Annotated in this window: 92 protein-coding genes, 3 pseudogenes and 1 CRISPR repeat array (1 of these 96 running past the window's edge); of the genes and pseudogenes, 68 read left to right on the top strand and 27 right to left on the bottom strand. The window is 65.2% G+C overall.

Annotated features, from left to right (window positions below; all coding sequences use genetic code 11):
• Positions 1–566: 566 nt before the first annotated feature.
• Complete coding sequence (locus tag CN97_RS12365) at positions 567–767, top strand: hypothetical protein (protein ID WP_035711928.1); 201 nt, start codon at positions 567–569, stop codon at positions 765–767.
• Here CN97_RS12365 and CN97_RS12370 read toward each other — a convergent pair.
• Together CN97_RS12370 and CN97_RS20675 are read right to left on the bottom strand one after the other, a co-directional pair.
• Positions 739–1,857: an NAD(P)/FAD-dependent oxidoreductase gene (locus tag CN97_RS12370; protein ID WP_176414901.1), complete on the bottom strand. Its 1,119-nt coding sequence runs from the start codon at positions 1,855–1,857 to the stop codon at positions 739–741. The genes CN97_RS12365 and CN97_RS12370 overlap by 29 nt on opposite strands.
• Before the next feature lie 17 nt (positions 1,858–1,874).
• Positions 1,875–2,030 (bottom strand): hypothetical protein, encoded by a 156-nt coding sequence (locus CN97_RS20675; RefSeq protein ID WP_169743197.1) that lies wholly within the window; start codon positions 2,028–2,030, stop codon positions 1,875–1,877.
• Between the two features lie 156 nt (positions 2,031–2,186).
• On the opposite strand from CN97_RS20675, the gene CN97_RS20680 reads away from it, so the two are divergent.
• From CN97_RS20680 to cysG, 11 genes and pseudogenes are all read left to right on the top strand, one after another.
• Positions 2,187–2,474, top strand: coding sequence for a hypothetical protein (locus CN97_RS20680; protein WP_131389834.1), 288 nt, complete (start codon positions 2,187–2,189; stop codon positions 2,472–2,474).
• Positions 2,475–2,604: 130 nt separating this feature from the next.
• Positions 2,605–3,195: an ANTAR domain-containing response regulator gene (locus CN97_RS12380; protein WP_035711932.1), complete on the top strand. Its 591-nt coding sequence runs from the start codon at positions 2,605–2,607 to the stop codon at positions 3,193–3,195.
• Positions 3,192–4,364 (top strand): ABC transporter substrate-binding protein, encoded by a 1,173-nt coding sequence (locus CN97_RS12385; protein WP_035711935.1) that lies wholly within the window; start codon positions 3,192–3,194, stop codon positions 4,362–4,364. Before CN97_RS12380 ends, CN97_RS12385 begins: the two co-directional genes overlap by 4 nt.
• 283 nt (positions 4,365–4,647) lie before the next feature.
• Positions 4,648–6,000: a CmpA/NrtA family ABC transporter substrate-binding protein gene (locus CN97_RS12390; RefSeq protein WP_088217540.1), complete on the top strand. Its 1,353-nt coding sequence runs from the start codon at positions 4,648–4,650 to the stop codon at positions 5,998–6,000.
• An 11-nt stretch (positions 6,001–6,011) separates the two neighbouring features.
• Positions 6,012–7,088: an ABC transporter permease gene (locus CN97_RS12395; RefSeq protein ID WP_035711938.1), complete on the top strand. Its 1,077-nt coding sequence runs from the start codon at positions 6,012–6,014 to the stop codon at positions 7,086–7,088.
• Between the two features lie 5 nt (positions 7,089–7,093).
• Positions 7,094–8,751, top strand: a pseudogene (locus CN97_RS12400) (ABC transporter ATP-binding protein).
• Positions 8,751–9,698, top strand: coding sequence for a GAF domain-containing protein (locus tag CN97_RS12405; RefSeq protein ID WP_051911217.1), 948 nt, complete (start codon positions 8,751–8,753; stop codon positions 9,696–9,698). The pseudogene CN97_RS12400 and the gene CN97_RS12405 overlap by 1 nt, the downstream one beginning before the upstream one ends.
• Before the next feature lie 21 nt (positions 9,699–9,719).
• A complete protein-coding gene (nirB, locus tag CN97_RS12410; protein WP_035711940.1) occupies positions 9,720–12,161 on the top strand; it encodes a nitrite reductase large subunit NirB in 2,442 nt (813 codons plus the stop codon).
• On the top strand, positions 12,158–12,526 hold the full coding sequence (nirD, locus tag CN97_RS12415) for a nitrite reductase small subunit NirD (RefSeq protein ID WP_248700092.1): 369 nt from the start codon (positions 12,158–12,160) through the stop codon (positions 12,524–12,526). The genes nirB and nirD overlap by 4 nt, the downstream gene beginning before the upstream one ends.
• Positions 12,523–15,192 carry a nitrate reductase gene (locus CN97_RS12420; RefSeq protein WP_084684148.1) on the top strand — a complete coding sequence of 890 codons (2,670 nt, stop codon included), beginning with the start codon at positions 12,523–12,525 and terminating at the stop codon, positions 15,190–15,192. The genes nirD and CN97_RS12420 overlap by 4 nt, the downstream gene beginning before the upstream one ends.
• 10 nt (positions 15,193–15,202) lie before the next feature.
• Positions 15,203–16,591, top strand: coding sequence for a siroheme synthase CysG (gene cysG, locus CN97_RS12425; protein ID WP_035711943.1), 1,389 nt, complete (start codon positions 15,203–15,205; stop codon positions 16,589–16,591).
• Positions 16,592–17,660: 1,069 nt separating this feature from the next.
• Here the strand turns inward: cysG and CN97_RS12430 are convergent.
• Entirely contained in the window at positions 17,661–18,263 is a 603-nt protein-coding gene (locus tag CN97_RS12430) for a TetR/AcrR family transcriptional regulator (protein WP_035711945.1), read from the bottom strand.
• Positions 18,264–18,463: 200 nt separating this feature from the next.
• Between CN97_RS12430 and CN97_RS12435 the strand changes: the two genes are divergently transcribed.
• The 6 genes from CN97_RS12435 (at position 18,464) to CN97_RS12460 (ending at position 27,496) form a co-directional block, all read left to right on the top strand.
• The gene (locus tag CN97_RS12435; RefSeq protein WP_211253698.1) at positions 18,464–19,540 is read left to right on the top strand and encodes a catalase family protein; all 1,077 of its coding nucleotides are present in this window, start codon (positions 18,464–18,466) and stop codon (positions 19,538–19,540) included.
• 37 nt (positions 19,541–19,577) lie between these two features.
• Entirely contained in the window at positions 19,578–20,321 is a 744-nt protein-coding gene (locus tag CN97_RS12440) for a hypothetical protein (RefSeq protein WP_051911218.1), read from the top strand.
• Positions 20,321–21,697, top strand: coding sequence for a Dyp-type peroxidase (locus CN97_RS12445; protein ID WP_051911219.1), 1,377 nt, complete (start codon positions 20,321–20,323; stop codon positions 21,695–21,697). Before CN97_RS12440 ends, CN97_RS12445 begins: the two co-directional genes overlap by 1 nt.
• Positions 21,698–22,549: 852 nt before the next feature.
• The gene (locus tag CN97_RS12450) at positions 22,550–23,617 is read left to right on the top strand and encodes an HlyD family secretion protein (RefSeq protein WP_035711947.1); all 1,068 of its coding nucleotides are present in this window, start codon (positions 22,550–22,552) and stop codon (positions 23,615–23,617) included.
• Positions 23,614–26,382 (top strand): ribosome-associated ATPase/putative transporter RbbA, encoded by a 2,769-nt coding sequence (rbbA, locus tag CN97_RS12455; protein ID WP_035711950.1) that lies wholly within the window; start codon positions 23,614–23,616, stop codon positions 26,380–26,382. Before CN97_RS12450 ends, rbbA begins: the two co-directional genes overlap by 4 nt.
• Before the next feature lies 1 nt (position 26,383).
• Complete coding sequence (locus CN97_RS12460; RefSeq protein ID WP_035711952.1) at positions 26,384–27,496, top strand: ABC transporter permease; 1,113 nt, start codon at positions 26,384–26,386, stop codon at positions 27,494–27,496.
• A gap of 867 nt (positions 27,497–28,363) precedes the next feature.
• Here CN97_RS12460 and CN97_RS12465 read toward each other — a convergent pair.
• Positions 28,364–29,818, bottom strand: a complete 1,455-nt coding sequence (locus tag CN97_RS12465) for a basic amino acid/polyamine antiporter (RefSeq protein ID WP_035711955.1) — start codon at positions 29,816–29,818, stop codon at positions 28,364–28,366.
• A gap of 917 nt (positions 29,819–30,735) precedes the next feature.
• Here CN97_RS12465 and CN97_RS20685 point away from each other — a divergent pair.
• The 3 genes from CN97_RS20685 (at position 30,736) to CN97_RS12475 (ending at position 32,940) form a co-directional block, all read left to right on the top strand.
• A complete protein-coding gene (locus CN97_RS20685; protein WP_156969587.1) occupies positions 30,736–30,885 on the top strand; it encodes a hypothetical protein in 150 nt (49 codons plus the stop codon).
• A gap of 266 nt (positions 30,886–31,151) precedes the next feature.
• Entirely contained in the window at positions 31,152–31,340 is a 189-nt protein-coding gene (locus CN97_RS12470) for a hypothetical protein (RefSeq protein WP_035711958.1), read from the top strand.
• A gap of 28 nt (positions 31,341–31,368) precedes the next feature.
• Positions 31,369–32,940: an ABC transporter substrate-binding protein gene (locus tag CN97_RS12475; RefSeq protein ID WP_051911220.1), complete on the top strand. Its 1,572-nt coding sequence runs from the start codon at positions 31,369–31,371 to the stop codon at positions 32,938–32,940.
• Between the two features lie 346 nt (positions 32,941–33,286).
• Here the strand turns inward: CN97_RS12475 and CN97_RS12480 are convergent, their stop codons facing one another.
• Positions 33,287–34,588, bottom strand: coding sequence for an MFS transporter (locus CN97_RS12480; protein WP_084684149.1), 1,302 nt, complete (start codon positions 34,586–34,588; stop codon positions 33,287–33,289).
• A gap of 93 nt (positions 34,589–34,681) precedes the next feature.
• Here CN97_RS12480 and CN97_RS12485 point away from each other — a divergent pair, with 93 nt between their 5' ends.
• Entirely contained in the window at positions 34,682–35,566 is an 885-nt protein-coding gene (locus tag CN97_RS12485) for a LysR family transcriptional regulator (RefSeq protein WP_035711961.1), read from the top strand.
• 563 nt (positions 35,567–36,129) lie between these two features.
• On the opposite strand, the gene CN97_RS12490 is transcribed toward CN97_RS12485, so the two are convergent.
• From CN97_RS12490 to glpD, 9 genes are all read right to left on the bottom strand, one after another.
• Positions 36,130–37,257, bottom strand: coding sequence for an iron-containing alcohol dehydrogenase (locus tag CN97_RS12490; RefSeq protein WP_035712203.1), 1,128 nt, complete (start codon positions 37,255–37,257; stop codon positions 36,130–36,132).
• Positions 37,254–38,741, bottom strand: coding sequence for a glycerol kinase GlpK (glpK, locus tag CN97_RS12495; RefSeq protein WP_035711965.1), 1,488 nt, complete (start codon positions 38,739–38,741; stop codon positions 37,254–37,256). The genes CN97_RS12490 and glpK overlap by 4 nt, the downstream gene beginning before the upstream one ends.
• A gap of 73 nt (positions 38,742–38,814) precedes the next feature.
• Positions 38,815–40,536, bottom strand: coding sequence for an ABC transporter substrate-binding protein (locus CN97_RS12500; protein WP_035711967.1), 1,722 nt, complete (start codon positions 40,534–40,536; stop codon positions 38,815–38,817).
• 66 nt (positions 40,537–40,602) lie between these two features.
• Positions 40,603–41,040 carry a DUF2160 domain-containing protein gene (locus tag CN97_RS20280; RefSeq protein WP_084684150.1) on the bottom strand — a complete coding sequence of 146 codons (438 nt, stop codon included), beginning with the start codon at positions 41,038–41,040 and terminating at the stop codon, positions 40,603–40,605.
• 10 nt (positions 41,041–41,050) lie between these two features.
• The gene (locus CN97_RS12510) at positions 41,051–41,854 is read right to left on the bottom strand and encodes a carbohydrate ABC transporter permease (protein ID WP_035711968.1); all 804 of its coding nucleotides are present in this window, start codon (positions 41,852–41,854) and stop codon (positions 41,051–41,053) included.
• Positions 41,854–42,729: a carbohydrate ABC transporter permease gene (locus tag CN97_RS12515; RefSeq protein WP_035711970.1), complete on the bottom strand. Its 876-nt coding sequence runs from the start codon at positions 42,727–42,729 to the stop codon at positions 41,854–41,856. Before CN97_RS12515 ends, CN97_RS12510 begins: the two co-directional genes overlap by 1 nt.
• On the bottom strand, positions 42,729–43,802 hold the full coding sequence (locus CN97_RS12520; RefSeq protein ID WP_035711972.1) for an ABC transporter ATP-binding protein: 1,074 nt from the start codon (positions 43,800–43,802) through the stop codon (positions 42,729–42,731). The genes CN97_RS12515 and CN97_RS12520 overlap by 1 nt, the downstream gene beginning before the upstream one ends.
• A 1-nt stretch (position 43,803) precedes the next feature.
• The gene (locus tag CN97_RS12525; RefSeq protein WP_035711975.1) at positions 43,804–44,895 is read right to left on the bottom strand and encodes an ABC transporter ATP-binding protein; all 1,092 of its coding nucleotides are present in this window, start codon (positions 44,893–44,895) and stop codon (positions 43,804–43,806) included.
• A gap of 36 nt (positions 44,896–44,931) precedes the next feature.
• Positions 44,932–46,530, bottom strand: a complete 1,599-nt coding sequence (glpD, locus tag CN97_RS12530) for a glycerol-3-phosphate dehydrogenase (RefSeq protein ID WP_035711979.1) — start codon at positions 46,528–46,530, stop codon at positions 44,932–44,934.
• Positions 46,531–46,790: 260 nt separating this feature from the next.
• Between glpD and CN97_RS12535 the strand changes: the two genes are divergently transcribed.
• On the top strand, positions 46,791–47,567 hold the full coding sequence (locus tag CN97_RS12535) for a DeoR/GlpR family DNA-binding transcription regulator (protein WP_035711982.1): 777 nt from the start codon (positions 46,791–46,793) through the stop codon (positions 47,565–47,567).
• Between the two features lie 527 nt (positions 47,568–48,094).
• Here CN97_RS12535 and CN97_RS12540 read toward each other — a convergent pair.
• Complete coding sequence (locus tag CN97_RS12540) at positions 48,095–48,349, bottom strand: hypothetical protein (protein ID WP_035711983.1); 255 nt, start codon at positions 48,347–48,349, stop codon at positions 48,095–48,097.
• A gap of 33 nt (positions 48,350–48,382) precedes the next feature.
• Here CN97_RS12540 and CN97_RS12545 point away from each other — a divergent pair, with 33 nt between their 5' ends.
• The 11 genes from CN97_RS12545 to cas2e all read left to right on the top strand — a co-directional run bounded on the left by CN97_RS12545 (position 48,383) and on the right by cas2e (position 60,800).
• On the top strand, positions 48,383–49,573 hold the full coding sequence (locus CN97_RS12545) for an AAA family ATPase (RefSeq protein WP_211253699.1): 1,191 nt from the start codon (positions 48,383–48,385) through the stop codon (positions 49,571–49,573).
• A 15-nt stretch (positions 49,574–49,588) separates the two neighbouring features.
• Positions 49,589–50,611, top strand: a complete 1,023-nt coding sequence (locus CN97_RS12550) for a ParB/RepB/Spo0J family partition protein (protein WP_035711986.1) — start codon at positions 49,589–49,591, stop codon at positions 50,609–50,611.
• Positions 50,612–50,693: 82 nt separating this feature from the next.
• A complete protein-coding gene (locus CN97_RS12555; protein ID WP_035711988.1) occupies positions 50,694–51,767 on the top strand; it encodes a replication initiator protein A in 1,074 nt (357 codons plus the stop codon).
• A 408-nt stretch (positions 51,768–52,175) separates the two neighbouring features.
• On the top strand, positions 52,176–54,701 hold the full coding sequence (locus CN97_RS12560) for a CRISPR-associated helicase/endonuclease Cas3 (RefSeq protein WP_035711991.1): 2,526 nt from the start codon (positions 52,176–52,178) through the stop codon (positions 54,699–54,701).
• Positions 54,702–55,074: 373 nt separating this feature from the next.
• Positions 55,075–56,526 carry a type I-E CRISPR-associated protein Cse1/CasA gene (gene casA, locus CN97_RS12565; protein ID WP_051911221.1) on the top strand — a complete coding sequence of 484 codons (1,452 nt, stop codon included), beginning with the start codon at positions 55,075–55,077 and terminating at the stop codon, positions 56,524–56,526.
• A complete protein-coding gene (casB, locus tag CN97_RS12570) occupies positions 56,523–57,026 on the top strand; it encodes a type I-E CRISPR-associated protein Cse2/CasB (RefSeq protein ID WP_035711992.1) in 504 nt (167 codons plus the stop codon). The genes casA and casB overlap by 4 nt, the downstream gene beginning before the upstream one ends.
• Positions 57,023–58,102, top strand: a complete 1,080-nt coding sequence (gene cas7e, locus CN97_RS12575; RefSeq protein ID WP_035711995.1) for a type I-E CRISPR-associated protein Cas7/Cse4/CasC — start codon at positions 57,023–57,025, stop codon at positions 58,100–58,102. Before casB ends, cas7e begins: the two co-directional genes overlap by 4 nt.
• The gene (gene cas5e / locus CN97_RS12580; protein WP_084684151.1) at positions 58,095–58,826 is read left to right on the top strand and encodes a type I-E CRISPR-associated protein Cas5/CasD; all 732 of its coding nucleotides are present in this window, start codon (positions 58,095–58,097) and stop codon (positions 58,824–58,826) included. Before cas7e ends, cas5e begins: the two co-directional genes overlap by 8 nt.
• Positions 58,823–59,581: a type I-E CRISPR-associated protein Cas6/Cse3/CasE gene (gene cas6e, locus CN97_RS12585; RefSeq protein WP_035711997.1), complete on the top strand. Its 759-nt coding sequence runs from the start codon at positions 58,823–58,825 to the stop codon at positions 59,579–59,581. Before cas5e ends, cas6e begins: the two co-directional genes overlap by 4 nt.
• Positions 59,578–60,513, top strand: coding sequence for a type I-E CRISPR-associated endonuclease Cas1e (gene cas1e / locus CN97_RS12590; RefSeq protein WP_035712000.1), 936 nt, complete (start codon positions 59,578–59,580; stop codon positions 60,511–60,513). The genes cas6e and cas1e overlap by 4 nt, the downstream gene beginning before the upstream one ends.
• Before the next feature lie 11 nt (positions 60,514–60,524).
• Positions 60,525–60,800: a type I-E CRISPR-associated endoribonuclease Cas2e gene (cas2e, locus tag CN97_RS12595; RefSeq protein WP_282916227.1), complete on the top strand. Its 276-nt coding sequence runs from the start codon at positions 60,525–60,527 to the stop codon at positions 60,798–60,800.
• A 78-nt stretch (positions 60,801–60,878) separates the two neighbouring features.
• A CRISPR array of direct repeats spans positions 60,879–64,932; the repeat unit is 29 nt; unit sequence CCGTTCCCCGCTCGCGCGGGGATGAACCG.
• 338 nt (positions 64,933–65,270) lie between these two features.
• Here the strand turns inward: cas2e and CN97_RS12600 are convergent.
• The 7 genes from CN97_RS12600 to CN97_RS12630 all read right to left on the bottom strand — a co-directional run bounded on the left by CN97_RS12600 (position 65,271) and on the right by CN97_RS12630 (position 75,344).
• Positions 65,271–66,713 carry a GntP family permease gene (locus CN97_RS12600; protein ID WP_035712007.1) on the bottom strand — a complete coding sequence of 481 codons (1,443 nt, stop codon included), beginning with the start codon at positions 66,711–66,713 and terminating at the stop codon, positions 65,271–65,273.
• A 1-nt stretch (position 66,714) separates the two neighbouring features.
• Positions 66,715–67,764, bottom strand: a complete 1,050-nt coding sequence (locus CN97_RS12605) for a patatin-like phospholipase family protein (RefSeq protein WP_051911223.1) — start codon at positions 67,762–67,764, stop codon at positions 66,715–66,717.
• Between the two features lie 613 nt (positions 67,765–68,377).
• Entirely contained in the window at positions 68,378–70,957 is a 2,580-nt protein-coding gene (locus CN97_RS12610) for a TRAP transporter permease (RefSeq protein WP_084684152.1), read from the bottom strand.
• A gap of 339 nt (positions 70,958–71,296) precedes the next feature.
• A complete protein-coding gene (locus CN97_RS12615) occupies positions 71,297–72,268 on the bottom strand; it encodes a TAXI family TRAP transporter solute-binding subunit (protein ID WP_084684153.1) in 972 nt (323 codons plus the stop codon).
• Positions 72,265–73,128: a BKACE family enzyme gene (locus CN97_RS12620; protein WP_084684154.1), complete on the bottom strand. Its 864-nt coding sequence runs from the start codon at positions 73,126–73,128 to the stop codon at positions 72,265–72,267. The genes CN97_RS12615 and CN97_RS12620 overlap by 4 nt, the downstream gene beginning before the upstream one ends.
• Entirely contained in the window at positions 73,125–74,474 is a 1,350-nt protein-coding gene (locus CN97_RS12625; protein ID WP_035712009.1) for an aspartate aminotransferase family protein, read from the bottom strand. Before CN97_RS12625 ends, CN97_RS12620 begins: the two co-directional genes overlap by 4 nt.
• 3 nt (positions 74,475–74,477) lie before the next feature.
• Entirely contained in the window at positions 74,478–75,344 is an 867-nt protein-coding gene (locus tag CN97_RS12630) for a MurR/RpiR family transcriptional regulator (RefSeq protein ID WP_035712011.1), read from the bottom strand.
• A gap of 568 nt (positions 75,345–75,912) precedes the next feature.
• On the opposite strand from CN97_RS12630, the gene CN97_RS12635 reads away from it, so the two are divergent.
• From CN97_RS12635 to CN97_RS12715, 18 genes and pseudogenes are all read left to right on the top strand, one after another.
• Entirely contained in the window at positions 75,913–76,254 is a 342-nt protein-coding gene (locus tag CN97_RS12635) for an ArsR/SmtB family transcription factor (protein ID WP_035712012.1), read from the top strand.
• Positions 76,251–76,727, top strand: coding sequence for an SRPBCC family protein (locus CN97_RS12640; RefSeq protein ID WP_035712013.1), 477 nt, complete (start codon positions 76,251–76,253; stop codon positions 76,725–76,727). Before CN97_RS12635 ends, CN97_RS12640 begins: the two co-directional genes overlap by 4 nt.
• Positions 76,724–77,599: an SRPBCC family protein gene (locus CN97_RS12645; RefSeq protein WP_035712017.1), complete on the top strand. Its 876-nt coding sequence runs from the start codon at positions 76,724–76,726 to the stop codon at positions 77,597–77,599. Before CN97_RS12640 ends, CN97_RS12645 begins: the two co-directional genes overlap by 4 nt.
• Before the next feature lie 191 nt (positions 77,600–77,790).
• Entirely contained in the window at positions 77,791–78,231 is a 441-nt protein-coding gene (locus tag CN97_RS12650; protein WP_131389806.1) for a hypothetical protein, read from the top strand.
• Positions 78,232–78,434: 203 nt separating this feature from the next.
• Entirely contained in the window at positions 78,435–81,047 is a 2,613-nt protein-coding gene (locus tag CN97_RS12655; protein WP_455423163.1) for a class III lanthionine synthetase LanKC N-terminal domain-containing protein, read from the top strand.
• Positions 81,011–81,283, top strand: a pseudogene (locus CN97_RS21535) (IS30 family transposase); the annotation flags it as partial. The gene CN97_RS12655 and the pseudogene CN97_RS21535, both read left to right, overlap by 37 nt.
• 176 nt (positions 81,284–81,459) lie before the next feature.
• A complete protein-coding gene (ehuR, locus tag CN97_RS12660) occupies positions 81,460–82,848 on the top strand; it encodes a MocR-like ectoine utilization transcription factor EhuR (protein WP_035712024.1) in 1,389 nt (462 codons plus the stop codon).
• 103 nt (positions 82,849–82,951) lie between these two features.
• The gene (ehuA, locus tag CN97_RS12665; RefSeq protein ID WP_035712026.1) at positions 82,952–83,737 is read left to right on the top strand and encodes an ectoine/hydroxyectoine ABC transporter ATP-binding protein EhuA; all 786 of its coding nucleotides are present in this window, start codon (positions 82,952–82,954) and stop codon (positions 83,735–83,737) included.
• A gap of 23 nt (positions 83,738–83,760) precedes the next feature.
• The gene (gene ehuB / locus CN97_RS12670; RefSeq protein ID WP_035712029.1) at positions 83,761–84,582 is read left to right on the top strand and encodes an ectoine/hydroxyectoine ABC transporter substrate-binding protein EhuB; all 822 of its coding nucleotides are present in this window, start codon (positions 83,761–83,763) and stop codon (positions 84,580–84,582) included.
• Positions 84,583–84,667: 85 nt separating this feature from the next.
• Complete coding sequence (gene ehuC, locus CN97_RS12675) at positions 84,668–85,303, top strand: ectoine/hydroxyectoine ABC transporter permease subunit EhuC (protein WP_248700093.1); 636 nt, start codon at positions 84,668–84,670, stop codon at positions 85,301–85,303.
• On the top strand, positions 85,303–85,962 hold the full coding sequence (ehuD, locus tag CN97_RS12680; protein ID WP_035712034.1) for an ectoine/hydroxyectoine ABC transporter permease subunit EhuD: 660 nt from the start codon (positions 85,303–85,305) through the stop codon (positions 85,960–85,962). The genes ehuC and ehuD overlap by 1 nt, the downstream gene beginning before the upstream one ends.
• On the top strand, positions 85,959–86,702 hold the full coding sequence (locus CN97_RS12685; protein ID WP_035712036.1) for an aspartate racemase/maleate isomerase family protein: 744 nt from the start codon (positions 85,959–85,961) through the stop codon (positions 86,700–86,702). The genes ehuD and CN97_RS12685 overlap by 4 nt, the downstream gene beginning before the upstream one ends.
• Positions 86,699–87,661: a hydroxyectoine utilization dehydratase EutB gene (gene eutB, locus CN97_RS12690; RefSeq protein ID WP_035712038.1), complete on the top strand. Its 963-nt coding sequence runs from the start codon at positions 86,699–86,701 to the stop codon at positions 87,659–87,661. The genes CN97_RS12685 and eutB overlap by 4 nt, the downstream gene beginning before the upstream one ends.
• A complete protein-coding gene (locus CN97_RS12695) occupies positions 87,658–88,626 on the top strand; it encodes a cyclodeaminase (RefSeq protein WP_035712040.1) in 969 nt (322 codons plus the stop codon). Before eutB ends, CN97_RS12695 begins: the two co-directional genes overlap by 4 nt.
• A 10-nt stretch (positions 88,627–88,636) precedes the next feature.
• Complete coding sequence (doeA, locus tag CN97_RS12700; protein WP_035712042.1) at positions 88,637–89,818, top strand: ectoine hydrolase DoeA; 1,182 nt, start codon at positions 88,637–88,639, stop codon at positions 89,816–89,818.
• A gap of 4 nt (positions 89,819–89,822) precedes the next feature.
• Entirely contained in the window at positions 89,823–90,839 is a 1,017-nt protein-coding gene (gene doeB / locus CN97_RS12705; protein ID WP_242685287.1) for a N(2)-acetyl-L-2,4-diaminobutanoate deacetylase DoeB, read from the top strand.
• Positions 90,836–92,287: an NAD-dependent succinate-semialdehyde dehydrogenase gene (locus tag CN97_RS12710; protein ID WP_035712044.1), complete on the top strand. Its 1,452-nt coding sequence runs from the start codon at positions 90,836–90,838 to the stop codon at positions 92,285–92,287. The genes doeB and CN97_RS12710 overlap by 4 nt, the downstream gene beginning before the upstream one ends.
• Before the next feature lie 2 nt (positions 92,288–92,289).
• A complete protein-coding gene (locus CN97_RS12715) occupies positions 92,290–93,660 on the top strand; it encodes an aspartate aminotransferase family protein (protein ID WP_035712047.1) in 1,371 nt (456 codons plus the stop codon).
• A gap of 490 nt (positions 93,661–94,150) precedes the next feature.
• On the opposite strand, the gene CN97_RS12720 is transcribed toward CN97_RS12715, so the two are convergent.
• Positions 94,151–94,498: a hypothetical protein gene (locus tag CN97_RS12720; RefSeq protein WP_131389810.1), complete on the bottom strand. Its 348-nt coding sequence runs from the start codon at positions 94,496–94,498 to the stop codon at positions 94,151–94,153.
• 975 nt (positions 94,499–95,473) lie between these two features.
• Between CN97_RS12720 and CN97_RS12725 the strand changes: the two genes are divergently transcribed.
• From CN97_RS12725 to CN97_RS12745, 6 genes are all read left to right on the top strand, one after another.
• Entirely contained in the window at positions 95,474–96,043 is a 570-nt protein-coding gene (locus CN97_RS12725) for a hypothetical protein (RefSeq protein WP_035712050.1), read from the top strand.
• Between the two features lie 369 nt (positions 96,044–96,412).
• Positions 96,413–96,556, top strand: coding sequence for a DUF1684 domain-containing protein (locus CN97_RS20690; protein WP_131389812.1), 144 nt, complete (start codon positions 96,413–96,415; stop codon positions 96,554–96,556).
• A gap of 205 nt (positions 96,557–96,761) precedes the next feature.
• Positions 96,762–98,090, top strand: coding sequence for an LLM class flavin-dependent oxidoreductase (locus CN97_RS12730; protein WP_035712053.1), 1,329 nt, complete (start codon positions 96,762–96,764; stop codon positions 98,088–98,090).
• 10 nt (positions 98,091–98,100) lie between these two features.
• Complete coding sequence (locus CN97_RS12735) at positions 98,101–99,063, top strand: ABC transporter substrate-binding protein (protein ID WP_035712056.1); 963 nt, start codon at positions 98,101–98,103, stop codon at positions 99,061–99,063.
• Entirely contained in the window at positions 99,063–99,938 is an 876-nt protein-coding gene (locus tag CN97_RS12740; protein WP_084684156.1) for an ABC transporter permease subunit, read from the top strand. The genes CN97_RS12735 and CN97_RS12740 overlap by 1 nt, the downstream gene beginning before the upstream one ends.
• A complete protein-coding gene (locus tag CN97_RS12745) occupies positions 99,911–100,642 on the top strand; it encodes an ABC transporter ATP-binding protein (RefSeq protein WP_035712059.1) in 732 nt (243 codons plus the stop codon). Before CN97_RS12740 ends, CN97_RS12745 begins: the two co-directional genes overlap by 28 nt.
• A 481-nt stretch (positions 100,643–101,123) precedes the next feature.
• Here CN97_RS12745 and CN97_RS21540 read toward each other — a convergent pair.
• A pseudogene (locus CN97_RS21540) lies at positions 101,124–101,252 on the bottom strand (helix-turn-helix domain-containing protein); the annotation flags it as partial.
• Between the two features lie 1,029 nt (positions 101,253–102,281).
• Positions 102,282–102,932, bottom strand: coding sequence for a TetR/AcrR family transcriptional regulator (locus tag CN97_RS12755; protein WP_242685288.1), 651 nt, complete (start codon positions 102,930–102,932; stop codon positions 102,282–102,284).
• A 214-nt stretch (positions 102,933–103,146) separates the two neighbouring features.
• On the opposite strand from CN97_RS12755, the gene CN97_RS12760 reads away from it, so the two are divergent.
• From CN97_RS12760 to CN97_RS12785, 6 genes are read left to right on the top strand one after another with little or no spacing between them, the layout of a single operon-like run.
• Positions 103,147–104,652, top strand: coding sequence for an ABC transporter substrate-binding protein (locus CN97_RS12760; RefSeq protein WP_035712230.1), 1,506 nt, complete (start codon positions 103,147–103,149; stop codon positions 104,650–104,652).
• 55 nt (positions 104,653–104,707) lie between these two features.
• Positions 104,708–105,712 (top strand): ABC transporter permease, encoded by a 1,005-nt coding sequence (locus CN97_RS12765; RefSeq protein WP_035712066.1) that lies wholly within the window; start codon positions 104,708–104,710, stop codon positions 105,710–105,712.
• A gap of 1 nt (position 105,713) precedes the next feature.
• Positions 105,714–106,604 carry an ABC transporter permease gene (locus CN97_RS12770; protein ID WP_248700094.1) on the top strand — a complete coding sequence of 297 codons (891 nt, stop codon included), beginning with the start codon at positions 105,714–105,716 and terminating at the stop codon, positions 106,602–106,604.
• 14 nt (positions 106,605–106,618) lie between these two features.
• Complete coding sequence (locus CN97_RS12775; RefSeq protein WP_242685290.1) at positions 106,619–106,990, top strand: Rid family hydrolase; 372 nt, start codon at positions 106,619–106,621, stop codon at positions 106,988–106,990.
• Complete coding sequence (locus CN97_RS12780; RefSeq protein ID WP_035712070.1) at positions 106,987–107,352, top strand: Rid family hydrolase; 366 nt, start codon at positions 106,987–106,989, stop codon at positions 107,350–107,352. Before CN97_RS12775 ends, CN97_RS12780 begins: the two co-directional genes overlap by 4 nt.
• Positions 107,353–107,371: 19 nt before the next feature.
• Positions 107,372–109,144: an ABC transporter ATP-binding protein gene (locus CN97_RS12785; protein ID WP_035712072.1), complete on the top strand. Its 1,773-nt coding sequence runs from the start codon at positions 107,372–107,374 to the stop codon at positions 109,142–109,144.
• Between the two features lie 900 nt (positions 109,145–110,044).
• On the opposite strand, the gene CN97_RS12795 is transcribed toward CN97_RS12785, so the two are convergent.
• Together CN97_RS12795 and CN97_RS12800 are read right to left on the bottom strand one after the other, a co-directional pair.
• Positions 110,045–110,440, bottom strand: coding sequence for a diacylglycerol kinase (locus tag CN97_RS12795; protein WP_242685291.1), 396 nt, complete (start codon positions 110,438–110,440; stop codon positions 110,045–110,047).
• Complete coding sequence (locus CN97_RS12800) at positions 110,437–112,080, bottom strand: phosphoethanolamine transferase (RefSeq protein ID WP_084684157.1); 1,644 nt, start codon at positions 112,078–112,080, stop codon at positions 110,437–110,439. Before CN97_RS12800 ends, CN97_RS12795 begins: the two co-directional genes overlap by 4 nt.
• Positions 112,081–112,211: 131 nt before the next feature.
• Between CN97_RS12800 and CN97_RS12805 the strand changes: the two genes are divergently transcribed.
• The 4 genes from CN97_RS12805 to CN97_RS12820 form a co-directional block, all read left to right on the top strand.
• Entirely contained in the window at positions 112,212–112,865 is a 654-nt protein-coding gene (locus CN97_RS12805; protein WP_035712077.1) for a response regulator transcription factor, read from the top strand.
• Positions 112,862–114,094, top strand: a complete 1,233-nt coding sequence (locus tag CN97_RS12810) for a two-component sensor histidine kinase (protein WP_035712079.1) — start codon at positions 112,862–112,864, stop codon at positions 114,092–114,094. The genes CN97_RS12805 and CN97_RS12810 overlap by 4 nt, the downstream gene beginning before the upstream one ends.
• A gap of 783 nt (positions 114,095–114,877) precedes the next feature.
• Positions 114,878–115,150: a ribbon-helix-helix domain-containing protein gene (locus CN97_RS12815; RefSeq protein WP_035712081.1), complete on the top strand. Its 273-nt coding sequence runs from the start codon at positions 114,878–114,880 to the stop codon at positions 115,148–115,150.
• Positions 115,147–115,343: the 5' portion of a type II toxin-antitoxin system RelE/ParE family toxin gene (locus tag CN97_RS12820; RefSeq protein WP_035712083.1), read on the top strand. It continues 163 nt past the right edge of the window; 197 of the gene's 360 nt are visible here — the first part of the coding sequence; the start codon lies at positions 115,147–115,149; the stop codon falls past the right edge of the window. The genes CN97_RS12815 and CN97_RS12820 overlap by 4 nt, the downstream gene beginning before the upstream one ends.

Genomic DNA, 115,343 nt, shown 5'->3' on the forward strand with positions numbered 1-115,343 from the left:
GAAATCAGCGCCTTACTTGGGAAATGTGGGACTATACCATCGACACGATCGCCGATCTCCCGGCGGTCATCGAGATGATCAATATGCGCTTGGAGAATGGTGAGCAGCCCTGATCTATTCGCACAGCGTGATGACGGAGAAAGCGGGACCATTTGGCTCCCGCATCACCGTGGCACGGGCGACGAGGATTTGGGTGGTTCCGAGGCATCGCTGCGCACCTGCGGGCGGCATGTAAATAATAATGCCTCTATCTCTGCCGCACTGCAGCAACATAAACGATCAGACGAGGCAAATACTTATTATCGATACCTTCTAAATTTGGGTTTCTTCGAAGTACGGCGCTACAGAAAGTGCCCGTGGTTTGATTGAATTCGCCCTGATGTCCGGCCCGATCGAGTTTCGCCGATGTCGAAGGTTATTGCACTGGCCCTTGCCACATCCTCCGTCGCAGCACTTTCAGCGAAAGCCGGGGGAGCTTGACGGTCTAAACAGCGCTTGAGGCGGAGTTCCTGGAAGGCTACGCGACCGCAGTCAACGCCGATCCCCCCGAGATCAAGATCAACTGGGTGCGGGATTCCACCGGCGTCATCACCGCAAAGCTGCTGGAAGAGAAGAACAATCCGCGGGCGGATGTGGTCTGGGGTCTCGCCGCCACTTTCCTGCTGGTGCTGAAGGCAGAAGGCATAGTGGAGCCTTACGCCGCCCAAGGTCTCGATACCGCATTTGTAAACCGTCGGCTCACCGCGCTGCAGGCAGCCGCGCGCTGACAAGCTCCGCGATGGCCAGCGAGGATGTCAGGCCCGGGCTTTCGATGCCGAACAGGTTGACGAGGCCCGGTACCCCATGCACCTCCTCCCCGTCGATGCGGAAATCGGCAGCGGGGGCGCCGGGGCCGGAGAGTTTCGGGCGGATGCCGCAATAGGTCGGCGCCAGCGCATCCTCCGGCAGCCCCGGCCAGTATTTACGGATTTCCGTCTGGAAATGGCCCCGCCGGGCACCGTTTACCCGGTAATCGACGGTCTCGATCCAGTCCACATCCGGGCCGAAGCGCATCCCGCCCGCAAGGTCCAGCGTCAGGTGCACCCCGAGGCCGCCGGGTTCCGGCACCGGATAGACCAGCCGCGAAAACGCGGGCCGTCCCGGCAGGCTGTAGTAGTTCCCGCGCGCATAGAGCGTCTGCGGCACATGCCCGGGCGACAGGCCCCGGATCGCAGCCGCCACCTCCGATGCATGGAGGCCCGCGGCGTTGATGAACATCCGCGCGCCCATGGTGAACCGCTCGCCGCTGGCCATGTCCCGTGTCGTGACCACAAACCCGTCCGGCACGACCTCCACCGCCTCCACCCTGCTGCCCAAGCTCAGCATCGCACCCCCCGCCTCCGCCTGGCCGAGCAGAGAGAGCATCAGCGCATGGCTGTCCACGATGCCGGTGGAGGGGGAGAGGAGCGCCGCCGTGCAGGAAAGCTGCGGCTCCATCGCCTGCGCCTCGGCCGCGCTGAGCCGCCGCAGGTCGGTCACGCCGGAGGCCGCGGCCCGCGCCACGATCCCGTCCAGCGCCGCGGTCTGATCGGCGCTCGTTGCTACGATCAGCTTGCCGCAGCGCCGGTGGGGCACGCCGTTTTCCGCGGCATAGGCATAGAGCATGTCCCGGCCGCGCACACAGAGCCGCGCCTTCAGGCTGCCGGGATCGTAGTGGATGCCCGCGTGGATAACCTCGGAATTGCGCGAGGAGGTACCGGTGCCATAGGCCGCCTCCCGCTCCAGGATCAGCACCTCCACCCCGCGCCGCGCCATTTCCCGCGCGATGGCGAGGCCCACGACGCCCGCTCCCGCGATGATGCAGTCAACCCTGTCCATCAAGTTCCCCCGAACGTTCAACCGTAGCCGAAAGAGGTGTCTTCCAGCGCCTTCTCCCCGCCGACCTCCTCCACATTCCCGGAAAGGGCAACCCGGCCATTGCGCAGAACGTAAACTTTCGGAATGGCGTCGAGAATATGCGCCGTCGACCGGTCCACGATCAACAATGTCATGCCGGCATCGCGGTTCAGCACGGGAAGGCTCTCATGGACCCGATCCCTGACCGAGGGAGCAAGGCCCAGAGACGATTGCGCGAGGGCTGCTGCAGGATCACCCGCGCGATGGCGAGCTGTTGCTGTTCGCCGCCCGAAGGATCACCCGCGACGCCCTTGAAGCGGCTGCGCGGGATCGGGAACGCGGTCATCACCTGCTTCACGCCGAGCCTGGGACTGATGTCTGAACTGGTCAAACGAGAGAACCGCGACCTCAAGGATAATGGTCAGCCTCGTTTGAGGCCGGTTTCCTGCAGGCCCGCGACGGGCAATCCAGCCGTGATGCGCAGAAGGACAGTGTCCCGCGACGATCCGCAGGCCAAGGGGCCTGGTCCCCCCGGCATCGGCCGCCGCCGCCGGCATCCCCACGCCATGATCGTCTCGGCGCTGATCGACATGGCTTGAGGTGCGGGAACGGCGCAAACGCCTGTTTCTTCAACGTGCCGCGAGCAGGACTGATCGCGAAACGGGCGTTCACCTCTTCACCACCGCTTTGCCTCTTGCTCCGCGCCGCAAGCTCTGCACGGATGGCGATATGACGCGCACACTTTCCATCACCATCGTCGAGAAGGACCGCGAACGCGCCGCGATGATACGCGACGCGCTGATTGAGGCCGGAACGATGGACGCCGACATTACCGTCATCGGCGACGACACCGGTCTGGCGCGCCGCATCGCGGCGGCCAAACCGGATCTGGTGCTGATCGACCTCGCCTCGCCGTCACGCGACGAGATGGAGGAGCTGACGCTTGCCACCGGCCCGCTCGAACGCCCGGTGGCCATGTTCGTCGACCGCTCCGACCCCGGCCTGATCCGGGCGGCGATCGAGGCGGGCGTGTCGGCCTATGTGGTGGACGGGCTGCGCGCCGACCGCATCCGCCCGATCCTCGATGCCGCTATCGCGCGGTTCCACATGTTCCGCAATATCCGCGAGGAGCTTGCCGCCACCCGGGCCGCGCTGGAGGAGAGGAAGGTCATTGATCGGGCCAAGGGCCTTTTGATGCGCGCCAAGGGCATTAGCGAGGATGAGGCCTATGCGCTGCTCCGCCGCGCAGCCATGGACCAGAAGCGCAAAATCGCCGATGTGGCCCGCGCGCTGGTGATGGCGGCGGATCTGCTGCGATGACCGGCATACCCCTGACCGCGGGCTTCATCGCGCTGACCGATGCCGGGCCGCTGATCGTCGCGCGGGAGCTGGGCTTTGCCGAGGAGGAGGGGTTGGAGCTGAAGCTGTCTCGCCAGCCCTCCTGGTCGGCGCTGCGCGACCAATTGGCGTTCGGGCAGGTGCAGGCGGCGCATCTGCTCTCCCCCCTGCCGGTGGCGATGACGCTGGGGTTGGGCGGGCTCGGATCGGCGGTGGACGTGGTACAGGTGATGTCCATCGGCGGCATGATCATCGGAGTGTCCACCGCGCTTGGGCTGCGTCTGCGCGAGGGAGGCCACGATTTCGGCTTCGATGACGCTTATGCCGCCGGGCGCCAGCTGATCGCCGTGACTGGCGGCGCGCTGCGGATCGGGGTGCCGTTCCCGTTTTCCATGCATGCGGAACTCGTGCATTACTGGCTCGAGGCGTTGGGCCCCCTGCCGCCGGGCCTCGTGATCCGCACGGTGCCGCCGCCGCAGATGGCCGAAGCGATGGCGGCGGGCGAGATCGATGCCTTCTGTGTGGGCGAACCCTGGGGCTCCATCGCGGTGGAAACCGGAGTGGGCCAGCTTCTGCTGCCCGGGTCCGCCATCTGGTCCTTTGCGCCCGACAAGGTGCTGGCCATGCGCCATGACGTAGTGGAGGCGGAGCCGGATATGACCGCTCGGCTGATGCGTGCGCTCTGGAAGGGGGGACGCTGGCTGGCCGAACCGGGCAACATCATCGCCGCCGCCGAGCTTCTGGCGAGGCCGGAGTATGTCGGCGTTCCCCGCGCCGTGATCGAACGCGCGCTGACCCAGCATATCGTCACCATGCCCGGCGGTGAGCCGCGCCCCGTTCCGCAATTCCAGGAATTCTTTGCGGGTCTGGCGCCGTTTCCCTGGCGTAGCCAGGGGGAGTGGATCGGCGCCCGCCTGGCGCGGCGCTATGGGCTCGATGCCGAGCACGCGCGGGAGGTCGGCAAAGCGGTGTTCCGCAGCGATCTCTACCGCGCGAATCTGGGCAGGGTTGGGGCCCTTCAGCCAGGCGCTTCCGCCAAGGTGGAGGGGGCGCTGGAGGCCGATCTGGCCTTGCCGACGCGGCAGGGAACCATGATTCTGAGCCGCAGCCGTTTCTTTGACGGCGCGATTTTCGACCCGGATCGCAGCTGACGCCTGAATTGCAGGCAAACGCGAACAGACACATTGCGGCAGCGCGGAAAAAGGTTGGGCGATGCGGATAGGGATGCGAATAAGGTATTAACGGCGAGACGACGATGTCACGCCCGACCATTGCCCGCAAAGACGTGGGTACATGAGCGAAGCCGCTCGACCCATCGAGTCTTTTGACGCGACGATGGTCAGCGGTTTTTTGACGTTCCCCCACCCGATACCTGGCCCTGCCGCCCCCTGTTCAGATCCGGTCCCAGCCAGACCTTAGCCAAGGATTACCCTGATGCGTTGCATTCTCGCGATTCTCGCGACGACCAGTCTTGTCTCGCCGGCGCTTGCCGCAGGTCTGGAAAAGGACGAACTGACGCTCGGCTTCATCAAGCTGACCGACATGGCCCCCCTCGCCATCGCCAAGGAAAAGGGCTTTTTCGAGGATGAGGGCCTCTTTGTCACGCTGGAGGCGCAGTCGAACTGGAAGGTGCTGCTCGACCGGGTGATCTCGGGCGAGCTGGACGGCGCGCATATGCTGGCCGGCCAACCGTTGGCCGCCACCATCGGCTACGGCACCAAGGGTGCCATCGTCACCCCGTTTTCGATGGACCTGAACGGCAATGCCATCACCATGTCGAACGCGGTCTGGGACGAGATGAAGCCCCATGTGACGATGGGCGCCGACGGCAAGCCGCAGCACCCGATTTCCGCCGCCGCGTTGAAGCCGGTGGTGGCCGATTATGCCGATGCCGGTACCCCCTTCAGCCTCGGCATGGTGTTCCCCGTCTCCACCCACAATTACGAACTGCGCTACTGGCTGGCGGCGGGCGGCATCGCGCCGGGCTATTATTCGACCGAGGATACCTCCGGCCAGATCGGCGGCGAGGTGCTGATCTCCGTCACGCCGCCGCCGCAGATGCCCTCCACCCTGGAGGCGGGGACCATCCTCGGTTATTCGGTGGGCGAGCCGTGGAACCAGGCGGCGGTGGCCAAGGGCATCGGCGTGCCGGTCATCACCGACAACGACATCTTCCACAACAATCCCGAAAAGGTCTTCGGCGTCACCGCCCAGTTCGCCGAGGAAAACCCCGAGACGCTGAAGGCGCTGACCAAGGCGCTCATCCGCGCCGCCATGTGGCTGGACGAGGGCGACAACGCCAACCGGGCCGAGGCGGTGGAGATCCTGTCGCGCCCCGAATATGTCGGCGCCGACCGGGCGGTGATCGCCAACTCCATGACCGGCACCTTTGAATACGAAAAAGGCGACAAGCGCCCGGCGCCGGATTTCAACGTCTTCTTCCGCTACCACGCCACACTGCCCTATTATTCCGACGCCATCTGGACGCTGACCCAGATGCGCCGCTGGGGCCAGATCCCGGAGGCCAAATCCGACGCCTGGTATGCCGAGACCGCGGCGGCCGTTTACAAGCCCGCCATCTACAAGGAGGCTGCCGAGGCGCTGATCGCCGACGGTCATGCGACGGCCGCCGATTTCGACCTTGCCACCGACGGCTACAAACCGGCCAGCGCCGAGTTCATCGATGCCATCCCCTTCGATCCCCGCCAGCCCAACGCCTACATCGACAGCCTGCCCATCGGCCTCAAAGGGTCGCAGCGGGTCGTCGGCGGCGAAATCACCAACTGAGAGCCCGAGCCATGACCGCCATCGACTCCGCCTCAACCGCGACGCGTGAGGCCAGACGCGCCCGCACCTTTGCCCGCATCGGCCAGGCCGACCGCTGGTTCCGCATCCTGGGGCTGGCCTTCCTCACCCCGCTGCTGCGGTTGATCGCGGGCGACAATCCCAAGGCGCAGGCGCGGGAGCTGTGGCAGCTCCTCGGCGTGCCGATCGTGGCGATCGCGGTGTTCCTGCTCGCCTGGGCCTGGGCCGCGCCGCAGGTGCAGACCTCGCTCGGCGCCATTCCGGGGCCAGCGCAGGTCTGGGAGCAGGCCATGCAGCTGAACGAGGAAGCCGCGCAGGAACGCGTCAAACGCACCGAATTCTATGCCCAGCAGGCGGCACGGAACGCCCAGTTCATCGCGGACGGCCAGCCCGACAAGGTGCGCGAACGCGCCTATACCGGGCGGCCCACCTTCTATGAGCAGATCTGGACCGCGATCCAGACGGTGTTCTTCGGCTTCCTGATCGGTACGCTGATCGCCGTGCCGCTTGGCATCCTCGCGGGCATGTCGGCGACCGCCAATGCCGCGATCAACCCGTTCATCCAGATCTTCAAGCCCGTCTCGCCGCTGGCCTGGCTGCCGATCGTCACCATGGTCGTCTCCGCCGCCATGACGAGCGGGGATGGGGGTCTTTCGAAATCCTTCATCGTCTCGGCCATCACCGTCACGCTCTGCTCGCTCTGGCCCACGCTGATCAACACTTCGCTGGGGGTCGCCTCCATCGACAAGGATCTGGTCAATGTGTCCAAGGTTCTGAAGCTCGGCGTCTGGACCAAGGTGACGAAACTGGTGCTGCCCTCGGCGCTGCCGCTGATCTTCACCGGGCTCAGGCTCAGCCTCGGCGTGGGCTGGATGGTGCTGATCGCGGCGGAGATGCTGGCGCAGAATCCGGGCCTTGGCAAATTCGTCTGGGACGAGTTCCAGAACGGCTCGGCTCAGTCGCTCGCCCGCATCATGGTCGCCGTGCTGACCATCGGGATCACCGGCTTCATCCTCGACCGGATGATGTTCGCGATCCAGTCGATGTTCACCTTCACCAGCAACCGGTGAGCGCCATGATCGCATTGGAGAATGTCTCCATCGGCTTCGGCACGGGCGCCACGCGGCGCGAGGTGTTGCAGGACATCACGCTGACGGTGCGCAACGGCGAATTCCTCGCCATCCTCGGCTTCTCCGGCACCGGCAAGACCACGCTGATGAACCTCATGGCGGGCCTTGCCCGGCCGGACCGGGGCCGCGTCACCTTCAAGGACCAGCCGATCACCGGACCGGGGCCGGAGCGCGGGCTGGTGTTCCAGTCCTATTCGCTGATGCCCTGGCTCACCGTGAAGGGCAACGTGGCGCTGGCTGTCGATGCCGTCCACAAGGCGAAGTCCAAGGCAGAACGCGAGGCCATCGTGGCGAAATACATCGCCATGGTCGGCCTGCCCCACGCGGTGGACCGCCGCCCGGCAGAGCTTTCGGGCGGGATGCGTCAGCGCGTCTCGGTCGCCCGCGCGTTGGCGATGAGCCCCGAGGTGCTGCTGATGGACGAGCCGCTCTCGGCGCTGGACGCGCTGACGCGGGCCAATCTCGCCGACGAGATCGAGCGGATCTGGGAGGGGGAGAAGAAGACCGTCGTCCTGGTGACGAACGACGTCGATGAGGCGATCACGCTGGCCGACCGCATCGTCGTGCTGACCCCGGACGGGCGGCTCGGGCCGGATTTCCCGGTGACGCTGCCCCGTCCGCGCGACCGGGCCGCGATGAACCACGACCCGGCCTTCAAGGCGCTGCGGGCGGAGGTGACGAAATACCTCATGGATATCGGCATCGCCGGCAAGGCGCCCGAGACGCGCCGGCTGCCCAATGTGCTGCCGCTGCATTCCCTGCCGAAGGCGCTGGCCAAGGCCGCCGCCGCCTCGGCGGGCGACGACCGCTATCTGCAGTATTCCCAGCTCCACAAGATCTACGCGACGCCGAAGGGCCCGCTGACGGTGGTGGAGGATTTCAACCTCACGCTGAGGAAGGGCGAATTCGTCTCCCTCATCGGCCATTCCGGCTGCGGCAAATCCACCGTACTGACGATGACGGCGGGGCTGAACGGCATCTCCAAGGGCGCAATCAAGCTCGACGGGTTGCATGTGGAGGGGGCGGACCCGGAGCGCGCGGTGGTGTTCCAGTCGCCGAACCTCTTCCCTTGGCTCACCGCGCTGCAGAACGTCGCCATTGGCGTGGACCGGGTCTATCCGAACGCCACGCAGGCGGAGCGGCAGGAGGTGGTGGAATACTACCTCGAACGCGTCGGGCTGGCCGATGCCATGCACCGTCCGGCGGCCGAGATGTCGAATGGGATGCGCCAGCGGGTCGGTATCGCGCGGGCCTTCGCGCTCTCGCCCAAACTGCTGCTGCTGGATGAGCCCTTCGGGATGCTGGACAGCCTGACCCGCTGGGAATTGCAGGAGGTGCTGATGGAGGTGTGGAGCCGCACCAAGGTCACCGCCGTCTGCGTGACGCATGACGTGGACGAGGCCATCCTGCTCGCCGACCGGGTGGTGATGATGACCAACGGGCCGCGGGCCACCATCGGCAAGATCACGGAGGTCGATCTGCCCCGCCGCGCACCCGCAAGGCGCTGCTCGACCACCCCGATTACTACACCTACCGCGAGGAGGTTCTGTCCTTCCTCGAGGAATATGAGCATGGCGCCCACAAGAAGAAGGATGCCGCGTGATGGACGCAGCCGCGATTCAACAGGCGGCCGCCCCGGCCGCCTTCATCCAGGCCACCGAGGTCTGGACCCCGCATCCCGGCAGCGGCCGGCTGACCCGTTCGGGCGGCCTTTACGGTGCGCTCGCCGCCTTTGACGAAACCAGCGCCGGGGAGAGCTTCGGCAAGGGCGAGGGCCTGCCGGGCCGCGCCTGGGCGGAGGCGCGGCCCGTGCTGATGCACGACCTGACCGACCCCGCCTTCCGGCGCGGCGCGGCGGCGGCGGCGTCCGGTCTCGGCGCGGCTTTGGCCGTGCCGGTCTTCTGCGGCGAGGCGCTGAAGGGCGTGCTGGTGATGTTCTTCGCCGCCGCCGAGCAGGGGGTGGGCGCGGTCGAGATCTGGAGCGAGGACGGCGATGCCCTGCGGCTCGAGGCTGGGTTCTACGGTGCCGCGACCGCCTTTCGAGAGGCGTCCGAACAGGTGGCGTTCCGGCGCGGGCAGGGCCTGCCCGGCGGCGTCTGGGGGGCGAATGCGCCCATCCTGCTGCACGGGCTGGGTCGCAGCCCGGGCTTCCTGCGGGCGGCGGCGGCACGCGCGGCGGGGCTCGACACCGGGCTCGGCCTGCCGATCCCCACCCCCTCGGGGGCGGCGCATGTGCTGACGCTGCTCTCCGCGCCCGCCACCCCGGTCGCCCGCCGGTTCGAGATCTGGCGGGTGGCCTCGGGGCGGAGCGGCCGGGCGGCCAGCGCCGCGCTGATCGACGGGTTCTGCGACACCGAGGGCGCGATCTTCGACAGCGACCGCCAGGTCCAGCCCTGGCAGGGCGCGGTGGGCCAGGCGATGGCCACCGGCGCCCCGGTGGTCGAGGCCGCGCCCGCGGCCCTGCCCGGCGCGCCCCGTTTCGCGGGCGTCGTCGCCCTTCCCCAGCATGTTCATGGCGAGGTGGCGCGTGTCGTCGCCTGGTTCCTCTAATCCCCCCGAGGAGACCGTAAGATGAAGAAACTTGTCGTCATCGGCGCCGGCATGGCCTCCGGCCGGGTGCTGGAGCACCTGATCGAGACCGATCCCGCCGCCTATCAGATAACGCTGTTCAACGGCGAGCCGCGCGGCAACTACAACCGGCTCATGCTCTCCCCCGTGCTTTCGGGCGAAAAGACCTATGAGCAGATCGTCACCCATGACGGCGACTGGTATGCCGCCCGCGGCGTGACCTGCCGCTTCGGCGAATTCGTCACCGCGATCGACCCCGCCCGGAAGGTCGTGATCACCGCCCAGGGCGAGACGCCCTATGACAAGCTGGTGATCGGCACCGGATCGGCGCCCTTCATCATCCCGGTGCCCGGCAAGGATCTGGCGGGCGTCGTCACCTACCGCGACCTCGACGACACCAACAAGATGATCGAGGCCGCAGCGCGCCCGGATGCGAAGGCCGTGGTCATCGGCGGCGGCCTTCTGGGGCTGGAGGCGGCGGCGGGCCTCAGGATGCGGGGCATGGAGGTGGTCGTCATCCACCTGACCGGCCACCTGATGGAACGCCAGCTGGATCCCGCGGCGGGCTATCTGCTGCAGAAGGACCTCGAACGCCGGGGGATCCGCGTGCATTGCAGCGGGGCCACCAAGGCGATCCTCGGCACCACCCATGTCGAGGGCGTGGAACTGGCCGACGGCACCGTCTATCCGGCCGATCTGGTCTGCATGGCGGTCGGCATCCGGCCCGAAACCCGCATCGCCAAGGAGGCAGGCCTGACCGTCAACCGTGGCGTGGTGGTGGATGACGCCATGGTCACCTCCGACCCCGATATCCTCGCCGTCGGCGAATGCGTGGAGCACTGCGGGCAGCTCTTCGGCCTCGTCGCGCCGCTCTACGATCAGGCGAAGGTCGTGGCCCGCGCGCTGCTGGATGAAGCGGATGCCTTCCGCCCCGTCCAGACCGCGACCAAGCTGAAGGTCACTGGCTGCGACCTCTTCAGCGCCGGCGATTTCGCCGATGCGCCCGGGCGCGAGGACATCGTGTTCCGCGACCCCGGACGCGGCATCTACAAGCGGCTGGTCATCGAGGGCGAGAAGCTGATCGGCGCCGTGATGTATGGCGATACCGCCGATGGATCGTGGTTCTTCGGGCTGATCAAGGACGGCACCGATATCGGGCCGATGCGCGACACGCTGATCTTCGGCCCCGCCTTCCAGGGGGGCGGCAGCCCGGACCCTATGGCGGCCGTTGCAGCATTGCCGCCTGAGGCGGAGATCTGCGGTTGCAACGGCGTGTGCAAGGGGCGGATCATGGAGGCGGTGACAGGCGGCGCCACCACGCTCGACCTCGTGCGGGCCGAGACCAAGGCGTCCTCCTCCTGCGGGACCTGCACGGGCCTCGTGGAGCAGGTGATGGCGCTGACGCTGGGCGACAGCTTCGTCAAGCCCGCCGCGCAGCCGATGTGCAAATGCACCGACCACACGCATGAGGACGTCCGCCGGCTCATCAAGTCGATGGAGCTGAAATCCATGCCCGCGGTGATGCAGGAGTTGGGCTGGAAGACCTCAGGAGGCTGCCATTCCTGCCGCCCGGCGCTGAACTTCTACCTGCTGGCGGACTGGCCGCTGGACTACAAGGACGACCGCCAGTCGCGCTTCGTGAACGAACGGAACCACGCCAACATTCAGAAGGACGGCACCTATTCCGTCATGCCGCAGATGGCCGGCGGCGTCACCTCGGCCAGGGAGCTGCGCGCCATCGCCGATGCCGCCGAGAAGTTCAACGTGCCGATGGTCAAGGTCACCGGCGGGCAGCGGATCGACCTTCTGGGCGTGAAGAAGGAGGATCTGCCGGCGATGTGGGCGGATCTGAACGCCGCCGGCATGGTGTCGGGATTTGCCTATTCCAAGGGCATCCGCACGGTGAAGACCTGCGTGGGCACCGATTTCTGCCGCTTCGGCACGCAGGATTCCACGGGGCTCGGCATCAAGCTGGAAAAGACGCTCTGGGGATCCTGGACGCCGCACAAGGTCAAGATGGCGGTTTCCGGCTGCCCGCGGAACTGCGCCGAGGCGACCTGCAAGGATCTGGGCATCGTCTGCGTCGACAGCGGCTATCAGATCGGGGTCGGCGGGGCGGCGGGCATGGATCTGAAGGAGATCCAGCCGCTCGCCAGCACCCCCTCGGAAGCCGAGGCTATGGAGATCGTCGTGGCCTTCGTCCAGCTCTACCGCGAAAACGCGAAATATCTCGACCGGCCCTACAAATGGATCGCCAAGGTCGGGATGGACTGGATCAAGGCGCAGGTGGTGGAGGACCCCGCCAGCCGCGCGGCGCTGATCGAACGGTTCGAGATCTCGCAATCGGTCTATCGGAAGGATCCTTGGGCCGAACATGCCAAGCCCGCGGAGCGCAAGGACTGGGGCCCGATGGCCGATCTCACCCGGATGGAGGCTGCGGAATGAACGGGATGTTCGAGGGCCAGGCGGATCTGGGCGACGGGCTGATCGACGTCGGCGCGCTGGCCGACATCCCGCCGCAGGGCGCGCGGGTGGTCAAGACCGCGGCGGGCTGCGTGGCGGTGTTCCGCACCGCCGATGACCGGGTCTTTGCGCTGGACGACCGCTGCCCGCACAAGGGCGGCCCGCTGTCCGAGGGGATCGTGCATGGCACGCGGGTCACCTGCCCGCTGCACAACTGGGTCTTCGACCTTGCCACCGGCGAGGCGCAGGGTGCCGATGAGGGCCGCGTCGCCACCCATGCGGTGACGGTGGCGGGCGGCCGGATCCTGATCGACGCGGCGCTGCTGGCCCGGCGGGCCGTGGCATGAGCGGCGGGGGCCGGGACGGCGGGACGGACGATCGCGGCCCCGCCCCCACGGGCGCCCTGGCGATCGCCACCACATGCCCCTATTGCGGCGTGGGCTGCGGCGTGACGGCCCGCCCCGGCGCGGACCGCGCGCTGACCGTGACGGGCGATGCCGCGCATCCCGCGAACCTGGGCCGCCTCTGCTCCAAGGGCTCGTCGCTGGCGGAGACGGTGGGGCTGGAGGGGCGGCTCCTGTCGCCCCGCATCGGCGGGCAGGAGGCGAGCTGGGAGGCGGCGCTGTCGCTGGTGGCCGCGCGGTTTCGCGACACCATCGCCGCGCATGGGCCGGACAGCGTGGCGCTCTACGTCTCCGGCCAGTTGCTGACCGAGGATTACTACGTTGCCAACAAGCTGATGAAGGGCTTCATCGGCTCGGCCAATATCGACACCAATTCCCGGCTCTGCATGTCCTCGACCGTGGCCGGGCACAAACGCGCCTTCGGCAGCGATACCGTGCCGGGGCAGTATGAGGATCTGGAGGAGGCCGATCTGGTGGTGCTGGTCGGCTCCAATCTCGGCTGGTGCCACCCGGTGCTCTATCAGCGGCTGGCGGCGGCCAAGGCCGCGCGGCCCGCGATGCGCGTTGTCAATATCGACCCGCGCCGGACGGCCACCTCCGACATTGCCGACCTGCATCTGCCGCTGGCTCCGGGATCGGACGTGGCGCTCTTCAATGCGCTGCTGGCGGAGATCGACGCCCGCGGCGCCGCCGACTGGGGCTATCTGGCGCGGGTGGAGGGCTATGACGCCGCCGTCGCCGCCGCCCGCGCCTCCGACCCTGCGGCGACAGGGCTGGATGCCGGCGACATCGCCCGGTTCCTCGACCTCTGGATCGGGACGGAGAAGGTCGTCACCGTGTTTTCGCAGGGTGTGAACCAGTCCTCCTCCGGCGCGGACAAGGTCAATGCGATCCTGAACTGCCATCTGGCCACCGGGCGGATCGGCCGCCCCGGCATGGGCCCCTTCTCCGTCACCGGCCAGCCCAATGCGATGGGCGGGCGCGAGGTGGGTGGGATGGCCAACATGCTGGCCTGCCATCTGGAGATCGAGAACCCCGATCACCGCGCCGCCGTGCAGGGCTTCTGGTCGGCGCCGGTCATGGCGGAGCGGCCCGGCCTGAAGGCGGTGGACATGTTCCGCGCGGTCGAGGACGGGCGGATCAAGGCGCTCTGGATCATCTGCACGAACCCGGCCGTGACCATGCCCGATGCGGGCCGGGTAGCGGCGGCGATCGCGGCCTGCCCCTTCGTGGTCGTCTCCGACATCATGGCGCAGACGGATACCACGCGGCTTGCCCATGTGCTGCTGCCCGCAACCGGCTGGGGGGAGAAGGACGGCACGGTGACCAATTCCGAACGCCGCATCTCGCGCCAGCGGGCACTCTTTGCCGCGCCGGGGCAGGCGCGGGACGACTGGCGCGTGCTGGCGGAGGTGGGCGCGCGTATGGGCTGGCCGGAGGCTTTTGGCTGGGCCGGTCCGGCGGCGGTGTTTCGCGAACATGCCGCGCTCTCAGGCGTGGCAGGGGGGCTGGGGTCGGATTTCGACATCTCCGCCCTGAAGGACATCGGGGACGCGGATTATGCCGCGCTCCAGCCGTTCTGCTGGCCGAAGACCTCGGCGCGCGAGGGGGGTCGGTTCTTTGCCGACGGGCGTTTCCATACCCCTTCGGGCAAGGGGCGGATGTTGCCGCTGACCCCGCGCCCGCCGGCGGCCGCGACCAGCGCCGCCTTCCCCTTCCGCCTGAACACCGGGCGCATCCGCGACCAGTGGCACACGATGACCCGCACCGGCCTCTCCGCCCGGCTGAACCAGCATATCGCCGAGCCGTTTCTGGAGGTGCATCCGGAGGATGCCGCCCTGTATGGCCTGGAGCCTGCCGGCCTCGCCCATGTAACCAGCCCGACCGGCACCGCCATCCTGCGCGTCCTCGTTACCCCCCGCGTCCGGCGCGGCGACCTTTTTGCGCCGATGCACTGGACGGGGGAGACCGCGCCCTCCGGCCGGATCGACCGGCTGGTCGCCGCCGTGACCGACCCGATCTCCGGCCAGCCGGAAAGCAAGGCGGCGGTGGCGGGGGTGACGCCCTTTGTCGCCGCCTGGTACGGCTTTGCCGTCTCGGCGCAGGACTTCCAACCCGATTGCGCCTATTGGGCCAAGGCACGGGCCGCGCGCGGCTATCGCGCCGAACTGGCCGGGCTGGAAGCGCCTGCGGATTGGGAGACAGAGGCGCGCCGCCTCTTCGGCCTGCCGGGGGCGGAGGCGATGACCATCGCCGACCCGTCGCGTGGCCTCGCCCGCATGGCCCTGCGTGAGGAGGGGCGGATCCGCGCCGCCCTCTTCGTCGCGCGCGAACCGGTGGCGGTGGCCCGCACCCATCTGGCCGGGCTGGTCGGCGAGATGGACAACGACGCCCTCGCCGGGCGGCCGGGTGGCGACCGCCCCGACCCCGGCGCCATCGTCTGCGCCTGTTTCAACGTGGGCGTGAACACCATCGCTGCCGCCATCGCCGGCGGCGCCGTCACGGTCGAGACCCTGGGCGCCGCGCTGAAGGCCGGCACCAATTGCGGCTCCTGCCGCGCCGAAATCCGTGGATTGATCCACGCCCACACCGCCACCGCCGCCGAATAGGAGCAATCCGATGAAAACCTTCCCGATGTTCCTGAAGATGGAAAACCGCCGCGTGGTCTTTGTCGGCGGCGATGAGGAGGCCGCTCGCAAGGTCCGCCTGATCCTGCGCACAGAGGCCGAGATCCTGATCTGCGCCGAGGTGTTGGACGCGGAACTGGCGGCGCTGGTGGCGTCGGGACGGGCGGCGCACCATCCGGGCGCCCCGGTGGCGCATCATTTCGCCGGCGCGGCGCTGGCCTTCGTGGCGACGGGGGATGAGGCGAGCGACACCGCCGCCGCCGATCTGGCCCGCGCGGCCGGCGTGCCGGTCAATGTCGTGGACCGCCCCGAACTCTGCGACGCCTTCACCCCCTCCATCGTTGACCGCGACCCGCTGGTGATCGCCATCGGCACGGAGGGCACCGCCCCGGTGCTCGCCCGGCAGGTCCGCACCCGGCTGGAGGAGATGCTGGAGCCGCGGCTCGGTCATTTGGCCGCGCTGGCCGGGCGGATGCGCGGGCTGGTGGAGCAGACGGTGCCGAAGGAGAACCGGCGCCGGTTCTGGGCCTGGGCCTTCAACGGCAGCCCCCGCGCGCTGCATGCACGCGGCGCGGAGGCGGAGGCGGCCCGCCTGCTGAAGGACGCGGCCCTGGCCGGCCATGTGCCCGATGGCGGGCGCGGCTCCATCGCGCTGGTGGGTGCGGGGCCGGGGGCGCGCGACCTGCTGACGCTGCGCGCGGTGCAGCGGCTGCAGGAGGCGGATGTGATCTTCTACGACCGGCTGGTGGATCCGGAGGTGCTGGATCTCGCCCGCCGCGACGCCGACCGGGTGTTCGTGGGCAAGGAGGTGGGCGCCCATGCCTGGCCGCAGGACCGCATCAACGGCGTGATCGTCGCCGCTGCCCGGCGCGGCCAGCGGGTGGTGCGGCTGAAATCCGGCGATCCCGGCATCTTCGGCCGCGCCAGCGAGGAGCTGGAGGCCGCGCGCGCCGAGGGTATCCCGGTGGAAATCGTGCCGGGTATCACCGCCGCCTCCGCCGCCTCCGCCTCCATGGGGCGGCCGCTGACCGAACGGGGCGCCACCGACCGGCTGGTGATCGCCACCGGCACCTGCCGCCCCGGCGATGCCGATCCCGACTGGGGCGCGCTCGCCACGCCGGGGACCACGCTCGCGCTTTACATGGCGATGGGCAAGCTCGGTCCGATCGTGCGCAGCATGACGGCGGCCGGGGTGGAGCCCGGCACGGAGGTCTCCATCGTCAGCGAGGCCTCCTCCCCCCGGCAGCAGAGCCTGACCACCACGCTGGGGCGGGTGGTGGAGGAGGCGGCGGCAGCGGGCCTTGCCGCCCCCGCCATCATCTTCGTGCGCCGCGACAAGCGGGCGGCGGCACAGGGCGCGGCGACGCGCGCCGTCGCCTGATCGGTACCTGTTCACGCTTTGGTGCCCGTTGCAGGCGGATCAGACGCAATGAGCCAAAACGGTGGTCAGGAGAGCTATCGACATGGGGCGTATGCACCAGCGCGCCCGCGCCGTCGCGGCTGCGCCGTAGCAGTCCTGCCACGCCCGTTCACGAGCTGTTAGCCGTTTCGGGCCAGAAGCCTTGGCCCTGCAAGGACGCCGGAAGCACCGCGCCACGTCGGGCAACCTGACCACGATTACCAACGCGGCTGTCAAAACCCGGTCCTGAGGTCCGCCGTGTCAGCGGTTGCGCGCTCAGGTCCGAGCCGTCCCGACGGACCCGCGTGGCTGCCCCTGAAAAGCAGCGGCTCTTACCATGACCGAAGCCATCCCCGCCTTCAAAGATATGCTCGAACGCAGGCGCCACAGATCAGCGAGCAGCACGGCGACGGAGGCAGATGCGCGCTCTGATGCCCAGCCCCACGAGGGAATCCTCGCTCCGGCAAAGAAGATGCAGCGCCGACCTCCAGCGGGGCGCAAGCCGTGGGCGTGCCATTATCTTATGCCCTGCCGCGCGCCCGGCTCTCCCGGAGCTACGGTAAGGGGCATGCGCAACTCATGCTCCCATCGGCAAAGACGTGCCCCCGCAACCCAACCCTTCAGCTGGCTCAAGCAGAGCGTCTTCGCCGGCGCTGCCCTGTCCGGCTCCGCCATCGGTCGCGTGGGCGAGTATGCAGGCTGCATCGCGGCAGGAAATTGGGCAGACGGGGGTAGTACCCGTCATTTCCGCGACGATGTCGATGCCCTCCAGTTCTGTTGCCAGCAGGGCTCGATCCCTGGGTCAGCTGGTATCGAAGCCTCCCCTGCCCGCGCGGCCAAGATCGCTTCGAGCCCCGCTCCGCAAATCATCGCCATCGAATGGCGGAGCCGCCACATTTCGCTGCCGACCGCGCCAATGTGTAACCACTCGAGAGGAGATGACCTGCATCCCACTGAACGGCTCTGACCCAAGGGCAGAAATCGCGCGCATCGGTGTCTGTATAACCTCGCGCAACGGACGCGTGATCCTCGGCCCGCCCGACCCCGCAGGTCAGGTGAGTGCCTTGAAGACCAGCAACATATGCTCCTCGGCTGACAGGCTGTCCTGTGGCGGATGGTGCAGGATCACGCCAGACCACAGCGACATCAGCACTGAGGCAAGGTGATCGGCGCCGATCTGCGGCTGCAGGCCATGGGCGTCGAAGATCGCGGCGGCGACGCCGGCGAACTCGGCGCGATGACGGCGGCGCACAGGCTCAAAGGCCACGGCGAAGGCGGGATTGCGCCGGGCATGCAGATGCAGTTCCACCAGCATCAGCGACAGGGTGGGATCGCGCGCCAGCCGCGACAGATGCGCGGCCATGCGCTGCATCGCGCTGTCCAGCGGCAGATCGCGGGTCTCATCCAGACTGGCATGCAGTTCGCGGGCCAGTGTCTGGATATGCCGGTCAACCAGGGCCAGCAGCAGATCGTCGATGCTCTCGAAGTTGGAATAGAACGCCCCCTGCGTAAACCCCGCCCGCTGGCAGATTCCCCGGATTGAGGCCGCTGCGACCCCGCCGCTGCTAATGATCTGCAAGGCCGCCTCCAGCAGGCGTGTCCGCGTGGCCTCCTGACTTTCACGCCGCGACCGGCGTTCGAGGGATGGCTTCATGACGGGCGTTCCGATCTGCAGGAGGATGTCTCCCGCCAGATCTAGGCGTTTCGGAAGCCGTTGCGATACCCCCAATGCAGGGGAGAGAAGGCGTCTGATGATGATTTTCACATATCACATGAAACCTGAATGGCCGTGGGACGTTGACCCGTGACCTCATAAGACGTCGCAGACACCCCTTGCCGCAGGAAAGGCCAGCCGTGTTCATCTCCTATTCCGACGGCATCGAGGTGCCAGAACCTGACGAGGACCGTATTTCGGCCGAAATCGTCGCCAAAATGGCCGCCAGCCAGGCCGACAATGCCGAGCGCCATCGTCATGCCCATCGCGATGCCCATGCCAAGAGCCACGCCATCCTGAAGGGACGTATGACCGTTCCCGCCGATCTGGCGCCCGAACTGGCGCAGGGCATCTTTGCCCAGCCCGGCGATTACGAGATCGTGGCCCGCCTGTCCTCGGCGCCGGGCGACATCCACAGCGACGAGGTTCCTGCCCCGCGTGGCTTCGCCCTCAAGGTGATCGGCGTGACCGGCGCGCGGCTGATCCCGGATCTGGGCGGCGAAAATCAGGACTTTCTGATGGTCAATTTCCCGGTTCTGGCCTTCGGGACGGTGGCCCGGTATCAGAAGATGCTGACGCTGCTGGAACGCAATGCCGCCGCGCCCGACGCGCTGCAACGGCTGGTGGCGGCGGCCGCGCGCGGGGCATCCGACGCGATCGAGGCGTTTGGCCGTCAGCCGGGGGCGACCCTGCAAGGGCTGGCCCGCGACAATGCGCATATTCTGGGCGAGACCTTTCATACCCAGGCCGCGATCCGCTTTGGCGATCATGTCGCCAAGCTGTCGCTGGCGCCGCGCGGGGCGGTGGCCGATCTGACGGACCAGCCGGTCACGGGCGGCTTTTCCGCCATGCGCGATGCGGTGGCCGGGCATTTCGCCCGATCCGGTGCGACCTATGACCTGCGGGCGCAACTGTGCACCGATCTTGACGCCATGCCGGTCGAGGATGCCTCGGTCCTGTGGGATCCCGAACAATCGCCGCACCGGCCCATCGCCCGACTGCATTTCGACCCCCAGGACGCCTATACCCCGGCCCGGCAGGTGCATGGCGACGTGCATCTGGCCTTCAACCCGTGGAACGGCATTGCCGCCCATCGCCCGCTGGGCGCGATCATGCGGGTGCGCAAGCTGGCCTATGACTCGTCATCGGCGCAGCGCCATCGCCTGAATGCGGTGCCGCGCGCCGAACCCCGATCGCTGGCCGAGATCCCCGACTGACCGACAGCCGAGACCGACCGAAAAGGAGACACGCCCCATGTCCGACATTCAGGACCGCAGCAAAGACCGCAGCAAGGATCGCACCAAGGATCGCACCAAGGATCCCCGTCTGGACCAGGAATCGCGCCTGGCCGAATTCCGCCGCGTCGCGACCGAGATCGCCGCCGACGCCCCCACCATCGTCAAGATCGCCATCAACCGTCTGATCCGCGACCACAATCCGCTGTATGACGGCAGCTCTCATTCGGCGGGGCGGGCCGGGCGGCAGTCGGGCAATGTCTCGGAACTGACGGCCATCGCCGAACTGAAGCCGGGCGGGGCCGAACGGCTGCGCCGCATCTTTGACCTGACCGGCGGCAATTTCGACGGCGCCCAGAAGGTCTCGACGCTGCACAACATGCGCTTCGTGTTCATCGACGACGATACAAGGATCATCTTCGCCACCGCCTATGACGGCGACTGGGACACCTATATCAACGATTTCGCCACCAAGATCCCCGATCTGATGGACCTGCTGTTTGCCAATATCGAGGGCTGGCCGGGCATCACCTCTCCGACGGTCAAGGATTTCATCGCCGATCTTCAGATCGACGCCGCCGGCTGGTTCGTGGCCAATCCGCAGGTCACGGTCGTCGATGTGCGCCGCTATCAGCGGATGGACAGGGCGTTGCAGCAGTTTCTGGACAAGATGTCGGGGAATCGGGACATGGACGACACCACCCGCGCGGCCCTGGAAGACCTGTCCGCCGCCGTCTCGGTCCCCGAGGGGGTGGATTACTGATGCGGATTCTCGACACGCTTCGATCCCGTTTCCGCCGCGACCGGGTGTCGCTTCAACTGGACGACATTCAGGCGCTGATCCTGCGGTCGCGGCCCGAACCCTATGTCGGCCTGCACGCCATGCTGCATGTCGAGGACGCGGCGGGCGGGCGCGACCTGATCGCGCGGCTGGCCCGGCACATCCCCTCGGCCGCCGACTGGACCGAGGATCTGACCGCCTGGACCGGCATCGCCATCAGCCATGCCGGATTGCAGGCGCTTGGCCTGCCCGACGACGCCCTGGCGAGCTTCCCCCTGGCCTTCCGCGAGGGCATGGCGGCCCGCGCCCACCAGTTGCGCGACAGCGGCGAAAACGCCCCCGATACCTGGGAACCCGCCTATCGCGACAAGACCTGCCACATCGCCCTGTCGATCTTTGCGGCGGACAAGGCGGCCCTGGATGCGGCGGTGGCCACGGCGATGGGGATCCATGCGGCGTCGACCGGGGTGCGGCTGATCGGCACGCATGAATTCGGCGCCGACGAGGATGCCGAGAACCCGTTCGGCTTTCGCGACTCGATCTCTCAGCCGACGGTGGCGGGGGCGGGGGTCGATCCGCAGCCGGGTCAGGAACGCGCCATCGCCGCCGGAGAGTTCATCCTGGGCGAGGCCAGCGAGACCGGCGAGCCTCTGGTCCTGCCGCAGCCCGAGGTTCTGGGACGCAACGGCAGCTTCGTGGTGCTGCGCAAATATGACAGCCGGGTGGGGGCGTTCAACGACTTCCTGCGCGCCCATGCCGAAACGCCCGAGGATCGGCACCGGCTGGCCGCGAAGATGTTCGGCCGCTGGCGGTCCGGCGCGCCGCTGATCCTGGCGCCGGATGGCGAGGATGCGCCGCTGGGCGCGGACGGGGCGCGCAATAATGATTTCGACTATGCCGATGATGCCGAGGGGCTGATCTGCCCCCATGCCGCCCATGCCCGGCGGATGAACCCGCGCGGCAGCCCCACGACCATCCTGGCCGATGAGAATATCCACCGGATCATCCGCCGATCCTCGACCTTCGGGCCGAAATGGACGCCCGATGTCACCGCCGATCAGGATGGCGACGATCAGCGCGGCCTGTTCTTCATCTTCATCAGCGCGCGGGCCTTCGACACCATCGAGTTTCTGCAACAGGAATGGATCAACCGCGGCAATTTCCTTGATCTGGGCGAGGAGCGCGATCCGATCGTCGGTCTGCATTCCGAGCCGGGCCAGTTCACGATCCCGGCCCGCCCGGTGCGCCGCCGCGTGTCCGGCGTCACCACCTTCAACCGATTGCGCGGGGGAGAGTACCTGTTCATGCCGTCGCTCTCGGCGCTGCACTGGATCGGCAAGGGAGACTGGGTCGCCTGACCGACCCGCCACAAGGGCTGTGGCGCAAGGATTGGGACGGGATGCCCATCTGCGACCCTGATGGAAGGCCGGATGACGGCCTTCCGCCTATCCGCGGCGGCATACCCTGCCCAAAGGCCGACCGCGAGGATCACCCTGTCGACGCCTGGTCCAGAATGGCGGTGAAGGTCAAGCCGAGGAGCGGCGACGGCAGCCTCAGGCTCGCTTTCATGACCCGCATGAGACATCCGTCAACCAGCCGGTTGAGAGCCCCGCCGACACGCCAGGCACAGACTCTCCGGCAGGGGCCGAACAGCACCCCGGGGGAGAAGCCGTCAGCAATGCACAGCGCGCGCCGAAGAGGATGCGGCTCAGTATGTCTATCGGTGTTGAGGGATGCGCTCTCGCGCATGCCCTCGCGTCGGGTGCTCCGGGCCGTCTTTGCAATCCATCTTGCGGCACCGCTCCCTGGTTCGGTCGGTACCAGTCGGCTTTGAGCGCATCCGTTTCAGCGGCAAAATCGGGGGCAAAGTATGCTGCGGCCTGTGCCGCGACGCGCTAGCCGAGCCACGTCGCTGCGCCGCGGTGATCGGCTAGGAGATTTCAGGCCATTCTGCCGGATGTCCCGACCAGTGCAACTCCAATAGCACCGAACCCCAGCGTTATGCTGTCCGGCATCCGATGGCGGTGAAAAACTCGGGAACGGCTGCGCCTGGATGCGCCCCCGGTTGCCAGAAACCGACGGGGCAATACATCCCGGTGCCTGTGCTCGGTCGCCTGTATTATTTATTTCGCCGAACAACATGAGCATCAACGATTGAAACCCCGAGATTAAGCGATACCGTGATAATTCGGTATAGCTGGAGGCCGGTAATGGCGAAGCTTGACAAGCGCTGGGTACTGGCGGGGTTGGTCCTGATCGCAGCCGTGGGCGGATATGCGGCGTGGATGAAGTACAATCAACCGGTACTGCCAACCGGAATCGCTTCTGGCAACGGTCGCATCGAGGCGACCGAAATCGACATTTCCGCGCTGAGAGCAGGACGGCTGGACAAGCTGCTTGTCGCCGAAGGCGATCTCATCCAACGTGACCAGGTTTTGGCCCGCATGGACATCGTCCAGCTGGAGGCGCAGCGCCGACAGGCGGAAGCAGAGCGGGACCGCGCCAGGATCTCGGTGGAGACTGCCAATGCAGTCGTCGCGCAGCGGGAGGCGGAGAAACGCCAGGCGCTGGCCGTGGTGGACCAGAATGCATCCGCGGTCGATGTCGCGGATCGGCGGCTTCAGCGGTCGGAGGCCCTTGCCCGCAACGACAACCTCTCGAAGCAGACGCTCGACAACGATCGGGGAGCCGCACAACAGGCCAAGGCAGCGCTTGCGGCTGCAGAGGCACAGTCGGCAGCCGCGGATGCAGGCATCGGGGCTGCCCGCGCAGCCGTCGTCGATGCGAATGCTTCAGTCGCCGCAGCACAAGCCTCTATCGACGCGATCGTGTCCTCCATCAACGACTCGACCCTGACGTCGCCGCGCGACGGGCGTGTGCAGTATCTGGTGGCCAGAGAGGGAGAAGTGCTTTCAGGTGGAGGGCGGGTGCTTAACCTCGTCGATCTCGCGGATGTCTATATGACCTTCTTCCTGCCGACCGCCCAGGCGGGCCGGCTGGCCGTAGGCTCTGAAGCGCGCATTGTTCTGGACGCTGCTCCGCAGGATGTCATCCCTGCCGTCATCAGCTTCGTTGCCGACGTGGCCCAGTTCACCCCGAAGACCGTGGAGACGGCGGATGAGCGGGAGAAGCTGATGTTCCGCGTTCGCGCGCGCATGTCGCCTGACCTGCTCAAGAAATATCTGGACGTCGTCAAGACCGGATTGCCCGGCATGGCGTATGTCAAGGTAGATCATGACGTAGAATGGCCTGAGAACCTTCGGAACGTCGTGCAATGACCGACAGCAGCGGCGTATCGCCGGAGCCTGGCGAGGAAGGCGGCGAAGACTACGTTGTCCGCATCAAGGGATTGAGCCAGATCTACGGTAAAACTGTCGCTGTGGATGACATCACGCTTGACGTGCCAAAGGCGAGGATGGTCGGATTGATCGGCCCGGACGGGGTTGGAAAGTCGAGCCTCCTCTCGCTCATCTGCGGCGCGCGCGAGATACAAACCGGAACGGTAGAAGTACTCGGCGGCGATATCGCTTCCAACGAGCACCGCACGGCCATCATGCCCGACATCGCCTTCATGCCGCAGGGCCTCGGCAAGAACCTCTATCCCACACTGTCGGTTTTCGAGAATGTCGATTTCTTCGGGAGGCTTTTCGGGCAGGATCGAGAGGAGCGCGCGCAACGTATCGAAGGTTTGCTCCGGGCGACCGGGCTCTCTGAATTCGCCGATCGCCCGGCGGGCAAGCTGTCCGGCGGGATGAAGCAAAAGCTCGGCCTCTGCTGCTCGCTGATCCATGATCCAAAGCTCTTGATCCTTGATGAGCCGACAACGGGGGTAGACCCGCTTTCGCGCCGCCAGTTCTGGGATCTGATCGACGACATACGTAAGACGCGGCCCGGTATGAGCGTCATCGTCGCCACCGCCTATATGGAGGAAGCAGAGCGGTTCGGCTGGACCATTGCAATGAACGCGGGGAAGATCCTCGCGTCCTCCCCTACGGCCGATCTGCTCCAGAAAACCGGGACGCAAACGCTCGACGACGCCTTTGTAAGCCTGCTTCCGAAAGAAGCACAGGGAGGTGGCAGCAAGGTGGAGATGGCGCCTCGCCCCGCCGGGAGCGATGAGACGATCGCCATCGAGGCCGAACACCTCACCATGAAGTTCGGCGATTTCACCGCCGTCAACGATGTGAGCTTCCGCATCGCAAAGGGCGAGATTTTCGGCTTTCTGGGCTCCAATGGCTCGGGCAAGACAACCACGATGAAGATGCTGACGGGGCTTCTTCCCGCCACCGAAGGAACCGCCAGACTGTTCGGTGAAGAGGTGCAACCGAACGACATGTCCATCCGCAGACGCGTCGGCTACATGAGCCAGGCGTTCTCGCTTTATAGCGAACTCACGGTGCATCAGAACCTGAGACTCCACGCGCTTCTTTTCGAGATACCGGAGGATGATATCCCGCCTCGCATCGCCGAGGCCACGGAACGCTTCAACCTTTCCGAGGTAATGGATGCGTTGCCGGATGATCTGCCGCTCGGCATCCGTCAGCGACTCTCCCTGGCCGTCGCGACGATCCACAAACCCGAGATCCTCATCCTTGATGAGCCGACGTCCGGCGTCGACCCCATTGCGCGTGCTAACTTCTGGCGGATTCTTGCGGACATGTCCCGGAAGGACATGGTGACGATCTTCGTTTCTACTCATTTCATGAATGAGGCCGCGCTGTGTGATCGTATCTCCTTCATGCATGCCGGGCACGTCCTGATCAGTGATACCCCGAAGGCGATCATTGCCAGCAAAGGCGTCGATACGCTGGAAGAAGCCTTTATCGCCTATCTGGAAGAGGCCCAGGGTGAGGGTGCCAGCACCGGCAGTGCCGACGATATCGAACAGGTGAAGCGGCAGGATTCAGTGATGCGGCGCTTCGACGTCCGCCGGCTGCTGAGCTATTGCCGGCTGGAATCGTTGCAACTGCTGCGTGATCCCATCCGACTTACCATGGCGCTTCTCGGCAGCGTCATTCTGATGTTCGTCATCGGCTTCGGTATCAACATGGATGTGGAGGACCTGTCCTTTGCCGTGCTGGACCGGGATCAGACCAACCTGAGCCGCGATTACACCCTCGATATCTCCGGCTCGCGATATTTCATCGAGCAGGAGCCGCTAAGCAGCTATGAGGAGATGGACCGCCGGATGCAGGAGGGGAAGCTCGCTCTCGCGGTGGAGATTCCCCCAGGCTTTGCACGATCGGTCGAGCGGGGTGATCCCGCCGAAATCTCCATCTGGATCGACGGAGCAAATCCTCAGCGCGCCGAGACGGTCCGCGGATATGCAACGGGCCTGCATTCCGGCTGGCTCACACGCCAGATCAGCGAACACTTCGGTCAGGCCGCCGGGGAGCAGCCCTATGCGTTGGAGGTTCGCTATCGCTACAATCCGGAGATGCGCAGCATCATGGCCATCGTGCCCGCTGTCATCCCCATACTTCTGCTGGTGATACCGGCGATGCTGACCGCTCTGTCCGTAGTGCGGGAAAAGGAGCTCGGGTCCATCATCAACCTTTACGTGACGCCCGTCACACGTCTGGAATTCCTGATGGGCAAGCAATTGCCTTACGTGGTGCTGGCGATGCTGAACTTCGTGCTTCTCACCCTGCTTGCGGCAACCGTCTTTCAGGTGCCGGTGACGGGGAACTACTTTACACTTGCTTTCGCGGCCTTCTTCTATGCGATTTCCGCAACCGGGCTTGGGCTGCTCGTATCCAGCTTCATCTCCAGCCAGACGGCCGCAATCTTTGGTACGGCCCTGCTCACGCTGATCCCCGCGGTGCAATTCTCAGGGCTGATCGACCCCGTAAGCTCGCTGGAGGGGGTCGGCGCATTCGTCGGCCAGATCTATCCGACGAGTTTTTTCATCACGATCTCCCGCGGGGTCTTTTCCAAAGGTCTGGGGTTTGCCGAACTCTCGCGGGATATGTGGTCGCTGGCTATCACCGCCCCGATCATCCTGAGTCTTGGTGTCCTTCTGCTCCGAAAACAGGCCAGGTGACATGCGTCTTCAGAACATCTGGACTTTGGGCCTCAAGGAGTTGATCGGGTTGCTCCGCGATCCGATCATGATGGTGCTTATCGTCTACAGCTTCACCTTGTCGGTATACTCCTCCTCCCGTGCGACCCCGCAGACGCTGAACCGGGCGACGATCGGCATCGTGGACGAGGACCGGTCCCAAGTCTCTGCGCGAATTGGTTCGGCCTTCTATCCTCCCTATTTCGTAGCGCCGAACGACATCCAGATCGCCGAGATGGATCGGCGGATGGATCAGGGGCTGGACACCTTCGCTCTCGATATTCCGCTGAATTTCCAGCAGGATCTGCTTGCAGGCAAGCGGCCGGAAATTCAGTTGAACATCGACGCTACGCGCATGTCGCAGGCTTTCACAGGCGCCGGTTACATCCAGCAGATCCTTTCCAGCGAAATCACCGAATACCTGTCCCGCACCCGTGACGTCAGCGGACCGGCGGTGGATATGGTGCTTCGCGCGAAATTCAACCAGCAGCTGAACACGTCATGGTTCTCCGCAGTGAACAACGTCACATTCTCCATTACCCTGCTGTCCATCGTTCTGACAGGCGCGGCGCTGATCCGGGAGAAGGAGCATGGAACGGTAGAGCATCTTCTGGTGATGCCGGTGACGGCGCTGGAGATCATGCTGTCCAAGGTCTGGGCCATGGGGTTGGTCGTGCTTGTGGCAACCGCCATCAGCCTCAAGGTGGTGGTGGAGATCTGGCTCGGGGTGCCGCTGAATGGCTCGTTGCTCCTGTTTCTGGCAGGCACCGTGCTGATGCTCTTTGCAACGACTTCTCTGGGAATTTTCCTGGCGACGGCTGCCGGAACCATGCCGCAGTTCGGCCTCCTCCTTATTCTCGTTCTGCTTCCGCTTCAGATCCTTTCGGGAGGGATGACACCGAGGGAGAGCATGCCGGAGTTCGTTCAGAACATCATGCTAGGTGCGCCTACAACCCACTTCGTCATGCTGTCGCAGGCCATCCTGTTTCGCGGGGCGGGATTTAACGTGGTCTGGCCGCAGTTCCTGGCATTGCTTGTCATCGGGGGCGTACTCTTCACGCTGGCGCTAACGCGATTTCGCGCCTTTCTTCGCTGAACATAGAAATGCTGCGGATCGCCTTTCCTATGCTCCAGCTCCGTTAGGGCCCGCCCAGATACCAGCGGTGGAGGAAAGCGGCTGCTCCCAGACCATGCTGGCCCCCGGTATCGGCATGCTCGGACCCTGACACGGGGAGATCGAAGCGATGGCATTGGGAATGGTCCAAAGCATTGCCGCCCTGCCGAAGGTCGCCATCCCGTCAACAGCATATTTATTCCGGCCCTCTCCATGAAGATGGCCCAGCAAACACCACATTCCTCGCAATGCGCGATACCGTCGGGACTTAGCTGGCGAGGCCGTGTGCGAATGCGGGCATTGGGCGTGCGAAACCGATAGCTGCGGCGACGTTGACCGCCTGCTCTGCTGATCGACGAACGATGGTGACAGAGATCCGGTGGGTGGCCCACGTTCAAATATCTGGTCCGCGAGATGTTTTCCCAACTCACGCCCGACCGGCACGCGCTCAAAACCGCTGCATCCGGCTGCTCCCCAGCCCCCGTGAGGTCATCCTCGATCCAGCGCGGAAGGTCGAATGGATCACCCTCTTGCACCGCCGGGACGCTCTACCGCCGATGCGAGCGCTGGGGCCGGGCCCGCGTATTGGCGACGATCGCGGCACAGGCGCGAGGGAGCGCTGATGTAGCCCCTACAAAGGCGCCCCGAGCCCCGCGCTTCACTAGCGGGTGCGGCCATTTGTTCGGGCTTACACGTCTGGAGATGAAGTCGGAATGGTCCGCTTTGCCACAGCCCGTCGTCGGACAAGGCCCGTCGCTATTGCCGGGCATCAACTGCTAACTCGCCTGCCGCCCGCGCAGCGCTTGCCCAGCCAACTGCTTCGGAATGAAGTCGCAAAGCGTTGCCTGCTCACAATATGATAGCGCCGCTGGCCAAGGCCCAGATGCCGTAGATGCAGCCAATCACCGCCAGCAAAAAGATCAGCCAATCCACCGGCCTGCTGAACAGCGGCTTGCCCTGTTCACTTCGCGTCCAGAAATAGAGGGCCGTGCCAGGACCATAAAGCACCGCCGACAACACCATGTATTCCAGACCCGCCGCAAACAGGAGGAATGCCGTATAGACCAGCGCAATGCTAGCAAAGATCATGTCGCGCCGACGTTCCTGAGGCTCCCCGGCATAGCTTTCCCCGCTACGCACCAGCAGAACGGCATAGGCGGCGACCAGAAAAAACGGGATCAGCGACATGACGCTGGTCAGGTTCAGCATGAGCGTGAAAGCGTCTTGCGACCAGTAGGTGCTGACGATGAACAGTTGCACGACGATATTGGTCGCCCAAAGAGCATTGGCGGGCACCTTGTTGGCATTCTCGCGTGCGAAGATGCGTGGCATGTCGTCGGTCTTGGCGGCAATGGAAAGCACCTCCGCACAGATCAGAAACCAGGCCAGATAGGCGCCCAGCACGGAAACCAGCAGCCCGACGCTGATGAAGATCGTGCCCCAGGGACCGACTACCGCTTCCAGAACCGCCGCCATCGAGGGCTGACGCATTCCGGCGATCTCCGCCCGAGGCATTGCGCCATAGGGGAGCAGGGTAACCAGGACAAGCAGGCAAATCACTGCACCAAAGCCGAAGATGGTGGCGCGGCCCACATCTTCACGCCGCCGGGCGTACCGCGAATAGACACTGGCGCCCTCGATCCCCAGGAAGACAAAGACCGTGACCAGCATGGTCGCCCGCACCTGCTGAAACAACGTGGCCTGCGCCATGTTCTCGCCGCCCCAGAAGTTCTCGCTGAACATGTCGAAGCTGAAGATCAGCGCCATGATCAGGATGAAGGTCAGAATCGGTACGATCTTGGCGATGGTAACGACAGTGTTGATGAACGCCGCCTGCTGCACGCCGCGCAGGATCACGAAGTGAAACGTCCAGATCCCGATCGAGGCAACCAGGATCGCAGCGATGGTATTGCCATCGCCGAACACCGGAAAGAACGCGCCCAGCGTGGATTTGATCAGCACCCAATAGGACACGTTGCCGATGCAGGATCCCATCCAGTAACCGAATGCCGACAAATAACCCGGGTAATCGCCGAAGCCTTCCTTGGCATAGGCATAAACTCCGGCATCCAGATCCGGCTTGCGCTGCGCCAGGAACTGAAAGACCCGGGCTAGGGTGAACATGCCGCCACCGGCTATCGTCCAGGCAAGAATCGCACCAAAAGGGCCGGTCGCGATACCGAAGGTGCGCGGCAGGGAGAAAATTCCCGATCCGATCATCGAGCCCACGACCATGGCCGTAAGAACCGGAAGGGCTAACTTTCCTGAACCGGATGATGTCGTGTTGGAACTGGCATCGGTCATAGCTTTCTCCGCCTCGCCCGCTCGGCCCAAGGTTCTCAACTATCTGTGACAAAGAAAGATTTTTCTTCCGTCTTTCTCAGACACAAGGTCCTGGCAGCCCCGAAGACGCCGGTTCGCTCCCGGGTGGAAGGGCTTCGCTCGTCGCATTCCGAATCGCGATTGTGTCGGGCATTCCCAGTGATGTGGTGAAGGAGGCGCGCACCCTTCCCCGGCTGATCTCAGGCAAGGCGTGGGATGTTAGCTGTGATTATTACTTGGCGACTCCAGAAGGTGATGACCTCGCGCTTTTCCTCGCAAAGCCGGGTTATCGCGATGGCGTAGCGGTCGACCTCCAGATGCGTCTCGTGCGAAAGGGGCCTCCTTCGCGGAGGTCATGCACGTACCAATACCCGGTCTTCTCCTCGCGGGTGGGCCACTCGGGCCGGCCGTGCCTTTCGCTGACCGCCAGCCGCTGGACCTTGCCTCCGGTCGGTTTCCCTCTTCTACTGGATCATCCTTGCGCTGCTGCTGAAGCTCCGCCTCGTCTTCCCAAGGTGGCGACCGGCGCCATCGGCTCCCGTCTGCGCGCCGTTCGAGAGAATGAGACCGCGGCCGAGGGAGCGCACCTCGACACCTTCCGGGGAAGTTCATCGCCTCGATGATCTCTGTGGCGCTGACAGCGGCCTGCGGCACAGTGTTTGCGCCGTTCACCTACTTCTTCGATCCGGATGCATCTCTTCGCTCGGCACCTTCAGCGGGCCGATCATCGGCGCTCTCTTCCTGATCCCTCCGAGGGAATATGCCAATGGCCCGCCGTCTTCGGCCGATCTCGATCGCGGCAATCCTGATTGAGCCGCGCGGGAACAGGGGTCTATGCGCGGAAACGCCGGTAAAGGACGCCAGCAGCCACCCCCGGCCGCAAGTGTTGGAGAAGCGAAATGGCCAGTCAACCCATCCTCAAGGGCCACGCTCTGAAGGTCGTCTTCGGAGAGTTCCACGCCATCGACCATGTGAGCGTCACGCTCGGCAAGGGCGAGATCGCCGGCCCGAACGGCATCACCGCTATGACTTTGCGGCTGCGGCGATGACATGCGCGAATGGCGGTGGACAATGCATCTGTGATCACAATAACGAGCCGTAGCGAAGGCCATAGGAGATGGCAGGACGAGGTTATTCTACTCAGCCGCTTCGCCGGCGCTTCGTCCGCTCAGCTGTGATCACATCGATTACAAGCGGAGAACCGCGAGAAAATGACGCCGTGAGATGTCTTTGGACAGCCTGTTGGCAGAACGGCAGGGTCCGTGCGCGGGCTGAAGATCACCCATTTTGTCGACAGTTGACAAACCTCCATTCCATGGCCGATGCTGTCTGTGGCCATTTGGAGGAGTGGCTGTCACCTGTTCCGCTTACGGCAACCAAGACCGCCGCCCTTCAGGACCAGTTCCTGATGGTTGGCGACTTCTGCCGCCTGCACGGAACGGAGGACGGAGGCAACCGGGCACAGAACCGCTGGTCGGTGGATGACCTTCATCCGTCATCGTGACCTGTGCCCATCGGGGGAGGGACCGGACATGACAACAGAGATCGGCAGAACATCCGCGACGCAGCCGGACTGGAGGCGACGGCTTTTCATCTTGGGGACGGCGGGAGCCGGCGCGCTGGCGATGTCGGGGCTGCCGGGGCGGGTGCTCGCCGCAACGACGGAGCGGCTGAAGGTGGCGCTCCATGCCAACCCCTCCAGCCTTGATCCGGCGACCGGCAGTTCCGGCTCCGACCATATGTATCTCTACTGCCTTTACGATACGCTGACGGAATGGGATCCCGATACGCTGACGGTGCGCCCCGGCCTTGCACGGAGCCATGCCTTTACCGATCCGAAAACGCTTGTGCTGGATCTGGAGGAGGGCGTCACCTTCCACGACGGGACACCCCTCGATGCGGAGGCGGTGAAGTTCAACCTCGACCGGGTGCGGAGCGAGCCGATCTCCAACATCCGGGCGGATCTGGCTACGGTGGAGAGCGTTGAGGTGACCGGCCCGTTGCAGGTCACGCTGCACCTCAAGGAATCCGATAGCGCCCTGCCCCTCATCCTGTCCGATCGGGTGGGGATGGTGCTTTCGCCCACCGCGCTCCGGGCGAGCGAAGGCGGCAGGATCGATCGCGCGCCGGTGGGGTCTGGCCCATGGAAGCTCGTCAGCTGGACGGATGGCGAGCGCTTCCTGGCCGAAAGGCATCCCGGCTACTGGCGGGACGACAGGCCGGGCATGCAGGAGATCGAGATCCTCATCATGCCCGATGCCGCCACCCGCCTCCGCTCCCTGCAGAGCGGCCAGACACATATCGCCTGCCAGATCACCGAGCTTCTGCAACCGATCGTCAAGCGCTCTCCCACGCTGGAGGTCCGCGCCCGACCGACAATCTGGTGCTATACCCTGTTCCTCAACGCCTCCAAGGGGCCGCTTGCGGATGTGCGGGTGCGGCAGGCGCTCAACCATGCCATCGACCGGGAGAACTTCATCCGCGCTGCGATGGCCGGTCAGGGAGAGGCGGCCAGCATGATGCTGCCCAAATCCCACTGGGCCTATGCCACGGAGGCGGAGGGCCGTACCACCTTTGACCTCGACAAGGCAAAGGCGCTGCTGGCCGAGGCCGGTTACGCGGACGGGTTCACGCTCGACTTCCGCGGCTTCCCCGATCAGGCCTATGTCCAGCGTCAGGAGGTCATCCTGAACCAGCTGAGCAAGGTCGGCATCCGCGGGCGCTTCGCCAATGCGCCCATCCCGGAGACCGACAGCCGGTGGTGGGGCGAGCGGCAGGGGGAGGCCTATTTCTCCGTCTGGACGGGCAGGCCCGATCCGACCAATATCTATACTATCCTCTATGGCGAGACGTCCTACTACAACCCGAGCCGACTGAAGCCGCCCGAAGGCTTCATGGAGGCGATCGCCGAAAGCCGCGCCACCGACGATCAGGCGGCCCGCGCCAAGGCGCTGTCCAAGGCGCAGGTGCTGGCCATGGACTTTGCGCTGAACGTGCCCATCGCCTTCCGCTATCAGATGGATGCGGTAAACCGGTCGGTGAGCGATTTCGGGCCCAACCTTCTTGGCAAGCCCAAGTTCACTACCGCCGTGGTCGGTAGCTGACCGCTAGCAAGAGGCATCGCCGATGCCAGTAGGCGCCGAAGGTCGTCAGAGGCGGCGTTGCAGGTCGGCGAAGAAATAGGTCGGCGGGCGCCGACATGCGAGCGGTGGCATGGGGGAGGTGGCGATACCGGTGGCCTGAAACCGGTGCCCCGCCTCCCGCATGACGGTTCCGCGGCAGTGCGGACCCAATCAGCAGTTTTCTGAAAAGGTTTTCAGACCTGCGCCGGAGTGGAAATCCATCGCAACCTTATGGATTCCGGTCGGACTTCTAGTCGATCCGGATCATTCCGGTACGGATACCCGATTCCGCCGTTGTCATGAGAATGCAGAATCTTTCTGTAGACTGTCAGTCCCGCGCATCCGGCACGACACGTGCCGCGGCCTCCACCGGAGAGACGCGTGGACCGAAGGCGGCAACAACCAGACCCAACAGGCAAACGCCCGCCGTCAGCCCGGCCAGCCCCGGCCACCCGCCGTGCTGCCAGAACCATCCCCCCGCCCAGCCGGTCAGGCTCGCCCCGGCATAGTAGAACATGAGATAGAGCGCCGTCGCATGCCCCTTGTTGCCCTTTGCCGCTGCGCCGACTGCGCTGCTGGCAACGGAGTGGCCGATGAAGAAGCCGGTGGCGATCAACGCGATTCCGACACAGATCAGCACTATCGGCTGGCCCAGCGTGACCAGCACCCCGGTCAGGATGACGCCAAAGGCAGTTACCAGCATCGGCCGCCGCCCCAACCGGTCCGACAGCGAACCAGCGACGGAGGAGGAGACGATGCCAAAGCCGAATGTCAGAAAGATCAGGCTCACCATGCTGGGGCTGAGGCCATAGGGAGCGCCCACCAGCCGGAATGTGGCATAGTTGAACACCGTGCTGAACACACTCGTGAGGCAGAAGCCCAGAAGATAGAGCCGTTGCAGCGCCGGATTGGCCAGATGGGCGCCCCATGCCTTCAGGTGAAAGGCAAAGCCCACATTCCCGTCATGACCGCTTCCGGCGGTCTGGCGCGAGGGCGGCAGCAGCAGGGCGAAGCCGATGGACGCGGCAAGGCAGAAGACGCCGAGAACCTCCATCGCCATACGCCAGGACCCGAATTCGGTGAGGATGCCCATGCCGATCCGCCCGACCATCGCGCCGAAGGCCGTGCCGCCGATGTACAGACCCATGGCCCGCCCCAGATCCTCGGGCGCGATCTCCTCGGCAAGATAAGCCATTGCAACCGCGGGAACCCCGCCCAGAACCAGCCCTTCCAGCGCGCGGGCGGCAAGGATGCCATGCCAGGCCGGCAGGAGCGCCACGGCGAGGTTGAGCGCCGCAGCCCCGAACATCCCCGCTACCATCACCTGCTTCCGGCTGAACCGGCGCGCGAGCACGGCCATCACCATGATCGAGAGCGCAAGGAACCCGGTCGTCAGCGACAGCGCCAGTGAACTGCTGGCGGGCGATAGCCCGAATTCCTGCGCAAAGGCGGGAAGCAGCGGCTGCACGCAATAGATCAGCGCGAATGTCGAGAAACCGGCCAGAAACATGGCCAGCCGGATACGGACAAAGGCAGGCGTCCCGGCCCGGGCCGGCGGGGCCGCGGCAGGTGGAGCCGCAGCGGAAGGGGCGGATGTGGTGGGCAAGCGGGGAGCAAGAACGATAGCCATGGGGGAGTGTCCTTTCACCCTGAGGAATAGACATTCCGGCGCCAATCTTCCAATATATGGAAAAGTCGATTTCCATATGTAAAACAGATACCAATGGAACTGCGTCACATCCGCTATTTCCTCGCCGTGGCAGAGGAAGGGAACTTCACCCGCGCGGCACAGCGCCTTGGCATCGGGCAGCCGCCCCTCAGCCAGCAGATCCGCGATCTGGAGCGGGAGGTCGGAGTACGGCTTTTCCATCGTATCCCGCATGGTGCGGAACTCACGCCCGCGGGGGCGGTCTTCCGGGATCGGGTGGCGGATCTGCCGGGCGCGGCGAGCGCGGCGGCGGAGGCTGCACGTCGCGCCGCGCGGGGGGAAATCGGCGAGCTGCGTCTCGGCATTACCGGCACAGCGGCGCTGAACCCGGTCGTGCCACGGCTGATCCGGGATTTCCGGGCAGAGCGGCCGGGACTCACCCTCCATCTGACGGAGGCGAACTCCCTTCGTCTGCGGGACGATCTGCTGGAGGGGCGGCTCGACGTGGCCATCCTGCGCTCCAGCATGGGCGATCCCCCCGAACTCCGCTCCTGGCCACTTGCGGATGAAGCCTTGCTCGCCGCCCTGCCCGTTGCCTCCGATCCCGGAACGCCACGGATCGCGCTGAGGGATCTGGCGGACCTTCCGCTGATCCTCACCCCGCGCGAATTTGGTGCCAGCCTGCATGACGCCGCCATCGCCGCCTGCCGCGCCGCCGGTTTCGAGCCGCGCCCCGGCCAGACGGCTCCGCAGGTGGCCTCCATCCTGTCGCTGGTTTCCGCCGGGCTTGGCTTTTCGCTGCTGCCGGAATCGATGCGGCAGTTCGCGGTCGAGGGCGTGGTCTTCCGCCCCTTGAGCGATCCCGAAACCCGCGTGGCGATCTCCGTCGCGGCGCGGCGAAGCGGCATGTCCGCAACCATCACCGCCTTTGTGGACAAAGCCAGACGGTTCGGGCGTTAAAGAGGGCTCGACCCTGCCCCGGGACGGGAGATGGTTTTCCCGGGCCTATAGCCATGCCACCGGTTCCGTCCGAGGGCCTTCTGGCGACGAGCGCCAAGCAAAGCCATGTTGCCCAAGGCGGCAACTCTCCAGCTCTATGGCAAGACCTGGCAGGGAAGACCGTTTCTGACAGGAGATGCCCTGAATGGCCAAATCAAACCCCGGAGGGTTTTCACGGAACATTGTTCCACGATGTTGGACCAAAAGCATAAGCGGCAGGTTTGAAAACGAGAATTTTCATCCAGACATGCGAGAAGAACTGCGCAGCCATCGCCACGCGCCGCAGTAGGATGACCCACGGCGCGGAGGGAGGGTCGATCTTGGCTGTCCTTGGAAAGGGGTCTCGGAGAGGGTACGAAAGACCTCAATGGTGCGAACTCGCGTTGATCGGAGAGGCACCGGCGCTGTTCAGGCTTTCGCGGTGCGGAGACGCCAAGGGCCCGGCTGGCCTCCGGGCTAGCTTTCCACCACCCTATGTCGCGAGCTACAGGCGGCATCCCCCCAGGCCACAATCCCGCCACAGGTCACCCCTGAGACAGGATATCCCGCAGGTCCGCCATGGACAGGGCCACCGGATTGCCGCGCATGGATGAGCTTTCCAGCGATGCCTCGGCGATGCGATCATGCGCGGAGGCGGGAACGCCCTGCCCCGCAAGATCCGGCAGACCCGCCCCGTGGGCCCATCGGGAAAGGGCGAAGGGCGCCTCCGCTTCCGTGCTGCCCAGTTCATCGGCGATGACCCGGCAGACCTGGGCGATCCGCTGGCCCGCCTCGCCCGAGGAACGCCGCGCGTTCATCGCCAGCACCGGGCCGAGGAGCGTGCCGCAGATCGCGCCATGTGCCGCGGGATACAGCCCGCCGATCACTCCCGCCAGCCCGTGCACCGCGCCAAGCCCCGCATTGGCCAGCGCGATACCGCCGGTCAGGCTGACATAGGCCATCGCGTCGCGGGCCAGCGGATCTTCAGCCAGCATCAACCGGCGGAGCGCCCAGAGACCCCTGCCGATCTGCGGCTCGGTCAGGCTGTCGGTGAAGGGCGTCGCCTTGCAGGACACGAAGGGCTCGATCACCTGGGTGAGCGCATCCATGCCGGAGGCCAGCGTCACCCCGCGCGGGCAGTGATCAGTCAGTGCCGGATCCACGATGGCGATGCGCGGCAGCATCCGGTCATCCCGGAGCGATACCTTGCGACCGTGCTCCGGCAGGCAGATCACCGCGTTGCGTGTGGCCTCCGCCCCGGTGCCCGCCGTGGTGGGCAAGGCGACGACCGGAAGCGGCGGCATCGTAAGCGGCAGGCCACGCCCGACCACCTCCAGATGATCCATCGGCGAGCCGGAGGCCGGGATCAGCGCGGCGAGCGCCTTGCCCATGTCGATGACCGACCCGCCCCCGATGGCCACAATCCAGTCCGGCGCCGCGTTCCGGGCAAGGGCAAGGGCGCCCTCCAGCAGCGGCAGCGTCGGCTCCGTGGGGCATGAGATGGCCAGAACATCGTCCGCGATTTCCGCCAGCAGCGGCGCCGCACGATCCGGCGTCCGGCCATGCACGACGAGGCCGCGCGGTCCGAAGGGCCGGATCAAACCGGCTGTGGCAGCAGCGCTTCCGCGCCCGAAGATCACCCGCCCCGGGAGGCTGAAGGTGAATGCCGTCATGCCGACATCGTCGCCGCGACAGCCCGCTTCCACCGGCTGTAGATGATTGTCCGGCGGTCCTCCGCCATCTCGGGGTCGAAGCGGCGCTGAAGCGACCATTCCCGGGCGAAATCCTCGGGCGGGGGACAGATGCCGGCCTGCAGCCCGGCGAGATAGGCCGCGCCGAGAGCGGTCGTCTCTGTCACAACCGGCCGATCCACCTGCGCGCCCAGAATGTCGGCCAGGAACTGCATCGTCCAGTCGCTCGCCGCCATCCCGCCATCGACCCTGAGGACGCCCTGCGCCTCCGCCTGCCAGTCAGCGCGCATGGCCTCCAGCAGGTCGCGCGTCTGGTAGCCGACACTTTCCAGCGCCGCGCGGGCCAGTTCAGCGGGGCCCGAGTTACGCGTCAGGCCGAAGACCGCCCCGCGGCATTCGGGATACCAATGCGGCGCTCCCAGCCCGGTGAAGGCCGGCACGACGACGACCTGCTGCGCGGCATCCGCCGCCTCCGCCAGGGGCTGCGTCTCCGAGGCCTCGCGGATCAGCTTCAGCCCGTCACGCAACCATTGGACCACCGCCCCCGCAATGAAGATGGAGCCTTCCAGCGCATAGGTCGTCTGCCCGTTCAGGCGATAGGCGATGGTGGTAAGAAGGCGATGTTTCGACGGAACACGGTCCTTTCCGGTGTTCAGCAGCGCGAAACAGCCCGTGCCATAGGTGGATTTTATCATGCCCGGCTGAAAGCAGGCCTGCCCCAGCGTCGCGGCCTGCTGATCGCCCGCAACACCCAGAATAGGGATGGAAACCCCTCCGAACAGGTCCGGTCGCGTGACGCCGAATTCGGCAGCGCAATCCCGCACTTCGGGCAGAAGCGCCATCGGTATGTCGAGGAGCGCGCAGATATCGGCATCCCACGCATTCGTCGCAATATTGAACAGCAAGGTGCGCGCGGCATTGGTCGCGTCGGTCGCGTGCACCTTACCGCCCGTCATGTTCCAGATCAGCCAGCTGTCCACCGTGCCGAAGGCCAGCTCCCCCTGCTCCGCCCGGCTCCGCGCGCCGGGGAGGTTGTCCAGAAGCCATTTCAGCTTCGTCCCGGAGAAATAGGGGTCGAGCAGCAGGCCCGTCCGTTCCCGGATCATCGGCTCATGCCCGGCAGCCTTCAGGTCTGCGCAGAGGTCCGCCGTCCGCCGGTCCTGCCAGACAATGGCGCGGTGCAGCGGCTGGCCGGTCGCACGGTCCCACAGGAGCGTGGTTTCACGCTGATTGGTGATGCCGATCGCCGCGATCTGATCGGAGGTCGCGCCCGCCCGTTCCATCGCCTCCCGTGCGGTGCCCGCAACCGTGGCCCAGAGATCCGCCGGATCATGCTCTACCCATCCGGGTTGCGGATAATGCTGGGGAAATTCCTCCTGCCCGGAGGCGACGGGGCGCAGGCTCCTGTCGAACAGGATGGCGCGGGTGGATGTCGTGCCCTGATCAATGGCCAGGATATAGTGCATGGCGCGTTCCGTTCGTGGCCCCCGAAAGACGAAGGGCCGGACAGCATCGCGCTGCACGGCCCTCCGAGACAGATTACTGCCAGGATTTGATCAGGGCATCATAGGAGATGGTTTCCGGTGCGGGCTTTTCGTTCGCGAGCTTCGCGACGGGCGCGCCGGGCGCATCCAGCCATTTCTGCGGATCCTCCTCCTCATTCAGCTTCGGACCGAGATCACCCTGCACGCCCGACCGCTCGATCCGCGACATCACGCGTTCCTGTTCCGCGCAGAGCGAATCCAGCGCCTCCTGCGGAGACTTGGCGCCTGACATCGCATCGCCGATGTTCTGCCACCAGAGCTGTGCCAGCTTGGGATAATCGGGCACGTTGGTGCCGGTCGGCGACCACTGGGTGCGCGCGGGCGAACGATAGAACTCCACCAGGCCCCCGAGCTTCGGCGCCCGCTCGGTGAAGGATTTGTCCTCGACGGTCGATTTGCGGATGAAGGTCAGGCCGACGTGGGATTTCTTCACATCAACCGTCTTCGAGGTGACGAACTGGGCGTAGAGCCAGGCGGCCTGCGCACGGTCCAGCGGGGTGGATTTCAGCAGCGTCCATGAGCCGACGTCCTGATAGCCGATCTTGGTGCCTTCGGTCCAGTACGCGCCATGCGGGCTGGGAGCCATGCGCCATTTCGGCGTCCCGTCGTCATTCATCACCGGCGTTCCGGGTTTCACCATGTCGGCGGTGAAGGTGGTGTACCAGAACATCTGCTGGGCGATGTCGCCCCGCGCCGGCACCGGTCCGGCCTCACCAAAGGTCATGCCCATCGCCTCGGGCGGGGTATAGGCCTTCAGCCAGTCGATCGCCTTGGTCACGGCATAGACGGCGGCCGCGTCATTCGTGGCGCCGCCGCGCGCGACGCAGGAGCCGACGGGGCGGGAGTTCTCGTCGACCCTGATCCCCCATTCATCGACCGGCAGGCCGTTCGGCTCGCCCTTGTCGCCACCGCCCGCCATGGAGAACCACGCATCGGTGTAGCGCCAGCCGAGCGAGGGATCCTTCTTGCCGTAGTCCATGTTGCCCCAGGCCTTCGCGGGACCGCCATTGATATAGGACATGTCGCGTCCGGTGAAGAACTCGGCGATATCCTCATAGGCCGACCAGTTGACCGGAACGCCAAGGTCATAGCCGTATTTCGCCTTGAAATCGTCCTTGGTCTTCTGATCGCTGAACCAGTCGTAGCGGAACCAGTAGAGGTTCGCGAACTGCTGGTCGGGAAGCTGGTAAAGCTCTCCATCCGGGGCGGTGGTGAACTGAAGCCCCATGAAATCCGCGAGATCGAGCGTGGGCGAGGTGAAAGCCTTGCCCTCCTCCGCCATCCACTTGGTCAGGTCGCGAGCCTGCTGGTAGCGCCAGTGCGTGCCGATGAGATCGCTGTCGTTGACATAGCCGTCGTAGATGTTCTCTCCCGTCTGCATCTGAGTCTGCAGCTTCTCGACCACATCGCCTTCGCCGATCAGGTCGTGGGTAACCTTGATGCCGGTGATCGCGGTGAAGGCCGGGGCCAGCACCTTGGATTCGTATTCATGCGTGGTGATCGTCTCCGACACCACCTTGATATCCATGCCCGCGAGCGGCTTGGCGGCGTCGATGAACCACTGCATCTCCTTTTCCTGATCCGCGCGCGAGAGCGAGGACAGGTTTCCGATCTCGGCATCAAGGAATTTCCTGGCCGCGTCCATATCCGCCCAAGCGGGCATCCCGACAGCAATGAGAGCCAGCGCCATCGCGGTCGTCCTGTGCTTCAATCTCATGATTTCCTCCCCCGAGATTGCATGCAGTCCACCGGGTCACTTCCCCTCCCGGCGAGGGCCGTTCGGCTAGACGAGGCGAAACACCGCCAGCGCCCAGACAAGGCAGAAACCGATCCCCCACCACAAGAGCGGCAGACCAAAGAACAGGCTCGCCAGACAGATGAAGGCAGAGCCGAGCAGAGTGATGAAAAGGCGGTCTCCCCGCGTCGTCTCGATCCCGAGGATCCCCTTGCGCGGGGTTTCCGGGAAGCGGATGGCGAGGATCGTGAACAGGACCAGCAGCGCCCCGATGCACCAGAAGAAGAGCGCGACGGGAAAGGTCCAGGCCATCCAGCCGCCGGGAATCATCTGGCCGGTCCAGTCTCGCATGCCGTCCTTGACCGGCACGGCCCAGACCAGAAAGCCCAGGATCGCGCCCAGCACGACGGCGGCGGCGGCATAGATGGCGGGCCAGTTCACCCGGTGAACGCGGACGGGACGAAAGGAGGTTGCGATCTCACTCATGGCGCATCCCTCAGACGCGGCCCAGGGCAAAGCCCTTGGCGATATAGTTGCGGACGAACCAGATCACGAGCGCGCCGGGCAGGATGGTCAGCACCCCTGCCGCCGCGAGCACGCCCCAGTCCATCCCCGAGGCCGATACCGTCCGCGTCATGGTGGCGGCGATCGGCTTGGCGTTGACGCTGGTCAGGGTGCGCGACAGCAGCAGCTCCACCCAGCTGAACATGAAGCAGAAGAAGGCGGCCACCCCGATGCCGGAGGCGATCAGCGGCATGAATATCTTCACGAAGAAATGCGGGAAGCTGTAGCCGTCGATATAGGCAGTCTCGTCGATCTCCTTGGGCACGCCTCGCATGAAGCCCTCCAGGATCCAGACCGCCAGCGGCACGTTGAACAGGCAATGCGCCAGCGCCACCGCGATATGCGTGTCGAAAAGTCCGATGGAGGAGTAGAGCTGAAAGAACGGCAGCGCAAAGACGGCCGGCGGCGACATGCGGTTGGTCAGCAGCCAGAAGAACAGGTGCTTGTCGCCCATGAAGCTGTAGCGGCTGAACGCATAGGCCGCCGGAAGCGCCACCGCGATCGAGATCACCGTGTTCAGCACCACGTAGATGATCGAGTTGACATAGCCCATGTACCAGCTCGGATCCGTCAGGATCACCGCGTAGTTGCGCAAGGTGAAGCCATGCGGAAAGAGCGTGAAGGAGCCGGTGATCTCGGCATTCGTCTTGAAGCTCATGTTCACGAGCCAGTAGATCGGCACCATCAGGAACAGCAGGTACAGCGTCATCACGACGGTCGAGGATTTGAGCCGCATCACTGTTGCGCCTCCGCTTTGTCCAGATTGGTCATCACCGTGTAGAACACCCAGCTGACCAGCAGGATAACAAGGAAATACATGATGGAGAAGGCGGCGGCGGGGCCGAGGTCGAACTGCCCGATAGCCATCTTCACCAGGTCGATCGACAGGAAGGTGGTGGAATTGCCCGGCCCGCCCCCCGTCACCACGAAGGGTTCCGTGTAGATCATGAAGCTGTCCATGAAGCGCAACAGCACCGCGATGAGAAGCACGCCCCGCATCTTGGGCAGCTCGATATAGCGGAACACGGCCCAGCGGCTGGCCTGGTCAATCTTGGCGGCCTGATAATACGCCTGCGGGATCGACTGGAGCCCGGCATAGCACAGAAGCGCCACCAGCGAGGTCCAGTGCCAGACATCCATCACGACCACGGTGATCCACGCGTCGATCACATCGCCGGTATAGTTGTAGTCGATGCCGAGCGCCTTCAGCGTCCGCCCGAGAAGGCCGATATCGACCCTGCCGAAGATCTGCCAAATCGTTCCCACCACGTTGAACGGAATGAGCAGCGGCAGCGACATCACCACGAGACAGAAGGAGGCCCAGAAGCCCTTCTTCGGCATGTTGAGCGCCACGAATATCCCCAACGGCACCTCGATCGCGAGGATGATGGCGGAGAACAGCGCCTGACGGCCAAGTGCCTCGTGCAGGCGGCGGGAGTGCACCATCTCCTGAAACCATTCGAGGCCCGCCCAGAAGAACTGGTTGTTCCCGAACGTATCGTTCACCGAGTAGTTCACCACCGTCATCAGCGGGATCACCGCCGAAAACGCCACGATCACCAGAACCGGCAGGACGAGAAACCACGCTCTGTTGTTGACGGTCTTGTCCATCACGCCCCCTTTTCCGGCGCCACGCGCCAGTCATCGGCATAGGTATTGATCCGCCGGGGATCGAAGGTGACACGCGAAAGGCCTGCGAGCGGCAGGCCCTCCGGCGCCACGATGCTGATCGGCTGCCCCAGCAGCTCGGCACGGACGAGCCGGTGGCGGCCCACGTCCTCTACCCGGCGGATGGTGACAGGCAGCCCCTCCCCCGCCGTCAGCGTGACATGCTCGGGCCGGATGCCGATCTTGCCGGAGACCGGCGCATAACTCGCACCCAGCTCCACGGTGGAGCCGTCGCCGAGCGTCGCCTTCCGCCCGGCGACATGCGCGGGCAGGAAGTTCATCCCCGGCGAGCCGATGAAATAGCCCACGAAAGTATGCGCTGGCGTCTCGAACAATTCCTGCGGCGTGCCGATCTGCACGACGCGGCCGTCATACATGACGACAACCTTGTCTGCGAAGGTCAGGGCCTCCGTCTGGTCATGGGTGACATAGATCATGGTATGCCCGAACTCGCGGTGCAGGCTTTTCAACTGGGTGCGAAGCTCCCACTTCATATGCGGGTCGATGACGGTCAGCGGCTCGTCGAACAGGATGGCGTTGACATCCTCCCGCACCATGCCGCGGCCGAGGCTGATCTTCTGCTTGGCATCGGCGGTCAGCCCCTGTGCCTTGCGGTTCAGCGTGGCCTCCATCCCGATGACGCGGGCGATCTGCTCGACGCGCGCCTTGACGTAGGCCGGGTCCATGCGGCGGTTGCGCAGCGGAAAGGCCAGGTTGTCCCGCACGGTCATCGTGTCGTAAACGACCGGGAACTGGAACACCTGCGCGATATTGCGCTCCGCCGTGCTCGCATCGGTGACGTCCCGGTCTCCGAAGAGCACATGCCCATGGCTGGGCCTGAGCAGCCCCGAGATGATGTTCAGAAGCGTCGTCTTGCCGCAACCCGAAGATCCGAGCAGGGCATAGGCGCCGCCATCCTCCCAGACGTGGTCCATCTGCTTGAGCGCGTAATCCGCGTCGCTGACAGGATGGGGCAGATAGCTGTGGGCGAGGTTACGCAGGGTGATGCGCGCCATGTCACGCGGCCTCCGCATAAGGGGCCGGCGTGGCGAGACGCCCGTCCTCCGCGAAAAGATAGACATGCCGCGGATCGAGCCAGAGAGTCAGCGCCACGCCCGCCGGCATGTCGTGCACACCCTCGACAAGCGCGACCCAGCGATCCGCCCCGTCATGGCTGACATGCAGGAAGGTTTCCGACCCGGTCAGCTCCGTCACGGAGACGATCACCGGGAAAGCGATCGCATCGGCGGAAGGCGCACGCAGATGCAGATGGTTTGCCCTGAACCCGGCCAGATAGCGCCCGTCCGGCAATCCGGCGGCAGCACCGCTGGCCGGCGCCTTTGCGCCCGTGCCGAGCACGAGCTCCCGCCCCTGCTTCACCACCGACAGGAAGTTCATCGGCGGATCGCTGAACACCCGTGCCGTGGTGGCGTCGACCGGATGGCGGAACACCTCCGGCGTCGGGCCGAACTGCGTCACCCGGCCTTCCCAGAGCGTCGCGGTATTGCCGCCGAGCAGCAGTGCCTCCTCCGGCTCCGTCGTGGCATAGACGAAGATGGCGCCCGAAGCTTCGAAGATGCGCGGGATCTCGATGCGCAGCTCCTCCCGCAGCTTGTAGTCCAAGTTGGCCAGCGGCTCATCGAGCAGCACGAGCCCGGCATTCTTCACCAGCGCACGGGCAAGGGCGCACCGCTGCTGCTGGCCGCCGGACAGTTCGAGCGGCTTGCGGCCCAGCATCGGGGTCAGGCGCAGCATCTCGGCCGTCTCCCGCACCCGGGCGTCGATCTCGGCCTGCGGCTTGCGTAGGATGCGCAGGGGAGATGCGATGTTCTCATAAACCGTAAGGCCGGGGTAGTTGATGAACTGCTGATAGACCATGGCGACGCCGCGGTCCTGCACGCGCTGGCCGGTGACATCCCGGCCCTCCCACAGGATCCGGCCCGTATCGGGGCGATCCAGCCCGGCCATCAATCGCATCAGGCTGGTCTTGCCGGACAGCGTCGGGCCAAGCAGCACGTTCATCGTTCCGTTGCGCAATGTCAGGCTGGTGGGCGCGATATGCACCTTGCCCCCCACCGTCCGCGACACGCCCTGCAATTCGAGTGTCATCTGTCTCCCCCTGCGATCCGCTTGGCCCTGCCTCCTTCAGCCCCGGGACAGCTCCTTCATGGTCGTGCTACCGCCAACATCGCGCAAATAGAGGCCGAGCGCCTCCCGTTCGGCACCGCTCATGTGCAGGCCGAGCTTCGTGCGCCGCCACAGGATATCCTCGGCGGTGACGGCATATTCCCGCTCCGTGAGCCAGCCGACCTCCGCCTCCGTGAGCGTGCCGCCGAAATCGCGACCGAGATCAGCCATGGAACGGGCATCCCCCAGAACGGAGAAGGCCTCCGTGCCATAGGTCCGCACCAGCCGCACCGCATGGGGCCGGCTCAGGAACGGATAGGCGGCACAGAGCTTTCCGATCAGCGCGTCCACGCCATCGACCGGGAAATCACCGCCCGGCAGCGGCACCCGCGCGGTCCAGTCGGGCTTCAGTCCGGGAAGATGCGGGGCGAGCTTGTGCATCGCATCCTGCGCCAGTCGCCGGTAGGTGGTGATCTTGCCCCCGAAGACATTGAGCAGCGGCGCGCCGCGCTGGTCCAGGCTCAGCACGAAATCCCGTGTCGCCGCCGTGGCCGACTTCGCCCCGTCATTGTAGAGCGGCCGCACGCCGGAATAACTCCAGACGACATCCTGTGCGACAATGGGCCGGGCGAAGTAGCGGCTCGCGAAGGCGCAGAGATAATCCCGCTCCCCATCGCTGCATCTCGCCTCCTCCGGCGGGCCCTTGTGATCCTGATCCGTGGTCCCGATCAGGGTGAAGTCCTGCTCGAAGGGGATGGCGAAGATGATCCGCCCGTCCGGACCCTGAAAGAAATAGCACCGGTCGTGATCGTAGAGCTTCGGAACCACGATATGGCTGCCCCGCACCAGCCGCACACCTTCCGTCGAAGGGATGCGCGCCACGTTGCGGATGATATCCTCCACCCAGGGACCGCCGGCGTTGACAAGGATGCGCGCCCGGTGGATCTGCCTGCCCGCTCCCCCTTCGGTGATGATCTCCCACAGCTCGCCCTTGCGCTCGGCCGAGACGACCCGTGTCCGGGTCATGATCCGCGCGCCGCGCGCCGCCGCATCGCGGGCATTCAGGACGACCAGTCGCGCATCCTGCACCCAGCAGTCGGAATATTCATAGGCCAGCCTGAAGCCGGGCTTCAGCGGCCTGCCCACCGGATCGCGGGTCAGGTCCAGCCGGGAGGTGCCGGGCAGTATCCTGCGCCCGCCCAGCGTATCGTACATGAAAAGGCCGAGCCGGATCAGCCAGGCGGGACGACGCCCCTTCATCCATGGCATCACGATGCCCAGCAGGCGTGACGTTGGGGTATCGTTCTCGAACCGCATGTCGGGCGAATAGGGCAGCACGAAGCGCATCGGCCAGCTGATATGCGGCATGGCGACGAGCAGCGTCTCCCGTTCCTGCAAGGATTCCCGCACCAGATGAAACTCGAAATATTCGAGATACCGCAACCCGCCGTGGAACAGCTTTGTCGAGGCGGAGGATGTCGCCTGCGCCAGATCGCCCTTCTCGGCCAGCGTGACGGAGAGGCCGCGCCCCGCCGCATCACGCGCGATCCCGCAACCGTTGACGCCCCCGCCAACGATGAAAAGGTCGGAAATGTTCGCCGAAGCCCGATCCGCCAAGCGTCTTCCCCCCACAACGAGACGGATACACCCGTGCCGTATCGGTAGAGTGGTAACAGGACCGTAATATCGGTCAAGATTTATTTTCGTTTATTCATCATTATGACGGAATCGAACATCGATACGGGTGCTATTCTGACCTTTCGCGCATCCATGCGGCCCAACTGCACGTGATACCCCAGGACCGTGGCCCAATCCCTCCAAGGGTGATAGATGGAGAGGGCGCGCGAAAACGAACATCTACGAAACCCGGGGGGAAGATGCCCATCAGCATCCGCCAGAACGAGATACTCGATCTTGCCCGCAGCGAGGGGCGTGTCCTGGTCGATGACTTGGCCAGACGCTTCGAGGTGACGCTGCAGACGATCCGCCGCGATCTTTCGGAGCTGGCGGAGGCGGGTCTGCTCGACAGGGTGCATGGTGGCGCGGTCCCGCGCAGCGGCATGGTCAACCTTGGCTACGAGGCGCGCCGCCGCATGAACGCGGAAGCAAAAGCCGCGATCGGGCGCGCCTGCGCGGCGGCCATTCCCGACAATTCCAGTCTGATCCTCAACCTCGGCACCACGACCGAAGCGGTGGCGGCCGCGCTCCTGCACCACTCCAACATCACCGTCGTGACCAACAACATGAACGTCGCGAATACCCTGCTGTCGAACTCAAGCTGCGAGATCATCGTCGCGGGGGGAACGCTCCGCCGTTCCGACGGCGGCTTGATCGGCGAGGTGACGACCCAGTTCTTCGAACAATTCAAGGTAGACTACGCGATCATAGGCACCTCGGCGCTGGATGGCGACGGCGATCTGCTGGATTTCGACCTGGCGGAGGTGCGTGTCAGCCGTGCAATCCTGCGGCAGGCTCGGCAGACGTATCTGGTGGTCGACCATTCGAAGCTCGACCGCTCGGCACCTGCGCGCATCGCGAGCCTGTCGGAGATCAACGGCATGTTCACCGACCGCCCCCTTCCCGAAGCCCTCGCCCGGCGCTGCGAGGCATGGGGCACCGAAGTGCAGACATGCGACCCGCCACCCGCTGCCTGATCCGCCTATCCGCACCGATCCTGTGCCGCACACAGAACGCCGCCTGAGCCAGCCTTCAGGATTTCATGACTATGGGAGCCACAACGCACCCGAGGGGCAAGGTGAAAATCTTTCATCGCACAGATCGGCACCCTCAGTATCAGGGGTCAGAACCTGACTATCTATATGGCTCGCCCGTGTGCCACGCGCTTGACCAATGTTTCATCAGAAAGACGGAGGACGATGCCTAAGGCACCGCTTCGAACTTCATTTGCGACACTTGGCCCGCGCCTGGCAGGACGCTTGGGGGTGATGCCGGCTATCGCCCCTCGCCTATAGTTCGCAGGAAGTCGACGGCGGGATCATTGCACAAGGCCTATTCGCCAGCAAATGGCGCGGCCCGTATATGGTTCCAAAAATAATATCCTATAATCAATTTGTTATGGGATATTCATGATAGGAAATCGCTCCTCCGCTTGCAGACGCCCGGCACCGCCATGATGAGGCGCGGGCATGGAAATCTGTTTCCGAACCGCTTTCTAGGATCATCAAGGCCCGAAATGGCGCGCCGTAATCTTTCTCAGGAGCCATGGAAACCTATCCTCGGCAAAGAATGTCTTAGATCCCTTGGGGATACGCCGGAGAACACGGAGTATCTCAACCACACGGATGCGCTTCGCAGGGTAAAACATTGCCATCACAACGATATCGCTGCCTTCCGCGGCGCGCGCGGCAAATGAGCGCCACGAAGCATGCATATTGCAGAAATGAATGACTTGTGAGACCTTATCGGCAATAAACATTCATAATTCCGAGCGGGACTTCCGATGGATGCAATGATCAACCAGATCGGAGATCTGGCTACTTCCGGTGAGCGCATGATTGAGCGGCTCCGCCAGAAAGCCTTTCTTCCCGACAGCCGCAAGGGGCTGAACGTTCGCATCGGCATTGCCGAGACCGCACATCTGCTGGGCTGTTCCACGAACCGCATTCGCATGGCGGAGGAGGACGGGCGCTTGCCCCCTCCCCCGCCGTCCGAAAATGGACGTCGGCCCGGTTACAGCATCGAACAAATCCTCAACATGCGAGACGTGCTGGGAGCCAGCCCGCGGCGCAGCGCCGAAGACGTCCCCGCGATCATCGCCGTGCAGAACTTCAAGGGCGGCGTCGGCAAGTCGACTGTCACAACCCATCTGGCCCACTACTTCGCGGTTCAGGGTTATCGTGTGCTGGTCGTCGATTGCGACAGCCAGGCGACGACGACGACGCTCTTCGGCTTCAACCCGCACTTCAACATTGAGCGTAACGAGACGCTTTACCCGTATCTTTCCATCGACCCGACAGAGGCGACGCTGAACTACGCGGTCAAGCGGACGCCCTGGCCGAACGTGGATCTTATTCCCTCCAACCTCGAACTCTTCGATGTGGAATATGAGTTGGCGGCCGCAGGATCCGACGGACGCTCTGTTTTGGCTATGAGATTTCGGAAGCTAAAACAAGGTCTTGCTGAGCTTTCGCAAAATTATGACATCGTCATTCTGGACCCGCCGCCGGCGCTTGGAACCATCTCGCTAGCGGTGATGCAAGCGGCAAACGCGCTGCTGGTGCCGCTGGCAGCGACGACGCCCGACTTCTGCTCTACCGTACAGTTCCTGTCGATGATGGATCAGGTTCTGCAGCAGCTGGATGCCGCCGGCGTCTCTGTCGATTACAGTTTCGTTCGCCTGATCTGCTCCAAATTCGATAGCAATGATCCTTCCCATGCGATGATCCGGGCGATCATGGAGCAGACTTTCGGCCCTGCCCTTCTGCCAGTGCCGATCCTCGAATCTGCCGAGATCAGCCATGCGGCGATGCGTATGATGACGGTGTACGAGTTGGACAAGCCCATCGGCACGTCCAAGACGCATAAACGGTGTCGCGCCAACCTGGACGAAACCATGGCCCAGGTGGAGCAGCTCGTGCGGCAAGGATGGGGGCGAGTGACCCCCGCTGATGCCGCCGACGTGCTGTACGTCGTAGGATAACCAGGGGAGATACGGATGGCCCGCAAACAGAGCGACTACCTTGCCGACCTGCTGGGCGGGGCGGATGAGCCCCCTGCCCCAATGCAGGAACGCGTTCGCCCGAACACGCTGCTTAGCCGCGAATCCGCCTTGGCGCGGGTCCAGTCAGGTGAGGTAAAGCAGGTGACACAGCTGCTCCTTGACCCGGCGCGGGTGCGCGTCTGGCCCGGCAACGCGCGGCATTATGATCTTCTCAACGAGGAGAACTGTGGTGAGTTGATTGATTCGCTCATCGCCGAAGGTGGCCAGAAGGTACCTGCGGTGGTGCGCCGGGTGACTGACGATCCCCGCTTCGACTACGAGGTGATCGCCGGAACCCGCCGCCACTGGTCAATCAGCTGGTTGCGCGCGCATTCGTATCCCGAGATGCAGTTTCTGGCTCAGGTCGCCATGCTGGACGACGAGGCAGCCTTCCGTCTTGCGGATATCGAAAACCGGGCGCGGCGCGACATTTCCGACGTCGAGCGGGCGCGCAACTACGCAGCCGCGCTTGGCACCCACTACGACGGAAAGCAGAAGCGGATGGCAGAGCGGCTTCGGGTTTCCGAAGGGTGGCTTTCCAAGATGCTCCGGGTGGCGACCATCTCCGACAGCGTTCTCGCCGCCTTCGGCTCAATCAACGACGTGCAATTGAAGCCGGCATACAGCCTCGCGCAGGCGCTGGGTGACCGCGCCGCGGCGGCTGCAATCACCGCCGCGGCGCGGCGGCTTTCGCGCGAACAAGAAGATCGCCGAAAAGCTGGCAAGGAAGCTGTCCCTTCCGCTGAAGTTCTCCGTAGGCTTCTTTCAAGCGCGCAGCCGGAGACCACCCGTACCCCCGAAGAGAGCCTCGTCTACCGCTCGACCCTTGGCCGTCCGGCGGTTTCCATACAGTCGGTGAACCGGCAGGGAGCAACGATCCGTCTTCATGCTGGCTCCGGCGCGACCCGCGACGAACTGCTGCAGGCGGTTCTGGAAGCAATTGCGCAGATCGAGACATCCGGCTTTCGACTGCAATGAATAGCTTCGGCTCCCGGAAAGTTTCCCTGGGGAAACTTTCTCCCAAAGACCTCGCCGCAGAGTTTCCCCGGGGAAATTTTCTATGACCTACCCTCCTACGCAGCGCGTCCCCGAGCAGTTCGACCTGTTCCTGCCCTATGTCGCCGATCTGCCCCTGCGCGATCAGCGCGAGATGATGGAACGCCCCTTCTTCAGTCTCGCGAAATCCAAGCGCACGAAGCCCATCGAATATCGTAGCCCTGACGGCAAGCTCTGGGTCCACGTCTCTGCTAACCCAGATTATGGCATGGCGACGATCTGGGATGCAGACATCCTGATCTACTGCGCCAGTGTTCTGGCAGATATGGCGCGACGGGGCATCAACGAAGTGCCGCGTAAGCTCAACCTCATGCCCTACGATCTTCTGCGGTCTATCGGGCGCCCGACTACAGGCCGCGCCTACGAACTGATGGGGCAGGCGATGGACAGGCTGGTTTCCACGACCGTAAAGACCAACATCCGCGCCGAGAACCGCCGGGAGGCCACCTTCTCGTGGCTCGATGGCTGGACACAACTCATCGATGTGCGCACCGGACGCAGCCGGGGCATGACCATAGAGCTTTCCAACTGGTTCTACGAAGGGGTGTTGATGACTGGCGGGGTTTTGGCAATAGATCGCGCCTATTTCGACCTCACCGGTGGACGGGAGCGCTGGCTTTATCGCGTCGCCCGGAAACATGCCGGCGGGGCAGGGGAGGAGGGCTTTGTCATCTCCTTTCCGACGCTCTTCGAAAAATCCGGTGCCGAGGGGCAATATCGACGGTTCAAGTTCGAACTGCTCCGCATCGCGGAGCGAAATGAACTTCCTGGTTATCGACTGGAAGTAGAACAGGCCGCGCGGGGAGAGCCTGCCCTGCGCATGTCCCGAACAGCGTCGCCCTACCACATCCCTGCAGCACCGCAAGGAAGAAAGACCTTGCAGTCGGTCTATGATCTTTCCGAAACCACTGTCGGGCTCCTGCGCGCTGAGTGTCCAGGATGGGACCTCAATCATCTCATCCGAGAGTTTCAGGGCTGGATTTCGCAGGAAGCCATCCGTAATCCGATCAATCCTGAGGCTGCCTTCATCGGCTTCGTGCGCCGCTATCACGCGAAGAACCGCCATTTGCTGCGATAATCGTTCCTGAAGTGTCGGGTTGACCAATCCTCGGTGACTCGGAGGACCCCAACACGCAACGGACCGCGCCGGATTTGAACCTATCTCCCCCCATGCGGGTTAAAAATGATTCAATGAACCGCGCGGCAGTCCGCGGAAACGGCGCGTTTCGGCACATCGGGAACGGGCTTCGCTTCATCAGGAACAGATAGACGATCCATCAGGAACGGATGACACGGAATATCGGGAACAATACACCGACACTTCCGGAACGCGTATTTCATTTTAATTGCGTAAAAACAGTTGCTTGAAGGGTAAGAATCCGCCTTTAACTTATTAAAACTTCAAGTAACTTCCTAAAAGCGCCGATGTTTTTCATCTGCTTTCAATCCAGCAAGGACAAGCCCGCCATCAGGGAAAGGACCGTGAGTGGAAAGCGACTACATCGGCAGTTGGCCTGGCAAGAGCCCTCAGAATCCAGGTGATCAGCCGCATCCAGCTCTCTATCACATGATCGATGTTGCGGCTGTGGCGGAGATTTTTCTGCAGTCCTCCGATCAGCCTTCTGCTCGGCGGCAAGCGCTGATACTCCTCACCGCACTCCACGACCTTGGCAAGATCGGATCGGCGTTCCGGGATTGCGTGCTGCGGGATCTTCCGCAGATCAACGGGTCTCACTGGAAGGTGACGGAAGCCTTGTTGCGCCATCACGACGCCGAACTGAAAACCGTACTGGGAATCGAACGGCAGAGCCGCCGCTTCTCCCTTTATGCCGCCTCTGCTGGGCATCATGGGCGCCCGCCGACGGCCTCTCCTGAAGACTTGAACCGCATGCTGAAGTTCACCGGACAGGAAAGCATCGTCGATAGCGGCAGGGCGATCCGCGAACTTGCGGCACTCTGGCCCAATGCCTCGCTAGCGGATCTTACGCGCGAGCAGGTGATCCGCATGACATGGATACTGCCGGGACTGATCGCCGTCTCCGACTGGATCGGATCCAATGTGGCTTGGTTTCCGGCACAGCCCGCCGTTCTCGTACCCGCTGACTATCTGGCAGGCGCGCGCGCCCGCGCCCGCAACGCCGTTACGCAGGCGGGGTTCCTCTGGCCTGCGATCTCTGATCGAAAACTTTTTGATTTTGAACCACGCCCCATGCAGGAGGCCTGCGGCAATATCCCGCTCCGCGAGGGTCCGATGCTTGCGCTCATCGAAGACGAAACGGGCGCAGGTAAGACCGAGGCAGCGCTGATCCTCGCGCAACGCATGATGGCGGCAGGCAAGGGGCAGGGCCTGTTCTTCGCCTTGCCAACGATGGCCACGGCCGATGCAATGTTCCTGCGCACGAAGGATTGTATCGCGCGCATGTTTAGGACCAATCCGTCGCTTACACTGGCCCATGGACGGGCGGGGCTGTCGGTGGCATTTCGCGATCTGGTCGGTCGGTCGGTGAACAACCCCGATGAGCCCAGCTGCTCCGACTGGCTGGCGGAGGACCGCCGCCGTGCGCTGCTGGCTGACGTCGGGGTCGGCACCATCGATCAGGCCCTGCTAGCCGTCCTGCCGACGCGGCACTCCTGCCTGCGCCTTTTCGGGCTGTCGTCCAAGATCCTCATCGTCGATGAGGTGCACGAGATGGGAGACCCTTACCTGGGAGAACTTCTGGTGGCGCTGCTGCGTGTCCATGCCTCGCTAGGCGGTTCAGCCATTCTGCTGACGGCGACACTGCCGCTAGGCTTGCGCGCAAAACTGGTCGCGGCCTTTGAGGAGGGCGCGGGGCGGATCACGGCACCGCCTGCCGACCGCAGCTACCCTGCCCTGACGGTGGCGGGGGGCGAGGCATGGCCCTTGCCAGCTATCACTGGCGAACGGGGAACCGTGCGGGTGGAACGACTGGAGTCCGCCGATGCCGCCGTCGATCTGTTGGTGTCGCGGGCGGGGCTTGGGGCGGCTTGCGTCTGGGTTCGTAACGCCGTGGACGAAGCGATCCTGGCCGTGCAGGCGTTACGAGAGCGGGGAGTGGAGGCGGACCTGCTTCACGCGCGGTTTGCGCTGGTGGATCGAAAGCGGCACGAGACCGCTGCGCTGGCTCGGTTTGGAAAGAATGGAGAGAGCAGGGCAGGGCGCGTGCTTGTGGCCACCCAAGTGGTCGAGAGTTCGCTAGACGTCGATTTTGATGTTATCGTTTCTGATTTGGCACCAATGGCTGCGCTCATACAAAGAATGGGGCGTCTTTGGCGACATATGGACCGTCGGCCTGCCGGAACGCGCGCCGTATCCGCGCCGGTGCTCCATGTGCTGTCGCCGGACCCGGCAGAGGCGCGGGACGCCCGGTGGCTGCATGGAACCCTTGGCGCGGGGGCGCATGTCTATCCGCTGGCGCTGCAATGGCGGACGGCCGATGTGCTGTTCCGTGCCGGCAGGATCGAGCCGCCCGGCGATCTGCGCGCGCTGATCGAGGCGGCGCATGGGCTGGACGCCTCCGACATTCCGGAGGTTCTGCTGCAGGCGGAGATGCAGGCGGAGGGCAAGGATCACGCCGCCCGCGCCCAGGCACTCCGCAACCGGCTGGATTTCACGCGTGACTTTAGGCAAGGCGCGGGGGATTGGAAGGACAGCGAGTTTCCGACGCGGCTGGGTCAGCCGGTGCGGACCCTTCTGCTGGCAAAGCGGGATGGTGGTGCATTAGTGCCCTGGGCGGGCCTGTCGCTGGACGGTGTTCAGCTCTCGGAGGTGCAGGCCTCCGCCAGTCGTCTCGCGCAGGTCGAGCTGCCCGACCAGACCGCGCCGGAGACCGTGGCCTTCACCGCCGGATGGCCGGACTGGCGCCGGGCGAGCGTGACTGTCTGTCCGGTGACGGAGGGCGGAGAGATTTGCGAAGGGCTGAGCTACTGCGAGGCACGGGGTCTGATGTTTCAATCCGTGGAGGCGAATAAATCAGGTGATGTGGCCCAGTGATGAGCGTAGAAGTGGGTTCATCCCCGCCCACGCGGGGATGAACCGGCAGAAAGCTATTGCCTGTTTCGGATCAAGAACTGTTCCCCGCTGACGCGGGGATGTAAGGCAGAGAACTAATGAGAATATTGTTGACGCCGCAGTTGCCACTATGGCAGCATATGAAAGCGCCGGACCTCGGGTTTCCCGAAATCCGGCGCTGGTAGGTCCGAAGCCCGCCTCCTGATCGTTCCAGCGGTCAGGAGGCACCACACAGGAGGTTCCGAAGATGGGTCAGCTTTAACCCGTTCGTGCCTGAGCGCCCCAATATTACCGGGACGCTCAGGATCAGGCAAGTTTTCCCTTCCCTTCCCTGTCCTGACCACAAAGGCTTTCCATGCCGCTCAACTTGATTTCCGATCCGTGGATTCCAGTCATCGACATGTCCGGCGCGCGGCGCATCATCGCGCCTTGGCAGATGGCCGACGCTATGATCCTCCGCCCCGACTGGCCGCGCGCGGACCTCAACATTGCCTGTATCGAACTCCTCATCGGCCTTGTCGCCTTGGCCGACCCGCCTGCGCATGCCGAGGATTGGGAGGACCGGCAGACACCCGACCCGGCCCGGCTTCGAGAGCGGCTCGCACCCTTTGCGCCCGCCTTCGATTTGCTGGGGGAGGGGCCGCGGTTCATGCAAGAACTGGGCGGGCTGATCGGTGACGCGCGCGCCGCCGACCTGCTCTTCGTTGATTCCGGCGGCGAGGGCGGCACCCTGATGGTTCGGGAGGGGCGCTATCCCGGCCTTGATCTGCCCACCGCCGCGATGGCGCTTTACACCATGCAGACGCAGGCGCCGTCGGGCGGGCGGGGCAACCTCACCTCGCTGCGCGGGGGCGGGCCGATGACGGTGCTGGTCGATCCGGGCGGCGGGCTCTGGCCGCTGGTCTGGGCCAACGTGCCGGACGGTACTCCGGCGCGCCCCGAAGACCTGCCCTGGATGCGCCGGACCGTCACCTCCGAAGGAGGCGTCGCGCATTTCCCCCATCAGGGCCATCCTGCGACGGTCTTCTTCGGGATGCCGCGGCGGCTCTGGCTGGTGGCGGAGGAAGACCGCGTGACCGGCGTGATCCAGCGCCCGAACGGCACCCGCTACACCGGCTGGACCCATCCCCTGACGCCCTATTACCGGCAGAAGGCGGGGGACGATCCGCTTCCCGTGCGGCCTCGCGCCGGCGTCTTCGGCTATCGCCACTGGCTGGGCGTCGCGGTGCGCAGCATGGACGGGCTGCGGGAGCTGCCGGCCACCGTCAAGACCTGGGAGAATGAGCGCAGCGGCGGGCGCAGTGCCCGGCTGATTGTCGCCGGCTGGGCGATGGACAACATGAAGGCCGTTGATTACCTGCACGCCCGCCCGCCGCTCGTCCATCTGGAAGGGGAGGGGGAACGGCGGCTGAACGGCATGGTCGCTGCCGCCGAATATCTCGCTGTCGCGCTGCGCGGGGCGCTTGCCCCCGTGCTGGCGGAGGGCGAGGCACGCGAGGCGGTTAGAGAGGAGTTCTACATCCGCACCCAGACGGCGTTCGAAGCGCGCATGGCCGAACTCCCAACCGATCCTGCAGATGGCGTCGCACGGCGCTGGTTGGCCGACATGCGGCGGCAGGGGATGGCACTCTTCGAACATCTGGCGCTGCGCGACATCGCCGACCGGGTGGTGACGGAGCAGAAGGCGATCGTCGACGCGCAACGGAGCCTGGCGCTGGCTTTCCGCGGCTACACGCCGCTGGGTCAGAAGGCATTCCGGGAGTTGGAGCTTCAGCCGCCTGAAAAGAAAAAGAAGGAGGCCGCATGAGCAGTCGCGACATTATCAGGAGTTGGTGGCACCAGCGCATCGGTGCGCGCGAGTCCTCCTCCGCCCGCGCGCTGGCCGCCCGCCTGAACCGGGGCGACGCCATCGACTGCCTGGCCGAAAGCGCGGTCTATGATCTGGGCAAGGCGCTGCATCTGCTGCACCAGCCGGAGCAATTGCTGCCGCTGGTCCGGGTGCTGGCGGCGGTACGGGAGGATCGCGGAGGGTCGCTGGCCCGGCGTCTTGGGGGAGTGCTTTCGCCTGCGCGCTTCGAAGGGCTGATCCGGGCGGAGGGCGATGACCTGGCCGAGCGGATCCGGCGCGCCCTGCCGATGGTGGATCGGGCCTGCAACGTGGGCTTGCTCGGCGCGGACCTGCTGGACTGGTCCGACAAGACCCGCAACCGCTGGGTCATCGACTATCACGGCGGCATGGAGCCGGAGAGCACTGCCGCGACAACAGTTTCCGAACAAGAGAATTCCGACGGGGAGACCATTTCGTGACGACTTTCGTGCAATTCCATGTGCTGACCACCTATCCGCCCTCCAACCCCAACCGGGATGATCAGGGCCGCCCGAAGCAGGCGTTTCTGGGTGGGGCGCATCGGCTGCGGCTCTCCTCCCAATCCGTGAAACGGGCGCTGCGTGAAAGCCCGGAGTTTGACGCGGGGCTGGCCGGCCACACCGGCACCCGCACAAAACGGCTGGGCACGGAGCTGGAGGCAGAACTGATCGCCGGGGGCACCACGCCGGACCATGCGCGCGCGGCTGCGGTGGAGGTTGCTGGCATCTTCTCCACGCTGGAGGCGCCCGCCAAGGGCCAGCCGCAGACCGCCATGGCGACCACGCTGGCCTTCGTCTCGCCCGACGAATGGGTGCTGGCCCGCGATCTGGCGGCGAAGAAGCTGGCGGGGGAGGCGCTGCCCAGTGGCAAGGATCTGAAACGGATGGTGCTCCGCAAGGCGGATGGGGCGGTGGATATCGCCATGTTCGGCCGGATGCTGGCCTCCGACCCGGAATACAACCGGGAGGCTGCCGTGCAGGTCTCCCACGCCATCACGACGCACAAGGCGCTGGCGGAGGACGACTGGTATTCCGCCGTCGATGACCTGAACAAGCGGGAGGATACCGGCGCCGGGCATCTGGGGGAGACGGGCTTCGGCTCCGGCGTCTATTACCTCTACGCCTGCGTGAACGTAGACCTGCTGGTGGAAAACCTTGCCGGGGACCGCGAACTGGCGGCGAAGGGGCTGGAGGCGCTGGCCCGTGCGCTCGCCACGGCCACGCCGTCCGGCAAGCAGAACAGCTTTGCCCACCATCCCCGCGCCATCTACATGCGGGCGGAGCGCGGATCGCAGCAGCCGCGCGACCTGACGGGGGCGTTCTTCAGGCCGGTGGACCTGAGATCGAACGACATCGAACGCTCCTCCATCGCGGCGTTGGAGCAGACGGCGGAGCAGATCGACCGCGCCTATGGGTTGGCCGCCGTCGCCACGGAGGTCATGGATGTGAAGGCAGGCACGGGCACGCTGGCCGCCATCGCCGCCTTTGCTGCCGCCTCGGTGCCTGCTCATGAGTGATCTGCCAATGCGCGACCATCTGGTCTTCACCCTGGCGGCCTCGCTCGGCTCCATGGGGGAACTGGCGGGCCATGCGCGGCGAGGAAGCTGGTCCTGGCCCGGCCGGTCGGCGGTGCTGGGCCTCTGCGCCGCCGCCATGGGCATCCGCCGCGACGGCGATTTCTCGGCGCTCGACGGGCTGGGCATGGCGGTGGCGGTCTTCGAGACCGGCGACCCGCTGCGCGACTACCATACCGTGCAATCGGTACCCTCCGCGGTGGCGAAGCACCCGCAGACGCGGGGGGAGGCGTTGCGGCTGGCCCGGCGCTCCGTCGGGCAGGGCAAGAGTGGCGCCGACACCACCATCACGCTTCGCGACTATCGCTGCGGCGTGCTTTACGGCGTGGCGCTCTGGGGGCAGGGTCTGGCAGAGGTGCGCGAGGCGCTTCTGCGACCGGTCTTCACGCTTTCGCTCGGGCGCAAGTCCTGTCCGCTTTCCGCACCGCTGGAGCCGCGGCTCATCTCCGCGCCCGATGCCGCCAACGCGCTGGCCGGCATGGCGCTGCCGCCCTGGCTGTCGGGCGCTAGTGCCGCGCTGATCGCCACGGAGGAGGAGATCGCCGAGGCGCGGGTGGAGTTCCGCCAGGATAGGCCCACCGATCGCATTGGCTGGCATTTCGCGCCCCGCGCCGTGCGCATGGCCGTCTGCAGCATCGCGCCTCGCGTGGCAGGGGAGGCGGCATGACGCTCTGGCTGTCTCGCGTGCGTCTTTCGCGCAGTCGCGACCTTGCCCCGCTCCGGTCGCTGCTCGATCCTTCCACCCTGCACCGTGGCGCGAAGGATCAGCGGGAGAATGGTCGCCGCACCGATGCCCATCACCGGCTGGTCTGGACGCTCTTTGCTGACCACGACGACCGGACCCGCGATTTCCTCTGGCGGGATGAGGGGGAGGGGCGCTTTACGCTACTTTCCCACCGCCCGCCGGAGCCGTCTTTGCTCTTCGAGGCGCCTGAGGTGAAGGAGTTTGCCCCCGCGCTGGAATCCGGCGACAGTCTGGCCTTCACGCTGCGGGCCAATGCCACCCGGACGGTGAAGGTCGGCGAACTGGCCCCGAACGGCAAGCAGAAGCGGCGGCACATCGACCTGGTGATGGACCGGCTGCACCCGCTTCCCGGTCTCCGCGACCTGGCGGAGGATGAACCCGCGCCACGTCCGCAGGTGCGGCTGAAACTGGCGCAGGCGGCGGCGTCGGACTGGCTCGCCGGCCAGGGTGCGGGGGCGGGTTTCGCGGTGGAGGAGGTGATCGTCGGCGACTATTCCACCGCTGCGCTGCCCGGCCATGTCGGCAAGCGGCGGGGGCAGCCGCAATACGGCATCCTCGACCTCTCCGGCGTGATCACGGTCACCGATCCGGCGGCGTTCGTGGCAAAACTGGGGCAGGGCTTTGGCCGGGCGCGCGCCTTCGGCTGCGGGCTGATGCTGCTCCGCCGGGCCGGATGACCACGCCCGGCCTGCCGCCGCCGCGGCCGATCCCCCTCAAGGACCGCGCCTCGTTGGTGTTTGTTGAACGCGCGCAGCTCGACGTGCTGGACGGCGCCTTCGTGGCGGTGAATGCGGATGGCACCCGCACGCATATTCCGGTGGGTGGCCTCGCCTGTCTGATGCTGGAACCCGGTGCGCGGATCAGTCATGCAGCCGTGGCACTGGCCGCGCGGACGGGAACATTGGTCACTTGGGTGGGGGAAGCCGGCGTGCGGCTTTACTCCGCCGGGCAGCCGGGAGGCGCGCGGGCCGACCGGCTTCTCTGGCAGGCGCGGATCGCACTGGACGACGCCGCACGGCTGCGGGTGGTGCGGCGGATGTATCAGCTGCGGTTCCGGGAAGAGGCGCCCTCCCGTCGGTCCATCGACCAGTTGCGCGGGATCGAAGGGGTGCGGGTGCGCGAGAGCTACGCGCTTCTCGCCCGTCAGCACGGGGTAGACTGGCGCAGGCGCAGCTATGACCCCGCCGATTGGGAAGCGGGCGACGTGCCCAACCGCTGCCTCTCCGCCGCCACCGCCTGCCTGCACGGGCTGACCGAGGCGGCGGTGCTGGCCGCGGGCTATGCCCCCGCCATAGGCTTTCTCCACACCGGCAAGCCCTTGAGCTTTGTCTACGACATCGCCGACATCTGGAAACTGGACACCGTGGTGCCGGAGGCGTTCCGCATTGCCGGCCTGCAGGCCAAGGGCCGGCTGGACATGGCGCCCGACCGGGCGGTGCGCCTGGCCTGCCGCGATGCCTTCCGGCGCACGGGACTCCTGTCGAAGATCATCCCCGGCATCGAGGCCGTGCTCGAGGCGGGCGAACTTCCCCGCCCCGATCCGCCACCGGAGGCGCTCGGCCCCGCCTTTCCCGACCAGGCCTCCGGTGATGAGGGCCACCGCGGATGATGGTGGTGGTGGTGACAAACGCCCCGCCGCGGCTGAGAGGGCGGCTCGCCGCCTGGTTGCTGGAGGTGCGCGCCGGGGTCTATGTCGGCGACTATTCCGCCCGGACGCGCGAGATGATCTGGGGCCAGGTCATCTCCTATATCGACGAAGGCGATGCGGTGATGGTCTGGCGCGCACAGACCGACCAGGGTTTCGACTTCCTGACAACGGGCCGGAACCGGCGGATGCCGGTGGATTTCGACGGGCTGAAGCTGGTGAGCTTTCGCCCGCGTGATACCGAAAGCTGAGCGGCGAAAGAGGCCTTAGGCATCGGTGCGTTCTTTGACAATCGAATAGTTTTGATGAATCAAATGTCTGCAGGAAGACCGTTCCCCGCTCGCGCGGGGATGAACCGAGCATAGTGGACGCCGTGAAACGGGCGCTGCACCGTTCCCCGCTCGCGCGGGGATGAACCGTCGTCGGCGGATTTCGACCTGACCGTTGTGCCCCGTTCCCCGCTCGCGCGGGGATGAACCGGTTTCCAGATCTTCGGCGCCAAGGAACGCGAGCCGTTCCCCGCTCGCGCGGGGATGAACCGACGTCTCATATCCGGAACATCCTGACGGCAAGCCGTTCCCCGCTCGCGCGGGGATGAACCGTAGGCCAGATCAACCAAGGCGCATCCGCCTCACCGTTCCCCGCTCGCGCGGGGATGAACCGGCGGTTCTTGTGCAGCTCCTCATGCGCCGCAACCGTTCCCCGCTCGCGCGGGGATGAACCGACAGCCACGCCGCGAGTTTTCCGGAACCGTTCCCGTTCCCCGCTCGCGCGGGGATGAACCGGCGAAACTGTCGGACTCCGAACTTATGCAGAACCGTTCCCCGCTCGCGCGGGGATGAACCGACGCCCGAGGATATCACGATCCGCCGCAACATCCGTTCCCCGCTCGCGCGGGGATGAACCGGACTTATCGGCGCGGATGTTGACGCGATCTACCCGTTCCCCGCTCGCGCGGGGATGAACCGGCGGTGGCTGCGGCTGCGGTCACTCTGAAGCGCCGTTCCCCGCTCGCGCGGGGATGAACCTGTTGATCTGCGGCCTGTTTGTTGCACGAAACCCCGTTCCCCGCTCGCGCGGGGATGAACCGCGGGTAGCACACCCCATTCCGCATCATACCCGCCGTTCCCCGCTCGCGCGGGGATGAACCGCCATGTCCCCGATCATCGCGGCGCTTGGCGGTCCGTTCCCCGCTCGCGCGGGGATGAACCGCCAGTTCATAATGCCATCGCGTTCAGCGTACACCGTTCCCCGCTCGCGCGGGGATGAACCGTCACGCCTCGGTCGCGTCTCATCACCGCCTATCCGTTCCCCGCTCGCGCGGGGATGAACCGCCGCAGGTGCCTGAGAGTGGCGACGGCGGCGACCGTTCCCCGCTCGCGCGGGGATGAACCGGCATGGGTGCGCTGAGGAATAGGCGCGCTACCCGTTCCCCGCTCGCGCGGGGATGAACCGCGATATGCCCAGTTAGTTTAAGGGTGATAAATCCGTTCCCCGCTCGCGCGGGGATGAACCGGTCATACCTATGCCTTGCTGCCTCCCTCTTTACCGTTCCCCGCTCGCGCGGGGATGAACCGAAATTCACCAATAAGAACACCCCTTGACACCCCCGTTCCCCGCTCGCGCGGGGATGAACCGGACCAGAGAAATTCGCCAAACCATTCACCAGGCCGTTCCCCGCTCGCGCGGGGATGAACCGATGGTGCACCGAATACGTCTATGGACGGATGGCCGTTCCCCGCTCGCGCGGGGATGAACCGAGATTGGGGCTAAGGTGGGGGATGTGGTGGAGCCGTTCCCCGCTCGCGCGGGGATGAACCGTCCAGCAGGACATTTGTAGCGAGTCAATGCGCCCGTTCCCCGCTCGCGCGGGGATGAACCGGTGACAGGCCAGCGCTTCGATTGGCACCCCCGCCGTTCCCCGCTCGCGCGGGGATGAACCGTATTACAAAACCCGTGATGGTCGGACGGTCGGCCGTTCCCCGCTCGCGCGGGGATGAACCGCGTGCGATGCATAATTCAACGAAACGCAAACGCCGTTCCCCGCTCGCGCGGGGATGAACCGGAAGTCCGGTTGACCATAGGTTTCGCGTTCATCCGTTCCCCGCTCGCGCGGGGATGAACCGCTCAGCGAACTGATCGAGGCGATGCAGCGCACCCGTTCCCCGCTCGCGCGGGGATGAACCGTTGCGTGATGCATCCCCGGATACCGGCGCTGACCGTTCCCCGCTCGCGCGGGGATGAACCGATGCCGGCCCTTTTCGCCGCCTCTCCTTCGCGCCGTTCCCCGCTCGCGCGGGGATGAACCGCATCGCATCGACAACCAACCCAGCGCGCTTGTCCGTTCCCCGCTCGCGCGGGGATGAACCGCTCCCGGACCGGATAACAGTTTTCTGGTGGGCCCGTTCCCCGCTCGCGCGGGGATGAACCGGACAAGCTGGCGCAGGTGCAGCTAATCGCACTCCGTTCCCCGCTCGCGCGGGGATGAACCGGTGTCCACGCTCGTCTATAGTCGCCGGGTAGGCCGTTCCCCGCTCGCGCGGGGATGAACCGTAATACTCTCACGCCGCGATGCAGCATCAATCCCGTTCCCCGCTCGCGCGGGGATGAACCGGTGGACGTGCTGTTCTGCCCCCCGGATGCTCGCCGTTCCCCGCTCGCGCGGGGATGAACCGGCTCCATCCCTCCACAGTTTCTCCACTACGGACCGTTCCCCGCTCGCGCGGGGATGAACCGACACTAATGGATTCGATGTCGGCTACGTCTCGCCGTTCCCCGCTCGCGCGGGGATGAACCGCGGACGTCAATTCGTCAATGGTGCATCTGGCACCGTTCCCCGCTCGCGCGGGGATGAACCGCATAACTCCGCTAAATTCTATGAAAATGGAGACCGTTCCCCGCTCGCGCGGGGATGAACCGGTCTGTTCTCCGCTGCGTATTTGGCATGAGTACCGTTCCCCGCTCGCGCGGGGATGAACCGCAGGGACTGGCAGAACGCCGTCCATATAGCGGCCGTTCCCCGCTCGCGCGGGGATGAACCGCGATTTGCTGAATTCGTCGCTAATGACCCCAACCGTTCCCCGCTCGCGCGGGGATGAACCGCCAATCGTAGCATTTCCCGGAAAAGACCAGATCCGTTCCCCGCTCGCGCGGGGATGAACCACGGTCGCAGACGCAGCCGCGCCGGTCCAGACCCCGTTCCCCGCTCGCGCGGGGATGAACCGGCGCACCGCTGCCCGCCCGCCTGACGTGCCGCCCGTTCCCCGCTCGCGCGGGGATGAACCGGCCCCGTCAGTCGTCTGGCGGGGCCGCCACGTCCGTTCCCCGCTCGCGCGGGGATGAACCGTCAACGGTTTCCGGGACGAACGGTGGCTTCGGCCGTTCCCCGCTCGCGCGGGGATGAACCGCGGAAATAGAGGCAGCCGAACTGGCTGCTAAACCGTTCCCCGCTCGCGCGGGGATGAACCGGCAACCCAATACCGGGTGAATGTCTGGGCGCTCCGTTCCCCGCTCGCGCGGGGATGAACCGCGGCAGCAACGATCCGAAGATGCCGGATGGCTCCGTTCCCCGCTCGCGCGGGGATGAACCGACGTTGCCACCGGCTGGTTTTATACCACGCCCCCGTTCCCCGCTCGCGCGGGGATGAACCGCTTTCGGCGGCGGGTCGGGAGAGGCTCTTCGCCCGTTCCCCGCTCGCGCGGGGATGAACCGGCTTTCGACAGCTCGCTCGGGTCTTCGAGCCGCCGTTCCCCGCTCGCGCGGGGATGAACCGAGTTGACTTTCCTGCGCCTTTCTCCCCAGTCACCGTTCCCCGCTCGCGCGGGGATGAACCGAACCCGAGCCGCTTCGGATAGCCGGGCACTTTCCGTTCCCCGCTCGCGCGGGGATGAACCCGGCACGGTGGGCAGCGAGCCGGTGACGATCTCCCGTTCCCCGCTCGCGCGGGGATGAACCGGCTCTCTTTAACACTAAGGGAGCTAGGTTGGCCCGTTCCCCGCTCGCGCGGGGATGAACCGACGGTCAGGCTTCCTCAACCAGATCAGCATCGCCGTTCCCCGCTCGCGCGGGGATGAACCGGACCGCGTGTCAGCGGATCGGCGAAGAGCAGCCCGTTCCCCGCTCGCGCGGGGATGAACCGGGCGCGCGCAACCGGGACTACCTGACTTCTGACCGTTCCCCGCTCGCGCGGGGATGAACCGCAGTCATCAGTTGGCGGAGAACAGGCGGATGGCCGTTCCCCGCTCGCGCGGGGATGAACCGAACGCCAACTACACGGGTGGTGGTCTGAACACCCGTTCCCCGCTCGCGCGGGGATGAACCGGTGCGCGCCGGTGAGAGGGCGCTGTTTCGGGACCGTTCCCCGCTCGCGCGGGGATGAACCGCTGGGGACGTCGTCGTTCCGAAGGGATATGCGGTGGCGCCTGTCGATTTCGAAAAGGATCAGACGGTGAAGGTCACCCCTTGCTGACCGGGCTCTTTATCCAAAAGCAGAATTATACGGTGGGTCTGGCCAGGGTGGCGTCGGACGAGGCGTATTCCTGCCAGCTGGGGTCATGCTGGGCCTCACTCTGCTAATTCTGGGGAGGACGTAGTGCAGAATTCGCGATCTTGGGAAGCCGTTCAGCCAACCCCTATGCAGCTTGGGCAAGGCGCGCGTCGCGGCTGTCGGTTACGATTCCGCTACCTCGGGGAGACGTCCCGCAGGTACCGCCCATTAGGTCTAGAAGCTTCCGAACCACGTTCCCAGCAGGATCACGGCGATCAGAGCCAGCAATGCGCCAATGACCGCGACCATGACGACATCGCGATAGCTCTGCCGGGCTGTGACGCCGCAGACCGACAGCAGCGTTACCACAGCGCCGCTATGAGGGAGGCTGTCGAGAGTGCCGGCGCTCATGACCGCGACCCGGTGAAGCAGCTGCGGATCGATCCCGGCCTCGGCCGCGCGGGCGAGATACGTCGCCCCGAGCGCATCCAGCGCGATGGTCAGCCCGCCCGAGGCCGACCCGGTGAGCGCGGCAAGGATATTGGTCGCGACCGCCATCGACACTAATGGCCCGCCGCCGATCCCCAGCACCCAGTCGCGCACAAGCCCGAAGGCCGGAAGCGCCGCCACCACCGCGCCGAAGCCGACCAGACTCGCTACCGCAAAGATCGGTAGGACCGAAGCATTGGCGCCCGCGTCCAGAGTATCGCGCAGGCGTGGCAGGCGGCGCCAGTTCAGGGCCACCGCTGTCAGGATCGCGGCCATGAGCGCGACGGCGACCGACCAGACACCGCTGACCGCGCTGAGGGTGATGCCGCCCCAGCGCGGCTCCGCCAGCCAAGAAGCATCCATCCTCGGCAGGATCACGAAGGACATCACCAGGTTGACGACGACCACCACCGTCAGCGGCAGCGCGGCGACCAAAGGGGCAGGGAGCGCCTCGCTTCGGTGGCCTTGGACGACTTCGGCTGGGTCGAATTCCTGGGTCGTGACCGCCCGTTCGCGCAACACCGGAGGGGCGACGGCAGGCGGGCGGGCGTCGGAAAATCCCTCTCCCCGGCCGCGCGCGATACGCTCTACTCTGCCCAGCCACCACAGCCCGAAGCCCAGCATGATGGCCGAGGCGATGATCCCAAGTCCGGGTGCGGCGAAGGGCGTGGTGCCGAAGAACGGCATCGGGATGGCATTCTGTATCGCGGGCGTGCCGGGCATGGCCATCATCGTGAAGGTGAAGGTGCCAAGCGCGATCGCGGGGGGCATCAGCCGCCGGGGAATGTCGGCGCGGCGAAACAGCGCCTCCGCCATCGGCGCCAGCACGAAGAGCGCGACGAAAAGACTGACCCCGCCATAGGTCAGCGCCGCCCCTGCCAGCACTACGGCGAGAATCGCACGCTCAGACCCCAGTCGGACGGTCAGAGTGTCGGCGATGGCGCGCACTGCGCCCGAATCCTCCATCACCTTGCCGAAGACCGCACCCAGCAGGAACAGCGGAAAGAACTGGCCGATGAACCCTGCCGCCGCACCCATGAAGGTCTGTGTCCAATGCGCCAGCAGCGGCTGGCCTGACAGCGCTGCAGCGCCAATCGCCGCGACGGGGGCCAGCAGCAGGACGCTCCATCCCCGATACGCAAAGGTGATCAGGAAGGCCAGCGCCAGAAGGATGCCGATCAATCCCATGTCAGATCCCGTCCAACAAAGTGTCGAGGTTGATCGACGGACGCGTGCCGATATTGTCGCCGTTCCTTTGCAGGAAGTCTTCGGCGGCAGCGCGGCCGTGATCGCGCAGCCAATACAGGAAAGTGCGATCGGCGTTCATCTTGGAGGAATGGTCCAGCCCGATCATCACGCTGTTGTCCACCATATGCACCCGCATCCGCGCCCACCGCGCGCCCTCGCCATTGCCTGGATCGGCAACCTGGCGCAGCAGCGCGATCATCCGCAGTTCCTTAAGCGTCGCTGCGTTGAATGACACCTCGTTCAGCCGGTTCAGGATTTCCGATGCCGTGCGCGGCACACCGGGGCGCTCGACCGGATTGATCGGGATCAGGATCGTGTCGTCACTGTCGACCTCTCGCACCAAGGGTGTCAGGGTCGGGTTGCCGGAATAGCCGCCGTCCCAGTAACTCTCACCGTCGATCTCCACCGCCTGAAACACCGTAGGCAGACAGGCGGAGGCCATCACCACCTCGGGCGTCAGTTCGGCATTGCGGAAGACACGTCCGCGGCCGGTGCGCACATTGGTGGCAGTGACGAAAACCTTAATCGGCGCGACACGCAGCCGGTCGAAGTCGATCACCTGATGCAGAACCCGTGCCAGAGGGTTCAGACCCGCCGGGTTCGTCACATAGGGCGAGAAGACCCGCGAACCCATTTCCATCGCCACGTAGACGGGAGAATGCGACAGAGACCAGTCGCCAAGCGCCATGCCCACAGGGCTGGCCTGAAACGGACTGAAGCGAGCAGCATCGGCGACGAAATCCCAGAAAGCCGCCAATGCCTGCCGCGCGCCCTCGGCCCCGCCTGCGGCATGGCCATCGGCCAGAACCGCCGCGTTCATCGCGCCCGCGGAAGTGCCCGAAACCCCCGCGATCGTCAGCCAGTCCTCCTCGAGCAGCCGATCAAGCACACCCCAGGTGAAGGCGCCATGCGAGCCGCCGCCCTGCAGCGCGAGATCGACCGGCAGCCGGGCGCTGGAGCGGGCTCTTGTTCCACGAGAGGGTCTGGCCATGGGTCATCCTCGTTTCACACGAGGTGATCCTACCACGCCCTAAAGGTTTATCAACGCCCGATTGCTGCAGCGCGGCAAAGGCCCTTGACGGTCGGCCAGGCGCCAGACCCGAGGCCGGGCGCGTGCTTCCGAAACGCGATCAGAGGATCAACGGTCTGTCCGGGGACCGGGCATATGGGCAGGCGGGGAGGGGGTGGAAACCATGCTCCGCCCGATGAGCAGCCAGCGCGTAGCAAGGGCGAGCTTCCCTTTGGACACGGGTTCGACCGCCTGCCATATACCCGCCCGGCCAAGCCGAAGGCCCGCCTGCGGTATTTGCGGTCTGAGCCATGCCGGTCGCGGGATGCTGCGGCCACTCTGCCGAAAGTGCTTGCCTGTTCGCCCCTGTCACGCACCTGATGCGACGATGCAATCGGGCAAGGCCGACCCAGCCCAGAACACCGGGGTTCCCGCATGATCGGTGGCCCTCCCGTCATCCGACAAGGGCCGCGTCACCAGAGACGGCGTTGCTTGCTTCGAAGCCGATTTCCGTCGCTGCCTGCGGCTCGCCTTCTGGGGCATTCTGGCGCTGGCCTCCGCGCCGTGGCAAGGAAGGCGGCCCCGAAGTGGCTCATCAGGCGGGCAGCGCCTCCCGCCTGCGCCGCAGTTGCAGCGCGGCGATCCCGGCCGTCGCCGCCAGCGCCGCCAGCGTCGGCCAGAGGGGTGAGGGCTGCTCTGCCCGCACCAGAACCCCGGTCACGTCCAGTCCGGGTTCCAGCCCGATGCGCGCGGCGTAGGAGCCGAAGTTGACCGGCCCGATGCTCAGCCCATCGCCCAGCGGCACCACAGACAGGCCGTTGGCGCGCAGCCGCTCCGCCGCAGATCCCTCCGGCGTGCGCAGGTTCACGGTCTTCGACACCTCGTCGCCCATCAGGTCGAACCCCTCGACTGTGAAGCGGAACTGCGTGCCCGCCGGCGCCTCCTCCAGCAGTTGCATGAACTCCTCCGCGGGGCGCAGCTCATAGGGGGCGGCGATCTGGTTCAGCCACCAGTCCGGGCGGAAGAGCGTGAAGCAGATCACCAGCAGCGCCAAGCTTTCCCACCAGCGGCTCCGCGTCACGAACCAGTTCATCGTCGCGGCGGCAAAGAGCAGGATCGCCACCAGCGCCGTGAAACAGAGCCAGATCGTCTCCGGCCAGGAATGCACGTCCATCAGCAGCATCGCGGGGTTGAAGATGAAGACGAAGGGCAGGATCGCGGTGCGCATAGAATAGACCCAGCCCTGGTTGCAGGTCTTGATCGGATCCTCACGGCTGATCGCGGCGGCGGCGAAGCCAGCCAGCCCGACCGGCGGGCTGATATCGGCCATGATGCCGAAGTAGAAGACGAAGAGATGCACGGCGATGAGCGGGATGGTCATCCCCGCCTCCGACCCGATGGTGACGACGACCGGCGCCATCAGCGAGGCGACGAGAATGTAATTCGCCGTCGTCGGAATCCCCAGCCCGATGATCAGGCTGATGATCGCCACCATGATCAGCATGACGATGACATTGCCGCCGGAGATCACCTCCACGAATTCCGTCATCATCAGGCCGAGGCCGGTCAGCGTCATCGTGCCCACCACCACGCCGGAGACGGCGGTGGCGACCGCGATGCCCACCATGTTGCGCGCCCCGGCCTCCAAGCCCTGCCAGAGGTCGCGGCCCGCCTCGCGCGCCGCAGGGGCGGGGTCGGCACGGCGGAACATCGCTACCAGCGGCTTGCGCGTCGCGGTCATGGCGATGATGGTCAGCGTGCCCCAGAAGGCAGAGAGGCCGGGCGACATCATCTCCACCGTCAGGCACCAGAGCAGCACCACGATGGGGATCAGGAAATCCAGCCCCGTGCGCGCCACGTCCCAGGCCAGCGGCAGTTGCAGGATCGGCTGGTTGGGATCGTCCACCGCCAGATCCGGGTGGCGCGCGGAATAGGCGATGCAGGCGACATAGAGCGCGAGCCCCGCCAGGCCCATCAGCCAGGGCGCCGCTGGCCCCGCCAGCGCCTGAATGCCGTTGATACCCCAGTAAAGCGCCGCGATCACCACGATGGAGCCGGAAATGCCGAGGCCGAAGCGGATCAGCCGGTGGCGCGGCGGCAGCGGCGTGGCGGGGATCGGCTTTGCCCCGATCTTCACCGCCTCCAGATGCACGATGTAGAGGAGCGAGAGATAGGAGAAGATTGCGGGCAGGAAGGCATGGCGCAGCACCTGACTGTAGGGGATGCCGACATATTCCACCATCAGGAAGGCGGCAGCACCCATCACCGGCGGCATGATCTGCCCGTTGATGGAGGCGGAGGCCTCGATGGCGCCTGCCTTGATGCCGGACAGCCCGGTGCGCTTCATCAGCGGAATGGTGAAGATGCCGCCCGACACCACGTTCGACACCGAAGACCCGGAAACGACCCCGTTCATTGCCGAGGAGATCACCGCCACCTTGGCCGGCCCGCCGCGCAGATGGCCGAGTAGCGCGATGGACATCTGCATCATCCAGTTGCCCGCGCCCACCTTGTCCAGCAGCGTGCCGAAGAGCACGAAGAGGAAGACGAAGCTCGACGACACGCCGAGCGCCACGCCGAAGACGCCCTCCGTGGTCAGCCACATGTGGTTGACGAATTTCGCCAGCGAGGCGCCGCGGTGCTGGATCACCTCCGGCATGTATTGCCCGCCGAAGATATAGACCACGAAGCAGAGCGACACGATCACCATCGGCAGGCCGAGCGACCGCCGCGTCGCCTCCAGGAGCAGCACGAAGCCGAGGATCCCGGTGATGAGGTCGAGCGTCGTGGGCTGTCCCGGACGGGCGGCCAGTTCGGCATAGAAAAGCCACAGATAGGCGCCGCAGAACGCCCCCACCGCCGCCATCAGCCAGTCCTGCAAAGGCACCCGGTCGCGCGGGGACCGGGCCAGCGCCGGAAAGGCGGTGAAGGCCAGGAACATGGCGAATCCGAGGTGGATCGCCCGCGCCTGCGTGTCGTTCAGCACGCCGAAACCCAGCATGAAGGGCAGGGGGGAGGCATACCAGAGCTGAAAGAGCGACCAGCCCACCGCCACCAGCGAGAGCGCCATCGCGGCGGCGCCGACGGGATGGCGCCCGCCGGTATCGGCCTCTGCCACCATCTGTTCCAGTTCGGCGAAATCCGGCTCGTTCGCCGGGATACGGCTGGCTGTCATGGTCTGATCCCTGTGGATGCCGGAAGGCCCGGCGCGGCCGCATTCGCGGTCCGGTTGGGGGAAGGCGGCCCCCGCGGGGCCGCCCGCGGGGCAGGGCCGGGCGGAACGATGCTGGCCGCTGGCCGCCCCGGTCTGGGCGGTTGGACGTCCGTCCGGGGGCGGGCAGAGGGCGCGGCCTCCGGGGGGTGGTGCAACGCCTGACGGATGCCCATCCGCGGACAGAGGCCGCGAAGGTCAGGTCGGCGCGCGAAGGTCAGGTCGGTCGCCGGTCAGGAGCGCGAGATGACCACCCGGTCGGGCATCGCGAGCCATCGGGCGCCGATCAGGGCACCCGGCGGATCACTGGAGCCAGCCCTTTTCCTTGTAGTATTTCGCGGCGCCCGGATGCAGCGGGGCGGAGAGCCCGTCCGTTACCATCTTTGCCGGGTCCAGATGCGCCAGAGCCGGATGCAGCGCCTTGAACTCGTCGAAATTGTCGAAGACCGCCTTGGTCACGGCATAGACCGTATCCTCCGGCGTATCGGCGGAGGTGATGACGGTCGCCAGAACGCCGTAGGTTTCCACGGGATCGGGGTTGCCGTTGTACATGCCGCCAGGGATCGTCGCCTTGGCGTAGTAGGAATTCGCCGCCACCAGCTTGTCCACCGCCTCGCCGGTCAGCGCCACCAGCTTCGCGCCGCAGGTGGTGGTCGGATCCTGGATGTTGGCGGAAGGATGGCCCACGCCGTAGAAGAAGCCGTCGATCTTGCCGTCGCAGAGCGCGGGGCCATGCTCATCGGCCTTCAGCTCCGAGGCCAGCGAGAAATCTGCCAGCGTCCAGCCAAGTGCGCCGAGCAGCACCTCCATCGAATTGCGCGTGCCGGAGCCAGGGTTGCCGACGTTGAATCGCTTGCCCCTGAAATCTTCGAACGCCGTCACCCCCGCATCGGGATGAGCCAGCACGGTGAAGGGCTCTGGGTGAAGGGAGAAGACCGCGCGCAGCTTGTCATTCGCGCCGGTGTCCTTGAAGGCGCCTGCGCCGTTCAGCGCGTTATACTGCACGTCCGACTGCGCCATGCCGAAGTCCAGCTCGCCCGCCTTGATCGCGTTGGCGTTATAGGCGGAGCCGCCGGTGGATTCGACCGAACAGCGCAGCCCATGCGTGGCGCGGTCCTTGTTCACCAGCCGGCAGAGCGCGCCGCCCGCGGCGTAGTAGACGCCGGTGACGCCGCCGGTGCCGACGGTGACGAATTTCTGCTGGGCCAGCGCGGGCAGGGCGGTGGCCCCCATCAGCAGCGCCAGGGCACAGCCCATCAGGCGGGTGCGGGTCATGTCGTCTCTCCTTGTTGAATGGCATCTCTGCGGATGCTCTCGGGTGTTTTCATGGTCGTCTCAGCCGGGGTGAACCAGATGGCCCGCAGCGTATCGGCATCGGCCAGCGGCCGGTCCACAGCCTGCGCGACAGCGGCCACCAGCGCGGCATTGTCGGGGGCCATGCCGCCGTCGGGCAGCCATAGGTTGTTCTCGAACCCCACGCGGGCATGGCCGCCGTGGCGGGCGCCCTCGGCCATGAACTCCGCTTCCTGCGCGCCGAAGGCGCAGAGCATGAAGGCATGGCGGGTGATCCCGGCGGCGAGATAGGCCTCCAGCTCCGCCGCCTCCGCCCCGGTGCCGCTGTAGCGGCCCATCACCGGCAGCACGGGCAGCGGCCCGCCGGGCAGCAGGCCGCGCGCCTGCAATGCCTCCATCCAGGCGAGATCGGCGGTGTCATAGAGGATGATCTGGTAGAGCGTCCCCCAGTCCTCCATCCGCCAGAAGAGCGCCGCCGCCCCGGCCTCATCGGCAAAGACCTCGCGCAGCGCGAGGCTGACGGAGTCCGGGCGCAGCGCATCGACCAGCGCGATCTGTTCGGCAGGGGTGTAGCGGCCCACCGCCTCTGTGGTGATCTGCAGCAGCATGTCCGGCCCGGCCTCTGCCCGTGCCGCCGCCAGCGCCACGCGGTAAAGCTCCGCGTCCAGCACATGCGCCCCTGCGCGGTCGCGGATATGGAGGTGCAGCATCGCCGCCCCGGCCTCCCGCGCCGCGGCGGCTTCCCGCGCGGTCTCCGCCGGGGTCATCGGCAGGCGGGGATGGTCGGCCTTCGTCCGCCGCGCGCCGTTCGGGGCGACCGCGATGGCGAAGGACGCGCTCATGCCGCCAGCGCCCGGTCGACCGCCGCGGCCAGCCCGTCGGCGATCATCGCGACATGGCTGTCGTCGATGATGAAGGGCGGCGCGATCAGCACATGGTCGCCCGCGCGCCCGTCCGCCGTGCCGCCGCCAGGATAGACCATGAGGCCCGCCGCCATCGCCTCCGCCCGGATGCGGGCGTAAAGCCGCCGCGACGGGTCGAAGGGGCGCTTCGACGCCCGGTCCTCCACCAGTTCGATGGCGCGGAAGAGCCCGCGCCCGCGGATGTCGCCGACATGCGGATGCGTACCGAACCGCTCCCGCAGCGCCGCGTCCAGCGCCGCGCCCATCGCGCGGCAGTTGGCGAGCAGCCCGTCCTCCTCGATCACCTTCTGCACGGCAAGCGCGCCCGCGCAGGCGGTGGCATGGCCGATATAGGTGAAGCCGTGGTGGAAGATGCCGGACCCGCCGGTGATCGTGTCGCGGATCGCGCCGGACATCAGGCAGGCGCCGATCGGCTGATAGCCCGCGCCCAGCCCCTTGGCGATGGTCAGCAGGTCCGGCGCCACCCCCTCCTCTTCGCAGGCGTTGAGCGTGCCGGTCCGCCCCATGCCGCACATCACCTCGTCCAGGATCAGCAGCAGGCCGTAGCGGTCGCAGATCTCCCGGATGCGGCGGAAATAGCCCGGCGCGGGCGGGATCGCGCCGCAGGTGGCCCCGCCCACGGTTTCGGCGATGAAGGCGATCACCGTCTCCGGGCCGAGGCGCAGGATCTCCGCCTCCAGCTCATCGGCGGCGCGGCGGCCGTAGTCCTCCTCCGTCTCCCCCGCCGCGCGGTGGCGGTAGTCGTAGCAGGGGGCGATATGGCTGACGGGCAGCAGGATCGGCTCATAGACCGCGCGCCGCGCCGCATTGCCGCCGACCGACAGCGCCCCCAGCGTGTTGCCGTGATAGCTTTGACGGCGGGCGATGAAGCGGCTGCGCCCCGTCTCCCCCCGTTCCCAGAAATACTGCCGCGCGAGTTTCAGCGCGGTCTCGTTCGCCTCCGACCCGCCGGAGAGGAAATAGACATGCTCCAGCCCCTCCGGCGCCCGGGCGATGAGGAAATCCGCCAGCTCCTCCGCCGGTTCGGAGGTGAAGAAGCTGGTATGGGCATAGGGCAGCCGGTCGAGCTGCGCCTTGATCGCCGCGATCACCCGCCCCTCGCTGTGGCCGAGGCAGGAGACCGCCGCGCCGCCGGAAGCGTCCAGATAGCGCCGGCCGCCTGCGTCGATGACGAAGGGGCCGTCGCCCGCCATGGCCACCGGCAGCGGCACCTTCGGGTCGCGGTGCAGGATCCGGCTGGTATTGGGGCGCGGGCGGGCATCCATGGGTCAGGCCTCCGGTGGCAGGAAGACGGAGCGCGCGGCGAGGGCGGCCTCGCGCCGGCGGAGCGCATCGAGGCCCTGTGGCCCGCGATGGGTGAGCGCGAGCGCGACCAGCGCCTGCGACAGCGCGATGAGCCCGGTGACGGAGGCCAGATGCGCCGGCCCCTCATTCGCGGCGATGAGCGCGATGTCGGCCAGCCGCGCCACGGCGCCGAGCGGCGCATCGGTCAGCGCCACCACGCCCTGGCCCGCATCCCGCGCATGGCGCGTGGCCTCCACCGTCTCGCGGCTGTAGGGCGCGACGGAAATGGCGATCAGCATCCCGCCGGGGGGCAGCGCCGCGACCTCGTCCAGCATCAGCCCGCCCGTCGCCGCCATCAGCCGCGCGCCGGGGTGAAAGAGGCCAAGGCTGTAGGCCATCGAATGCGCAACCGCATGGCAGCTCCTCAGGCCAAGGACGGCGACCGTCTCTGCCGCCGCCACCCGCTCGGCCGCACGGAGCAGGCTCTCACGCTGTTCCGGGTGCAGGCCGGAGGCGGCATTCGCGGCCTCCGCCGCCGCGATGCGGGCGATCAGCGCCTCCCCGCCGGCGGCAACGGTCTGCCCGGCGCGACCGGAATAGATGCCGCTGCCCGCCTCCACCAGCCAGTGTCGGTGCAGAGACTGGAACTCTTCCCAACCGGCAAAGCCCAGCGTCTGCACCAGCCTGAGCAGCGTGGCCGGCGACAGTCCGGAGTCGCGTGCCACCCGCCGCAGCCCGTGCAGCGCGATTTCGGAAGGATGCGCCCGAACGAACCCAGCCGCCTCGCGCAGCTTGGGCGGCAGCGTGTCGTAGTGATCTTCGAGCGAGGTCCAGAGATCGGAGAGCGTCATGCGGCACCTGCGGTGCAATTGTTCCGAAAATGTCATGCAGAGAAACACTTGTGTCAAGCGATATGTCGATGGTGCTGGAGGGAGCGAATTCCACATCGTATCTCCCGCAATGGAGGGTGGATGCATGAAAAGCGGCAGCCAGGGTCTGGCCTCGTCGTGGCGTCATATCCGACACATGACGGTATCGGCGAGGGCGGGGGCGCACGGAAAGACGTTCGGGCAGTCTGTTGTGTCGGTGGGCACCCGACGGGGGACTGCTTCCAGACGATTGGCCAGCCTTTAGCCGACCGGGCGTGATCTCTACCCTGTCGCAGCAGCTGTTGATGGGCTTGCCACGCGACCTCTGGCCCAGGGTTCTCCCGGCGTGTTGCTGTGCTCCATTGCGTGCGGTGGGACCACCAGCGTCCTTGTCAGTGCCATCTTGGCTGGTCTTGTGGATACCGGTTGGTATGCCCGGTTCTCCTCCTGTAGCACAGCGGACCCGCGCGCGGCGGTAGCGGCGATCACACTTAGCCATCGAGCTAAGTTTTCTCTTGCGCCGCGTTCCGAAGGCTTCATACTTAGCTGCATGGCTAAGTATGAGTCGGACCTTTCGCTTCTGTTTCACGCCCTGTCGGACCCAACCCGGCGCGCGATCCTGACCCGGCTGGCGGCGGGGCCGGCGCCGGTGACGGAACTCGCCGATCCGACCGGGCTGCGGTTGCCCACCGTGATGCGGCATATCGGCGTGCTGGAAGAGGCCGGGCTGATCGCCACGTCGAAGGACGGGCGGGTGCGGTCCTGCGCCATCGTGCCGGAGGCTCTGGCCCCGGTGCGCGGCTGGCTGGACGAACAGCGCGCGATCTGGGAGGCCCGGCTCGACCGTCTGGACGACTACGTCATGAAACTGATGGAGGAACGCAACACATGATGCCCGATCTGGACCCGACCACGGACCTCAGCTTCACCCGTAATCTCGGAGCGCCGCGCCGGCTGATCTGGGAATGCTGGACAGATCCGAAGCATATCCCGCATTTCTTCATTCCTGCCCCGCACAAGGTGACTGCGGTGGACATCGACCTGCGGGTGGGCGGGCGGTTCAACACGGTCTTCGACGTGCAGGGCCAGGTGATGGACAACCGCGGTGTCTACCTTGAGGTAGTGCCGCAGGAGAAACTGGTCTTCACCGATGCCTATAGCGAAGGCTGGAAGCCCGCGCCCGACCCGTTCATGACGGCGATCCTGCTGCTTTCGGACGCGCCGGGCGGCGGCACGACCTATACCGCGATTGCCCGTCACCGCAGCCCGGAAACGCGCAAAATACATGAGGATATGGGCTTTTTCGACGGCTGGGGCACGGTGGCCACGCAACTGGAAACCTATGCGAAGGGGTTGCTCGAATGACCGGGTGCTTTGCAACGTTGCAGTTCGACCGTCGGGTAGCGGCGCCGGTGGCCACGCTGTGGCAGGCGTGGACGGCTCCTGCCGCGCGGGCGATCTGGGCCGCGCCGGATCCATCGGTGACCGTGGAGTTCCTGAGCGCGGAGACGCGGGTCGGCGGGCGTGAAGTGTCGCACTGCAAGGTAGTGGGCCAACCGGATATCCAATGCGAATGCGGCTGGCTTGACCTGCAACCGGCGCGACGCAGCGTGAATGTCGAAGTGGTCTCCTGCGAAGGGATCAGGCGCTCTGCCGCTCTGGTCACCGCGGATTTTGTCACGGAGGGGGAGCACAGCCGCGTGATGGTCACGGTGCAACTATCCTCGCTGGAAGGCGACAGGGAGGCGGACTACCGGCATGGCTTCGGCGCGGGGCTCGACAATCTGGCGGCGGCGGCAGAGCGGACGATGGTGCTGCAGCGCGTTATCCGGGCGCCACGCCATGTGGTCTGGAGCGCCTGGGCAAACGCGGAGACGCTGCCGAAATGGTGGGGGCCGGAAGGGTTTTCCTGCCGCACCAGCCGCATCGACATTCAGACCGGCGGGGAATGGGTGTTCGACATGGTCGGGCCGGACGGCACGGTGCATCCCAACCATCATCGCTACCGCGAGGTGCAACCGGAGGAGCGCTTGGTCTATACATTGCTCTGGGGCGAAAACGGCCCGAAACACGCCGATGCCTGGGCAGCCTTCGAGGAGATCGACGGCGCGACCCTCGTGACGCTTGGCATGGTATTCAACACTCCGGGGGAATTCCAAGCGGCGAAGGGAGGGGGCGCACTGGAACTGGGCGGGCAGACGCTGTCCAAGCTTGCCCGTTTCGTGGGGGCGGAGTGATCCTTTCTCCGCGATTGCGGGCCGGCGGAAAGTGAGCATTTCGTGATGAGCTTTGTTTCTAAAATATGATAGAATTATCTGGCTGCGGTTGATTCCATCGCGGTGACTATTTTTTAAACCAATCATTCTCGGCGCGATTTGCGCCATCAGTATTGTCGGCTCGCGCCGAAATGTATTTTAACGAGGATGAAATGGACGCACGTAAATTTAAAGAGTTGGTCGCCAAGGCAAAGGCGGACCCGAAATTTTTTCATGACCTTGTCTTCGCACCGGAAAAGGTGATCGAGACGCTTGGTGAGATCGACGGTGCGGCGAAAGGGGCGATTTTGTCGAAATCGCCCGAATCCGTCATCGGCGCGGCCATCACCGAGCTCGCGGGCTGCGATGTCACCTGTACCAGCAGCTGTGGCGCGACCTGCGCACAAAGCTGCGGTTACACCACAAATCGGACGGAGATGCCGATAGGGCAGCAATACGCCTCCGCCGCCCGGATGCCCGACATGGCGGAACTGGCAGGGTGCGATGTGACCTGCACCAGCAGTTGTGGGGCGACCTGCGCCCAAAGCTGTGGCTATACCACGAACCTGACCGACATGTTTGCGCAATACGGACGCCGGTCCCGGTTCGGGTAATTCACGCTGCTGACCGATTGACCTGATTTAGCCGGGATACCTACCGGCTAAATCCCAACACCATTGGGAGCGGAAAAGTGAACTTTCAGGACAGCCCTGATTTTCGGGGCGCGCATGATATTGCGCCATTGCACGCGAGTGATTATCGCGACGTGCTGATTTCGCTGGGCGTCGGTTTTGTTCCGCGCTCCATCTGGCTGGGGGTGGGGGCGCCGAAGCAGACTCAGGGGTGGAAATTCCACGTCTCCACCGTGCCCACGCAGGCCGAAGGGCTGATCCGCGACCTGGTGCCAATGCTGGCCCGCGAAGGCATCGCTTTCAAGATTGCACGCGACACGCAGGCGCTGGAACAGCTGAACGAAGGCGCGCTTGGCGAGACGCAGGTGGGCAAGTTCATGACGATCTACGACGGCTCGCCCGATCTTGCACGGCGGCTCTGTGCGTTGACGGCCGGGCGGTCGGGGCCGGCAGTGCCCTCCGACCTGCAATTGGGTGATGTGGTCTTCACCCGCTATGGCGCCTATGAACCGGTGCTGGGCCGTGACGCCTTGGGCCAGATCACCCGCTCCATCCGCCGCACCGATGGCACGCTCCAGCCCGATGCCTATACCATGCCCTTCGTGCCGCCAGACTGGGCGGACAATCCCTTCCGGGACTGGCCGGGGGCGCGTAGCCCTATGCCGCTCCTGCCCTATGATCGGGTGGCGGAGCGCTTCACGCTGGTCGAAGTAATCCGCCGGCACGCAAAGGGAGACATCTTCCTCGCGCTGGATCTTGCCTCCCGGGAGGAGGCTGAAGTGGTGGTGCTGAAACAGGGGCGGGCGCATGGCATGGCCGATGCCGCAGGCCGCGACATCCGCGACAGGATGCGCCATCAGCACCGGTTGCTCACCGCCTTCTCCGACATTCCCGGCCTGCCGCGCAGCCGCGGATATGTGGAGTGGCAGGGCTGCGGTTATCTGGCGCTGACGCATTGCGACGGGCGGACGATTGAAAGTGCTGTGGCCGCGCTGCTGGATGGCGCGCCATGGGCACGCCTTGCGCCAGCCAAGCGGCGGGCGATGATCGCCACACTCGACAGCCTCGCGGGTATCGTGGAGGCGCTGCATGCACGTGGTCATGTCCATCGCGACATTTCCGCCTCCAACGTGCTGATCGACGCTGAGGGCGGGGTGTCGCTTGTCGATCTGGAACTGGCCGACCGGATCGGAACGCGCGATGCCTTCGGCAAGGGGACGGTCGGCTTCATGTCGCCGCAGCAGGACGCGCGCCTGCCTCCAGCCACGGCGGATGACATCTTTGCCTTGGGCAAGGTGCTGCTGCTGACGGTCACCGGCCTCGATCCGCGCCGGCTGGCGCTGCATGATCGTGGGGAACTGCGCCGCGCGGTGCGGGGCTGGACCGGGGGCATCGCCGATAACCTGCTGGCACTGATCCTGGACTGCACGGACCCTGATCCCGCCCGCCGTCCCGGTATTGTCGAATTCCGCGCCCGACTGACGGCGCGCCGCCGCCGCGCCGGCCCGCTTGCTCCGCCACGCATCGGGCGGCTGTTGAATGATGCGGCGCGCGGGCTTCTGTCACCCGAGATGCGGCTGGACATGCCGCCGCTCTGGGTGTCGCTGTCGCTGGGATCGGGGCATGGCTCCACCGGGCAGGACGAGGTTTACCGGTCGGTCAATCGCGGCAATGCCGGAGTGCTCTATGGTTTGGCGCGGCTGGCGCGGGCGGGTCTGACGGGGGCGGAGGCGGAGCAGGCGGCTCAGGCCGGTGCCGCCTGGCTGTGCTCCGCGGCGCCGGCGCAGGACCGGGATCTGCCGGGGCTGCATTTCGGCGAGGCTGGGGTGGATCTCGCACTGGCCTGTGCGCATCGTGCCGGGCTGACGCAGGCACCGCCACCCCGCGCGGCGAGGGTCGTGCCCGGCTGGCTGGATGTGACGCATGGCGCGGCCGGTATTGGACTCGCGGCGCTGCAGCTCTGGGAGATGCAGGGCGACCCGGGCGACCTGGCCCATGCTCTCGCCTGTGCCGACCGGCTGGTGACGGAGCAGACGCCCGACGGATGCTGGGTCACGCCGGAGGGAGTGGCGGGCCTGTCGGGGGATGTGTTGACCGGATTTGCGCATGGCGCCGCCGGGATGGGGTTCCTGCTGGTCGAAGCCGCCGCCCGCACCGGGCGGACGGACTACGCCGATGCCGCGTGGCGCACCGCAGACTGGCTCTTGCGATGCGCGCAGCGCGGGCCGATGGGCAGCCTGATCTGGCCCTACAGCGCGGCGCATCCCACGCCGTGGCGCTGGTGGTGTCACGGCGGTCCGGGTATCGCGCTGTTCTTCCTGCGCGCCTACCGGCAGTTCGGCGACCCCGCCCATGCGGAGGCCGCACGCTCCGCTCTGCGCCTGCACGGTGCTTTCCCGCGCAGTTCGAACCTCACGCTCTGCCACGGCCTGTCGGGGCTTGGTCATGCCTATCTGGAGGCGGCGGAGGTGCTGGCGGAACCTGTATGGCGCGAACGGGCGGCGGAGATCGGCGCGGTGCTGGCCGATATCGCCTTCGCGGCGGAGAATGGCGGCGTGTGCTGGCTGGCGGAGCATCCGCGCCTGCCGACCGCCGATTTCATGGTGGGCAATGCTGGCATCGTCGATTTTCTGGCCCGGCTGCATATGGGGAAGGCGTTGTCCCATCCGCTGCTACCGGAGGCTGGAATGGTCGCTCTGCCAATCGCCTGGCACCAAGGGAGAGCACGACAAGAAACGAAATTGACCTTCAGCGCTGTTGGTTCCGCAACAATGGGCGCCGTTCAAAACCGATCATGAACAGCCTCATCGGCTTGCTTTCATCCCTTTCTCAACATGCCCGCCAGAGCCTGACCTTCGATCGCGGGCTGGAGTTCGTGTCCTGCCGCGAACTGGAACCTTGACTTGGCGCGCTGACCTGCTTCTGCGATCCGCAGGCGCCCTGGTAAAAGCCAATGGTTGAGAACACCAATCGGCGAATCCGGCGCTGGGTCCCGCGCGACACCGTCCCGCTGGCATTGCTGCCGCGTGACCTGACCGCATCGCGGGGTCGCAGGGCTGCGTGGGCGTGATACCTGCCCAAAAGCTTCGAACACCGGGCTTCACCTGCGGGTCGTAAGCCTGTTGAACATGCAGGATGCCGTTCAAGCCGGGTAATGCGATATGTTACGTTTGTGCTTGCCAATCTGCTAAATTGATCCGAGATTAAATCATGACAATATGGCGCCCCGATCCTGCGGCACTGCACCGCCCGGCCTATCTTTCGCTGGCCGAGCAGTATGCCCGCGCCATCCGGGACGGGCATCTGGCCGCCGGTGCGCGGCTGCCGCCCCATCGCAAGCTCGCCGATGAGATGGGCCTGTCCGTGCAGACCGTGTCGCGTGCCTATGAGGAACTGATCCGGCGGGGACTGGTGGCAGGTGAGGTCGGCCGTGGCTCGTTCGTGCTGCCGGCGGACGCGGAAAACGCTCCGCCGTATCTGTCAGAGCGCCTGGGTGGGCTGATAGACCTGTCGATCTTGAAGCCTGTCACGACCCAGATGCATGTGGAAACGTTCCGCAAAGGGTTGCACTGGGTCGCGGAGAACCTGACTGCTCCCGCCGCACTCTCCTTCCGGCCGAATTCGGTTCTGCCACAACATCGTCAGGTCGCCGCCAAATGGCTCCGCCACACTGGTATCGACGTTGCGGCGGAGAACATAATCCTGACTGACGGCGCCACCTCGGCCATCACGACCGCGGTGATGAGTGCCGTTCCGGCGGGCGCGACGCTGGCGGCAGCGTCCCTGACACATCACCTGCTCATGCCCCTGTGCAAGTATCTGGGGATTCATCTTGAGGGTCTCCCCGTGGATGACGAGGGGATCGTCCCCGAGGCGCTGGATCACGTTGCACGAAAGGGAAATCTGCATGCGCTCTATATGCAACCCTCGGCGGTCAACCCGATGGCCATCGTCAGCGGCACCGAGCGGCGCATCGAACTGGCGGAGATCTGTCGCCGTCATGACATTCTCATCATCGAGAACGACATCCTGAACACGATGATCGAAGATCGGCCGCCCCCTCTGGCCGTATTGGCGCCTGAGCGTGTGCTGCATGTCAACGGGTTCACCAAGACGACGCTCCCGGGGTTGCGTGTCGCCTGGCTGGTGACGCCGCCGCGTATCGCGCTAGCAGCGGCCAACCGGCATCTTGTCACAAACTGGATGGCGACGCCTGCAATGGTCGAGCTGCTCAGTCATTGGATCAATGACGGCACGGTCGCACGGCTGGTATCGTGGCAGCGGGACGCATTGCGCGAACGTCACCAGATTGTGCGCGAGAGCCTTGGAGCAGCCACTTTTCGGGCCCATCCGCAGAGCCTGCATGTCTGGTTGGAGTTGCCGCCGGGCCGCAACGAGGAGGACTTCGTAGCGCAGGCCAGACAGCGCGGCGTGGCCATCGCTTCGGGGCGTGCCTTTCGGCTGGATGATCGAAACAGGCGCGATGCCGTCCGAATCGCCCTGGGTTCAACAAGCGCCGATGATCTGCGAAGAGGTCTGTCCTTTGTCTCCGAGACGCTGGAGGGCGCTGTGGAAACCCCTCTTCCGCTCATTGGTTAAGCTTGCCGGACAAGCACAACACGAAAAAATTGTCATGATATTATTTTAATATTGAACTGATTTCGTCTTGCTGCAAGGTTTTCCTGGCAGCAAGGGGGACGCATTGAGCCAGCCGATCATCAGCATCCAGAACCTGCAAAAGTCCTTCGGCACGTTGCGGGTCATCGACAGCCTGAGCTTTGACGTGGACAAGGGCGAAAAGCTCGCCCTGATCGGACCATCGGGATCGGGCAAGACGACGATCCTGCGTATCCTGATGACGCTGGAGGACATTTCCGGGGGCCGTATAGAGCTTTGCGGAGAGCCGTTGTACCACATGGAGAAGAACGGAGCGGAGGTTCCGGCGGATGAGGCGCATCTTCACCGGATGCGCCGCCACATCGGCATGGTCTTTCAGCACTTCAACCTGTTCCCGCACAAGTCGGTTCTTCAGAACATCACCATGGCCCCGATCCTGACCAAAGGGGAGAAGCGCAGCGAGGCCGAACGCCGGGCGCGCGATCTTCTGGATATGGTGGGTCTGGCGGACAAGGCGGATCATATGCCCAGCCAGCTTTCCGGTGGGCAGAAACAGCGCGTGGCCATCGCCCGCGCGCTGGCCCTGCAGCCGCAGATCATGCTGTTCGACGAGGTGACTTCGGCCCTTGACCCCGAACTGGTGGAGGAGGTGCTGGAGGTCATGAAACGTCTGGCTCGTGAGACCGACATGACCATGCTGCTCGTCACGCACGAGATGGGCTTTGCCCATGACTTCGCCGACAGGGTGCTGTTCTTCGACAGAGGCCGCATCGTCGAGCAGGGCCCGCCAGACCAGATTTTCACCGCGCCGCAAGAGGACCGCACGAAGTCCTTCCTGCGCAAGATCATCGCCGCAGGACAGCGCGTGTGATGAGTTTCCAACAGGAGAAAACGATGAAAACCGCCCTGATCGCCGCCCTTCTTCTGGCGGTGCCGCTGCCCGCCCTCGCGGACAAACTCGAAGACCTGAAAAACGCCGGCACAGTCCGCATCGCCATAGGCAACGAGCCGCCGTATACCGCCATCGGTGCCGACGGCAAAGTGTCCGGCGCTGCGCCTGACGTGGCACGCGCCGTATTCGCCGCGCTAGGCGTCGCGGATCTGGAGGCCTCGATCCTCGACTATGGCGCGATGATCCCAAGCCTGCAGGCCGGGCGTGTTGATGCGATCACCGCGGGCCTGTTCATGAAGCCCGAGCGCTGCAACGCCGTGGCCTATTCCGAACCGATCCTTTGCGATGCAGAGGCACTTCTGATCCCGGCGGGCAATCCGAAGGGCTTCAAGTCCTATGCCGATTTCGCGAATGATCCCAACGCCAAACTCGGTGCTCCCGGTGGCGGAACGGAGGAGAAGCTGGCTCTTGACGCCGGCGTTCCGCGCGACCGTCTGATCGTCGTGCCGGATGCCCAGTCGGGGCTGAAGATGTTGCAGGATGGCCGTATCGATGCCTATTCGCTGCCGATCCTGTCGCTGAACGACCTGCTGTCGAAATCGGGGGACAATAGCATAGAGGTCTTTGCGCCGGTCCAAGGGGCGCCCGTCTATTGCGACGGCGCTGCCTTCAACAAGCGCGACATCGGCCTCAGGGATGCGTTCGACGTCGAACTGGCGAAGCTGAAGCAATCGGGCGAGTTCGCCAAGATCATCGAGCCCTATGGCTTCTCCGCCCAGGCCGCGATGTCCACCAGCCGCGAGAAGCTCTGCGCGCAGCAATGATCCGGCCGGGCAGGCCCGTCCTGCCCCCTCCTCCCATAACGAAGAAAGGCGGCATCAGCGCATGGGCGACTGGTTTGGATACCTGATGCTTATTCTCAACGGCGCCAAGGTCACTATCCTGCTGACGGTTCTGGGTTCCATCCTCGCGATCTGCGTGGCCTTCGCGGCCGGGCTTGGCCGGCTGTCGCGGATCGCCGTGATCCGCTGGTTTTCAACGGCCTATATCGAGTTCTTTCGCGGCACCTCGATCTTCGTGCAGCTCTTCTGGATCTATTTCGTGCTGCCAATGACCGGTCTGTGGACACCGACACCCATGCAGGCCGGGATCTTGGCGCTTGGCCTGAATGTGGGCGCCTATGGCGCCGAGGTCGTCCGGGGCGCGATCCTCTCGGTGCCCCGGGATCAGCACGAGGCCTGCACCGCCGTCAATCTCACGCGGTTTCAGCGGATGCGTCACGTGATCCTGCCGCAGGCGCTGCCGCTGATGCTCCCGACCTTCTGCAACAATGCCATCGAACTGCTCAAGGCAACCTCCGTCGTCTCCCTGATCTCGCTGGCCGACATGACGTTTCAGGCGCAGGTCGTCCGCTCCCAGACCGGCAACACGTTTCTGCCCTTCGTAACGATCCTGATCCTGTATTTCGCGATGTCATCGGTCATTTCCTATGCCGTCCGCGCCTACGAGCGCCGCGTGACGCGCGGCCTGGACGGGGTGCGCTGATGGAATGGGATTGGGATTTCGCCTGGTCGATCCTGCCCCAGCTTCTGCACGGCTTCCAGATCACCCTGATCGCCACCTTTCTGGGCGCGATCGTCGCGGCGGTCCTGGGGCTTGTCTTCGCGATCCTGCGCCGCTCGCAGAACAAATTCCTCTCGCGCACCACCGCCTTCGTGGTGGAGTTCATCCGGGGTACGCCGCTGCTGGTTCAGCTCTACTTCATCTTCTATGTCCTGCCCGACCTCGGCATCCGCCTTCCTGCATTGACCGCCGGTGTCATCGGGATGGGCCTGCATTACGCCACCTATACCGCCGAAGTGTATCGCGGCGGGATAGAGGCCGTATCCCGCGGCCAGTGGGAAGCCGCCAAGGCCACCAACCTGACAGCGCGCCAGACATGGACGCATGTGATCCTGCCGCAGGCCGTGCCGCCGATGATCCCGGCGATGGCGAATTATCTGCTGGCCATGTTCAAGGAAACGCCACTGCTTTCGGCGATCACCGTTCTGGAACTCATGAATCAGGCGCGATCTGTGGCCAACAGTTCGTACCGTTATGTGGAGCCGATGACGATGGTGGGAGTGATGTTCCTGATCGTCAGCGTGATCTCCGTCGTCGCCCTGCGCTGGCTGGAGCACCGTTATGGAAGGGTCGGCAGATGAGCGTTCTGGATTTGCCCCTCATGCTGGACGACTGCGCCGTTCCCCGTCGGATCGGGTTGGTGACGCTGGCGACCGATCACACGACGGAGGTTGATTTCGCTGTTTTGCCGCCGCGCGGGATCGGTGTCTATGCAACCCGCATACCGTTCGCCAATCCCGTCACGCCGGAGACGCTGGCTGCGATGGCGGGGGAGGTGACGCACGCTGCTGCACTGATCCTGCCGGACGAGGAACTGGACGCGGTTGTATATAGCTGCACCTCCGCCTCCGTGGTGATCGGCGACGACAGGGTGCGTGCGGCGATCACCGCGGGCAAGCCGGGGGCGCAGGCGATAACGCCGATCAGCGCTGGCTTCGCGGCCTTGCGAGCTCTGGCTGCCGGGCGGATCACGCTGCTCACACCCTATACGCCCGAGACGACGCGCCCGATGGCCGAATGCTTCGAGGCCGCCGGTTTCGCGCTGCAAGGGGTATCCTGCCTCAACCTGACGGATGACAGAGAGATGGCGCGGCTTTCGCAGGACAGCATCATGGAAGCCGCCCGCGCGGCCTTCGTGCCGGGTTCGCAGGCGTTGTTCATCTCCTGTACCGCGGTTCGTGCCGCGGGAATCGCGGCCCGGATCGAGGATGTGTTGGGCGTTCCGATCGTCACCTCCAACCTCGCAACGCTCTGGGCGGCGATGCGGGCCTGCGGCGATCCCGGCGCGGCTCTGCCGGGCCAGTTGATGAGGCAGCCATGACCGTGACGCTCTCCGATATTCACGCCGCCCGTCACCTTATTGCGGGTCATGTGGCCGAAACGCCGATCATCCGCGACGATGCCCTGTCCGACGCGCTTGGCCATCCGGTTCTGCTGAAATGCGAATACCGGCAGACCACCGGTGCCTTCAAGCTGCGGGGCGCGACAAACGCCATCCTGACGCGGGATGTATCGCGCGGGGTCATCACCGCATCGACCGGCAATCATGGCCGGGCCGTCGCCTATGCGGCGCAGCGGCTCGGGGTGCCGGCCACGGTATGCCTCTCGCGTCTTGTTCCCCCCGACAAGGTCCGGGCGATCCGCGATCTCGGAGCAGATGTGCGCGTCATCGGCGCCAGTCAGGACGAGGCGATGGCCGAGGTCATCCGTGCCGTCAGCCATGACGGCATGGCCTATATCCCGCCCTTCGACGATCCTGCCGTCGTTGCGGGACAGGGCACCATCGGTCTGGAAATCGGGACGCCCGCGGCCGTTCTGGTGCCGCTGTCGGGCGGGGGGCTGGCCGCCGGCATCGCGGTCGCGATCAAGGCGATCTCTCCCGCGACGCGCGTGATCGGGCTGACGATGGAAAACGGCGCGGCGATGGCTGCAAGCCTCCGTGCAGGGCGGCCCGTCAAAGTGGCGGAGACCCGCAGCCTCGCCGACAGTCTGGGTGGCGGGATCGGAGTGGACAACCACGTGACCTTTCCGCTTTGCCGGGCGCTGCTGGACGACGTGATCCTGCTGACCGAGGCCGAGATCGCCGAGGGGATCCGCCATCTCGGCCGCGCTGGACATCTGGTGGAGGGGGCAGGGGCCGTCGGCACGGCGGCATTGCTGGCCGGCAAGGTGCCGACTGATATCCGCGCGGATGGTCCGATCGTCACCATCCTGTCGGGCGGGAACATCGACCCCGCCTTGCACGCCCGCGTCATGGCAGGGGCATCGGAGGCCGCATGAGACCACCCGTCAAGATCCTGACCGAAGCCGATCTGCGGGCGCTCGTGCCGCTCGACGCGGAGGCCGTCGCCTGCATTCGCGATGCCTTCGTGGCTCTGGCGACAAAGCCGGTCGCGATGCCGCCTATCCTGCGCCTCGACATTCCCGAACACCGGGGCGAGGTCGATGTGAAGACCGCCTATGTGCCGGGTCTTTCGCATTTCGCCATCAAGATCTCGCCAGGCTTCTTCGGCAACCCCGCGCTCGGCCTGCCCTCCACGAACGGCATGATGGTGGTATTGTCCGCCACAACTGGCCTCGTTGAGGCGTTGCTGCTCGATAACGGCTACCTGACCGACATCCGCACCGCTGCCGCCGGGGCCGTCGCCGCAGATGCGCTGGCCCGCCCGAATGCCACGCGAGCAGCGATCCTTGGCGCAGGCATGCAGGCGCGGATGCAGTTGCAGGCGCTGGCGCTGGTACGTCCGCTGGCCGGGGCAACGGTCTGGGCGCGCGATGCCGGCAGAGCACACGCCTTCGCGGCGGAGATGACGGCAACGCTGCCCTTCCCCGTGAGCGCCGCAGTCACCGTCCACGAGGCGACCGAACAGGCGGATGTCGTCGTCACGACCACACCGGCGACCGCCCCGATACTGCACCGGGTCGCGCCCGGCACCCATGTCACGGCCATGGGCTCGGATGCGGGCCACAAGAACGAGATTGCGCCCGAACTCGTCGCCGCCGCCCATTACGTCGCCGATCGGCTGTCACAGACCCGCATGCTCGGGGAATTGCACCATGCCGGTCTTGCCGGTGACTTCCCCGAGCTTGGCCAGATCCTTGCAGGGCTGGCGCCGGGCCGCAGCGATGCCCTGCAGATCACATTGGCCGACCTGACCGGCACCGGCATTCAGGATACCGCCATTGCCACGCTTGCCCTTGCCCGCGCGTCCGGCGCGGGGGCTGGCCAGACCTTCACCCTCTGAAAGCAAACCCATGAGCGATGTCGCATTGAAATTCACCCGTCAGGAGTATGCAGATCGCCTGACGAAGACACGGCGGGCGATGGAGGAAAGGGGCGTCGATCTTCTGATCGTCACCGATCCTTCGAACATGAACTGGCTTACCGGTTATGATGGATGGTCGTTCTATGTGCATCAATGTGTCGTGGTTCCGCCGGAGGGAGAGCCGATCTTCTTCGGGCGCGCGATGGATGCGGTCGGAGCCCGGTTCACCGCATATCTGGCTGAGGCCAATATCATCGGCTATCCCGACGACTACGTGCAGAATACGCAGAAGCACCCGATGGACCTGCTGTCGCAGATTATGACAGACAGAGGGTGGGGAACCCGCCGCATCGGCGTGGAGATGGACAATTACTGGTTCACCGCCGCAGCCTTTGCCGCCCTGCAAAAGCACCTGCCCGACGCGAAGTTCCATGACACCACTGGCCTCGTGAACTGGCAGCGCGCCGTCAAATCCCCTACCGAACTGGACTACATGCGCAAGGCCGGAGCCATCGTGACCAAAATGCACGAGCGCATCTTCGAGAAGATCGAGCCGGGAATGCGGAAATGCGATCTGGTCGCGGAAATATACGATGCCGGGATCCGCGGCACGGAAAGTTTCGGCGGCGACTATCCGGCCATCGTGCCGCTGCTTCCCTCGGGGCGTGAGGCGGCGGCCGCACATCTGACGTGGGACGACAGGCCCATGCGGGCGGGGGAGGGCACCTTCTTCGAGATCGCGGGTTGCTACAACCGCTACCACGCGCCGCTTTCGCGAACGGTGTTCCTGGGTAAGCCGCCGCAGGTGTTCCTCGATGGGGAACAGGCCGTTCTGGAGGGGATGGAGGCCGGGTTGGACACCGCGCGCGCGGGCAATACGTGCGAGCAGTTTGCCGGCGCCTTCTACGCCGTGCTCAGGAAATACGGCATCATCAAGGACGGGCGCACGGGCTACGGCATCGGCGTCAGCTATCCGCCGGACTGGGGCGAGCGGACCATGTCGCTGCGCCCCGGTGATCGGACAGTGCTGCAACCGGGCATGACATTCCATTTCATGACCGGCCTTTGGTCGGAGGAGATGGGACTGGAGATCACCGAGAGCATTGCAATCACCGAAGGCGCGCCGGAGCTTCTGGCCTCGGTGCCGCGCAAGCTGTTCGTGAAGGACTGACGCGATGCTGCCCGTGCAGATGCAACTGATCCCCTCTCCGATCACCGCAACGGTGGACTTCGCGGCCCCCGGGGTTCAGCACGGATACCTGCGGCTCCCCTATTCGCGCGATGATGCGGCCTGGGGGTCGATCATGACCCCGATTACCGTCGTCAACAACGGCGACGGTCCCACCGCGCTGCTGACAGGGGCAAATCACGGTGATGAATACGAAGGCCCGATCGCATTGTTCGATCTCGCCTCCACGCTACGGGCAGAGGATGTATCGGGGCGGATCATCATCATTCCCGCCATGAACTATCCCGCCTTCGGCGCGGGGACGCGGACCTCTCCCATCGACCGGGGAAATCTCAACCGGAGCTTCCCGGGCCGCCCGGACGGTTCCGTCACACAGAAGATCGCGGACTATTTCCAAAGGGTGCTTCTACCCATGTCCGATATCATACTGGACTTTCATTCCGGCGGCAAAACGCTGGATTTCCTGCCCTATTGCGCGGCCCATATCCTGCCTGACAAACGACAGGAGGCACAGAGTTTCGATCTCGTGCGGGCCTTTGGCGCGCCCTGGTCGGTCAGGATGCTCGAGATCGACGCGGTCGGCATGTATGACACTGCGGCGGAGGAGATGGGCAAGATATTCGTCACCACCGAACTGGGTGGCGGCGGGACGGCTACATCGCATACGGCAGGCATCGCGAAACGCGGACTGAAGAACCTGCTGATTGCTGCTGGCCTGCTGAAAGGCGATGTCGATGTGCAATCCACCCAATGGCTCGACATGCCGGATGCCAACTGCTTCACCTTTGCGGAAGACGGTGGACTGATCGAATTCCTTGCCGATCTGGGCGATCACGTCGTTCAGGGTCAGCCCGTCGCCCGCATTTTTCCCGTCTCACGCACCGGACTACCGCCCGTCATAGTCACTGCCGGACGTGCCGGGGTGATGATGGCGCGGCATTTTCCGGGCATCGTCAAGCCAGGCGACTGCGTTGCCGTCATCGGCGTGGAGGTGGAGGGATGATCTCCGACAACACCCTCTGGCGGGAGGACGCCTTTGTCGATGGCAGGTGGATCGGGGCAGAGCGCTTCGCCGTCACCGATCCGGCCACCGGCGAGACCATCGCGCAGATGGCAAAGCTGGATGCCGCAGGCGCCCGCGCCGCCGTCGATGCCGCCGCTGCCGCGTTTCCTGCCTGGGCGCTCGCGCTGCCGCAGGAACGCGCGGCGGTTCTCCACAGATGGTTCCTGCTCCTGCGCGACAGCCGAGAGGATCTGGCCAGGATCATGACGGCGGAACAGGGCAAACCCCTCTCGGAATCGCGCGGGGAAATCGATTACGCCGCGAGCTTCGTCGAATTCTATGCCGAGGAAGCCAAGCGACCGAATATCGAAAGCGTGACCTCCCATCTTTCGACGGCAGAGATGGAACTGTGGCGCGAACCCCTTGGCGTCGCCGCGCTTATCACGCCATGGAACTTCCCCTGCGCGATGATCACCCGTAAAGCGGCGGCCGCGCTGGCGGCGGGCTGCTCCGTGGTCATTCACCCTTCCGCCGAAACGCCGCTTTCTGCGACGGCGCTTGCAGAGCTGGCCCATCGTGCAGGCTTCCCGCCCGGCGTCTTCAACGTCGTCACGGGCGATGCGCCCGAGATCGTCGGCGCATGGTGCGGCGATGCACGCGTCCGGGCGCTGTCCTTTACCGGATCGACCGAAATCGGCAAGCTGCTGTATCGGCAGTCATCCGACACGGTGAAGCGGCTGGTGCTTGAACTGGGAGGACATGCGCCTTTCATCGCCTTTGCCGATTGCGATCTCGACCTTGCGGTGGACGAGGCGATTAAGGCCAAATTCGCCACATCGGGGCAGGATTGCCTCGGCGCCAACCGCTTTCTCGTAGAGCGGCCCATTTACGAGGATTTTTGTAACCGCTTCGCGCAGGCGGCCGCAGCGCTTACCCTCGGCCCCGGCGATCAGGACCGTGATCTCGGCCCCCTGATGAACGAAGCCGCGGTTCTCAAGCAGGAGGAGCACGTGGCAGATGCCCTGTCGCTCGGCGCGCGATTGCTGACCGGTGGCAGGCGGGACGTGCAGGGGCGGCTGTTCTATCAGCCCACGGTTCTTGCCGATGTTCCGTCTGATGCGTTGATCTTCCGTCAGGAAACCTTCGGCCCGGTCGCGGCGATTGCTCCCTTCGATACCGAAGAACAGGCGCTCGCGATCGCGAATGCAACCGAATACGGCCTTGTCGCCTATGTCCATTCGCGTGACCCGCGCCGGATCTACCGCCTGAGCCGGTCGCTGCAATTCGGCATGGTCGCCGTGAACCGCACCAAGGTTACGGGCGCGCCGATCCCATTCGGTGGCATGAAGCAATCCGGTCTGGGCCGCGAGGGCAGCCGTCACGGCATGGAGGCCTTTACCGAAATCAAATATGTCTGCCGCGACTGGGCAGACAACAGGAGGGCATGAGAATGCTGACCAATGACGAACTGTCCAAATGGGACCGCGAGAGCCTGTTTCACCCTTCGACCAACCTTGGCCAATTCGCCCGCGGAGAGGGCGCGCAGCGCATCATCAAGGGCGCTGAGGGTGTGCATATCATCGATCGCGACGGCAATCGTCTGCTTGACGGATTTGCCGGTCTCTACTGCGTGAACGTCGGCTATGGCCGCAGGGAGATCGCAGATGCCATCGCCAGACAGGCGGAGGAGCTGGCCTATTACCACGCCTATGCGGGGAACGGGTCGGAGGCGGCGATCACGCTGGCCAAGATGGTGATGGACCGCGCACCCAAGGGAATGGCACGGGTCTATTTCGGCTTGGGCGGGTCTGACGCCAATGAAACCAACATCAAGCTCGTCTGGTATTACAACAACATACGCGGCTTGCCGGAGAAGAAGAAGATCATCAGCCGTTGGCGCGGATATCACGGCTCCGGCCTGATGACGGGGAGCCTGACCGGACTCGATCTGTTCCACAAGAAGTTCGACCTGCCCCTGGCACAGGTGATCCATACGGAAGCGCCCTACTACTTCCGCCGCAGCGATCCCGGAATGACCGAGGAACAGTTCAGCGCCCATTGCGCCGATGCGCTGGAAAAGCTGATCGTCTCAGAAGGGGCAAGTACCATCGCCGCCTTTGTCGGTGAGCCCGTGCTGGGCACAGGGGGTATCGTTCCGCCGCCCGCGGGTTATTGGGATGCGATCCAGAAAGTGCTGGAGAAACACGATATCCTGCTCATCGCGGATGAGGTGGTGACCGGGTTCGGGCGGCTCGGGAGCATGTTCGGCAGTGACCACTATGGCATGGCGCCCGATATCATCACCTGCGCCAAGGGTCTGACCAGTGCCTATGCGCCGCTCTCGGGGTCCATCATCGGCCAGCGGGTCTGGGAGGTGCTGATGCAGGGCACGGATGAGAATGGCGTGCTGGGCCATGGCTGGACCTATTCGGCCCATCCTCTCGGTGCAGCGGCAGGTATCGCCAACCTGAACCTCATCGACGAGCTGGATCTGGTGGGCAATGCCTCCCGCGTCGGGGCCTATCTGAATGCCGGGATGAAAGCCGCGCTGGGGGATCACGTCCATGTCGGTGATATCCGGGGGGAGGGCATGCTGTGCGCCGTCGAACTGGTAAAGGATCGCGATGCCCGCACGTTCTTCGACCCATCGGATGGCACCGGCGCGAAAGTGGTGGCCGAGATGCTGAAGAACGGTGTCATCGCCCGCGCCATGCCGCAGGGCGACATTTTGGGTTTCGCGCCCCCCCTGTGCCTGACCGAGGCGGAAGCCGATACCATCGTCGGTGTTACCGCAGATGCCGTCCGCAAGACGCTGGGTTAGGGCTGGGACATGCGGTTTTGGCAAGTGGACCTATAAGCTCTGCTTGGAGCTCCGCGTCTGGATCGACAGGGCCTCATCGACAAGGCCTTTGTGCATTATCGGATAGATTCACGATAGCGGCGTTACAATTGCGGGCGAGTGGTTGTCTGACGCGTCATAAAGCCATCGGCATCGAGGGTGATGCTGTCTGCCCGGCGTCACTCCCGATGAGATCGATCCGATCCCAGCCCGGGGATCGGACTGTGGTCGCGCGCCGTCGCAGTTCGGCGACCGCGCGGCCGAGATAGGGGCGATTGAAATGAGGTTGAGGGCGGCGTCTCGCATCTGTTGAGGTTCGAGGCCACGGTCGCGACATCGTTCGGGGAGGCGCTAGCCCAGATGCCACCCTCGATTTCGGCCGATCTGGTTCCTCCGGTATCTTCTACCCGCGATTTTCGCCTTGAAGACGTCGGCCGGAGTTCTCCAGCAGAGGTATCCCGGGCTGGTAAGGTCAGGCGGGGCAAAGGGTGCGCAACGCGCCCCGGCATTGGCTGCTCGCAGCAGTGCCGTTGCCGAGCCAGCGGGGCGGGGCGGGGCGGGCGCTCGCATTCTCGATCCAAACCCTTTTAGCAGGGAGACTGCCCATCGCAAAGTGAGCCATCAGCACGCCATCGGTCCGATGGCGATGGCGAACGGTCTGGGCACTCACTTCTGCCTCGAGAAGCGGCCAGTCGCTGGGCGCGGACCCGCGCGCCGACCGGCGCGCATTCCGGGGCGGGGGCGCCAGCACCGTCGCGATCTGGGCCAGGATGGGTCTCGCCTGCTTCTCGGCATTCAGCACCACCGTAAAGCGGCTCATTCGCTTGATCATCGGGGTGACATTGGCCGGGTCGAACTCTTGGCGGGGCAGCGCCAGGTCAGCTTCCCGACGCCCGGATGCCTGCGATGCGCGATCACGTCAGGCCGACACAGGATGCTGAGCCCAGCGGCGGACTTCGGCGGCGAATTTCGGCGGCGGTCGCCTGCGGCTCCGGCAGCGGGAGGGCAGGTGACGCCCTCGCGACCGCATGAAGCGCTCGGCCCGAACGGATCGCACGGCCGCAAGCTCCGCGTCCGGTGTTGCACCCGACTTGTGAAGTATCTCCGCGCCGACGTCTGGAAACTTGGAAGCACGGGTATGCGCCAGCAGAGGCCAAGGAGGCGCGTGCATCCTCCAGCAAAATCACCTGGGCTGTACTTGCCCCGTAATAATGGAGAGGCACGCAGGCGAGGCTCGGGGATTGGGGGTCGCCGCGGCCACGGGTTAGCACCTTTCACCTGCTGGTTCCTCAAGCCGCTTCGCCGCCTTGTAATGCTGGTCGGCGCGGTAGCCGGAGATAAGCGTGACGGTCAGGTCTCTGGTAGGCGGGTATTCTTTGAGACGTCGGGCGGTGCTGTCGGTTATAGCGGGCCAGGAAATCACTCGCCCCGAATTTGGGGTCGGCAATATCGTGCAAAACGTGCTCATCCCGCCTCTCGCAAAGCTCCGTGATCGCGCGCGATGACATGGTGAGAGGAGCGATGGTGGGTGAAATCGCTCGGCGCGGGAGGAGTAGAAAGCGGGTCTCGGCCTGACGGGACCGCCTCTGTCAGTTTCCTGGCGCAACCGCGCCATCTTCTTGTCGCAGAGCTTTTCCGCGATGGGCGGCGAAACGGCTCACCAGGCTTGCCCCTCTGGAGCTGCACACAGGAGCTCAGACGGGCCGCGCCCCGTCCGAGCAAGCCCGTAGGGGGTGTCGCCACGCGCGACAAGGCCGTGCTAACCTTGCGAAAATCGGACCGATGGAGAGATTGCATGGATGCCTACGGCCATCTTCGGATCTTACTGAGCCTGATCCTGGGGCTGGCGATCACGCGCGTCTTGTCGGGCCTGTCGCGCCATCTGCAAGACCCCCGCAAGACCGAACGGATGCACGGCCAGATCGTCTGGTCGCTATCGCTGTTGCTGGGGGCGGTGCATTTCTGGTGGTGGGAATTCGCCCTTCGTCTCATCGAGGGCTGGAATTTCGGGGTCTATCTGTTCGTGCTGTCCTATGCGTCGCTGTTCTTTCTGATGGCGACGCTGCTCTATCCCGATCACATTCAGGATCAGGCCGAGCGCGAGGTGTTTTTCGTCCGGCGCAGGCGCGCGTTCTTTGGCATTTTCGCGCTGTCCTTCGTGTTCGACCTGTTTGACACTTCGCTGAAGGGGCAGGACTATATGGCCAAGCTGGGCGCAGCTTATTTCGCGCGGCTCGGCATAGGGCTTGTGATTGCCTTCATCAGTATGCGCACCGAAGACAGCCGCCGGTTGATGTGGCTGGGCGTGGTCTGGCTGATCATCGATATCATCTGGATCGCCAGGCATTATGGGGTGCTGGGCTAGCGCCCGCCCTATGCCGATCCTCCGCGCAAGGACGCTGCAGAGCGATTCAGCTTTCTTGATCACCGGCTCTCCGTACCCTGCACAGCCTCATACTACCGGGCGCGTGGCCCTCTCTGCTCCGAGCAGAAGCAGGACCAAAGGAAAACCCGCCTGAAGATTGTTGGGCTGAGGCCCTTGCGCGCGAATTGCTTCTTCACCTTGCGCACCTCCACCCGCCTGACCCATCGCGCGGTTTTGCCCTGAGGGTGCGGAGTCACGCTGCTGCCACCACTGGATGGAGAGCCACCCCTGTTCGTCCCTCGACGCGACAGCGGGGTGGGGGCGGGAGACCTATGACGCGGGTCGTTTCCATCTTTGGCGAGATGACGGGTGATCCTCAACTTCAACCAGGCCCTCAACCGGCGCTGCGCCTTTACCGGCCTTGCCACCTGCTCGCTGCGGCCACCGGAAAACCTGCTGCCCTTCGCCCCTCGTGTCCGGGAACGCGCGCCGGTCTGGACGAACGCGCCCTGAGTCATCGGACGTGCCGCCGGGGCCGCGGTCTGGCCACCCGGGGAACGTTGGAAGGCGATTGCCGATGACGGCCGGGAGATGCGGCCACCTGTGAGCATGGGGGGAAGGAGAGAGATCTTCTCTGCCGTCGGGCAACTTTGGAAATACACCAATTATCTATTAACGTAGTATTCGTTTTCCAAAACGGAATCACGAGAGAGATGCAATGGGCGGGCGGAAACTGAAACTGGGCTTCATGCTGCATGGCAACGGCACAGGCTGGGGCGACTGGCGCCACCCCGAAGCGCAGCCGGGCGCCAGCACGGATTTCGCCTATTACCGGCGGCAGGCGCAGGTGGCGGAGGCCGCGAAGTTCGACTTCCTCTTCGTGGCCGACAGCGTTTTCATCACGGAGAAGTCTAGCCCGCATTACCTGAACCGCTTCGAGCCGCTGACCATCCTGTCCGCCCTTGCGGCGGTGACGGACCGCATCGGCCTCGTCGGCACGTTGACGGTGAGCTATGCGGAGCCCTTCAACGTCGCGCGGCAGTTCGCCTCCCTCGACCATATCTCCGGGGGCAGGGCGGGGTGGAACGTGGTGACCTCCTGGCTGGAGGGTTCGGCGGCCAATTACAGCCGCGACAAGCATTACGACCATGCCACCCGCTACCGGCTGGCGGCCGAGCATCTGGACGTGGTGCAGGGCCTCTGGGACAGCTACGAGGATGACGCGCTGACCCATGACAAGGCCACCGGGCGGTTCATTGATCCGGGCAAGCTGCACCGGCTGGACCATCGCGGCGAGTTCTTCCATGTGCAGGGGCCGCTCAACATCTCCCGCTCGCCGCAGGGCCAGCCGGTGATCTTTCAGGCGGGCGCATCGGAGGACGGGCGCAACTTCGCCGCTGCGCGGTCGGACGCGATCTTCGTGCAGCATGAGAGCCTCGCCCCGGCGCAGGCCTATTATGCGGACATCAAACGCCGCGCCGCAGGGTTCGGGCGCGACCCGGAGAGCGTTTTCATCCTGCCCGGCCTCCGCCCCGTCATCGGCTCCACCGAGGCGGAGACACAACGCAAATACGAGGAATTCGCGGCGCTCACCTCTGTCGATGATGCGCTTTTGCTGCTCTCGCGCTCCTTCAACGAACATGACCTGCGCCAGTATGACCCGGACGGGCCCTTCCCGGATGTCGCGCGCTTTGCCGAGAACTCCAATCGCTCCACCTCCGACCGGATCCTGCGGCTGGCGCGGGAGGAGGGGCTGACGCTGGGCCAGACCGCCCGCCGCTTCGCCACCCCGCGCAGCGATTTCGTCGGCACGCCGGAACAGGTGGCCGACGCCTTTCAGCGCTGGTTCGAGGGGCGCGGCGCGGATGGCTTCGTCTACAACAACTCCCTGCCCGACGAGCTTTCGGTCTTTGCCGAAACCGTGGTGCCGATCCTGCAATCCCGTGGTCTTTTCCGCAGCGAATACGAGGGCACGACCTTCCGGGAGTCGCTCGGGATCGCGAAACCCGTCAACCGCCATGCCGCGACCGCGCTCGCGGCGGAATGAGGATACTCCCATGACCATCACCCGCCGCGCCTTTGGCGCAATCGCCGCGCTGGCGCTTCTTGCCGCGCCGCTCGCCGCTCAGGATCTGAAGGGCGTGACACTGCGCGTGGCCGACCAGGTCGGCGAAAGCCGTGCCCGTCTCCAAGCCGCCGGCCTGCTGGACGATGTGCCCTACACCATCGAATGGTCGGTCTATCCTGCCGCAGTCAACCTGCACGAGGCCTTGAAGGCCGGCGCGGCTGATGTCGGCATGTCCGCGGACAGCCCCGCTGTCGCCGCCATCGCCGGTGGGTCGAAGATCCGTATCGCCGGGGTGTTCAACAACGGCGGGCTGGGGTCCGCCATCATCGTGCCGAAGGACAGCGGCATCCGGACGCTGGCCGACCTGAAGGGCAAGACGATCTCGCCCACCACGCGGGGCAGTGTTGCGCATTACCTGGTGCTCGGCGCGCTGAAACAGGCGGGGATCGACCCATCCGAGGTGAAGCTCGCCTTTCTCACTCCGAGCGATGCGGCGGCGGCCTTCCAGTCCGGCGGCATCGACGCTTGGGGCACATGGGGCGTCTACAAGGCGCGCAGCACCGGCGTTCTGGGCGCGCAGACGCTCTTTGACGGCAAGGGGGTGAACACCGGCAATGCCGTCTATGCCGTGACGGATGAGGCGCTGGCCGATCCGGCGAAGCGCGCTGCCATCTCCGACTACCTCGCCCGGATCGAGCGCAGCTATGACTGGGCGCGGAGCGACAGGGAGGCCTTCCTGACCTTCTATCAGCAGTTCTCCAAGCAGGACCGCGCGACGGTGGAGCCGCTTTATGAGGAACAGACGGCCTATGTCCGCAAACCCGTGGATGACGCGCTGGCCGCCCAGTTGCAGCAGGTTTTCGCGACCTGGGTCGAAGCGGGCGTGCTGAAAGGCGACTTGGACCTTTCCGCTTATGTCTATCATGATCTGCTCGTAGAGACGACCAACTGATGACCGCAATCGACATCCCCCACGGCGGGGCGGTGGCGGGGAAGCGGGCGGAAGCCTCCGCCCCGCCGGAGACCGCCCGCGAACGGCTGATCCCCGCCACCGCGCGCCGCACCGGGCCGCCCCGTTGGCTGCGGCGAACGATGGGTCCACTCCTGCTTCTGCTGCTTTGGCACATCGCCTCCGTTACAGGCGTGCTGCCGGCCGAGGTTCTGGCCGGGCCGGCGACGGTGGTGGGCGCGGCCTCCGCGCTTCTCGCCAGCGGGGAGTTGCAGGCGGCAATCGCAGTCTCGCTCCGCCGGGCCATGTCGGGGCTGGCCATCGGCGGCACGTTGGGCGTGGCGCTGGCGGTCATCGCCGGGCTGACCCGGCTGGGTGAGGATCTGGTCGATGCGCCGATGCAGATGCTGCGCACGGTGCCGAACGTGGCACTGATCCCGCTCCTCATCATCTGGTTCGGCATCGGCGAGGCGCCGAAGGTCGCGCTCATCGCGCTGGCCACCGCCTTTCCGCTTTATCTCAACGTCTTCGCCGGGATCCGCGGCGTCGACCAGACGCTGATCGAGGCGGGGCGGACGCTCGGCCTCTCCCGCCTCGGGCTCGTGCGCCATGTGGTGCTGCCCGGCGCGCTTCCCGGCGCGCTGGTGGGATTGCGCTATTCGCTGGGGCTTTCCTGGCTGGCGCTGGTCTTCGGCGAACAGATCAATGCCACTGCGGGCATCGGCTATCTCATGGCCAATGCCCGCGAATTCTTCCAGACCGACGTGATCGTCGTCTGCCTCGTGGTCTATGCGCTGCTGGGGCTGGCCGTCGATTTCATCGTCCGCACGCTCGAAAGGATCTTCCTCGCATGGCGACCCAGCTTTACCGGGGCGTGACGCCCGGCCCGGCCGTCGAGGTCAGGGGCCTGACCCGCCGCTTCGGCGCGCGAAGGGTGATCGACGGGCTCGACCTGTCCATCGGACGGGGGGAGTTCGTGGCGCTGCTCGGCGCTTCCGGCTGCGGGAAATCCACGCTGCTGCGGATCCTCGGCGATCTGGATGCGGAGTTCGAGGGAGAGGTGGAGGTGCCGCGCGCCCGCGCCGTAGCCTTCCAGGCCCCGCGGCTCATGCCCTGGAAACGGGTCTGGCAGAACGTGATCCTCGGCCAGAAGGGGGCCGATCGCGCCCGTGCCGAACGCGCGCTGGAAGAAGTGGGCATCGGCCACCGCGCCGAGGTCTGGCCCAAGGTGCTCTCCGGCGGCGAGGCGCAGCGCGCGGCGCTTGCCCGCGCCCTGGTGCGGGAGCCTGAGCTTCTGCTCCTTGACGAGCCCTTCGCCGCGCTGGATGCGCTGACCCGGCTGAAGGCGCAGGCACTGGTCGCCGAGCTCTGGCAGCGGCATGGCTGCGCCGTGCTTCTGGTCACGCATGACGTGGAGGAGGCGATCCTGCTGGCCGACCGCGTGCTGGTGATGCGCGACGGCGCTATCGCGCACGAGGAGCGCATCACCCTGCCGCGCCCCCGCGACGTGGCGGATGCGGAGGTGGCGCGGCTGCGCGGGCGGCTCCTGGACTGGCTGGGCGTCCGGCAGAAGGCGCATTGATGCGGATCACCACCGATGTGCTGGTGATCGGCGGCGGCATGGCGGGCGCCTAGGCCGCCATCGGCGCGCGCCGGTCGGGGGCCTCCGTGGTGTTGGCCGAAAAGGGCTGGTGCGGCACCTCCGGCGTCACCGCCACCGCCGGGCCCGGTCATTGGTGGGTGCACCCGCTGCCCAGGCCGAGGCCATCACGCGCCGCCGGGCGCGGGCAGGCGGGCTGGACGACCCGGAATGGCTGGAGCGCATCATCGAAACGACATGGAAGAACCTGCCCACGCTCTGCGATGTCCACGACTTTCCCCGCGATGAGGACTGCCAGCCCCGCTACCGGGCCATGCGCGGGCCGGACTACATGCGCGCCCTGCGCCGGCGGCTGGAGATGCTGGGGGTGACGCTGGTCGATCATGCCCCCGCCATGGAACTGCTGCGCCATTCGGACGGCTCCATCGGCGGCGCGCGCGGGCGGCGGCGCGGGGAAGACTGGGAGGTGGCGGCGGATCGTGCCACGATGTCCGCCGAGGCGTGCTGCGATCTCGAGAACTGGCATCGCCTCACTCCACCGGGCGATCTTGCGGCGGTCTTCGAGGTCGAGATGGACATATGAGCGGGGCATGCGAAGCCTCCCTTGAGCAAGGTATTGTTTTTGCTCAAAAGTCGCACTTCAATCTTGAATCAATCAAGCATTTCAGGAATTTAGAATAATCTATCTTATGTAATTTAGAGATTCGAAGCTTCTATCGTTTGGAATGGCCACGGCATTCCCGATCAGTGACCGCTTGGCTGGTGATCGAGCCGAGCCGAGCAGATGCATCTCCGGCGAAGCTCGAGACTGTCAACCCACGCACGACGTACAGCCGGGAGCGCGCTTCTCGACGACAATGTCCTGATAGTCTTGCTCGATCCGGTCCTTTCACGCATAGACACCACGACTGGTTCGCCGCTCCAAGGCCGTACAGACTGGGCGACCTGTCGGACCACCGAGAATGGAATGATCCGCACCCTCGGCAGTCCGCAGTATCCGAACTCTCCCACTTCCCCGCCGCTACTACAGGGATCGTAGAGAGGTTGCGGGCCCTTCCCGGCGCCCACTTCTGACCGCGCTATCAGAGTCCGGTTGAGGCAAAGCATGTTGATCCTAAGAAACCTAACTCACCCAAACCTACCTCTTGGCCCTAGCCAACCCTGCTGCGCAACGCGTCGCTCGGCTATGCCGATCGTCGAACTCTGGAAGGCCTCGTGGGGAGCGGGCTATCGACCTCGGGCGGATCTGAAGGCGCATTTCCGGCGGGGTTCTTGCCGCCATCTTTCGTTTTGCGCAGGCCGGCGATTGTTGCAGTCGCCTGCTCCTGCTCCTGCCCCTGTCGGCCTCCACGGATGGCGCCTCACGCTACTTTATGCGTCTGCACATTCTCATTAGCAGGGATGCATACTTCCGCTTGGACAAGATTGGTATCGACCACGAACCACTTGTAAAAACGAGAATATTTTGCCGACCGGCCTACATCGCGAATTCCCGCACCGAAATGCGATGGGGCTGAAAATCAGTGCCATGCCGCTCCAGCAGCTCCGGGTGGTCTTCTCCAGGCGAGCAACAGCCTTGGTCGGGCCTACGTCAGACGGATGAAGGGCCGAACGGTACTGATCATACTGCAGGGCTCTTCAGCGAGGCAAGGATCGTCCGCACCACCTCTTCGCGACGAGCCACCAGAAAATCGGGGGCCGACAGGTCGAGGCCCAGCACCATGCCCATCGTGTGCCGGTTGGCGATATGGATGGTCGCAAGGCCAAGGATCGAAAGGTAAAGCTGGGCCGGATCGGCACGATGGGCAAAGACGTCTCCGGCCACGCCGCGATCCAGTACCTTTTCGATGGCATGGAACAGCGTCTCTGCGCGTTTGTTCACCGCGGTCAGTTCGCGAACGTGAATACCGTCCGACATGTTCTCGATCCGCATCATGCCCTGAAATTCGGGATGCGCCTCCATGTAGTCGAAAGTAAACCGCGTCAGTTCTGCGATCGCCTGTTCCGGGGGCAGATCCCAGAAGATGGCCTCGGCCTCGGCCTGTCGAAGCTGCTCATAGACCTGTTCGATACAGGCACGATAGAGGCCGAGCTTGTTCCCGAAATAATGGTAGATCATCCGCACATTGCACTCTGCCGCATCAATGATGCGCGAGATACTTGCCCCCGAAAAGCCGTAGCGTTGGAACTCGGTCGTTGCCGCAGCAAGGAGGCGCTGTGCCACCGGATTGAGCTTTTGGCTCTGCGCGGCGCGATCACTGATGTTCGGCATCTGAACCACCATCTGTTTGCGTAAAATATCGGCAGCGTGAGCAAATTCTGCGCGACTACGACGCATCGCAGAACTGAATGGATTCTCAGCCGATATTTCTTCTTTACAGTAAATAAGTAAGCATTCACTTACTTATTCGCAGATCGTCGTACGAAGCAAGTTCAAAGTGAAATCAAAGACCTGTCATCGACATGGCTCATATGAACGGATGATGATGAAGAAAGCGCTTCTCTCCCTGCTGGCAAGTTCGGCGATAACCGCCGCTGCAACTGCGGCGTCGGCACAAACACCGACTGACGCGCGGATCGCGGTCGCGATCACCGAGACGATCTCCGGGTACAATCCCTATGCCGATCCGGTGGTGCTGCTGTCGAATGTCTGGTGTCAGGTTTATGGCTGCATTACGCGCTACGATTTCGATCAGAACGCCTTCGTGCCCTATCTGGCCGAGTCGGTGCGGTCTGTCGATCCGTTGACTTGGGAAATTCTTCTGCCCGAAGGCGCAACGCGCCATAATGGCGATCCGGTGCTGGCGCAGGATATCGTCCATTCTATCGACTATCTTGGCAACAACCCGGCCTCGGGGAAATCCTATCTTGTCGCCGGCTGGAGCAAGGTCGAAGCGATCGACGACCGTACCGTGCGGATCACGACTGCGACCCCTGACGCGACGGTGCCCGACAACCTCGCCGGCGTCGCCGTGACATCGAAGGCGCTTTACGACCAGATGGGCGAGGCGATGTTCAAGAACGCTCCGTTCGGCGCCGGGCCCTACAAGCTCGCCACGGTCAGCATCGGCGAGCATATCGTGATTTCGCGCAACGATACGCACCCGATGGTGTCGCCCAACAATCCCGCGCAGATCATGTATCGCATCATGCCCGAGCCCGAGCAGCGCGTGACCGCTCTCGCCAATGGCGAGGTGCAGATTGCGCAATCCGTCCCGCCCCAGTTGATCGCGCGGGTCGCGGATCTGCCAAATGCCCAGATCGTCACGACCAATTCGGTCGAGATGATGTTCCTTGCGATGTCGCCCAAGACGCATCCCTGGGATCGCAAGGAGGCACGGCAGGCTGTCGCTCATGCGATCAACCGCGAAGCCATTGTGCGTGCAATCCTGCGAGATCAGGCCGAATTGCTGGACGGACCGGTCAGCGCGGGACAGATCGGCTATGATCCGGAATTTTCCAGCGCCTATGACTACAGCCCCGAAAAGGCCCGCGCATTGCTACAATCGGCGGGGCTTGAGGGCGTGGAGGTGACACTCTCCACTCCGGTCGGACGCTATACCGCCGACCGCCAGATCACCGAGGCGATGGTCCCGATGCTTGAGGCGGCAGGCTTCAAGGTGACGTTGGACACGCCGGAATGGGCGACGCTCTGGGCCAATGTCCAGCAGGGCAAGGTGCCGTTCTATTACATGGGCCGTGGCTCGATGATCGACCCCTCACGGGCGTTGCATCAGTACTTCGCGACCGGAGGCTCTCCGCGTCTCGGCTTCTCAGACCCTGAGCTTGACGCGCTGCTGGCTGCCGAGCGTTCCGAATTCGATCCGACAGTACGTGACCAGAAGATGCGGGCGGTGGTCCGCCATCTCGTTGATGCGGCGCCCGCGGCCTTCATGTGGCAGCACAAGATGGCATGGGGCATCTCGAAGGAGGTCAGCTTCAAACCGCGCCCGGCCGATCAGGTCAACGGCTGGGAAATCTTCGTCAACTGAACGCCGCATCCGGGTCCGCCCATAGGCGGCCCGCTCCTAAACCAAAGGACAGCCGATGCTGCTTTATGCCACGCGCCGCCTTATCGGTGCCATTCCCGTGCTGATCGTGGTCGCGGCCGTGGTCTTCACGCTGATGCAGTTCGCGCCGGGTGACGCGGTCAGCATGCTGATCTCGGACGAGGCATCAGACGCCGACAAAGCCCGGATCCGCGAGGCATGGGGCCTCGACGATCCGCCGCCAATCCAGTTCATGAACTTCCTCGGGAACGCCGTGACCGGTGATTTCGGAACCTCGTTCAAGTACAAGGTGCCGGTCATGGAACTGGTGTTCGAGCGCCTGCCCGCGACGATCGAGCTGGCACTTGCCGCCACGCTGATCGCCGTGATGATCGGCATTCCCATGGGTGTTCTGGCCGCGGCGCGGCCCGGCTCGTTCTGGGACAGTCTGGCATCGGCTCTCAGCTTTGCCGGGATCTCGATGCCAAATTTCTGGATCGGCATCCTCCTGATCCTGCTTTTCGCCGGGCATTGGCACCTGCTGCCCTCCGGCGGACGTGCGCCCTGGGGCATGGGACTTGAGACGATCACCGGCTTCCTTTTGCTCGACGCGCTGCTGCAGGGCCGGATGGACGCGTTTTTCGGGGGGCTGAAGCACCTTACGCTGCCCGCGCTGGTCCTTGGGACGAACATGACCGGGATCATTACGCAGTTGACCCGCGCCTCGGTTCAGGAGGCGCTGCAAGAGGACTATGTCATGACCGCTCGCGCCAAGGGGCTTGGCAGGATGCGGATCCTGTGGCGCCACGCCTTTCGAAATGCGCTCGTCGGCGTGGTCACCATCATCGGGCTGGAATTCGGGGCGCTGCTCTCGGGGGCGATGATCGTCGAAACGGTCTTTGCATGGCCGGGAATCGGCAGCCTGCTGATCCAGGGCATCTCCTCACGAGACTACCCGCTGATCATCGGTCTCGTGCTGACCTATACCGCGATCTTCATCCTCGTGAACCTGCTGATCGACCTCCTCTACACCCTCATCGACCCCCGTATCCGGATCAACTGAGATGATGATCACCACAGGTAACTCCATTCCCGCAGGGTCAGGCCGGTGGCGGCGCTTCCGCCGCAGCTGTCGCCACATCATGGGCTTCAAGGCGGGCTTCGGTCTTGCCACGGTCGCGGCCCTGCTGGTCATGGGGCTGTTCAGTCCCTGGCTTGCCCCGCATCCGCCGAACGAGCAGGATCTGATGGTCGCGATGATGCCGCCGGACTGGACGGGCCCTCATGTTCTCGGAACGGATCATGTCGGTCGCGACATCCTCAGCCGCATAATCTACGGCTCGCGTGTTTCGCTGATCATCGCACTTTCGGTCGCTCTTTTCGCCGGCGTCGTTGGCGTTACGCTTGGTGTTGTTGCCGGCTATTTCGGCGGCCGCGTCGATGCGGCGATCCAGAAGGTCGTGGAGATCTTCTGGTCCTTCCCGCCCTTGATGCTGGCCATCGCGATCGTTGCGTTCGTCGGCCAGGGCCTTGCGATCGTCATCATTGCGCTGACCGCGCAGCGCTGGATCCCCTACTGCCGTGTCACCCGAGCTGAAGCCATGGCACTGCGCGGACGTGAGTTCATCATGGCCGCCCGAACGCTTGGCGCGTCGGACGGCTTCATCATCCGTCATCACATCCTGCCAAACGTGATTCTATCCATCATCGTGATGACAAGCTTTGCCATGGCAAACGCGATCATCGCGGAGTCCTCGCTCAGCTTCCTCGGGCTCGGAGTGCCGTCGTCGATCCCGACCTGGGGGGGCATGCTGTCCGATTCCCGCGCCTACATCTCCAGCGCGTGGTGGATGGCGCTGTTTCCCGGCCTCGCCATCTTTCTGACCGTCCTGGGCCTGAACCTGTTGGGCGACGCGCTGCGCAACCAGTTCGACCCCAAGCTTAGATCTCACTGACAAGGAGCACGACATTGACCACCCGTACCCACACCGAAACCATGGATGGCGCACGCCGCTCGCTTGTCTGCAAGACAGGGAACTGGACCCATTTCATCGGGCTGCAGCCGCGCAATCTGGACGGCGACATCAAGGAGCAGGCGAGTGACGTGATCGCCCGTCTGGGCGAGTTGATGGAAGAGGCCTGCATCACGCAATCCGACCTTTTTACCGTTACCATCTGGCTCAAGGACATGCGCTATTTCGCGGCGCTGAACTCGGTCTGGAACGGTTGGGTCGATGCGGCAAACCCACCCGCTCGCACCTGTGTCTCGGGTGAGCTTTACCGGCCCGACTTGCTCCTCGAAATCGTCGCCGTCGCCTATCGCGAGGAAGCCGCAGCATGACCATCCAGAAAACTGGGCGCATCGACAGCTGGGGACCCAAGATATTTCTGGGTTCGGCGGCAGGCGACATCGCCTCGGTCTGCCTGACCGCGCCAGACAAGTCGCTGCCCTTCAAAGGCCAGACCCGCGCGATTCTCGGCGTGATCGATGATCTGCTGTCGGAGATGGGAAGCGGTCGCGACGGCTTGATCCACGCGCAGCTCTGGATCGCGGATATGGCGCAATGGCCAGAATTCATTCCGGTCTGGAACGAATGGATTGGCGAAGGGACGCCCCCCGGCCTCTCTGTGGTCCAGATGGCGGCATCGCGCCGCGACTCGCTTCTGGAAATTCGCGTCTGGGCCGAACGGCCCTGCACCTGACCCGGAGGAGCGCGCGGGCATGACCATGTATGAGCCTCTGCTGTCGATCCAGAATCTCGAAATTGCTTTCGGGCCGGAGCGGACACCTGTCATCCACGATCTTTCGTTGCGGCTCGACCGGGGCGAGATCATGGCCCTTGTCGGTGAATCCGGTTCGGGCAAGTCTGTGGCGGTAAGGTCAGTCATGCGGCTGATCGACCAGCAAGGGGGTTATGTCACCGGCGGACGCATCCTCCTTGCCAGCGCGCGGCAGGAGCCAGTCGATCTGGCCACGCTGGACGAACGCCATATGCGGCGAATTCGGGGGGCAAGAATCGCGATGATTTTTCAGGACCCGATGACCTCGCTGAACCCGGTTCTGACAGTCGGTGCGCAGTTGGTCGAAGCCGTTCGCCAGCACCAGCTCTCTGACGATGCCTCGGCCAAGTCGAAGGCAATCACCATGCTGGAAAAGGTCCGGATAACCGATCCGCTGCGCCGTTTCGATCAATTCCCGCACGAACTTTCAGGCGGCATGCGGCAGCGGGTAATGATCGCCATGGCGCTGATATGCGAGCCCAATATCCTGATCGCGGATGAGCCGACCACTGCGCTTGACGTGACGGTACAGGCCGAGATCCTCGCGCTGATCCGCAGCCTGCAGCAAGAGACCGACATGGGCGTGTTGTTCATCACGCATGACATGGGCGTGGTGGCGGAGATAGCGGATCGCGTCGCCGTCATGCGCCATGGCCGGATCGTCGAGGAAGGTTCGGTGAGACAGGTCTTCGACGCCCCGGCGCATGAATATACCCGCAAGCTGCTCGACGCGGCACCGAAGTTCCGTCAGGCGACGACCACCGCCCGCCCGACCGCATCCGCTCATGTGCCGCCGGTGTTGTCTGTCAGCCATCTCAGCGCGCGCTTTCCCGTTCGCTCGCGCATCCTGCGTCGCCATATTGCCAACCTTCACGCCGTGGAGGACGTGAGCTTCGACCTTTACCCGCACGAGACCGTGGCCATCATCGGCGAGAGCGGATGCGGCAAGTCATCTCTCGCCAAGTCGCTGCTGCGCCTGATCCCGACACAGGAGGGTCGGGCACTGCTGGCTGGCCGCGACCTGCTTTCTCTTGGTAGCCAAGCGCTGAGGGCAGCGCGCAAGGATATCCAGATGATCTTTCAGGATCCCTATGCCGCGCTCGATCCGCGCATGTCGGTGCGCCAAATCCTGTCCGAGCCGCTGCGGATCAGCGGCCTTGCGGTCGAGGAAGAAACCCTCCAGGCATTGGTCGACCGTGTCGACCTGCCCCAAGACAGCCTCGACCGATATCCGCATCAATTCTCGGGCGGGCAGCGTCAACGCATCTGCATTGCGCGTGCGCTGATCCTGCGGCCCAAGGTGCTGATCGCGGATGAGCCGGTATCGGCGCTGGACGTGGCGATTCAGGCCCAGATCCTGAGCCTTCTTGAGGATCTGAAGCGTACCGAAGATTTGGCCCTGTTGTTCATCTCGCATGACATGGCGGTGGTCGAACGCGTGGCAGACCGCATCCTCGTCATGTATCGTGGCATGATCGTCGAGCAGGGCCCGGCACAGGCGGTGCTGTCGCGCCCGGCCCACCCCTATACCCGCCGGCTACTGGAAGCCGTTCCGGTCTCTCACCCCGCCGAACGGTTTACGCGCGCCGCGAGCCCGATGGCCACCGCCGCGCCCGTCTACCCGCTCGGCACGACGATCGAGCCGATCCGCTGGCAAACTGTCGGGCCAAACCACATGTTGCGCGTGGAAGACCCTGACCTCCCGTTGCACTAAATATGCAAAGCCCGGCGAGGCCGGCTGCGGCGGAGCCATGGCTGGCAGGAGGCGATCGGGCCTCTGCCGGAGCGTTGTCGCGCCGGAGAAGGAGGGTGAGGAAACAGTCGGGAGAACTGTTTTCCGGACGATGGGCCAGTCCTTCCGCCTCTCCGACATGATCTCCCTGGCGCGGCGCTGGTCATGCCTGATGAGCGTCTTGCGGCCAAGAGCGAAGAGCGAAGAGCGAAGAGCGATCTGATTTGACCGAGGGGAGATCAAGTCAGCCCTGAGCGGGCCTTGTCGCCCTGTCTTTCAAGGTTTCCCCGAACCGGGCGGCGCGTCATAGCCGGGAGCCAGCCGCCGGGCAAGGCCAGAGCGCCGGTGTCGTTGCTGACCTGGGTCTCGACCTGTCCGGCGGTCATGAAGACACGGGATCGGCCTGGCCTGTGCCTTCGTCCACGGCATGCTGATCGGTGGCTACTTCGCCTTCCTCCGGCCGATCGCGCCCCCTTCTCAACCGGCCGGCTGGATGACGTGCGATGCGCGTGCAGAGGGGTCGCATTCATCACGATTAGCGCCTGTCCCGGAGCGTCGGAGAGCCAGACCTTCCCTCATCCGGGCAAAGACTCCCAGCCGCCGGCCCGCGTCCAGCGGTTGTAAAGGCCGCGCGCCGGGCCGCATTCCCTCGGCGCAACGCCCCGGCAGCACCCGGTGCGATTTACGAAGGTTCTCCACTCCCGACAAAGGGGATCATCGACACGCGAACAACCACCGCGCTTGTGAAAGAACGCCCCAAAGACGGACCAGCCGCGCTTCGGAAAGCCAGCTCCATAGATCAGATCTCGGAGATTGAGGGCCGCCCCGATCTTCCCAACAGGGCACCACGGTCGAGACCTTCCCGGAGGGAAACCGCGGCTCTCACACACCGCCAACCATAACAGCGGCCAGATATCCGCCCGCCACGCAGAGCGTCAGGGCGACGGCGAGGGAACCCAGATCCTTGGCGTGCTTCGCCTCCACCGACCATTCAGGGGAGATGCGGTCGGTCAGCACCTCCAGCGCGGTATTCAGCGCCTCGACCGCCAGAACGGCGCAGCAGAGCGCGGCGAAGATCAGGCATTGGCCGGCGCTCGCGCCCCGCGCCAGCAGCAGGAGCCCGCCCCCCGCCGTCCCCGCAAGCTCCAGCCGCGCCGCGGTTTCCTGCATCAGCCGCCGTAGCCCGGCCAGCGAATAGCCCGCGGCGGAGACTGCATGCATCACCCCGCGGCGCGGGACGGGGATTTCGCGGTTCACAGAAAAATCGGCGGCTTTCACATCGTTTCCCTTTCATTGGCATGGCAGTCGCCGGTCAGGTCGAGCGCCGGGTCACGGACGCCGGTGCGGATGTCCATCAGGCCGAGCACGGTGGAAAAGAGATTGTCGTGGCTGGTCTTTTCCCCGGTCTTCGCACGCAGGCAATCCGTGGCGATGCCCATCGCCGCGGTGAACCGTTGGTCCAGCCAGAGCACGAAGGGCACCCGCGTCTGCTCCTGTGGCGCCATGAAGGCCGGCGCGGCATGCAGATAGAGGCCGTTTTCCCCGAGCGACTCCCCATGGTCGGAGAGATAGAGCATCGCCGGGATCACCCGATCGCTGCCGGACAGGATGTCGATGGCGCGGGAGAGCACGAAGTCCGTCTCCCGGATGGAATTGTCATAGGCGTTCACGATCTCCTGCGCGCTGCAATCGGAGAATTGCGTGCTGCGGCAATCGGGGGTGAAGGCCGCGCGCGATTCGGGGTAGCGCAGATAGTAGGCGGGGCCATGGCTGCCGATCATGTGCAGCACCAGAACGGTATTCCGCTCGATCCCGGCCGCGGCCTTTTCGATGACCGGCAGCAACGCCTCATCGGTACATTCGCGGGCACAGGCGTCCGGCGCGATGGCCCGGTCGACGCGGTCCCAGCCGATGCTTTTGGCGACATTCTGATCGCCCGCGTTGTTGTCCCACCATTCCACCTGCACCCCGGCATGGGTCAGCACGTCCACCAGGTTTTCCCGTCCCAGGGCCGCCTCGCGCGAATAGGCGGCCTTGCCGAGGCCGGAGAACATGCAGGGCACCGACACCGCAGTCGACGTGCCGCAGGAGGTGGTTTCGGTAAACGCGATCACACCGCGTTTGGCGAGGTCCGGCGTGGTGTCACGGGCGGATCCGTTCAGGCCGAAGTTCTGCGCGCGGGCGGTTTCCCCGACGAAAAGCACCAGCAGGACCGGCTTTTCTGCTCGCGCCAGACGCGGCCCCGCCACCGCATCCCGGCCATAGGGCGCGGCGACGGGATCGGCGGTCTTCCATTGCTCCTTGGCGTAGCGCACACCCGCGACCAGCGTGGCGCCGGGCTGATACGCGCCCATCACCTCATGCTTTTCGCGCAGCATGGCGGCATAATCCTTGTAATGGCTGAACATCGCCCCGGCCATCACTGCGAAGCAGAGCGCGACACCCAGCGGCCAGCGCCAGAGCTGATGGAGCGCCCCTACCCGCCGCACCCGCGGCCAGAAGACCAGCGCCGCGGGCAAGACCCCGGTCAGGAGCAGCGTGACGACCATCCGCGGCGTCACCAGCTGACTGGATTCGGCGAAGTTGGTCTCGAAGATGTTGCGCATCATCTCCCGGTCGATCAGCACGCCGAAGGTCCGCTCGTAATAGCCCGCCCCGGCCGCGATCAGGATCAGCGCCGCCGCCACCGGCTTTTGCAGGCGGCCCGGTCCCAGCAGTTCCAGGAGCAGCATGGTGAGGGCGAAGACGCCGAGCCCGAAGATCAGCGACCGGCTGTCACCCCCCGGCAATTGCGCCAGAAGCCGGCTCCAGAAGCCGTGGTTGAGGGCGAGCAGGACATAGCCCGCCACGATCAGGTTCAACATGCCATGGGTGATTTCGGGGCGGGGAAGCCCTGTACGGGGGAGGATCTGTCTCATCTGCCTGTCATTCTGCGCCCGGCCGATCGCCGGTAGCGGGCCTTTTGCACGGCCAACCTTGCGCCAGGCTTGCAATCCGGCGCCTCGCGCGCATTTCTCTGCGGGCGGAAAGCGGAGGGCCGAACACCGCCATGCGCCTGTTGCTTGTCGAAGATGCCACTGACCTTGCGGGCTCCGTCCTGCGTTTCCTGCGCGGCGAAGGCCATGCGGTGGATCATGCCGCCGATGCCGCCGGGGCGGAGGCCGCGCTGGCCGTGGGCGACTATGCCTGCGTGATCCTCGACCTCGGCCTGCCGGACGGGTCGGGGCTGGCGGTCCTGCGCCATGCGCGGGCGCGGGGGGACCGGACGCCCGTCATCATCGCCACCGCGCTCAACCAGATCAGCGACCGGATCGCCGGGCTGGACGCGGGGGCGGACGACTATGTGGTCAAACCCTTCGACCTCCGGGAGCTTGCGGCGCGCATCCGCGCCCATGCCCGCCGCGGGCAGGGCCTGCCGGAGACGCGGATGCGCCTCGCCGATCTGGAGGTGGACCGCGCCGCCGCCCGTGTCTGGCGGGAGGGGGAGGAGATCCGCCTCACCTCCCGCGAATGGGCGATGTTCGACGCGTTTCTCGGCGCCCGCGGCAGGGTGCTGACCAAGACCACGCTGGAGGATGCGCTCTACGCCTTCGACGCGCAGATCGAGGGCAATGCGGTGGAGGTCTATATCTCCCGCCTCCGCCAGAAGATCGGGCCGGGCCTGATCCAGACGCGGCGCGGCCTGGGCTATGTGCTGCCATGACCGGGGCGCGCAAACCCTGGTCGATCCGCCGCCAGCTGTCCCGCCGGGTGCTGGCGCTGGTCACGCTGGCCTGGATCGTCACCATCGTGCTGGCGACGCTGTTCCTCAACCACGAGATCAACGAGATGCTGGACGAGGAGATGCAGTCGGTGGCGCAGACCACGCTACTGTACCTCGACGCCACGCCGGGGGAGGCGATCCCGCGCAGCATCGGCGTGGATCCGGGCGACGGGGAACGCGTGCTGCGCATCCTGCGGCAGGGCGATCCGGTGCCCGACACGCCCTGGCCCGCGCTTGCCGCCGACGGGTTCCATCGCGTGGAGGGCTGGCGCGTGCTGCGCGAGAGCGCGGAAAATGCGGTGGTGGAGGTCGCCCATAGCGAGGCCTGGCGGCGGGAGGAGATGTTTGAGGCGGCCTCGGCCTTCCTCATCCTCATCCTGCCGATGATCGCGGTCCTCCTCTGGGGGCTGGGCCGCATCCTGCGGCAGGGGTTCGCGCCCTTGGAACGGCTGGCGGGGGAGATCGCCGCGCGCGGTCCGGGGGATCTGACGCCGCTGGCCGATGCGGGCCTGCCGCGTGAGCTGACCCCGCTGGCGGCGGGGCTGAACCAGTATGTCGCCCGGATCGACGATGTGCGGCAGGCGGAGCGGCAGTTCGTCGCAAATGCCTCGCATGAGCTGCGCACGCCGGTGGCGGCGATCCGGGCGCGGCTCGACCTGTCGGAGGATCCGGGCGCTCGCGCGGCGCTGCCGCTTCTCGACAGCCTGACCCGGCGGGTGGACCGCCTCTTGCAACTCTCCCGCTCGGAGGCGGGGCTGGGCCTGGGGCGCGGCCCGTCCGATCTGGTGCGGATCGCCCGGCTGCTGGTGCGGGAGGTGGGCCAGGGCGCGCAACAGCCTATCCGCTTCGACGACGGGGATCATGAGCGGATGATGGTGCCGGCGGATGCGGATGCGCTGGCCATCGTGATCCGCAACCTGCTAGAAAACGCGGTGGAACATGGCACCGGCCCGGTGCTGTTGCGGTTGTCGGCGGGACAACTTTCGATCGGCAATCCGGTCGAGGGCGGCGACTTCCACGACCAGCCGTTTGACAAGCGCCCCGGCTCCCCCGGGCTGGGCCTCGGCCTCGCCATCATCGACCAGCTCTGCACGGCGATGGGGATCACCGTGGAAAAGCGGTATTCAAACGGGGCCGCACTGGTCATCCTGCGCTTTCCGGCGGGCTGACGCCGGGGGTATATCGTTCGATGTCGTGAGCATCGGCAACAGCAAACCCGGCTTGGGCATCTGCATGCGAATTCGTCGCGAGCGGGCCGGACTTTCCCAGCGCCCCTGACCAGGTCACGACGCGACGCTCTCTCACGTCGAGGCAGACAAGACGTAACCCCTCGGTAGGCGCACTCCCCATCAAGCCGTCGAAATTCTTCGCTTTCAGGAGAACCCTGCGCAGACGATCTTTTTACCACCGCGGAACTACCAAACTGAGAAGGACAAGCCGTCGCTGCGCCGCGTCGGACCCCGCCCGTTCGAGCGCGCTAAGGATCGGCGCCGACACTGGCCAAGTCATATCAGCGCGAGGGCGAGGAGGACCGCGTCACCCGGGCCGGATAGAGATGACTCTGAGCGAGAAGCGCCGCATGCTTGTTACTTCGACAGCCGCACACCACACCTCTTCCGTCAGTGAGGTGCAACCCGTCATCGTCAGCGCCTGCACGCCGCCGAGGTTCAGGTGCCCGATGATCTGGGTGCTGTCTTTGAAACGTGGTTTTTACCGTCAGGCACCTGTCCTCCGCCTCGCCGCTTGAACAGCTCCGGGCGCCTTATAGCTTGCCGTTGCTCGATCTCGGTGGGCGTGCAGCATCCGGTTCATTGTATGCTTGCACCTCGGGTTGTAGAATCTCGGCCAAGGCCCGAAACCTCAGCGATCCCGCTGCTGCATGAGGTTTTTGGGTGATCGGCTTGACGATCATACCACCCAGTCATACCTTCTGGAAGACAAGGAGCATTCCGATGACCGTCAAATCCTCGATCTCGCTCAGTGATGAGCATCACGCCTTCGCCCGCGCGCAGGTTCAACACGGCCGCTTCGCATCGGTGAGTGCGGTGGTACAACATGGATTGGATCTGCTGCGCCAGAAGGCAGAGGATGAGCGGCTGGAACGTGCGGCTCTTCGCGCTCTCCTTGAAGAGCGGCAGCAAGGCATCTTCGTCTCTGCCGATGAGATGCGGCGGCGCGTCACAGCCCTTGTCGCGCTGCGGCAGGCCGATACCGGGCCGAAATGATCTGGCGAATTGAGTTCGCCGAAGATGCCGAGCGCGACTTTGCCCTGATCCTCGATCATCTGATCGACAGCTATATCTCTTTCGGTGAAAGCCCGGTCGAGGCGTCAGAGCGGGCAGCACAACGCCTGTCGGAGATCCTCGAAGACTCGCACCGGATCGCGACGGCCCCTTTTCGCGGACAAAGCCATGATGA

Origin of the sequence: Haematobacter massiliensis (assembly GCF_000740795.1) — a bacterium.
GTDB lineage: Bacteria > Pseudomonadota > Alphaproteobacteria > Rhodobacterales > Rhodobacteraceae > Haematobacter > Haematobacter massiliensis.

Excerpts from the sequence above, each read along its gene's own strand:
- CN97_RS12645 (WP_035712017.1), top strand. The coding sequence starts at position 76,724 with ATGACCGGGTGCTTTGCAACGTTGCAGTTCGACCGTCGGGTAGCGGCG.
- CN97_RS12785 (WP_035712072.1), top strand. The coding sequence starts at position 107,372 with ATGACCATGTATGAGCCTCTGCTGTCGATCCAGAATCTCGAAATTGCT.
- CN97_RS12770 (WP_248700094.1), top strand. The coding sequence starts at position 105,714 with ATGATGATCACCACAGGTAACTCCATTCCCGCAGGGTCAGGCCGGTGG.
- CN97_RS12755 (WP_242685288.1), bottom strand. The coding sequence starts at position 102,932 with ATGCCGAACATCAGTGATCGCGCCGCGCAGAGCCAAAAGCTCAATCCG.
- CN97_RS12715 (WP_035712047.1), top strand. The coding sequence starts at position 92,290 with ATGCTGACCAATGACGAACTGTCCAAATGGGACCGCGAGAGCCTGTTT.
- CN97_RS12535 (WP_035711982.1), top strand. The coding sequence starts at position 46,791 with ATGCCCATCAGCATCCGCCAGAACGAGATACTCGATCTTGCCCGCAGC.
- CN97_RS12450 (WP_035711947.1), top strand. The coding sequence starts at position 22,550 with ATGGCGAAGCTTGACAAGCGCTGGGTACTGGCGGGGTTGGTCCTGATC.
- ehuC (WP_248700093.1), top strand. The coding sequence starts at position 84,668 with ATGCTTATTCTCAACGGCGCCAAGGTCACTATCCTGCTGACGGTTCTG.
- CN97_RS12710 (WP_035712044.1), top strand. The coding sequence starts at position 90,836 with ATGATCTCCGACAACACCCTCTGGCGGGAGGACGCCTTTGTCGATGGC.
- CN97_RS12810 (WP_035712079.1), top strand. The coding sequence starts at position 112,862 with ATGACCGGGGCGCGCAAACCCTGGTCGATCCGCCGCCAGCTGTCCCGC.
- CN97_RS12695 (WP_035712040.1), top strand. The coding sequence starts at position 87,658 with ATGAGACCACCCGTCAAGATCCTGACCGAAGCCGATCTGCGGGCGCTC.
- CN97_RS12740 (WP_084684156.1), top strand. The coding sequence starts at position 99,063 with ATGACCGCAATCGACATCCCCCACGGCGGGGCGGTGGCGGGGAAGCGG.
- CN97_RS12760 (WP_035712230.1), top strand. The coding sequence starts at position 103,147 with ATGAAGAAAGCGCTTCTCTCCCTGCTGGCAAGTTCGGCGATAACCGCC.
- CN97_RS12610 (WP_084684152.1), bottom strand. The coding sequence starts at position 70,957 with ATGACAGCCAGCCGTATCCCGGCGAACGAGCCGGATTTCGCCGAACTG.
- CN97_RS12465 (WP_035711955.1), bottom strand. The coding sequence starts at position 29,818 with ATGACCGATGCCAGTTCCAACACGACATCATCCGGTTCAGGAAAGTTA.
- CN97_RS12745 (WP_035712059.1), top strand. The coding sequence starts at position 99,911 with ATGGCGACCCAGCTTTACCGGGGCGTGACGCCCGGCCCGGCCGTCGAG.
- CN97_RS12525 (WP_035711975.1), bottom strand. The coding sequence starts at position 44,895 with ATGACACTCGAATTGCAGGGCGTGTCGCGGACGGTGGGGGGCAAGGTG.
- CN97_RS12440 (WP_051911218.1), top strand. The coding sequence starts at position 19,578 with ATGTCCGACATTCAGGACCGCAGCAAAGACCGCAGCAAGGATCGCACC.
- CN97_RS12685 (WP_035712036.1), top strand. The coding sequence starts at position 85,959 with ATGAGCGTTCTGGATTTGCCCCTCATGCTGGACGACTGCGCCGTTCCC.
- CN97_RS12730 (WP_035712053.1), top strand. The coding sequence starts at position 96,762 with ATGGGCGGGCGGAAACTGAAACTGGGCTTCATGCTGCATGGCAACGGC.
- CN97_RS12650 (WP_131389806.1), top strand. The coding sequence starts at position 77,791 with ATGGACGCACGTAAATTTAAAGAGTTGGTCGCCAAGGCAAAGGCGGAC.
- CN97_RS12615 (WP_084684153.1), bottom strand. The coding sequence starts at position 72,268 with ATGACCCGCACCCGCCTGATGGGCTGTGCCCTGGCGCTGCTGATGGGG.
- CN97_RS12430 (WP_035711945.1), bottom strand. The coding sequence starts at position 18,263 with ATGAAGCCATCCCTCGAACGCCGGTCGCGGCGTGAAAGTCAGGAGGCC.
- cysG (WP_035711943.1), top strand. The coding sequence starts at position 15,203 with ATGAAAACCTTCCCGATGTTCCTGAAGATGGAAAACCGCCGCGTGGTC.
- CN97_RS12485 (WP_035711961.1), top strand. The coding sequence starts at position 34,682 with ATGGAACTGCGTCACATCCGCTATTTCCTCGCCGTGGCAGAGGAAGGG.
- CN97_RS12805 (WP_035712077.1), top strand. The coding sequence starts at position 112,212 with ATGCGCCTGTTGCTTGTCGAAGATGCCACTGACCTTGCGGGCTCCGTC.
- CN97_RS20675 (WP_169743197.1), bottom strand. The coding sequence starts at position 2,030 with ATGACATTGTTGATCGTGGACCGGTCGACGGCGCATATTCTCGACGCC.
- CN97_RS12800 (WP_084684157.1), bottom strand. The coding sequence starts at position 112,080 with ATGAGACAGATCCTCCCCCGTACAGGGCTTCCCCGCCCCGAAATCACC.
- CN97_RS12540 (WP_035711983.1), bottom strand. The coding sequence starts at position 48,349 with ATGTTTATTGCCGATAAGGTCTCACAAGTCATTCATTTCTGCAATATG.
- CN97_RS12480 (WP_084684149.1), bottom strand. The coding sequence starts at position 34,588 with ATGGCTATCGTTCTTGCTCCCCGCTTGCCCACCACATCCGCCCCTTCC.
- CN97_RS12765 (WP_035712066.1), top strand. The coding sequence starts at position 104,708 with ATGCTGCTTTATGCCACGCGCCGCCTTATCGGTGCCATTCCCGTGCTG.
- CN97_RS12780 (WP_035712070.1), top strand. The coding sequence starts at position 106,987 with ATGACCATCCAGAAAACTGGGCGCATCGACAGCTGGGGACCCAAGATA.
- CN97_RS12620 (WP_084684154.1), bottom strand. The coding sequence starts at position 73,128 with ATGAGCGCGTCCTTCGCCATCGCGGTCGCCCCGAACGGCGCGCGGCGG.
- glpK (WP_035711965.1), bottom strand. The coding sequence starts at position 38,741 with ATGCACTATATCCTGGCCATTGATCAGGGCACGACATCCACCCGCGCC.
- CN97_RS12515 (WP_035711970.1), bottom strand. The coding sequence starts at position 42,729 with ATGGACAAGACCGTCAACAACAGAGCGTGGTTTCTCGTCCTGCCGGTT.
- CN97_RS12625 (WP_035712009.1), bottom strand. The coding sequence starts at position 74,474 with ATGGATGCCCGCCCGCGCCCCAATACCAGCCGGATCCTGCACCGCGAC.
- CN97_RS12630 (WP_035712011.1), bottom strand. The coding sequence starts at position 75,344 with ATGACGCTCTCCGATCTCTGGACCTCGCTCGAAGATCACTACGACACG.
- rbbA (WP_035711950.1), top strand. The coding sequence starts at position 23,614 with ATGACCGACAGCAGCGGCGTATCGCCGGAGCCTGGCGAGGAAGGCGGC.
- CN97_RS12720 (WP_131389810.1), bottom strand. The coding sequence starts at position 94,498 with ATGAGCCGCTTTACGGTGGTGCTGAATGCCGAGAAGCAGGCGAGACCC.
- ehuR (WP_035712024.1), top strand. The coding sequence starts at position 81,460 with ATGACAATATGGCGCCCCGATCCTGCGGCACTGCACCGCCCGGCCTAT.
- nirB (WP_035711940.1), top strand. The coding sequence starts at position 9,720 with ATGAAGAAACTTGTCGTCATCGGCGCCGGCATGGCCTCCGGCCGGGTG.
- cas1e (WP_035712000.1), top strand. The coding sequence starts at position 59,578 with ATGACCACGCCCGGCCTGCCGCCGCCGCGGCCGATCCCCCTCAAGGAC.
- CN97_RS12735 (WP_035712056.1), top strand. The coding sequence starts at position 98,101 with ATGACCATCACCCGCCGCGCCTTTGGCGCAATCGCCGCGCTGGCGCTT.
- CN97_RS12370 (WP_176414901.1), bottom strand. The coding sequence starts at position 1,857 with ATGGACAGGGTTGACTGCATCATCGCGGGAGCGGGCGTCGTGGGCCTC.
- CN97_RS12520 (WP_035711972.1), bottom strand. The coding sequence starts at position 43,802 with ATGGCGCGCATCACCCTGCGTAACCTCGCCCACAGCTATCTGCCCCAT.
- CN97_RS12600 (WP_035712007.1), bottom strand. The coding sequence starts at position 66,713 with ATGGGATTGATCGGCATCCTTCTGGCGCTGGCCTTCCTGATCACCTTT.
- CN97_RS20280 (WP_084684150.1), bottom strand. The coding sequence starts at position 41,040 with ATGAGTGAGATCGCAACCTCCTTTCGTCCCGTCCGCGTTCACCGGGTG.
- CN97_RS12420 (WP_084684148.1), top strand. The coding sequence starts at position 12,523 with ATGAGCGGCGGGGGCCGGGACGGCGGGACGGACGATCGCGGCCCCGCC.
- CN97_RS12545 (WP_211253699.1), top strand. The coding sequence starts at position 48,383 with ATGATCAACCAGATCGGAGATCTGGCTACTTCCGGTGAGCGCATGATT.
- eutB (WP_035712038.1), top strand. The coding sequence starts at position 86,699 with ATGACCGTGACGCTCTCCGATATTCACGCCGCCCGTCACCTTATTGCG.
- casA (WP_051911221.1), top strand. The coding sequence starts at position 55,075 with ATGCCGCTCAACTTGATTTCCGATCCGTGGATTCCAGTCATCGACATG.
- doeA (WP_035712042.1), top strand. The coding sequence starts at position 88,637 with ATGAGCGATGTCGCATTGAAATTCACCCGTCAGGAGTATGCAGATCGC.
- CN97_RS12815 (WP_035712081.1), top strand. The coding sequence starts at position 114,878 with ATGACCGTCAAATCCTCGATCTCGCTCAGTGATGAGCATCACGCCTTC.
- CN97_RS12500 (WP_035711967.1), bottom strand. The coding sequence starts at position 40,536 with ATGAGATTGAAGCACAGGACGACCGCGATGGCGCTGGCTCTCATTGCT.
- doeB (WP_242685287.1), top strand. The coding sequence starts at position 89,823 with ATGCTGCCCGTGCAGATGCAACTGATCCCCTCTCCGATCACCGCAACG.
- CN97_RS12605 (WP_051911223.1), bottom strand. The coding sequence starts at position 67,764 with ATGGCCAGACCCTCTCGTGGAACAAGAGCCCGCTCCAGCGCCCGGCTG.
- CN97_RS12405 (WP_051911217.1), top strand. The coding sequence starts at position 8,751 with ATGGACGCAGCCGCGATTCAACAGGCGGCCGCCCCGGCCGCCTTCATC.
- CN97_RS12555 (WP_035711988.1), top strand. The coding sequence starts at position 50,694 with ATGACCTACCCTCCTACGCAGCGCGTCCCCGAGCAGTTCGACCTGTTC.
- CN97_RS12460 (WP_035711952.1), top strand. The coding sequence starts at position 26,384 with ATGCGTCTTCAGAACATCTGGACTTTGGGCCTCAAGGAGTTGATCGGG.
- ehuB (WP_035712029.1), top strand. The coding sequence starts at position 83,761 with ATGAAAACCGCCCTGATCGCCGCCCTTCTTCTGGCGGTGCCGCTGCCC.
- CN97_RS20685 (WP_156969587.1), top strand. The coding sequence starts at position 30,736 with ATGGCCAGTCAACCCATCCTCAAGGGCCACGCTCTGAAGGTCGTCTTC.
- CN97_RS12470 (WP_035711958.1), top strand. The coding sequence starts at position 31,152 with ATGGCCGATGCTGTCTGTGGCCATTTGGAGGAGTGGCTGTCACCTGTT.
- CN97_RS12550 (WP_035711986.1), top strand. The coding sequence starts at position 49,589 with ATGGCCCGCAAACAGAGCGACTACCTTGCCGACCTGCTGGGCGGGGCG.
- CN97_RS12380 (WP_035711932.1), top strand. The coding sequence starts at position 2,605 with ATGACGCGCACACTTTCCATCACCATCGTCGAGAAGGACCGCGAACGC.
- CN97_RS12445 (WP_051911219.1), top strand. The coding sequence starts at position 20,321 with ATGCGGATTCTCGACACGCTTCGATCCCGTTTCCGCCGCGACCGGGTG.
- casB (WP_035711992.1), top strand. The coding sequence starts at position 56,523 with ATGAGCAGTCGCGACATTATCAGGAGTTGGTGGCACCAGCGCATCGGT.
- CN97_RS12635 (WP_035712012.1), top strand. The coding sequence starts at position 75,913 with ATGGCTAAGTATGAGTCGGACCTTTCGCTTCTGTTTCACGCCCTGTCG.
- ehuD (WP_035712034.1), top strand. The coding sequence starts at position 85,303 with ATGGAATGGGATTGGGATTTCGCCTGGTCGATCCTGCCCCAGCTTCTG.
- cas5e (WP_084684151.1), top strand. The coding sequence starts at position 58,095 with ATGAGTGATCTGCCAATGCGCGACCATCTGGTCTTCACCCTGGCGGCC.
- CN97_RS12640 (WP_035712013.1), top strand. The coding sequence starts at position 76,251 with ATGATGCCCGATCTGGACCCGACCACGGACCTCAGCTTCACCCGTAAT.
- CN97_RS12385 (WP_035711935.1), top strand. The coding sequence starts at position 3,192 with ATGACCGGCATACCCCTGACCGCGGGCTTCATCGCGCTGACCGATGCC.
- CN97_RS12490 (WP_035712203.1), bottom strand. The coding sequence starts at position 37,257 with ATGACGGCATTCACCTTCAGCCTCCCGGGGCGGGTGATCTTCGGGCGC.
- CN97_RS12725 (WP_035712050.1), top strand. The coding sequence starts at position 95,474 with ATGGATGCCTACGGCCATCTTCGGATCTTACTGAGCCTGATCCTGGGG.
- CN97_RS12390 (WP_088217540.1), top strand. The coding sequence starts at position 4,648 with ATGCGTTGCATTCTCGCGATTCTCGCGACGACCAGTCTTGTCTCGCCG.
- CN97_RS12475 (WP_051911220.1), top strand. The coding sequence starts at position 31,369 with ATGACAACAGAGATCGGCAGAACATCCGCGACGCAGCCGGACTGGAGG.
- nirD (WP_248700092.1), top strand. The coding sequence starts at position 12,158 with ATGAACGGGATGTTCGAGGGCCAGGCGGATCTGGGCGACGGGCTGATC.
- cas6e (WP_035711997.1), top strand. The coding sequence starts at position 58,823 with ATGACGCTCTGGCTGTCTCGCGTGCGTCTTTCGCGCAGTCGCGACCTT.
- CN97_RS12395 (WP_035711938.1), top strand. The coding sequence starts at position 6,012 with ATGACCGCCATCGACTCCGCCTCAACCGCGACGCGTGAGGCCAGACGC.
- CN97_RS12510 (WP_035711968.1), bottom strand. The coding sequence starts at position 41,854 with ATGCGGCTCAAATCCTCGACCGTCGTGATGACGCTGTACCTGCTGTTC.